The sequence below is a fragment of the Sphingomonas sp. SORGH_AS_0438 genome, assembly GCF_031453475.1.
Lineage (GTDB): Bacteria > Pseudomonadota > Alphaproteobacteria > Sphingomonadales > Sphingomonadaceae > Sphingomonas.
The window spans coordinates 395804-509524 of record NZ_JAVIZS010000001.1; the positions used below are offsets into that span (position 1 = coordinate 395804).

The 113721-nt window shown below is 69.0% G+C and carries 105 protein-coding genes, 2 tRNA genes, 3 pseudogenes and 1 riboswitch (1 of these 111 running past the window's edge); of the genes and pseudogenes, 64 read left to right on the forward strand and 46 right to left on the reverse strand.

Translation table 11 applies throughout. The features are described 5' to 3' along the window. Positions 1-779 precede the first annotated feature (779 nt). Entirely contained in the window at positions 780-1127 is a 348-nt protein-coding gene (locus QE452_RS01875) for a tetratricopeptide repeat protein (protein WP_309729531.1), read from the forward strand. A gap of 611 nt (positions 1128-1738) precedes the next feature. Here QE452_RS01875 and QE452_RS01880 read toward each other — a convergent pair. After that, on the reverse strand, positions 1739-4369 hold the full coding sequence (locus tag QE452_RS01880) for a hypothetical protein (RefSeq protein ID WP_309658436.1): 2631 nt from the start codon (positions 4367-4369) through the stop codon (positions 1739-1741). Between the two features lie 96 nt (positions 4370-4465). On the opposite strand from QE452_RS01880, the gene QE452_RS01885 reads away from it, so the two are divergent. The 5 genes from QE452_RS01885 to QE452_RS01905 all read left to right on the forward strand — a co-directional run bounded on the left by QE452_RS01885 (position 4466) and on the right by QE452_RS01905 (position 8827). After that, the gene (locus QE452_RS01885) at positions 4466-4759 is read left to right on the forward strand and encodes an Hpt domain-containing protein (protein ID WP_309658437.1); all 294 of its coding nucleotides are present in this window, start codon (positions 4466-4468) and stop codon (positions 4757-4759) included. Positions 4760-4811: 52 nt separating this feature from the next. After that, on the forward strand, positions 4812-5993 hold the full coding sequence (locus QE452_RS01890; protein ID WP_309658438.1) for a hypothetical protein: 1182 nt from the start codon (positions 4812-4814) through the stop codon (positions 5991-5993). 56 nt (positions 5994-6049) lie between these two features. Further along, positions 6050-7141 carry a hypothetical protein gene (locus QE452_RS01895; protein WP_309658439.1) on the forward strand — a complete coding sequence of 364 codons (1092 nt, stop codon included), beginning with the start codon at positions 6050-6052 and terminating at the stop codon, positions 7139-7141. A 5-nt stretch (positions 7142-7146) separates the two neighbouring features. Beyond that, complete coding sequence (locus tag QE452_RS01900; protein WP_309658621.1) at positions 7147-8472, forward strand: HAMP domain-containing sensor histidine kinase; 1326 nt, start codon at positions 7147-7149, stop codon at positions 8470-8472. Positions 8473-8656: 184 nt separating this feature from the next. Then, positions 8657-8827, forward strand: a complete 171-nt coding sequence (locus tag QE452_RS01905; RefSeq protein ID WP_309658440.1) for an excalibur calcium-binding domain-containing protein — start codon at positions 8657-8659, stop codon at positions 8825-8827. Between the two features lie 30 nt (positions 8828-8857). On the opposite strand, the gene QE452_RS01910 is transcribed toward QE452_RS01905, so the two are convergent. Genes QE452_RS01910 through gltX form a run of 3 tightly spaced genes read right to left on the reverse strand, consistent with a single transcriptional unit; the run spans position 8858 to position 11897 of the window. Next, positions 8858-9064 carry a hypothetical protein gene (locus tag QE452_RS01910; protein WP_309658441.1) on the reverse strand — a complete coding sequence of 69 codons (207 nt, stop codon included), beginning with the start codon at positions 9062-9064 and terminating at the stop codon, positions 8858-8860. Positions 9065-9085: 21 nt separating this feature from the next. Further along, positions 9086-10369 carry a citrate synthase gene (locus QE452_RS01915; protein ID WP_125994023.1) on the reverse strand — a complete coding sequence of 428 codons (1284 nt, stop codon included), beginning with the start codon at positions 10367-10369 and terminating at the stop codon, positions 9086-9088. A gap of 19 nt (positions 10370-10388) precedes the next feature. Further along, entirely contained in the window at positions 10389-11897 is a 1509-nt protein-coding gene (gltX, locus tag QE452_RS01920) for a glutamate--tRNA ligase (RefSeq protein ID WP_309658622.1), read from the reverse strand. Between gltX and QE452_RS01925 the strand changes: the two genes are divergently transcribed. Further along, positions 11866-14070, forward strand: a complete 2205-nt coding sequence (locus QE452_RS01925) for a ComEC/Rec2 family competence protein (protein WP_309658442.1) — start codon at positions 11866-11868, stop codon at positions 14068-14070. The two genes, gltX and QE452_RS01925, sit on opposite strands and share 32 nt — an antisense overlap. Here QE452_RS01925 and QE452_RS01930 read toward each other — a convergent pair. The 9 genes from QE452_RS01930 to QE452_RS01970 form a co-directional block, all read right to left on the reverse strand. After that, positions 14006-14671, reverse strand: coding sequence for a carbonic anhydrase (locus QE452_RS01930; protein ID WP_309658443.1), 666 nt, complete (start codon positions 14669-14671; stop codon positions 14006-14008). The genes QE452_RS01925 and QE452_RS01930 overlap by 65 nt on opposite strands. A gap of 202 nt (positions 14672-14873) precedes the next feature. Beyond that, positions 14874-15566 (reverse strand): phosphate regulon transcriptional regulator PhoB, encoded by a 693-nt coding sequence (gene phoB, locus QE452_RS01935; protein WP_125994025.1) that lies wholly within the window; start codon positions 15564-15566, stop codon positions 14874-14876. Then, positions 15554-16255, reverse strand: a complete 702-nt coding sequence (gene phoU, locus QE452_RS01940) for a phosphate signaling complex protein PhoU (protein WP_125994026.1) — start codon at positions 16253-16255, stop codon at positions 15554-15556. Before phoU ends, phoB begins: the two co-directional genes overlap by 13 nt. Before the next feature lie 13 nt (positions 16256-16268). Then, positions 16269-17015 carry a phosphate ABC transporter ATP-binding protein PstB gene (gene pstB / locus QE452_RS01945; protein WP_309658623.1) on the reverse strand — a complete coding sequence of 249 codons (747 nt, stop codon included), beginning with the start codon at positions 17013-17015 and terminating at the stop codon, positions 16269-16271. Between the two features lie 26 nt (positions 17016-17041). Beyond that, complete coding sequence (gene pstA, locus QE452_RS01950) at positions 17042-18331, reverse strand: phosphate ABC transporter permease PstA (protein WP_309658444.1); 1290 nt, start codon at positions 18329-18331, stop codon at positions 17042-17044. Continuing rightward, positions 18324-19697, reverse strand: coding sequence for a phosphate ABC transporter permease subunit PstC (gene pstC, locus QE452_RS01955; protein ID WP_309658445.1), 1374 nt, complete (start codon positions 19695-19697; stop codon positions 18324-18326). Before pstC ends, pstA begins: the two co-directional genes overlap by 8 nt. Next, positions 19694-20737, reverse strand: coding sequence for a substrate-binding domain-containing protein (locus tag QE452_RS01960; RefSeq protein WP_309658446.1), 1044 nt, complete (start codon positions 20735-20737; stop codon positions 19694-19696). The genes pstC and QE452_RS01960 overlap by 4 nt, the downstream gene beginning before the upstream one ends. Before the next feature lie 44 nt (positions 20738-20781). Further along, on the reverse strand, positions 20782-22026 hold the full coding sequence (locus QE452_RS01965; protein ID WP_309658447.1) for an ATP-binding protein: 1245 nt from the start codon (positions 22024-22026) through the stop codon (positions 20782-20784). Between the two features lie 64 nt (positions 22027-22090). Continuing rightward, the gene (locus QE452_RS01970) at positions 22091-22783 is read right to left on the reverse strand and encodes an HAD-IA family hydrolase (protein ID WP_309658448.1); all 693 of its coding nucleotides are present in this window, start codon (positions 22781-22783) and stop codon (positions 22091-22093) included. A gap of 60 nt (positions 22784-22843) precedes the next feature. Here QE452_RS01970 and glmU point away from each other — a divergent pair, with 60 nt between their 5' ends. The 6 genes from glmU (at position 22844) to QE452_RS02000 (ending at position 31541) form a co-directional block, all read left to right on the forward strand. Further along, on the forward strand, positions 22844-24223 hold the full coding sequence (gene glmU, locus QE452_RS01975; protein ID WP_309658449.1) for a bifunctional UDP-N-acetylglucosamine diphosphorylase/glucosamine-1-phosphate N-acetyltransferase GlmU: 1380 nt from the start codon (positions 22844-22846) through the stop codon (positions 24221-24223). Between the two features lie 164 nt (positions 24224-24387). Next, the gene (glmS, locus tag QE452_RS01980; RefSeq protein ID WP_309658450.1) at positions 24388-26211 is read left to right on the forward strand and encodes a glutamine--fructose-6-phosphate transaminase (isomerizing); all 1824 of its coding nucleotides are present in this window, start codon (positions 24388-24390) and stop codon (positions 26209-26211) included. 34 nt (positions 26212-26245) lie between these two features. Continuing rightward, entirely contained in the window at positions 26246-27172 is a 927-nt protein-coding gene (locus QE452_RS01985) for an ROK family protein (protein ID WP_309658451.1), read from the forward strand. Between the two features lie 48 nt (positions 27173-27220). Beyond that, a complete protein-coding gene (locus tag QE452_RS01990; RefSeq protein ID WP_309658452.1) occupies positions 27221-29125 on the forward strand; it encodes an EAL domain-containing protein in 1905 nt (634 codons plus the stop codon). After that, the gene (locus QE452_RS01995; RefSeq protein WP_309658453.1) at positions 29122-30831 is read left to right on the forward strand and encodes an ATP-binding protein; all 1710 of its coding nucleotides are present in this window, start codon (positions 29122-29124) and stop codon (positions 30829-30831) included. Before QE452_RS01990 ends, QE452_RS01995 begins: the two co-directional genes overlap by 4 nt. A gap of 116 nt (positions 30832-30947) precedes the next feature. Further along, positions 30948-31541 carry a PEPxxWA-CTERM sorting domain-containing protein gene (locus tag QE452_RS02000; RefSeq protein ID WP_309658454.1) on the forward strand — a complete coding sequence of 198 codons (594 nt, stop codon included), beginning with the start codon at positions 30948-30950 and terminating at the stop codon, positions 31539-31541. A gap of 10 nt (positions 31542-31551) precedes the next feature. Here the strand turns inward: QE452_RS02000 and dinB are convergent, their stop codons facing one another. Continuing rightward, entirely contained in the window at positions 31552-32634 is a 1083-nt protein-coding gene (gene dinB / locus QE452_RS02005) for a DNA polymerase IV (protein ID WP_309658455.1), read from the reverse strand. A 102-nt stretch (positions 32635-32736) separates the two neighbouring features. Between dinB and QE452_RS02010 the strand changes: the two genes are divergently transcribed. The 7 genes and pseudogenes from QE452_RS02010 to QE452_RS02040 all read left to right on the forward strand — a co-directional run bounded on the left by QE452_RS02010 (position 32737) and on the right by QE452_RS02040 (position 40431). Then, positions 32737-34164, forward strand: coding sequence for a phospholipase D-like domain-containing protein (locus QE452_RS02010; protein WP_309658456.1), 1428 nt, complete (start codon positions 32737-32739; stop codon positions 34162-34164). Positions 34165-34257: 93 nt separating this feature from the next. Beyond that, positions 34258-34908, forward strand: a pseudogene (locus QE452_RS02015) (DUF47 domain-containing protein); the annotation flags it as partial. Then, positions 34908-35915: an inorganic phosphate transporter gene (locus QE452_RS02020; protein ID WP_125994039.1), complete on the forward strand. Its 1008-nt coding sequence runs from the start codon at positions 34908-34910 to the stop codon at positions 35913-35915. The pseudogene QE452_RS02015 and the gene QE452_RS02020, both read left to right, overlap by 1 nt. A 117-nt stretch (positions 35916-36032) precedes the next feature. Next, positions 36033-36109, forward strand: a tRNA-Pro gene (locus QE452_RS02025). A 135-nt stretch (positions 36110-36244) separates the two neighbouring features. Further along, positions 36245-36451: a hypothetical protein gene (locus tag QE452_RS02030; protein ID WP_309658457.1), complete on the forward strand. Its 207-nt coding sequence runs from the start codon at positions 36245-36247 to the stop codon at positions 36449-36451. A 56-nt stretch (positions 36452-36507) separates the two neighbouring features. After that, a complete protein-coding gene (locus QE452_RS02035) occupies positions 36508-37254 on the forward strand; it encodes a hypothetical protein (RefSeq protein ID WP_309658458.1) in 747 nt (248 codons plus the stop codon). Positions 37255-37341: 87 nt separating this feature from the next. After that, entirely contained in the window at positions 37342-40431 is a 3090-nt protein-coding gene (locus tag QE452_RS02040) for a two-component regulator propeller domain-containing protein (RefSeq protein WP_309729535.1), read from the forward strand. A 183-nt stretch (positions 40432-40614) separates the two neighbouring features. Here the strand turns inward: QE452_RS02040 and QE452_RS02045 are convergent. From QE452_RS02045 to infA, 5 genes are all read right to left on the reverse strand, one after another. Then, a tRNA-Phe gene (locus tag QE452_RS02045) sits at positions 40615-40690 on the reverse strand. 21 nt (positions 40691-40711) lie between these two features. Then, the gene (locus QE452_RS02050; protein ID WP_125994042.1) at positions 40712-40885 is read right to left on the reverse strand and encodes a DNA gyrase inhibitor YacG; all 174 of its coding nucleotides are present in this window, start codon (positions 40883-40885) and stop codon (positions 40712-40714) included. Next, positions 40885-41844, reverse strand: coding sequence for a ribonuclease (locus QE452_RS02055; RefSeq protein ID WP_309658460.1), 960 nt, complete (start codon positions 41842-41844; stop codon positions 40885-40887). The genes QE452_RS02050 and QE452_RS02055 overlap by 1 nt, the downstream gene beginning before the upstream one ends. After that, positions 41837-42451: a Maf family protein gene (locus QE452_RS02060; protein ID WP_309658461.1), complete on the reverse strand. Its 615-nt coding sequence runs from the start codon at positions 42449-42451 to the stop codon at positions 41837-41839. Before QE452_RS02060 ends, QE452_RS02055 begins: the two co-directional genes overlap by 8 nt. A 38-nt stretch (positions 42452-42489) precedes the next feature. Beyond that, the gene (infA, locus tag QE452_RS02065) at positions 42490-42735 is read right to left on the reverse strand and encodes a translation initiation factor IF-1 (protein WP_055844981.1); all 246 of its coding nucleotides are present in this window, start codon (positions 42733-42735) and stop codon (positions 42490-42492) included. A gap of 201 nt (positions 42736-42936) precedes the next feature. Here infA and QE452_RS02070 point away from each other — a divergent pair, with 201 nt between their 5' ends. The 4 genes from QE452_RS02070 to treS all read left to right on the forward strand — a co-directional run bounded on the left by QE452_RS02070 (position 42937) and on the right by treS (position 49046). After that, the gene (locus QE452_RS02070) at positions 42937-43305 is read left to right on the forward strand and encodes a DUF4440 domain-containing protein (protein WP_309658462.1); all 369 of its coding nucleotides are present in this window, start codon (positions 42937-42939) and stop codon (positions 43303-43305) included. 161 nt (positions 43306-43466) lie between these two features. Continuing rightward, on the forward strand, positions 43467-43805 hold the full coding sequence (locus tag QE452_RS02075) for a DUF2934 domain-containing protein (protein ID WP_309658463.1): 339 nt from the start codon (positions 43467-43469) through the stop codon (positions 43803-43805). 46 nt (positions 43806-43851) lie between these two features. Next, positions 43852-45846, forward strand: a complete 1995-nt coding sequence (locus QE452_RS02080; protein WP_309658464.1) for an alpha-1,4-glucan--maltose-1-phosphate maltosyltransferase — start codon at positions 43852-43854, stop codon at positions 45844-45846. Next, the gene (gene treS / locus QE452_RS02085) at positions 45846-49046 is read left to right on the forward strand and encodes a maltose alpha-D-glucosyltransferase (RefSeq protein ID WP_309658465.1); all 3201 of its coding nucleotides are present in this window, start codon (positions 45846-45848) and stop codon (positions 49044-49046) included. Before QE452_RS02080 ends, treS begins: the two co-directional genes overlap by 1 nt. 64 nt (positions 49047-49110) lie before the next feature. Here the strand turns inward: treS and QE452_RS02090 are convergent, their stop codons facing one another. The 3 genes and pseudogenes from QE452_RS02090 to coxB all read right to left on the reverse strand — a co-directional run bounded on the left by QE452_RS02090 (position 49111) and on the right by coxB (position 52372). Beyond that, positions 49111-49332, reverse strand: a complete 222-nt coding sequence (locus QE452_RS02090) for a PEP-CTERM sorting domain-containing protein (RefSeq protein WP_309658466.1) — start codon at positions 49330-49332, stop codon at positions 49111-49113. A 209-nt stretch (positions 49333-49541) separates the two neighbouring features. Further along, positions 49542-51206, reverse strand: a complete 1665-nt coding sequence (gene ctaD, locus QE452_RS02095; protein ID WP_125994048.1) for a cytochrome c oxidase subunit I — start codon at positions 51204-51206, stop codon at positions 49542-49544. Between the two features lies 1 nt (position 51207). Further along, positions 51208-52372, reverse strand: a pseudogene (gene coxB, locus QE452_RS02100) (cytochrome c oxidase subunit II). 187 nt (positions 52373-52559) lie between these two features. Between coxB and pyrE the strand changes: the two are divergent. From pyrE to QE452_RS02125, 5 genes and pseudogenes are all read left to right on the forward strand, one after another. Beyond that, positions 52560-53144, forward strand: a complete 585-nt coding sequence (pyrE, locus tag QE452_RS02105; RefSeq protein ID WP_309658468.1) for an orotate phosphoribosyltransferase — start codon at positions 52560-52562, stop codon at positions 53142-53144. 3 nt (positions 53145-53147) lie between these two features. Continuing rightward, positions 53148-53886: pseudogene (locus tag QE452_RS02110) on the forward strand (pyridoxine 5'-phosphate synthase). A gap of 13 nt (positions 53887-53899) precedes the next feature. Continuing rightward, complete coding sequence (gene acpS, locus QE452_RS02115) at positions 53900-54310, forward strand: holo-ACP synthase (RefSeq protein ID WP_309658470.1); 411 nt, start codon at positions 53900-53902, stop codon at positions 54308-54310. Then, positions 54307-55263: a signal peptidase I gene (gene lepB / locus QE452_RS02120; protein ID WP_309658471.1), complete on the forward strand. Its 957-nt coding sequence runs from the start codon at positions 54307-54309 to the stop codon at positions 55261-55263. The genes acpS and lepB overlap by 4 nt, the downstream gene beginning before the upstream one ends. A gap of 1 nt (position 55264) precedes the next feature. Continuing rightward, complete coding sequence (locus QE452_RS02125; protein ID WP_309658472.1) at positions 55265-56347, forward strand: AI-2E family transporter; 1083 nt, start codon at positions 55265-55267, stop codon at positions 56345-56347. Positions 56348-56360: 13 nt separating this feature from the next. On the opposite strand, the gene ubiG is transcribed toward QE452_RS02125, so the two are convergent. After that, a complete protein-coding gene (gene ubiG / locus QE452_RS02130) occupies positions 56361-57110 on the reverse strand; it encodes a bifunctional 2-polyprenyl-6-hydroxyphenol methylase/3-demethylubiquinol 3-O-methyltransferase UbiG (RefSeq protein ID WP_309658473.1) in 750 nt (249 codons plus the stop codon). A gap of 58 nt (positions 57111-57168) precedes the next feature. Here ubiG and QE452_RS02135 point away from each other — a divergent pair, with 58 nt between their 5' ends. Continuing rightward, complete coding sequence (locus QE452_RS02135) at positions 57169-58428, forward strand: aspartate kinase (RefSeq protein WP_125994056.1); 1260 nt, start codon at positions 57169-57171, stop codon at positions 58426-58428. 29 nt (positions 58429-58457) lie between these two features. After that, positions 58458-59444: a nitronate monooxygenase gene (locus tag QE452_RS02140; protein ID WP_309658624.1), complete on the forward strand. Its 987-nt coding sequence runs from the start codon at positions 58458-58460 to the stop codon at positions 59442-59444. Positions 59445-59450: 6 nt separating this feature from the next. Here QE452_RS02140 and QE452_RS02145 read toward each other — a convergent pair whose 3' ends face one another. Next, on the reverse strand, positions 59451-59855 hold the full coding sequence (locus QE452_RS02145) for a VOC family protein (protein WP_309658474.1): 405 nt from the start codon (positions 59853-59855) through the stop codon (positions 59451-59453). A 114-nt stretch (positions 59856-59969) separates the two neighbouring features. Between QE452_RS02145 and ybgC the strand changes: the two genes are divergently transcribed. From ybgC to pal, 6 genes are read left to right on the forward strand one after another with little or no spacing between them, the layout of a single operon-like run. Further along, positions 59970-60428 carry a tol-pal system-associated acyl-CoA thioesterase gene (ybgC, locus tag QE452_RS02150; RefSeq protein WP_309658475.1) on the forward strand — a complete coding sequence of 153 codons (459 nt, stop codon included), beginning with the start codon at positions 59970-59972 and terminating at the stop codon, positions 60426-60428. After that, a complete protein-coding gene (gene tolQ / locus QE452_RS02155) occupies positions 60425-61117 on the forward strand; it encodes a protein TolQ (protein ID WP_309658476.1) in 693 nt (230 codons plus the stop codon). The genes ybgC and tolQ overlap by 4 nt, the downstream gene beginning before the upstream one ends. Before the next feature lie 4 nt (positions 61118-61121). Then, positions 61122-61547: a protein TolR gene (gene tolR / locus QE452_RS02160; RefSeq protein ID WP_309658477.1), complete on the forward strand. Its 426-nt coding sequence runs from the start codon at positions 61122-61124 to the stop codon at positions 61545-61547. Continuing rightward, on the forward strand, positions 61547-62587 hold the full coding sequence (locus QE452_RS02165; protein WP_309658478.1) for a cell envelope biogenesis protein TolA: 1041 nt from the start codon (positions 61547-61549) through the stop codon (positions 62585-62587). The genes tolR and QE452_RS02165 overlap by 1 nt, the downstream gene beginning before the upstream one ends. A gap of 8 nt (positions 62588-62595) precedes the next feature. After that, positions 62596-63999, forward strand: a complete 1404-nt coding sequence (gene tolB, locus QE452_RS02170) for a Tol-Pal system beta propeller repeat protein TolB (RefSeq protein WP_309658479.1) — start codon at positions 62596-62598, stop codon at positions 63997-63999. Between the two features lie 40 nt (positions 64000-64039). Then, on the forward strand, positions 64040-64561 hold the full coding sequence (gene pal / locus QE452_RS02175; protein ID WP_309658480.1) for a peptidoglycan-associated lipoprotein Pal: 522 nt from the start codon (positions 64040-64042) through the stop codon (positions 64559-64561). A gap of 115 nt (positions 64562-64676) precedes the next feature. On the opposite strand, the gene QE452_RS02180 is transcribed toward pal, so the two are convergent. The 3 genes from QE452_RS02180 to QE452_RS02190 are packed head-to-tail and all read right to left on the reverse strand — an operon-like array spanning position 64677 to position 67657. Next, on the reverse strand, positions 64677-65525 hold the full coding sequence (locus QE452_RS02180; RefSeq protein ID WP_309658481.1) for a S1/P1 nuclease: 849 nt from the start codon (positions 65523-65525) through the stop codon (positions 64677-64679). Continuing rightward, positions 65525-66463, reverse strand: a complete 939-nt coding sequence (locus QE452_RS02185) for an isoaspartyl peptidase/L-asparaginase (RefSeq protein WP_309658482.1) — start codon at positions 66461-66463, stop codon at positions 65525-65527. The genes QE452_RS02180 and QE452_RS02185 overlap by 1 nt, the downstream gene beginning before the upstream one ends. Before the next feature lie 12 nt (positions 66464-66475). After that, positions 66476-67657: an acyltransferase family protein gene (locus QE452_RS02190; RefSeq protein ID WP_309658483.1), complete on the reverse strand. Its 1182-nt coding sequence runs from the start codon at positions 67655-67657 to the stop codon at positions 66476-66478. Positions 67658-67714: 57 nt separating this feature from the next. Between QE452_RS02190 and ispG the strand changes: the two genes are divergently transcribed. Both ispG and QE452_RS02200 read left to right on the forward strand, forming a co-directional pair. Beyond that, positions 67715-68854, forward strand: coding sequence for a flavodoxin-dependent (E)-4-hydroxy-3-methylbut-2-enyl-diphosphate synthase (ispG, locus tag QE452_RS02195; protein ID WP_309658484.1), 1140 nt, complete (start codon positions 67715-67717; stop codon positions 68852-68854). 96 nt (positions 68855-68950) lie between these two features. Continuing rightward, entirely contained in the window at positions 68951-69439 is a 489-nt protein-coding gene (locus QE452_RS02200) for a GAF domain-containing protein (RefSeq protein WP_309658485.1), read from the forward strand. A gap of 230 nt (positions 69440-69669) precedes the next feature. Here QE452_RS02200 and gcvPB read toward each other — a convergent pair whose 3' ends face one another. The 5 genes from gcvPB to QE452_RS02225 all read right to left on the reverse strand — a co-directional run bounded on the left by gcvPB (position 69670) and on the right by QE452_RS02225 (position 75244). After that, on the reverse strand, positions 69670-71247 hold the full coding sequence (gcvPB, locus tag QE452_RS02205; RefSeq protein ID WP_309658486.1) for an aminomethyl-transferring glycine dehydrogenase subunit GcvPB: 1578 nt from the start codon (positions 71245-71247) through the stop codon (positions 69670-69672). Next, on the reverse strand, positions 71244-72602 hold the full coding sequence (gcvPA, locus tag QE452_RS02210) for an aminomethyl-transferring glycine dehydrogenase subunit GcvPA (protein WP_309658487.1): 1359 nt from the start codon (positions 72600-72602) through the stop codon (positions 71244-71246). Before gcvPA ends, gcvPB begins: the two co-directional genes overlap by 4 nt. A gap of 88 nt (positions 72603-72690) precedes the next feature. Beyond that, entirely contained in the window at positions 72691-73062 is a 372-nt protein-coding gene (gene gcvH / locus QE452_RS02215; RefSeq protein WP_309658625.1) for a glycine cleavage system protein GcvH, read from the reverse strand. Next, entirely contained in the window at positions 73059-74240 is a 1182-nt protein-coding gene (gene gcvT / locus QE452_RS02220) for a glycine cleavage system aminomethyltransferase GcvT (RefSeq protein ID WP_309658488.1), read from the reverse strand. The genes gcvH and gcvT overlap by 4 nt, the downstream gene beginning before the upstream one ends. A gap of 173 nt (positions 74241-74413) precedes the next feature. Beyond that, positions 74414-74502, reverse strand: a riboswitch (glycine riboswitch). A 106-nt stretch (positions 74503-74608) separates the two neighbouring features. Further along, complete coding sequence (locus QE452_RS02225; RefSeq protein WP_309658489.1) at positions 74609-75244, reverse strand: hypothetical protein; 636 nt, start codon at positions 75242-75244, stop codon at positions 74609-74611. A 107-nt stretch (positions 75245-75351) separates the two neighbouring features. On the opposite strand from QE452_RS02225, the gene ispH reads away from it, so the two are divergent. Genes ispH through rnhA form a run of 3 tightly spaced genes read left to right on the forward strand, consistent with a single transcriptional unit; the run spans position 75352 to position 77762 of the window. Continuing rightward, complete coding sequence (gene ispH, locus QE452_RS02230) at positions 75352-76359, forward strand: 4-hydroxy-3-methylbut-2-enyl diphosphate reductase (RefSeq protein WP_309658490.1); 1008 nt, start codon at positions 75352-75354, stop codon at positions 76357-76359. Positions 76360-76368: 9 nt separating this feature from the next. Further along, positions 76369-77322, forward strand: coding sequence for a homoserine kinase (gene thrB / locus QE452_RS02235; protein ID WP_309658491.1), 954 nt, complete (start codon positions 76369-76371; stop codon positions 77320-77322). After that, a complete protein-coding gene (gene rnhA, locus QE452_RS02240) occupies positions 77319-77762 on the forward strand; it encodes a ribonuclease HI (RefSeq protein ID WP_309658492.1) in 444 nt (147 codons plus the stop codon). Before thrB ends, rnhA begins: the two co-directional genes overlap by 4 nt. Positions 77763-77848: 86 nt before the next feature. Here the strand turns inward: rnhA and QE452_RS02245 are convergent, their stop codons facing one another. Beyond that, entirely contained in the window at positions 77849-78913 is a 1065-nt protein-coding gene (locus tag QE452_RS02245) for an FAD-dependent oxidoreductase (protein ID WP_309658493.1), read from the reverse strand. Next, on the reverse strand, positions 78910-79845 hold the full coding sequence (locus QE452_RS02250; protein ID WP_309658494.1) for an alpha/beta hydrolase: 936 nt from the start codon (positions 79843-79845) through the stop codon (positions 78910-78912). The genes QE452_RS02245 and QE452_RS02250 overlap by 4 nt, the downstream gene beginning before the upstream one ends. 64 nt (positions 79846-79909) lie before the next feature. On the opposite strand from QE452_RS02250, the gene QE452_RS02255 reads away from it, so the two are divergent. The 8 genes from QE452_RS02255 to QE452_RS02290 all read left to right on the forward strand — a co-directional run bounded on the left by QE452_RS02255 (position 79910) and on the right by QE452_RS02290 (position 87403). Further along, positions 79910-80389: a prepilin peptidase gene (locus QE452_RS02255; RefSeq protein WP_309658495.1), complete on the forward strand. Its 480-nt coding sequence runs from the start codon at positions 79910-79912 to the stop codon at positions 80387-80389. A gap of 54 nt (positions 80390-80443) precedes the next feature. Beyond that, a complete protein-coding gene (cpaB, locus tag QE452_RS02260; protein ID WP_309658496.1) occupies positions 80444-81496 on the forward strand; it encodes a Flp pilus assembly protein CpaB in 1053 nt (350 codons plus the stop codon). Between the two features lies 1 nt (position 81497). Then, complete coding sequence (locus QE452_RS02265) at positions 81498-83024, forward strand: type II and III secretion system protein family protein (protein ID WP_405052718.1); 1527 nt, start codon at positions 81498-81500, stop codon at positions 83022-83024. Positions 83025-83041: 17 nt separating this feature from the next. After that, positions 83042-83680, forward strand: a complete 639-nt coding sequence (locus tag QE452_RS02270) for a CpaD family pilus assembly protein (protein ID WP_309658497.1) — start codon at positions 83042-83044, stop codon at positions 83678-83680. Position 83681: 1 nt separating this feature from the next. Then, a complete protein-coding gene (locus QE452_RS02275; RefSeq protein ID WP_309658498.1) occupies positions 83682-84959 on the forward strand; it encodes a P-loop NTPase in 1278 nt (425 codons plus the stop codon). A 5-nt stretch (positions 84960-84964) separates the two neighbouring features. Then, positions 84965-85930: a type II secretion system F family protein gene (locus QE452_RS02280; protein ID WP_309658499.1), complete on the forward strand. Its 966-nt coding sequence runs from the start codon at positions 84965-84967 to the stop codon at positions 85928-85930. A gap of 7 nt (positions 85931-85937) precedes the next feature. After that, positions 85938-86936 carry a type II secretion system F family protein gene (locus QE452_RS02285; RefSeq protein WP_309658500.1) on the forward strand — a complete coding sequence of 333 codons (999 nt, stop codon included), beginning with the start codon at positions 85938-85940 and terminating at the stop codon, positions 86934-86936. A gap of 62 nt (positions 86937-86998) precedes the next feature. Beyond that, positions 86999-87403 (forward strand): hypothetical protein, encoded by a 405-nt coding sequence (locus tag QE452_RS02290; protein WP_309658501.1) that lies wholly within the window; start codon positions 86999-87001, stop codon positions 87401-87403. Positions 87404-87408: 5 nt separating this feature from the next. Here QE452_RS02290 and QE452_RS02295 read toward each other — a convergent pair whose 3' ends face one another. Then, positions 87409-87666 (reverse strand): SemiSWEET family transporter, encoded by a 258-nt coding sequence (locus QE452_RS02295; RefSeq protein ID WP_405052719.1) that lies wholly within the window; start codon positions 87664-87666, stop codon positions 87409-87411. A 210-nt stretch (positions 87667-87876) separates the two neighbouring features. On the opposite strand from QE452_RS02295, the gene QE452_RS02300 reads away from it, so the two are divergent. Continuing rightward, entirely contained in the window at positions 87877-88857 is a 981-nt protein-coding gene (locus tag QE452_RS02300; protein WP_309729540.1) for a GDSL-type esterase/lipase family protein, read from the forward strand. Positions 88858-88860: 3 nt separating this feature from the next. Beyond that, complete coding sequence (locus tag QE452_RS02305) at positions 88861-89367, forward strand: CcdC protein domain-containing protein (protein ID WP_125994086.1); 507 nt, start codon at positions 88861-88863, stop codon at positions 89365-89367. On the opposite strand, the gene QE452_RS02310 is transcribed toward QE452_RS02305, so the two are convergent. Continuing rightward, positions 89354-90268: a DMT family transporter gene (locus QE452_RS02310; protein ID WP_309729543.1), complete on the reverse strand. Its 915-nt coding sequence runs from the start codon at positions 90266-90268 to the stop codon at positions 89354-89356. The two genes, QE452_RS02305 and QE452_RS02310, sit on opposite strands and share 14 nt — an antisense overlap. 95 nt (positions 90269-90363) lie before the next feature. On the opposite strand from QE452_RS02310, the gene QE452_RS02315 reads away from it, so the two are divergent. The 4 genes from QE452_RS02315 (at position 90364) to QE452_RS02330 (ending at position 96920) form a co-directional block, all read left to right on the forward strand. Next, complete coding sequence (locus tag QE452_RS02315; protein WP_309658505.1) at positions 90364-91896, forward strand: aminoacyl--tRNA ligase-related protein; 1533 nt, start codon at positions 90364-90366, stop codon at positions 91894-91896. 111 nt (positions 91897-92007) lie between these two features. Next, positions 92008-93465, forward strand: a complete 1458-nt coding sequence (locus QE452_RS02320; protein WP_309658506.1) for a PAS domain-containing methyl-accepting chemotaxis protein — start codon at positions 92008-92010, stop codon at positions 93463-93465. 72 nt (positions 93466-93537) lie between these two features. Further along, complete coding sequence (locus QE452_RS02325; protein ID WP_309658507.1) at positions 93538-94629, forward strand: potassium channel family protein; 1092 nt, start codon at positions 93538-93540, stop codon at positions 94627-94629. A 44-nt stretch (positions 94630-94673) separates the two neighbouring features. Further along, on the forward strand, positions 94674-96920 hold the full coding sequence (locus tag QE452_RS02330; protein WP_309658508.1) for a VacB/RNase II family 3'-5' exoribonuclease: 2247 nt from the start codon (positions 94674-94676) through the stop codon (positions 96918-96920). A gap of 292 nt (positions 96921-97212) precedes the next feature. Here the strand turns inward: QE452_RS02330 and QE452_RS02335 are convergent, their stop codons facing one another. Further along, a complete protein-coding gene (locus tag QE452_RS02335; protein ID WP_309658509.1) occupies positions 97213-99030 on the reverse strand; it encodes an ABC transporter transmembrane domain-containing protein in 1818 nt (605 codons plus the stop codon). A 156-nt stretch (positions 99031-99186) separates the two neighbouring features. Between QE452_RS02335 and QE452_RS02340 the strand changes: the two genes are divergently transcribed. Then, positions 99187-100416, forward strand: coding sequence for a polyhydroxyalkanoate depolymerase (locus tag QE452_RS02340; RefSeq protein ID WP_309658510.1), 1230 nt, complete (start codon positions 99187-99189; stop codon positions 100414-100416). Between the two features lie 83 nt (positions 100417-100499). Here QE452_RS02340 and QE452_RS02345 read toward each other — a convergent pair whose 3' ends face one another. From QE452_RS02345 to QE452_RS02370, 6 genes are all read right to left on the reverse strand, one after another. Continuing rightward, positions 100500-100982, reverse strand: a complete 483-nt coding sequence (locus QE452_RS02345; RefSeq protein WP_125994094.1) for a pyridoxamine 5'-phosphate oxidase family protein — start codon at positions 100980-100982, stop codon at positions 100500-100502. A 144-nt stretch (positions 100983-101126) separates the two neighbouring features. Beyond that, the gene (locus tag QE452_RS02350) at positions 101127-102302 is read right to left on the reverse strand and encodes an acetyl-CoA C-acyltransferase (protein WP_309658511.1); all 1176 of its coding nucleotides are present in this window, start codon (positions 102300-102302) and stop codon (positions 101127-101129) included. Positions 102303-102343: 41 nt separating this feature from the next. Then, a complete protein-coding gene (locus QE452_RS02355; protein ID WP_309658512.1) occupies positions 102344-102799 on the reverse strand; it encodes a MaoC family dehydratase in 456 nt (151 codons plus the stop codon). 182 nt (positions 102800-102981) lie between these two features. Next, positions 102982-103770 (reverse strand): hypothetical protein, encoded by a 789-nt coding sequence (locus QE452_RS02360; RefSeq protein ID WP_309658513.1) that lies wholly within the window; start codon positions 103768-103770, stop codon positions 102982-102984. 79 nt (positions 103771-103849) lie between these two features. Then, on the reverse strand, positions 103850-105031 hold the full coding sequence (locus tag QE452_RS02365; RefSeq protein ID WP_309658514.1) for a mechanosensitive ion channel family protein: 1182 nt from the start codon (positions 105029-105031) through the stop codon (positions 103850-103852). A 24-nt stretch (positions 105032-105055) separates the two neighbouring features. After that, complete coding sequence (locus tag QE452_RS02370) at positions 105056-106054, reverse strand: DNA topoisomerase IB (protein ID WP_309658515.1); 999 nt, start codon at positions 106052-106054, stop codon at positions 105056-105058. A 110-nt stretch (positions 106055-106164) separates the two neighbouring features. On the opposite strand from QE452_RS02370, the gene QE452_RS02375 reads away from it, so the two are divergent. The 3 genes from QE452_RS02375 to QE452_RS02385 all read left to right on the forward strand — a co-directional run bounded on the left by QE452_RS02375 (position 106165) and on the right by QE452_RS02385 (position 109362). Continuing rightward, a complete protein-coding gene (locus QE452_RS02375) occupies positions 106165-106716 on the forward strand; it encodes a type 1 glutamine amidotransferase domain-containing protein (RefSeq protein WP_309658516.1) in 552 nt (183 codons plus the stop codon). Between the two features lie 139 nt (positions 106717-106855). Continuing rightward, positions 106856-107620 carry a hypothetical protein gene (locus QE452_RS02380; RefSeq protein WP_309658517.1) on the forward strand — a complete coding sequence of 255 codons (765 nt, stop codon included), beginning with the start codon at positions 106856-106858 and terminating at the stop codon, positions 107618-107620. A gap of 158 nt (positions 107621-107778) precedes the next feature. Then, complete coding sequence (locus QE452_RS02385) at positions 107779-109362, forward strand: MFS transporter (protein ID WP_309658518.1); 1584 nt, start codon at positions 107779-107781, stop codon at positions 109360-109362. 38 nt (positions 109363-109400) lie between these two features. Here QE452_RS02385 and QE452_RS02390 read toward each other — a convergent pair whose 3' ends face one another. Together QE452_RS02390 and thpR are read right to left on the reverse strand one after the other, a co-directional pair. Continuing rightward, a complete protein-coding gene (locus QE452_RS02390) occupies positions 109401-109934 on the reverse strand; it encodes a superoxide dismutase family protein (RefSeq protein ID WP_309658519.1) in 534 nt (177 codons plus the stop codon). Further along, on the reverse strand, positions 109934-110524 hold the full coding sequence (thpR, locus tag QE452_RS02395; protein WP_309658520.1) for an RNA 2',3'-cyclic phosphodiesterase: 591 nt from the start codon (positions 110522-110524) through the stop codon (positions 109934-109936). The genes QE452_RS02390 and thpR overlap by 1 nt, the downstream gene beginning before the upstream one ends. A 117-nt stretch (positions 110525-110641) precedes the next feature. On the opposite strand from thpR, the gene QE452_RS02400 reads away from it, so the two are divergent. The 4 genes from QE452_RS02400 (at position 110642) to QE452_RS02415 (ending at position 113406) form a co-directional block, all read left to right on the forward strand. Next, positions 110642-111391: a Bax inhibitor-1/YccA family protein gene (locus tag QE452_RS02400; protein ID WP_125994105.1), complete on the forward strand. Its 750-nt coding sequence runs from the start codon at positions 110642-110644 to the stop codon at positions 111389-111391. A gap of 83 nt (positions 111392-111474) precedes the next feature. Continuing rightward, on the forward strand, positions 111475-112260 hold the full coding sequence (locus tag QE452_RS02405; protein WP_309658521.1) for a transglutaminase family protein: 786 nt from the start codon (positions 111475-111477) through the stop codon (positions 112258-112260). Between the two features lie 91 nt (positions 112261-112351). Beyond that, on the forward strand, positions 112352-112645 hold the full coding sequence (locus QE452_RS02410; RefSeq protein WP_125994106.1) for a hypothetical protein: 294 nt from the start codon (positions 112352-112354) through the stop codon (positions 112643-112645). Positions 112646-112851: 206 nt separating this feature from the next. Continuing rightward, positions 112852-113406, forward strand: coding sequence for a hypothetical protein (locus QE452_RS02415; RefSeq protein ID WP_125994107.1), 555 nt, complete (start codon positions 112852-112854; stop codon positions 113404-113406). A gap of 23 nt (positions 113407-113429) precedes the next feature. On the opposite strand, the gene QE452_RS02420 is transcribed toward QE452_RS02415, so the two are convergent. Next, positions 113430-113721: the 3' portion of an extensin family protein gene (locus QE452_RS02420; RefSeq protein ID WP_309658522.1), read on the reverse strand. Its footprint extends 440 nt past the window's final position; only the last 292 of its 732 coding nucleotides appear in the window; its start codon lies off the right edge, out of view; its stop codon occupies positions 113430-113432.

Here is a 113721-nt window from a genome sequence, read left to right on the forward strand (position 1 = left end):
AAGGCGGCCCTGCGGGGCCGCCTTTTTTGTTGGGTGCTGCCGGCCGTCGTCCGGGCCTCGGTGCGGCCCTTATGTAGTGCCGGGAATCTCCCGGCATCACTATCGAAGCTAGGTCCATCCGCTGGGATGAAGGCGAGGTCAGGCTTTGCGAGTATTGGTCGCTGACCGTCCTACGCGACCTGCGACTTGCCCATGCTTGGCCTTCGCCGACTTCCTCGCGGCGTAGTGCGACTATCTCTCCCGCCTGATTCCCATCGAAGGGCAGATCATCGGACCGCCACGTTCGCCGACAAACACCACGCACCGTCCCACGGCTGGTGAAGGACCTGTCACGCGAGTGGAGGTCGTGGGATAGATCGCCTGGAGCGGGATGCACAGGTCCGCCGTCGCCCGCATGCCTTGACGCGCACTCCGCAGCAGACGCTCGGTCCTGAGCGGGGTGCCCTACAGCCCGATGACATGACTTCGACTTGGGACCGTCACTGCGAGCGTAGCGAAGCAATCCAGAGCGTCACGCGCACGGCTATGGGTTGTTTTGCTGCGCTCGCAATGACGGCTTGGGTCGACCCGATGGCATCCTGATCTCGCAGCCATGTTTCCCACATCCGGCGGACTCAGAGCGCGTGTTCGTGCGAACTGGGGCCTGTCTGTCCACCAATGACACAGGCGGTTTGTCTCGGCTCGGCCCTTTCCCCCTTGCACTGGATTCACGGAAATGACACATCAGAGTCACAAAAGTGAAACATCGTGGTGATGGTCACACGATTGGGAGATGGATGATGCGCACGGTGCTGATGTCCTCAATTGGGCTCGCCCTGGTGGCGGCCCCTGCCATGGCGGCCGAGCGGACCGGCTATATGGCCATTGCGGCCGGCAATCTGAAAAAGGCGGAAGCGACGCTTTCGACAGCCCGCCAGACCGGCAATGCGACGCCCGAGGTGTTGCTCAACCTGGCGGCGGTGTACCAGCAGACCGGTCGTACGGCCGAGGCGCGGTCCCTCTACGCAGCGGTGCTCGACTCGCCGGACGTCCAGATGGACCTTGCGTCCGGCGCGACGGCTGGTTCGCATCAGGTGGCGCAGCGCGGTCTGAACCGTTTGACGCCGCTCGCGATCGCGACCCGCTGAACCCCGACCGCGGGGGCGCGATGGGGCGGGGGGCGCGTCGCTCCGAGCGATAGCCTGCCATCGCATGCGATAGCCTGCCATCGCATAGAGCGTGACCAAAGCTATCCGGTCAAAAGGATGGCCTTGGTCATGGCTCGCAATCAATCCCGGCGGCGGGAGCGGATGTTCGGCTCTACGTATCGTACGGGACCAGACTGTCTTGCTGATGCCGAGCCGATCGGCTCTTCCACCTTGGCATCGGTGTGACGGAGGCGCCTGGGCAAAACCGGACATCGTCGGCCATGCGTCAGCCAGACCTCCAGGCCTCCGCTAGGCTACATGCCAGCCGTCATCGCGTGATTGCCACGATCAGGGTGGCGAGCGCCTAAATTCGGGAAGCCGCACGGCCCGTGCTAGCGTTTCCCTCGCGATCTGAGTGGAGACGGACCCTCCGTCAAAGGTACCGGCAAACCGAGCCAATCCCCGCGCGTCAAAGGCTCACATCCCATGCAGGTGGCGGCGTCCCGCGACTCTCGCGGACCGATCGGTCGAGCCAGAATGCGGCGCTACCGCCTCAGCGTTCCTCGATAACCAGATCGTCGCCCAGCCCGTGCTCCGTGCCCGACGCCGGATCAGCGAAGCCGTTCGATCGCCTGCGCCAGCGCCACATAGAGCTTGCCCATGTCCGACGACAACAGGGTCACGCCGAGCGGTGATCCCTCCGCCTGCGCCAGGATCATGCGCAGCATCGCCTCGAAATCGTGGATGTAGCGGTTGACCTGGTCGCGGAACCCGGCGTCGCCATCGTACAGCTCGACCACGGCCGCCGCCTGGCTGGCGTCGAGCAGCCGCACTGCCCGGCGGGTGAAGACACCGCGATCCCCCTTGAGATAGGCGGCCCAGGCGCTATCGGCGATGTCCGGCGCGAAGGCGCGGGTGATGTCGATCGAGGCGGAGTTGAGCCGCTCGATCAGAGTCGCGACACGCCGCGTCAGCATGTCCTTTTCCGCCGTCTCGCGCTCCTGCCGTGCCTCGCCGATGCGAGTCTCCACCAGGGCCGACTGGGTGGCGATCGTGTCGACCTGGGCCGCCAGCCGCTCCGTGGCCTGGGTCGCGGCCTCGACTGCCATCCGGGTGGCGTCGGCAATGGCATCGACCTGTCGTACCACCGTGTCGCCGGTCGCCCGCCGCATCGCCTCGGTCGCCGCATCGCCCATGGTCGCGGCCGCCTGCGGGATCACCGCGGTCAGCGCCTCGCGGGCGCGTTCCGCCGCCAGTTCGGCCGTGTCGCGCACCCGCTCCAGCGCGTCGAGCAATTGCGGCGCGGCCTCGCCGGCAAAACGCTGGGTACGGTCCAGCGTCGCCGAGACGCTCTCGTCGAGCGCCGCCAGCTGATCGCGTCCCTGGCCCAGCGTCGCCGACAGTCCGGTGCCGAGTTCGTCGAGCGTCCGGCGCTGGGTGGCGATGACATCGGCGATCGACTCGATCGCGTCATGCGTGCTTTCCGCCGCGGTGACGAGCGCGAGCAGTTCCGGCTTGGCCTGGGCGACGACCGAGCGGCTCGCGCCGATCCGGCCATCGAGCCGGTCGAGCGCATCGGGCAGGGTTTCGTCGATCTCGCGCGCCGCCGCGTCCAGCGCGACCAACAGCGTCTCGGTGGTGCCGATCGTGCGCGTCGCCATCGCCTCGCCGGCCTTCAGCGCCTCGGTCATCGCATCGGCGGACCCGCCCAGCGCGCTGATCGAGGCGGCGAGCCGCTGCGAGCGTTGCTCGCCCTGATCCTGGAGCGCGGCCATACGCTGCTCGACCGACTCAATCGCGGCGTGCAGGCCCGCGATCATCGTATCGCCGGCCCCCGCCTGGCCCTCGAACCGTCCGGCGATATGATCAACCGCGCGGTCGATCGCCTCCAGCCGTTCGGCCAGCGCCTGGGTGCCGGCCTCCCCGATCACCTCCAGCGTGGCCCGAGCCTGTTCCAACCGGCCTTCGATCGCGTCGATCTGGCCGGCGAGCAAGGCTGCGCCGTCGCGGGCGCTCGTGTCCAGTGCGGCCTGGTGCGTGCCGAGCGTCGCCAGCAGCGCCTCGCCCTGCGTACCGAGCGCGCCATGCGCCTCGCGCAGCCGGGTGTCGACCCGATCGGCCTGTTGCTCCAGGCGTTCCACGCCGGCGCGGGCGGTGGCGTCGAGCGCCTCCTGGTGCGCGCGCAAGGTCGCGATCATCGTCTCGCCTTGCGCCTCCAGCGTGGCGCGGGCCTGATCCGCGGCATCGGCCATGGCCTGGGCCTGGCGGGCAATCGCGGCGGCGGTCTCGCGAGCGCCGCTATCGAGCTGGGCCTGGTGCGTCGCCAGGGCGGCGACCAGGGCCTCGCCCTCCGCGCCCAGGCCGGTGCGGGCCTGTTCGACCGACTGCTCGGTGCGGGCGATAAGCGCCTCCACCGTCGTCGCCATCGTCGCGCCGGCACGATCCAGGCGCAAGCCGACGCCGTCGCTGGCCTCTGAGATGCGGGCGATATTGGCGGCCAATCGCTCGGCGGCGGTGGTCGCCACCACATCCGCCTCATGCGCGCGGTCGGCCAGGGTGGAGAGCTGGGCATCGAGCGCGGCGACCTGCGCGGCGGCGGACAGGCCGGCCTGATCGATGCGACGGCCGATCTCCTCGCTGTCGGCGCGCGCGGTGGGGATGGCGGCGAGCAGCGCGGCGACCGAGGCATGCGCCATCTCGGCGGCATCGGCCAGGCGATGGGCATGGGCGTCGGCGCGCTCGATCTCGCCGGCGAGCGCGCGGCCGATCGTCTCCAGCCGGGTCGCGGCGGCATCGCCGGTATGGGCGAGCGCGGCGAGCTGGTCGTTCAGATGTGCGCGTTGCACGTCGATATGCTGCGACAGGGTGGCGATCCGGTCCTCCAGGGCCGCCGCCTCGGCGCGCATCGCCCGGGAAGTCTGGCCGAAGCGATGCGCCTCCGCCCGGCTGGTGCGTTGCGCCAGCAGCCAGACGATCCCGACCAGCGCCGGCACCACGCACAAGGCGGTGGCGATCTGTACCGCCTGGATCGGAGAAAGCGTCGTCAGCTGGTTACGCACCAGCCACAGGATCGCGGCATCGAGCAGCACGGCCGCCGCCAGGGCCGCCGGGCCGGTCCAGCCGCGAGTCGCGGTCGCCTGTTCCGGCTGCTCGACGACGAGTTCGAGCACCTCGGGCTGGCCGCGCGGTTCGTCCGGCCGTCGCGGCCAGAGGTCATGGCCTGAATCCACCGGCGCGCCCATCAACGATCCCCCATCATCGCCGTCCTGTACCATCTTTACCGGCTCGCGACACCCCGTCGCAATATCTCGTTAAGTGTCTGCGTTTACGGACAGACCATGGCTTATGATCCCGGAGCGATCGATGCGGCGCTGGCGGCGGCGGTGGGCGACGAGCCCGCGCTGATCGCGGAACTGCGCGGTGCGTTCCTCGACGGCGTGACGCGCGTGTGCACGCAATTGGAAGTGGCGGAGACGGTGGAGCAATGGCGCATGGCGGCGGCGCGGCTGCGCGGCCTGTCCGCCAGTTTCGGCGCGGTACGGCTGATGGGGCTGGCGGCGCTGGCGGCCGAGGCGCGGCCGGGCGATCCCGACCTGCTGGTCAAGATTCGGCGCGCCGTCGATCGGCTCTGAGTCGACCGGCCGCCTCTTGCATCCCACCGCCGGAGCCTTAACAGCCGGGGTCATGCTTGCCGGTCTACTCTTCGCACAACAGGATGCCGACGACCGGCCGGGACAGCTGACCGCCACGCTGCCGTTCGGCGGCGTCACGATCATCGAATATCAGGCGCGGCTGCTGATCGCAGCGGGCGCGGCGCAGCTGGTGGTGGTGGTCGGACGACTGACGCCCGAACTGCTCGGTGCGCTGGGCCGGATCGGCAAGCGCGGCATCGCCGTCGATGCGGTGCGATCGGCGGCCGAGGCATCGGCGAAGCTTCATCCGCTCGCGCGGATCGTCATGCTGGCCGATGGCCTGATCACGACGCAGGACGTGATCGATGGCTTCGCCGAGGAAGGCAGCGACGCGCTGCTCGTCGTGCCCGATGCGACCGCGCCGATCCGGTACGAGCGGCTGGGCGGCGGCACCGCCTGGGCGGGGGTCGCACGGCTGGATGCGCGCCGGATCGCTGATGTCGCCGCACTGCCCCGGGATTATGATCTGCAATCCACCGCGCTGCGGCTGGCCGACCAGGCGCGCGCCGCGCATGTGCCCCTGGCGGAGGCAATGCTGCGCGACGGCCATGGCATCGAACATAGCAGCGCCGCGCTGGCGGTGCGGGGCAAGGCGGTGCTGGCCGCCACGGTCGCCGATCGGCGCAACTGGTTCAACGCGATCGTGCTGGCGCCATTGGCCCGCGCGCTGGTGCCGCGCCTGATCGAACGGCGGGCGGGAACGGCCGGCATCGCCCTGGGCGGTGCGGGGCTGGGGGCGGTGGGGACGGCGCTGACGCTCGCGGGATCGACCCGTTCCGGTTTGATCGTGGCACTGGTCGGATGCCTGTTGCTGGGGCTGGGACGGACGCTGGCGATCCTGCGCGACGAGGCGGCGCTGGTGCGGGCGCAAACCATCGGCATCGCCGTCGTGCCGGCGCTGGCGACGGTCGCGCTCGGCCTGACTCTGGGCATGGCGCAGGGGCAGGCGGTCGGCCTGGTCGGCGCCCTGATGCTCTTGTATCTGGGCGGTTTGGGCGAACGCGCGATCCAGCGTTCGCGCCGCCGGCCCTGGTGGGGCGGCCCGCCCGCCTATCTGCTCTTGCTGGCCGGATCGACCCTAATTGGGACACCTCTCTCAGGTGTGGCGTTGACAGTCGCCTATGCCGCATCAACGCTGGCGGCTGCAGTGGAGGCCCTGCGCCGCCCTGCTTAAAACGTCATTAACTTCATTCCGGTTACTTATCAGCGACAATGTCGTCAGGTCCAGACGTGAACGCCCGTGGGACATGGTCCCCGGATGCGCTTGCCGTTCGCGCGGCCGAAGCCGGGACGCGGGCCGACCGGATCCTGCGCGCATCGGTCGACGACCTGTTCCTTCCCGATGCCGCCCGACTGGGGGATCGTACCCGGCTGACCTTGCGCCAGATGCTGCGGGCGATGGTCGAGGCCATCGCGCATGACCTGCGGCATCAGGTCGCCGGACAGGTCGGGGAGCGGGGCGCGGCGATCCTCACGGAGCATGGCCGGACGTTCGATCGGGTGGTGCGGGCGGGAACGCTGCGCGATGACGCGCTGATCGCGGAGGTGATCGCCCGCGTTCGCCAGGACCTGATCGGGCAGGCGCTGCCGATCGCGGTCGGATCGCCGGACATCCCCAGCCTGTTGGTGCAGCTCGCCACCTCCGTCGATGCCGGGGTGGCGCAGGCGGCACAGACGCTGCTCGCCGCCGACAGCCGGCGTCGCGCCGCGCTGGAACAGGCGCAAATGACGGAGGCCGACCTGCCGCCCGCCTTGCGACCGGCCCTGGTCTGGTCGGTGGCGGCGGCGATCCGGGATGGCGACGATGCCGAGATCGACCAGGCGCTGGTCGCCGCCGCCGAACGACGGCTGGCGGCACCATTTGCGGGAGACGGGGCGGAGGACGCGGCGATGGCGCTCGCCCGCGCGGTCGATGCGCGGATCGCGGAGCGCGCCATCCTGCTGCTCGACGCGCTGGGCGATCGTCGGCTCGGGCTGTTCATCGCGGTGATCGCCCATGGCCTGCGCCTGTCGTTCGGGCAGATGCGGGCCATGACGCTGGAGCCGGACGGCGACCGCTTGTGGCTGGCGCTGCGCGCGCTGGAGCTGGACCGCCCGGTCATCGCCCAGATCGGTCTGGCGCTGGCCGATGCCGACCCGGCCCGGGATATCGAATCCCTTGCCGATCAGCTCGACGCCATCGCCGCGGTATCGCCGGCGGCGGCGCGCATGGCCCTGGCGCCGCTGGCGTTGCCGGACGACTTCCGCCGGGCCATAGCCGCACTGGCATCGGCCTCACCGACGCGGCCACGCGGCCGCGACGGCGAGGGGGCGTGGCGGTGATCGCGATGCGTATCGCCGTCAGTCCCGTCAGTCATGCGCGGGTCGATGCGGAAGGGCTGTTGCTCTCCGCCGACCCCGCGATCCTCGGGCTGAACGGCCGGGCGGGCGGGGCGCTGCGCCAGTCGCTCGCGGTGCCGTCCATCGCGATGCTCGCCCGGCTCGCGGTTCGGCTGCAGGTCGCGGTCCAGCGCCGCGTGTCGATCGCCGATGGCGAGCAGGACCTGGAACTCTGGGTACGGGCGCAGCCCGACGGGCATCTGGCGATCAGTGGCTGGTCGGAGACGCCGGCCTGGCGCGCCGCGCCGAACCCGGTGCCGCCGGTCGTGCCGGCCGGGGCCTGGGGCTGGGAGACGGACGCATCGCTGCGCCTGACCTATATCGCGCCCGGCGCCGGGATCGCGGGCGGGGGGGAGGCCTTCACCATGCTCGGCCGGCCGCTCACCAGCCTGTTCGGCTTCGACGAGGGGCCGGACGGCGTGATGCCGATCATGGATGCGCTGGCGCGGCGGCGACCCTTGCGCGCACAGCCCGCCAAGCTGCATCCCGGTGGCGCGGCGCTGATGCTGTCGGCGGAGGTGCGGGTCGACCAGATGGGCGGTTTCGCCGGCTTGTCGGGCATCGCCGAGCCGGTCGCCATGGCCGCTGCCGCGGTGGAGGGGCTGTCGGACGGCTTCACCACCGGGCTGGACCGGGCGCTGCGCCGGCCGCTCGCACGGATCGTCGCCAATGCCGATTCGATCCAGGCGGAGGCCGATGGGCCGATCGCGCGCGACTATGCCGATTATGCGGCCGACATCGCCACCGCCGGCCGGCACCTGCTGGACCTGGTCGACGATCTGGTCGACCTACAGGCGATCGAGCGGCCCGATTTCGCGCCGGAGATCGAGCCGATCGACCTGGCCGATGTCGCCCGCCGCGCCGCTGGCCTGCTTGCGGTACGCGCTGATCATGCCGGGGTGATCCTCGACCGCCCGGACCAGGACGAACATGCGGCCGGGCTGGGCGATTTCCGCCGCTGCCTCCAGATCGTCGTCAACCTGATTGGCAATGCGATTCGCTATTCGCCCCAGGGCGAGCGGGTGTTCGTGACCGCGATGATCATCAACGACCGCGCCTGCGTGACCGTCGCCGACCATGGCAAGGGCATCGCCGAAAAGGATCAGGCGCGCATCTTCGAGAAGTTCGAGCGGATCGACCCCAGTGAGCCGGGCGGCAACGGCCTGGGCCTTTTCATCGCCCGCCGCCTGGCGCGGGCGATGGGTGGCGACCTGACCGTGACGAGCGCACCGGGCGAGGGGGCGCTGTTCACGCTGGCCTTGCCGATCGGCTAGGGGCGAGACTTACGTCTTCTTTACATTTGCCGATCAGGCTGTTGGCATGAGTACGCCGCGACGCTCCAACGCTTTATCTGTCCTGCTCTGTGCCGCCGTAGTGGGCGGGGCGCTGGGTGCCGGTTCGCTGGCGATATCGGACGGGGGGCGAGCCGATCCGACGAGTCAGGCGCATATGACATTGGTGGCCACCGGTATCACGCGGGCGCGCCTGCCACAGGCGGGGGATCATTGGGGTGGCTGCAACGATGCCCGTGCGGCGGGTACGGCGCCGATCTACCGTGGCGAGCCGGGGTATCGGGAGACGATGGACGGGGATGGCGACGGCATTGCCTGCGAACCCATCCAGTCCTGAACCCTATGGGGCGGCGCGGCCGCCCGGCCCTCACCGCCGGGGCAGTCGCCGCGCGACGAGCAGCAGGATCAGCCCTGCCACCGCCAGCGCGGCACCGTAATCGGCCCATTGCGTCTGGTCGAGCATCGGGCTCGACCGGGGCCAATGGACATAGCCCAGCCCCTGGCCGATCCACAGCATCCCCATCAAGGCCAGCGCCAGGCCGAGGAGCAGCAGGATCGGACGCAGGGTCTGCATGGCCGGATCAGCGCCGAACGATCAGCGCTGGTCGAGGCCGACATAGGAACGCTGCGCCGGGCCGGTATAGAGCTGGCGCGGGCGGCCGATCTTCTGGTCGGGATCGGTGATCATCTCGTTCCACTGCGCGACCCAGCCGACGGTGCGGGCGAGCGCGAACAGCACGGTGAACATCTCGGTCGGGAAGCCGATCGCGGACAGGATGATGCCCGAATAGAAGTCGACGTTCGGGAACAGCTTCTTCTCGGCGAAATAGGGATCGCTGAGCGCGATCTCTTCCAGCCGCAGCGCCGTCTCGAACACCGGGTCGCTGACCTTGAGCGACTCGAACACCTCGCGCACGGTCTTCTGCATCACCGTCGCGCGCGGGTCGTAGTTCTTGTAGACGCGGTGGCCGAAGCCCATCAGGCGGAACGGATCGTTCTTGTCCTTGGCGCGGGCGATGAATTCCGGAATGCGATCCGGCGTGCCGATCTCGCGCAGCATGTTGAGCGCCGCCTCGTTCGCGCCGCCATGCGCCGGACCCCAGAGGCAGGCGATGCCGGCCGCGATGCAGGCGAAGGGGTTGGCGCCCGACGAACCGGCGAGACGCACGGTCGAGGTTGAGGCATTCTGCTCGTGATCGGCATGGAGGATGAAGATCCGGTCCATCGCCTTTTCGACGACCGGGTTCACCACATAGGGCTCGGCCGGCACGCCAAAGGTCATGCGCAGGAAATTGCCCGTGTAGGACAGCGAGTTGTCGGGATAGACGAAGGGCTGGCCGACGCTGTACTTATAGGCCATCGCGGCGATCGTCGGGATCTTGGCGATCAGGCGGTGCGAGGCGATGGTGCGCTGCACCGGATCGTGGATGTCGGTCGAATCATGGTAGAAGGCCGACAGCGCGCCGACCACGCCGCACATGATCGCCATCGGGTGCGCATCGCGACGGAAGCCGCGGAAGAACGCCGCCAGCTGCTCGTGCACCATGGTGTGGCGGGTGATGGTGGTGCTGAACGCCGCCAGTTCGTCCTTGGTCGGCAGGTCGCCGTTCAGGAGCAGATAGGCGACCTCCATGAAGCTGGACTGTTCGGCCAGCTCGCCGATCGCATAGCCGCGGTGGAGCAGCACGCCCTCGTCGCCATCGATATAGGTCAGCGTCGACTGGCAGGACGCGGTCGAGGTGAAGCCGGGGTCATAGGTGAAGGCGCCGGTCTGGCCGTACATCTTGCGGATGTCGACCACGTCCGGGCCGATCGTGCCCGTCAGCACCGGATATTCGAAATCCTTGCCGTCAAGGGATAGCTTCGCTGCGTCAGTCATGATCGTCCTCTCTGAAATCTCAATCCGCCATGCGGTCGGCGATCCGACCCAGGCTTTCCTGGCGCCCTAAAAGGGCGAGCACGTCGAAGATGCCGGGCGAAGTCTTTCGCCCGGTCAACGCGGCGCGCAGGGGTTGCGCGACCTGGCCGAGCTTGACGCCCTCGGCCTCGGCCACCTGCCGCACCACGGCTTCCAGTGCGTCCGTATCCCAGCCGTCGAGCGCGTCAAGCGCGCCATGCACGGCCGCCAGGATGCGGGGGGCGTCGCCGGCGAGCAACGGCTCGGCGGCGGCATCGATCGGCAGCGGGCGCGACGTGAACAGAAATTTCGCCCCTTCCGCCAATTCGTTGAGGTTCGCCGCCCGTGGCTTGAGCGCCGGCATCGCGGCGGTCAGCAGGGCAACGTCGGCTCCCCCCAGTCGTTCCGCGACCAGGGCCGCCAGCCGCGCATCCTCGGCCTCACGGATATAGTGGCCGTTCAGATGCTCCAGCTTCTTCAGGTCGAAGCGCGACGGACTCTTGCCCACCGCCGCCAGGTCGAACCAGCGCACCGCATCCTCGCGCGCGATGATCTCGGCATCGCCATGGCCCCAGCCCAGGCGGAGAAGGTAATTGTCCAGCGCTTCGGGCAGGATGCCCAGTTCGTCGCGATAGGCCTCGATCCCGACCGCGCCGTGCCGCTTCGACAGCTTCGCTCCGTCCGAGCCATGGATCAGCGGGATGTGCGCATAGATCGGCTCGGGCCAGCCCATCGCGCGATAGATGGGCAACTGACGGAACGCGTTGTTGAGATGGTCGTCGCCGCGGATGACATGGGTCACGCCCATGTCATGGTCGTCGACCACCACCGCCAGCATATAGGTCGGCGTGCCGTCGGAGCGGAGCAGGACCAGATCGTCCAGCTCGGCATTCTGCACGGTGACGCTGCCCTGCACCTGGTCGTCGATCGTCACCGCGCCGGTTTGCGGCGCGCGCAGGCGGACGACGAAGGGCTGGTCGGCGGGGCCGTCGGTCCGGTCGCGCCACGGGCTGCGGATGCGCAGGGGCTTCTTCGCCGCCTCCGCTTCCGCGCGCATCGCCGTGATCTCGTCCGCCGTCATATAGCATTTATAGGCGGAACCATTGGCGATCATCGCCTGGGCGACCTCCGCATGGCGATTTGCCCGCGCGAACTGGAACACGGCGTCGCCGTCCCAGTCCAGGCCGAGCCAGCGCATGCCCGCCAGGATCGCGTCGATCGCCGGCTGGGTGGAGCGGACACGGTCGGTATCCTCGATCCGCAACAGGAACTTGCCGCCGTGATGGCGGGCGAACAGCCAGTTGAACAGCGCGGTGCGCGCGCCGCCGAGATGGAGGAACCCGGTCGGCGACGGTGCGAAACGGGTGACGACGGCGCTGCCCGTGACGGGGGCGGCGGCGGTCGATGGTGTGGCGGACGGCGTGCCGCCCTGATCGGTGGTTGCGCCCAAGCGCACATGCTCCCAGACTGGATGATCGATGGCCAGGTCAGCCGCCGCCGCCCCTAGCATGGCCCCCACGCCGCGACAAATCCCGGCGGATCTGCGCGATGCCGCCCGCCGAATTGGCGCGGGGATCGAACGGCGGCTGGAGGCGGAGCGGGACCAGTTGCCGCTCTGGCTGCCGGTGATGCTGGGGCTGGGCGTGGCGTTGTGGTTCGTGCTGCCGGACCCCGCCGCGTGGCGCGCCGCCGCCTGGATCGGGCTGGCGGTGGGGCTGGGCGCACTGGCCCTGTGGCGGGGCGGGCGCGGATGGCTGGCGGTGGCGCTGGGCGGGATGATGGTGACGGCGGGGGTGACGCTGGCCTGGAGCCGGGCCGAGCGGGTGGCGGCCCCGGTGCTGCGTGCGCCGGTGATCCTGCGCTTCGATGCCGGGGTCGAGCGGATCGAGCCGCTGCCGGCGCGCGGACTGGTGCGGCTGACGCTGCGTCCGACGGGGCCGGGGCTGGCGGCCTCGGGCGGCCGGCGGCCGCTGCCGCCCCGGCTGCGGATCAATCTGGCGGAGGCGGACGTGCCGGCCGGGCTGGCGGTGGCGGCGCGCCTTCGCCTGCGCGCGCGGCTGCTGCCACCGCCCGAGGCCGCCGTGCCGGGGGCCTATGACTATGCGCGCGCCGCCTGGTTCACCGGGATCGGCGCGACCGGGCGGGGCTTCGCGCCGGTCGAGATAGTGGTGCCCGGCCGGACCGCGCCGCCGCTCCGGGCCGCGCTGACCGGTCATATCGTCCGGCAAATGCCGGGCAGCGAGGGCGGGATCGCGGCGGCCTTGGTCACCGGCGACATGGGAGCGATCGGACAGGAGGATTCGGACGCGATGCGCACCGCCGGATTGGCGCATCTGCTGTCGGTCAGCGGCCTCCACATCACCGCCGTGGTGGGCGCGACGATGCTGCTGGTCCTGCGGCTGCTGGCGCTGGTGCCATGGCTGGCGCTGCGGGTCCGCCTGCCCCTGGTCGCGGGGGGCGCGGGCGCGGCGGCGGCGATCTTCTATACCTGGCTGACCGGGGCGGAGGTGCCGACGATCCGAAGCTGCGTCGCGGCGCTGCTGGTGCTCGCCGCGCTGGCGCTCGGCCGGCGGGCGATGACGCTCCGGCTGGTGGCGGGGGGCGCGATGCTGGTGCTGCTGCTCTGGCCCGAGGCGCTGGTCGGCCCGAGCTTCCAGCTCTCCTTCGCGGCGATCGTCGCGATCGTGGCCTTGCACGATCATCCCGCGCTGCGCCGCTTCGCCGAGCCGCGCGAGGAAGCATGGGTCCGACGGCTGGGTCGCCATCTGGTCCTGCTGCTCGCCACCGGCATCGCGGTGGAGGCGGCGCTGATGGGGATCGCGGTCTATCACTTCCACAAGGCGGGGCTGTACGGCGCGCTGGCCAATATCGTCGCGATCCCGCTGACCACCTTCCTCATCATGCCGCTCGAACTGCTGGCGCTGCTGCTGGATGCGATCGGGCTAGGCGGGCCGGCCTGGTGGCTGACCGGCCAGGCGATCGGGCTGCTGCTCGGCGGCGCGCGGTTCGTCGCCAGCCTGCCCGGCGCGACCGCCGCCTGGCCGTCAATGCCGTCGGGCGCATTCGCGCTGATGATCGCTGGGGGGCTGTGGCTGGCCTTGTGGCGGACGCGGTGGCGACGATGGGGAGTCGCGCCGCTGCTGGCGGGCGCGCTCTGGGCGTGGTGGACGCCGCCGCCAGACCTGATCGTCAGCGGCGACGGACGTCATGCCGCCGTCCGGCTGGCCGATGGCCGCGTCGCGATGCTGCGCGACCGGACCGGGGACTATATGCGTGACCTGCTCGCCACCAATGCCGGCGTCGCCGAACCGGACCTGCTGTCCGACGAAGGCGGCGCGCGCTGCAACGCCGATCTGTGCATGGCCGATGCGGGGCAGGGCGCGGCGCGGCTGCGCGTGCTGATGGTGCGGAGCGCCTATCATCCACCGAAGGCGGCGCTGGTCGCGGCTTGCGCGCGGGTGGATGTGGTCGTCGCCGACCGGTGGCTGCCAAGCGCCTGTCGGCCGGCATGGCTCCGGCTCGATCCCTCCACCCTGTCCGCAAGCGGGGGCGTGGCGATCGGGGCCGGAGCGGGGCGGGTGGTGACGGTCCGCCGGATCGGCGACCGTCACCCCTGGATCAGGCCGATGCTTCCGCTTCGACGCGCGGCTTGGCGGGCTGGAACTCGCCGTCCGCATCCATGACGTGCAGCTGGCCGTCGCCGATCGCGAAGACCGCGCCGTGCAGCTTCAGCCGGCCGGCGGCCTCGGCCTCCTGCACGAAGGGGAAGGTGCGTAAATTGGCGAGCGAGGTGCGGACCGACTCGCGCTCCATCGCGCGGCGTGCATCCTCGGAGTCCGCATCGGGAAATTCCGAGCGGACCTTGTCGCGCGCATCGTCGAGCAGGTGCACCCAGTCGGAGATGAAGCCGCCCTTGCCCGGCTCGGCATCGTCGAACGTGCCGGCCAGCGCCGCCTTGCAACCGCCGCAGCGGCCATGGCCCAGCACCACGACTTCCGACACCTTGAGCTGCGTCACCGCGAATTCCAGCGCGGCCGACACGCCGTGATGGCCACCGCCGGTCTCGCAGGGCGGCACCAGATTGGCGACGTTGCGGACGACGAACATCTCGCCCGGCAGCGTGTCGAAGATCTGCGCGGGTTCGACGCGGCTGTCGGAGCAGGCGATGACCATCACCCGCGGCTCCTGACCGTCCTTCAGCTTGGCCCAACGCTCACGCTGGCGCCGCCAGTCGGCGGTCCGAAAGCGCTGATATCCATCCACCAGATCGGCGAAATCCGTCATGTTGATCTATCTCCCGTATTGCCCGCCGAAGCGGCTCTATCGAAACCACGCCAGATCGGACGGGTTCCCGACGGCTTCTGACGATCACGTGCCGCCACGGCAAGGCCGACGACCGGAACCGGCCGTCTCCCTGGCATTCTCAAGCCCTTACACGGCAGGCCGGTCGCCGGTTCCGGCGGGTTGGGCAGGACGATTCGCCTGCTCAGCCGTCCGCGTCGAGCGCATAGCCCGCAGACCGGACGGTGCGGATGATGTCCGGCCGGTCGCCGATGTTGATCGCCTTGCGCAGGCGGCGGATATGCACGTCGACCGTCCGGCTCTCGATATCGCTGTCATGGCCCCAGACCGCGTCGAGCAGCCGCTCGCGCGAGAAGACCCAGCCGGGATGCTCCAGGAAATGCTTGAGCAGCCGGAATTCGGTGGGGCCGAGCGGCACCGTTTCGCCGCCGCGCCGGACCTTGTGGCCGACCGTGTCCATCTCGATATCGGCATAGGTCAGCGCCTCGCCCGCCAGCGCCGGCCGCACGCGGCGCAGCACCGCGCCGACCCGCGCGACCAGTTCGCGCGGTGAGAAGGGCTTGGTGACGTAATCGTCTGCGCCCGTCTCCAGCCCGCGCACCCGGTCCTCCTCCTCGCCGCGCGCGGTGAGCATGATGATCGGCACGTTCTGCGTCTCGGGCGCGCGGCGCAGGCGGCGGCACACCTCGATCCCCGACAGCCCCTCGACCATCCAGTCGAGCAGCACGATGTCGGGCGCCTGTTCGCGCGCCAGCAGCAGCGCCTCTTCCCCGTCGGGGGTATGCGCCACCTCGAAATCCTCGCGGCCGAAATGATAGCGGAGCAGCTCGGCCAGCGCCGCATCATCCTCGACCAGCAGCATCTTCACGCGCGCCATGTCGCTTCTCCTTCTCTGTTGCCACGATCGCGCTCGGCCATGCGGGTGCCGGTCGCGGCGAAATAGACCATCTCCGCGACGTTGGTCGCATGGTCGCCGATCCGCTCCAGGTTCTTGGCGACGAACAGCAGGTGCGCGACCTGGGTGATCGTCTTCGGATTCTCGACCATGAAGGTGACCAGCGTCCGGAAGATGCTGTCGTAGAAATCATCGAGCGCCACGTCGCTCTCGCGCACCCGGACCGCCGCCTGGATGTCGCGCGCGGCGAAGGCGTCGAGCGCGCCGCGCACCATGTCGGCGGCCATCCGGCCCATGGCGGGCAGGATCGACACCGGCTCGATCCGGTGCTCCCCATCGATCAGCGGCACGCGCTTGGCGATGTTCTTGGCATAGTCGCCAATCCGCTCGACCACGCTGGCGATCTTCAGCGCCGCCACGACCTCGCGCAGGTCGACCGCCATCGGTGCGCGCAGCGCGATGATCTGGACGGCGAGCTGCTCGACCTCGGCGGCGATCGCGTCGATCGCCTTGTCGGCGGCGCGGATCTCCTCGGCACGGGCCAGGTCGCTGCGTTGCAGGGCCTTGAGCGATTCGGCGATCGCCTCCTCGGCCAGCCCGCCCATCTGGCTGATCAGCCCGCGCAGCTGGACGATATCGGCGTCGAAGGCCTTGACGGTATGTTCGTTCATCGCGGCTCCTCACTCAGCCGTAGCGGCCGGTGATGTAATCCTTGGTCCGCTCCTGGCGCGGATTGGTGAAGATGTCCGAGGTCGCGCCATATTCGACCAATGTCCCCAGGTGGAAGAAGGCGGTGCGCTGGCTGACCCGCGCCGCCTGCTGCATGTTGTGCGTGACGATCGCGATGGCGTAGCGGCCACGCAGCTCGTGGATCAGCTCCTCGATCTTGGCGGTGGCGATCGGGTCGAGCGCGCTGCACGGCTCGTCCATCAGGATCACCTCCGGATCGACGGCGATGGCGCGCGCGATGCACAGCCGCTGCTGCTGCCCGCCCGACAGCGCCGTGCCCGAATCCGACAGCCGGTCCTTTACCTCGTTCCACAGGCCGGCGCGGGTCAGCGAGCGTTCGACCGTCGCGTCCAGCTCCGCCTTGCCGCGCGCCAGCCCGTGGATGCGCGGGCCATAGGCGACATTCTCATAGATCGACTTGGGGAAGGGATTGGGCTTCTGGAACACCATGCCGACCCGCGCGCGCAGCTGCACCACGTCCATCTCGGGCGCGTAGATGTCCTGCCCGTCCAGCCGGATGTCGCCCGAGACGCGGGCGGACGGGATGGTGTCGTTCATCCGGTTGAGCGTGCGCAGGAAGGTCGACTTGCCGCAGCCGGACGGGCCGATGAAGGCGATCACCCGGTCCTGCTCGATATCGATCGAGACATGGTCGATCGCGGTCTTGTCGCCATAGGCCACGCACACGTCGCGCGCCGTCATCTTGGGCGGGGAGGAGGGGGAAGGGGTCACCAGCGGGTCTCGAAACGGTTGCGGAGGTAGATGGCCAGCCCGTTCATCGCGAGCAGGAAGGCCAGCAGCACGATGATCGCCGCCGACGTCTTCTCGACGAAGCCGCGATCGACCTGGTCGGACCAGAGGAAGATCTGCACCGGCAGCACGGTCGCCGGGCTGGTCAGGCCCGAGGGCGGCGCGGCGATGAAGGCGCGCATGCCGATCATCAACAGCGGCGCGGTCTCGCCCAGCGCCCGCGCCATGCCGATGATCGTGCCGGTCAGGATGCCGGGCAGCGCCAGCGGCAGGACATGGTGGAAGACGACTTGCACCGGCGACGCGCCGATCGCCAGCGCGCCGTCGCGGATCGAGGGCGGCACCGCCTTGATCGCGTTGCGCCCGGCGATGACGATGACCGGCATGGTCATCAGCGCCAGCGTCAGCCCGCCGACGATCGGGGCGGAGCGCGGCAGGCCGAAGGTGCCGAGGAACACCGCCAGCCCCAGCAGGCCGAAGATGATCGAGGGCACCGCCGCCAGATTGTTGATCGACACCTCGATCAGGTCGGTCCAGCGGTTCCGGGGCGCATATTCCTCCAGATAGAGGGCGGACAACACCCCGATCGGAAAGGCGAGCGCCAGGGTCACGACCAACGTCAGCAGCGAGCCGAGGAACGCGCCCCAGATGCCGATCCGGGTCGGATCGGTCGAATCGGCGTCGGTCAGGAAGGCGAGGTTGAGATGGCGGCCGAGCACCCCCTGCGCGCGCAGCCGGGCGACCAGGGCGGTCGCCTGGGGCGTGCCCTTGCCCTTGGCGGCAAGGTCGAGCGCGCTCGACACCGGCAGGTCGAAGGTCGCGGTGCGGTGGAGCAGGGCGGGATCGGCCTTGATCGCGTCGCGCACGCGCAGCCAGGCGCCGCCCGACAGCAGGGCGGGGGCGCCGTAGCGGCGGCTGGCGGCATTCTCGACCACCGCCTGCAATCCCGCGCCCGCCAGCGCCAGGTCGGCGCGACGTTCGGACAATTGCGCCGGGGTGACGGTCAGGCGCGCGGCGGCGAGATCGACCGGTACGCGCAGCCGCGTCTCGGTGAAGCCGCTCAACCCTTGCGCCAGCATGGTGGCGAGCAGGAACAACAGGAACCCCGCCGACAGCGCCACCGCCGCCAGTCCCAGCCGGCGGAAGCGGCGCTCGGCGGCATAGCGGCGGCGCAGGCGCGCCTGCATGGCCGGCGTCGCCCAGTCGGTGGGCGTGCGGGTTTCTTCCGAAAACGGAACGGGCCGCTCGGCGAGGCGCGGCCTATTCATAGGCCTCCCGATAGGTCTTCACGACGCTGAGCGCGACGATGTTGAGGAGCAGGGTGACAACGAACAGCGTCAGCCCCAGTGCGAAGGCGGCGAGCGTCTTGGCGCTGTCGAACGCCGCCTCGCCGGTCAGCAGGTCGACGATCTGCCGGGTGACGGTGGTGGCGGAGGCGAAGGGGTTGGCGGTCAGCGTCGCGACGCCCGACGCGGCCATGACGACGATCATCGTTTCGCCGATCGCGCGGCTGATCGCGAGCAGGATGCCGCCGACCACGCCGGGCAGCGCGGCGGGGAGCAGCACCTTACGGATCGTTTCCGACACGGTGGCGCCCATCGCCAGGCTGCCGTCGCGCATCGTGCCGGGCACGGCGGCCAGGCTGTCATCGGCCATGGAGGAGACGAAGGGGATGATCATCACCCCCATGACCAGCCCGGCCGCCAGCGCGCTTTCGGAGGATGCCCAGTGGATGCCGAGCGCCACGCCCAGCGATCGCACGGCCGGCGCGACGGTCAGCGCGGCGAAATAGCCGTAGACGACCGTCGGCACGCCGGCGAGCATCTCCAGCATAGGCTTCATCCAGCGGCGCGTCGCGGGCCGGGCATATTGGGTGAGATAGATGGCGCTCATCAGGCCGAAGGGGATGGCGACCGCCATCGCGATCACCGCGCCGATGAAGAAGGTGCCCCAGAACAGCGGCAACGCGCCCAGGCTCGCGCCCGGATCGTGCGGGTCGACGACCTGCGGGCTCCAATGGGTGCCGAACAGGAAATCGGTGATCGGCACGATCGCGAAGAAGCGGGCGGATTCGTAGAGGAGCGAGGCGACGATGCCGATCGTCGTCAGGATCGCGATCAGCGAGGCGGCGAGCAGCGCCGCCATCACGATCCGCTCGACCCGCGTCCGCGCCGCGAAGCCTGGCCGGATGCGGACGAAGGCGAAGGCCCCCCCGGCAAAGGCGAGCGCCAGCGCCAGCCCGGTCGCGATCCAGTCGAACCGGGTCTGCGCGGCGGCATAGGCGGGGGCGAGGGTCGCGGCGAGCGGGTGGAACGCGCCATAGGCGCGACCCGCGCCCAGCGCCCGGGCCTCGGACAGGATGGTCGCGCGGGCGAAGCCCTGCGGCGGCAGAGCGGCGGCGGCCGGAGTCGCCAGCACCGCGTCGGTGACCAGCGCCGGTGCGACGGTCGCCCAGAAGGCGAGGAAGAGCAGCGGCGGCACCAGCGTCCACAGCGCGACATACCAGCCATGATGGCCGGGCAGCGAGCTGGACCGCGTGGCCGCGCGCAGGAAGCGGCCGGCGCGCGCCCGTGCGGTCAGCCAGCCGATCAGCGCCAGGCCCGCGACGACGAAGAGCAGCGCCAGCGGCTTCACGACAGCGTCGCCGGATCGAGCGGGATCTGGTGCGCGATGATCGCGGCGGAGCGCGCGCGCACGGCCGGCGGCGCGGCGATCAGCCCGCGCGCGACCAGCGGTCCCTGCGGACCCCAATTGGCGACATAGAGGTCGAGGAACGCGCGCAGGCCGGGAATGGCGTCGATATGCGCCCGCTTCACATAGATGTAGAGCGGGCGGGCGCCCGGATAGCGGCCATCGGCGATCGCGTCATAGGTGGGGGCGACGCCGTTGATCGGGACGCCGTTCACCGTATCGCGATTCTCCTCTAGGTAACTGTAGCCGAAGATGCCGATCGCGTTCGGGTTGGATTGCAGCTTCTGGACGATCAGATTGTCGTTCTCGCCCGCATCGATATAGGCGCCGTCCTCGCGGATGCGGGAGCAGCGGGCACGATGCGCCTCCGGATCGCGGGGCGCCAGCCGGCGCGCCACGGGATCGACCGCATCGCAGCCCTTGGCCAGGATCAGGTCGGCGAGCGCATCGCGCGTGCCGCTGGTCGCAGGCGGGCCATAGACCTGGATCGGCACGGCGGGTAGGCGCGGGTTCACGTCCGCCCAGGTGCGTGCCGTGTTGGGGCGACCGCCCGGTGCGGCGGCCAGCGCCAGATACAGGTCGGTCGGGGTCAGCGCCAGTTTCGGCCCGTTCTTGGCCTCGGCGAAGGCGATGCCGTCGATGCCGATCTGCACCTCCAGGATCTTGCCGACACCGTGCGCTGCACAGTCGCGATATTCGCCAGCGTGCATCCGCCGCGACGCATCCTCGATATCGGGATAGGCCGCGCCGATGCCGGCGCAGAACAGCTTCATGCCAGCACCGGTGCCGGTCGCCTCGATCACCGGCGCGCGCGCGTCGGGATCGGTGGCGACCAGTTGCTCGGCGATCATCGTCGTGAACGGATAGACGGTCGACGACCCCACCACGCGAATCTGGTCGCGTGCCCCCGCGCCGCCGCCATTGGCCTGGTCATGGCACGCGGCCAGCGCCAGCAACGGCGCGAGTGGAAGAAGGCGAAACATCGGGTCCCCAGGGGAAGTCGCCCGAGTCTCTAGCGCGCTTCCCTCTAACCCTGTGTGACGTTTTCGTTACTCTTTGATGACACCGCACCCGGAGTCGACCCCGGGGCGGGCGCCGCGGTTGCGGGCAGGGTGACGGCGAAGGTGGTGCCGATGCCGACCCGGCTGGTGATGTCGAGCTGGCCGCGATGCCGCTCCACCACATGCTTGACGATCGCCAGGCCCAAGCCGGTGCCGCCCAGCGACCGGCTCCGCCCGGTGTCGACGCGATAGAATCGTTCGGTGAGGCGCGGCAAATGCTCGGGCGCGATGCCCTCGCCCTGGTCGGTCACGGTCAGGCGGACGCCGCCACTGGTGCCCGGCTCCAGCCGCACGTCGACCGGCGTGCCGGCGCGGCCATATTTCATCGCATTGCCGATCAGATTGTGCAGCATCTGCGACAGCTGCGCACGGTCGCCCAGCACCGGCGGCAGGCCGGACAGCGCCTGGCAGGTGACGTCGCCGACGCGCGCGGTGCCGGTGCGGCGCAGCTCCGTGCAGATCTCGTCCATCAACTGCGCGATGTCGATCGGCCGGTCGGGCAGCCGGTATTTGTCCGCCTCGATCCGCGACAGCGACAACAGGTCCTCGACCAGCCGCTGCATCCGCCGCGCTTCGGCCATCATGATCTGCAGGAAGCGGGACCGGAGCTCGGGATCGTCGCCGGCCTCCTCCAGCGTCTCCGCAAAACCCAGGATCGAGGCGAGCGGGGTGCGCAGTTCGTGGCTGGCATTGGCGACGAAATCGACCCGCATCCGCTCGGTCGCCGCGCCCTCGCTATGGTCGATCAGCTCGACCACGCGCCCGCCGCTGGCGGTGGGGGAGACGCGCATCTCCCAGCGTCGGTCGCGCGCGCCGATGCCGACCAGCTCGACCTGCCGCCCCTCGGGCGCGGCCAGCGCCTCGGCGGCGGCGGGGTGGCGCAGTGCGACTCGCGCGTCCTCGCCGACCACATGATCGCCCAGCAGCGTGCGGGCGGCGGCATTGGCCAGGATGATGCGGCCGCCGCGCACCAGCAGCACCGGCTCGGCCACCGCGTCCAGCACCTCGCCGATCCCCGGTTCGATGGTCGGCGCGATGGCCACGGCGGGGGCGCCGTCCTCATCGATCCGCGCGACCAGCACCGCGCCGATCGTGCCGACCAGGGTGACGATCAGCCCCTCCCAACGGCCATCGACCAGCGCCACCGCGATGGCCGTGGCCCCCGCCAGAACGATCGCCCAGCCCAGGCGGAAAGGTGATTCGCGTCGCATCGCCCCCGGATTAGCCGAACCGTGTGACAGAGGCGCGCTCTTTAGGGGGAGGGGGCGGGCCGGCTCAACGGTGCGCGAGCCCTTCCAGCACCGGCAGCAACTCCGCATAGCCGTCGATTACGGCATCGGCGCCGAGATCGGCGACCGGCCGGTCGAGGAAGCCGAAGCTGCACGCCACCACCGGCACGCCCGCCGCCTGCGCCGCCTTCACGTCGTAGATCGAATCGCCGACGAATGCCGCCGGGCCGCCTCCGCATCGCTCGATCATCGCGCGGATCGGCGCGGGCGACGGCTTGCCCATGCCCGGCCCCAGGCTGTCGCCGCCGATCAGGCAGGCGAAGCGATCGGTCAGGCCCAGTTCGCCGAGGATGCGGGTCGCATATCCTTCCAGCTTGTTGGTCACCACCGCCAGCGTCACGCCCTTCGCCGCCAGCGCATCGAGCGCCGCCAGCGCGCCGGGATAGGGCCGGGTGTGCACCACCATGTTCGCCTCATAATAGTCGAGCAGGCGACGGTGCAGCACGTCCAGCTCGGCATCGGTGCAGCCGCCGGTCGCGGCCATGCCCTGCGCCAGCATGTGCCGCGCGCCGCCGCCGATCATCGGCGTGATCCGGTCGACGGGAAGCGTCGGCCGTCCCGCGCTGTCCAGCGCATGGTTGACGGCGGCGGCGAGATCGCCCGACGTGTCGAGCAGGGTCCCGTCCATGTCGAAGCCGACGATGGACCAGGGAAAACGGCTGGATGAATTACTGTCCATGACCGCGCCGGTGCCAGCCGCGCTATGGTATTGGCAAGAACTTCATGGCACCGGACCCGCATGACTGACCAGACCGCCGCTCCCGCTCCGCTTGCCGCGATCATCCTGGCCGCCGGCAAGGGGACGCGGATGAAGTCCGACCTGCACAAGGTGCTGCACCCGCTGGCCGGCCGGCCGATGCTGATGCATCTGCTCGACAGCCTGTCGACGGCGGGCGTCGCGCGGCAGGTGGTGATCGTCGGCGCATCGGGCGAGCAGGTCGAGGCGGCGGTCCAGGATCGCGGCGTCGCCATCGCCTGGCAGCAGGAACAGCTCGGCACCGCCCATGCCGCGTTGCAGGCCCGGGACGCACTGGCGGATTTCGACGGCATCGCCATCGTCTGTTTCGGCGATACGCCGCTGCTCGCGGCGGCGACGGTGGCGCGGCTGGCGGCGCGGTTGCAGGCGGCGGATGCGCCGGCGGTGGCGGTGCTCGGCTTCCGGCCCGCCGATCCGGCCGCCTATGGCCGCGTGATCGCGGCCGCCGACGGCACGATGGAGCGGATCGTCGAATATAAGGACGCCTCGCCCGAGGAACGCGCGGTGACGCTCTGCAACAGCGGCGTCACCGCGGTGCGGACCGCCGATCTGTGGCGGCTGCTGGCGGCGGTCGGCAACGACAATGCGGCGGGCGAATATTATCTGCCCGACGTGGTCGGTCTGGCCATTGCCGAGGGGCGGCGCGCCGTGGTGATCGAGACCGGCGCGGACGAGGTGGCCGGGATCAACAGCCGCGCCGAATTGGCCGGCGTCGAGGCGGCGTGGCAGGCGGCGCGGCGCATCCGCGCCATGGCGGAGGGGGCGACGCTGATCGCGCCGGAGACGGTGTGGTTCGCGCACGATACGGTGATCGGCCGCGACGTGACGATCGAACCCCATGTCTTCTTCGGGCCCGGCGTGCGGGTGGCGGACGGCGCGACGATCCATGGCTTCAGCCATATCGAGGGCGCGGAGGTCGGCCCGGGTGCCGAGGTCGGCCCCTATGCGCGGCTGCGGCCCGGCGCGGTGCTGGGCGCCAAGTCCAAGGTCGGCAATTTCGTCGAGATCAAGAAGGCGACGCTGGGCGAGGGGGCCAAGGCCAACCACCTGACCTATCTGGGCGATGCGGAGATCGGCGCGGGCAGCAATATCGGCGCGGGCACCATCACCTGCAACTACGACGGCTTCTTCAAATATCGCACGGTGATCGGGGCGGGGGCGTTCATCGGCTCCAACTCCGCGCTGGTCGCGCCGGTGACGATCGGCGACGGCGCGATCGTCGGGGCGGGATCGGTGGTGACCAGCGATGTCGAGGCGGATGCGCTGGCGCTGGTCCGCGCCGAGCGCCAGACCAAGCCCGGCTGGGCTGCCCGGTTCCGCGAGCGGGCCAAGGCCTTAAAGGTGCGCAAGGCCGCCCGCTAGAGCATGATCATATCGTTCCTATTCGGCCCGTCATTGCGAGCGTAGCGAAGCAATCCAGCGCCGCGCGTGAGACCCTGGATTGCTTCGCTGCGCTCGCAATGACGATACTATCGTAAGGCCATGACATCAGGGCCTGATACCGGATTTCCAGGAGTTTCAATCGCATGTGTGGAATTGTGGGGATCGTCGGCGCGGACGCCGTGGCCGACCGGCTGCTCGACGGACTGAAGCGGCTGGAATATCGCGGCTATGACTCGGCGGGCATCGCCACCGACCATGACGGCGCGATCGAGCGGCGGCGCGCCTCGGGCAAGCTGGTCAATCTGGCGCGCGAGCTGGCCGCGCATCCGCTGCCCGGCACCACCGGCATCGCGCATACCCGCTGGGCGACGCATGGCGGGCCGACCACCAACAACGCGCATCCCCATGCCACCGATCATGTCGCGGTCGTCCACAACGGCATCATCGAGAATTTCAAGCCGCTGCGCGAGGAGCTGATCGCTCGCGGCCGCGTCTTCACCAGCGAGACCGATTCCGAGGTCGTCGCGCATCTGGTCAGCGAGCAGGTCGAGGCGGGACTGGACCCGGTGGCGGCGGTGCGCACCGTGCTGCCGCGCCTGCACGGGGCGTTCGCGCTCGCCTTCCTGTTCAAGGACCAGCCGGACCTGCTGATCGGCGCGCGGCTCGGCTCGCCCCTGGTGGTCGGTTACGGCGAGGGCGAGACCTATCTGGGCTCGGACGCGCTGGCGCTCGCCCCGCTGACCCAGCGCATCGCCTATCTGGACGAGGGCGACTGGGTGGTCTGCACGCGCGATGGCGCGCAGGTCTATGACCGCGACAACCATGCGGTCGATCGGCCGGTCACCATCTCCGGCGTCACCGGCGCGTTGATCGACAAGGGCAATCACCGCCACTTCATGCAGAAGGAGATTTACGAGCAGCCGATCGTGGTCGCGCAGACGCTCCGCTCCTACCTCCAGCGGATGGAGGGCAAGGTCGTGCTGCCCATCCCCGATTTCGACCTGTCCACGATCCGTCGCGTCACCATCGTCGCCTGCGGCACCAGCTATTATGCCGGCATGGTCGCCAAATACTGGTTCGAGCAGTTCGCGCGCGTGCCGGTCGACATCGATGTCGCCTCCGAATTCCGCTACCGCGCCCCGGTGATGGAGCCGGGCGGGCTGATGATCGTCATCAGCCAGTCGGGCGAGACCGCCGACACGCTGGCCGCCCTGCGCCATGCCAAGAGCGAGGGGCAGACGATCGCGGCGGTGGTCAACGTGCCGACCAGCTCGATGGCGCGCGAGGCGGACCTGCTGCTGCCGACCCATGCCGGGCCGGAGATCGGCGTCGCCTCCACCAAGGCCTTTTCCTGCCAGCTCGCGGTGCTGGCGGCGCTCGCCGCCAATCTCGCCAAGGCGAAGGGCAAGCTCAACGAGGCCGAGGAGCGCGAGATCGTCCGCCATCTCGCCGAGGCCCCGGCCGCGATCAACGGCGCGCTCGCCTATGACGAGTCGATCGAGGCGATGGCCGGCGCGGTCGCGGGCGCGCGCGACGTGCTCTATCTGGGCCGCGGCACCGACTATCCGCTGGCGCTGGAAGGCGCGCTGAAGCTGAAGGAGATCAGCTACATCCACGCCGAGGGCTATGCCGCCGGCGAGATGAAGCACGGGCCGATCGCCCTGATCGACGAACATGTGCCGGTGATCGTCATCGCCCCCTCCGGTCCTTTGTTCGAGAAGACCGTCAGCAACATGCAGGAGGTGCAGGCGCGCGGCGGCAAGGTCGTGCTGATCTCCGACTATGACGGCGTGGCGGCGGCGGGGCAGGGGTGCCTGGCGACGATCACCATGCCCAAGGTCCACCCGCTGATCGCGCCGATCGTCTATGCGGTGCCGGTGCAGCTGCTCGCCTATCACGTCGCCGTCGCCAAGGGCACGGACGTCGACCAGCCAAGAAACCTCGCCAAATCGGTCACGGTCGAGTAACCGCTCGCAAAGCATTGCATATGGGGAGAGCGGCGTGACGGAACGGCAGAACAAGCCCTTGGTGGCGGGCGTCGAATTGGGCGGCACCAAATGCATCTGCATTCTGGCGCGCGGTCCGGATGAGATCGAGGACCGGGTCCAGCTGCCGACCACCCGGCCGGAGGAGACGCTGAGCGCGATCGAGGCGGTGCTGGAGCGGTGGAGCGGGTTCAGCGCGCTGGGCATCGCCAGCTTCGGCCCCGTGTCGATCGACCCGCATGCCGGCGACTATGGCCATATCACCTCCACGCCCAAGCCCGGCTGGGCGAACCAGGACGTCGCGGCGCGGTTGCGGCGCAAGGCGGGGGTGCCGACCGGCTTCCATACCGATGTGGTCGGCGCGGCGTTGGCCGAGGCCCGCTGGGGCGCGGCCAAGGGGCTGCCCGACATCGCCTATGCCACGGTCGGCACCGGCATCGGCGTCGGCCTGATCGCCGGCGGCAAGCCGGTCGACGGGCTGACGCACAGCGAGTTCGGCCATATCCGCCCGGTGCGCGTGCCCGGCGACGACTGGATCGGCTGCTGCCCCTATCACGGCGCCTGCCTGGAGGGACTGGCGGCGGGACCGGCGATCCAGGCCCGCACCGGCATCCCCGGACCCGACCTGCCCGCCGATCATCCGGCCTGGGACCTGGTCGCCCATGCGCTGGGCCAGTTGCTCCACGCCCTGGTCCTGACCGGCGTGCCGCGCCGGATCGTGATGGGCGGCGGCGTGATGGTCGGCACCGACCATCTCTTCCCCCGCGTCCGCGCCGCGATGAGCAAATCGCTGTCCGGCTATGTCGCCTTGCCGGAAGTGGCGGATGCGGACACCTTCGTGGTGCCGCCGGCCCTGGGCGGCAATGCCGGGCCGCTCGGCGCGATCGTGCTGGGCGCGCAAGCTCTTGGCGAACAATTGCAAACATCGTTCATGGGGGCTTAACTGGCGCTGCTTACCCGGCCTTCAGGCCTTTTGGGAGAGCATGGCACCATGGCAGAGCCTGACCAGCGGGAGATCGTGCGGATCCTGGTCGTCGACGACGAGCCGGCGATGCACGACAGCTATCGGCGCAGCTTCGCGGCCGTGGCGGACAGCGGCGCCGCGGCGCTGGGGGCAATGGCGCAGGATCTGTTCGGCACGGACGACGCGCCGCCCGTGCCGCCGCCCCGTTTCGACCTGACCCATGTCGACCAGGGCGGCGACGCGGTGCTCGCCGTCGCGGCGGGACTGGCGGCGAACGCACCGTTCGCGGTCGTCTTCCTCGACATACGGATGCCGCCCGGCATCGACGGGCGGGAGACGGCGGCGCGCATCCGCTCGCTCGACCCCGATATCAACATCGTGATCGTCACCGGCTATTCCGACCATGCGCCGCTCGACATCGCGCGGCAGGCCGGGCCGGTCGACAAGCTGTTCTACATCGCCAAGCCGTTCGACGTGGCCGAGATCGTCCACACCGCCACGGCGCTGGGCGAACGCTGGCGGGTCGACCGGCTGCTCGCCGCGACGCGGGCGGACCTGGCCCGGCAGGTCGCGCTGCTGGAGGATCGCACCGCCGAACTCGCCGCGAACGAGAGCCGCGCGCTGCACATGGCGATGCATGATTCGCTGACCGACGCGCCCAACCGTCTCGCTTTCCTGCGCGCGCTGGGCGACCGGGCGCGCCAGCCAGGCCTGTTCGCGATCGCGATGTTCGATCTCGACCGGTTCAAGCTGGTCAACGACACGCTGGGCCATCTGGCGGGCGACCGGCTGATCCAGCTCGTCTATGCGACGCTGCACGAGACCGCGCCGGAAGGCGCCCTGGTCGCGCGGCTGGGCGGCGACGAATTCGGTATCCTGTTCGACACGCCCGGCGAGGCGGCGGCGGTGATGGCCTGCGAGCGGGTGATCGCGGCCTGCGGAATCAGCTTCGACGTGTTCGGCCATTCGGTGAAGGGCGGCAGCTCGGCCGGGCTGAAGCTGGCGGCGGAGGATGGCCCGCGCGACCCCGTCGACCTGCTGCGTCGCGCCGACCTGGCGCTGAACGACGCCAAGCGCGCCGGGCGCGGTCAGGTGCGCGTCTTCGACGAGGAGATGGACGAGAGCATCCGCTTCCGCCGCCGGGTCGAGGGCGGGCTGGACGAGGCGATCGCGCGCGGCGAACTGAGCCTGGTCTATCAACCGATCGTCGCGCGCGACACGATGGCGATCGCCGGGTTCGAGGCGCTGCTGCGCTGGGATACGGAGGATTACGGCCGACTGAGCCCGGGCATCTTCATTCCGATCGCCGAGGAATCGAACCTGATCCACGATCTGGGCGACTGGGTGCTGGAGAAGGCGCTGGCCGAGGCCAAGGCGTGGCCCGACCAATATGTCTCGATCAACTTCTCGCCGCGCCAGTTCCGCCGGCAGAATTTCGTCGGCCATGTCATGGAAAGCGTCGAGCGGGCCGGGGTGGCGCCATCGCGGGTGCAGATCGAGATCACCGAATCGGCGATCTTCCAGGATGCCGAGCGTTCGGCGGAGACGCTCTATCGCCTGCGCCAGATGGGGTTCCGCATCGCGCTGGACGATTTCGGCACCGGCTATTCCAGCCTGTACAATATCCGCACCTTCGCGCTCGACTGCCTGAAGATCGACCGCAGCTTCATCGACGGCATGGGGCGCGAGCGTGAATCGGCGGCGATCGTCCATTCGATCATCCATCTCGGCCGCGCGCTGGGGCTGGAGGTGATCGGCGAGGGCGTGGAGACGGATGCGCAGGCCCAGGCGCTGCGCATCGCCGGCGCGGCCTATCTCCAAGGCTATTATTTCTCGCTGCCGGTGCCGGCGACCCATGCGCGCGAGATGGCGCAGGCCGGGCTGATCGACCCGCAGGGTGCGGCGTGGGAGGCGACGGGGACCGTCGGTTGAGGCGGCGGGGCGGCGGACCCCGGTCGCTCGGCCGCCGGCTGGTCTGGCTGCTGAGCGTGTCCGGGCTGGTCGGGGCGCTGGCGATCACGCTGCTGCTGGCGGCGATCATCACCCCCAGTTTCGACACGCTGGAGGCGCGCGGCCTGACCCGCGACATCGCCCGGCTGCGCGCGGCGATCGAGGACAGTGCCGGCGATGTCGAACATGACGCGCATGACCTGGCCGTAAGCGGCGCGCGTCTCCGTCTGTCACCGGGCGAGGCGATGGCGCGGATCGCGGCCGATGGCCGGTTGTTGACGCAGCCGGGCGACGCCGCCGCCCGCGTCCGGCTGGCGGGCGTGCTGCGGGACCGTTCGATCCTGCGGGGACGCAGCGGCACAACGGTCACAGGTGGTTTCGCGGTGAGCGACGGCAGGCTGGTGGCGATCGGCATGGTGCGACCGCGAGGGCAGGAGGCGGCGCTCCTGCTGATGCGGCCGGTCGATCCCGAACGCTGGGCCGGCCCGATCCGCGCGACGGTGCGCCTGGTGCCGGCCGCAGCCGGGACCGGCGTGCGCGACTGGTCGTGGCGGACAGTGGGCGTGCAGCTTCCGCTGACCGGGCCGGACGGGCGAACGGTCGCTGTCGCTCGCTTCGACCTGCCGCGCGACATGGCGATGCTGGGGCGGCGCATGCTGTTGCTGTCGGCGGTCGGAGCGACGCTGCTGCTGCTCGGCCTGCTGCTGGTCCTGCGCCGCGCCATCGCGCGCCATGTCCTCGATCCGCTCGCGCGGGTGGAGCGGCACATGCAGCATGTCCGCCTGTCCTCGATGCTGACCCCGATCGACGACGATGGTCGGCGCGACGAGATCGGGGCGCTCACCACCAGCCTCAACGCGATGCTCGGCCAGTTGCGCGACCTGCACGAGCGGATCGAGGCGCAAGGCTTCGCGCTTGGCCGGTCGGAAAGCGCGGTGGCGGTGATGCACAATGTCCGGAACGCGCTCAATCCGGTCAGCACCATCCTCAGCCGCTCGACCGGCGCGCGGCCGGGTGCGGACCGGGCGACGCTCGACCGCGCCGTGGCGGAACTGGCGCTGCCCGACCTGCCACCCGAGCGACGGCAGCGACTGGCCGCCTTCCTGGCCGCCGCGCTGGAGGCGGACGCGCGCGACCGGGCGCGGATCGCGGCGGATGCGGCGGCCGGGCGCGACGCGCTGGCGCATGTGCTGGAGGTGATCGGCGCGCAACAGGCCCAGGCGCATGAACGCCCCCCGCTGGAGCCGTGCGACATCGTCGAGCTGGCCGCACGCCAGGCGTCGATCGTGCATTATGCCCCCTCCGCCTCGATCGTGCTGAGCCTGCCGGCCGGACCGGTGATGGTCCGTGGCAACCGGCTGCTGCTGTCGCAACTGCTGGCCAATCTGGTCGGCAATGCCGTCGACGCCATCGTTGCGGGCGGCACGGGGAGCGGGCGAATCTCGGTGACCGCCGGGGGCGACGAGGGGCGGGTGACGATCACGATCCGCGACGACGGCGTGGGCTTCGCGCCGGGCAGCGAGGTGGCCTTGTTTCGGCGGGGCTATTCGACCCGGGCCGATCGGCGTGGCGGCCTGGGTTTGCATTGGTGCGCCAATGCGATGGCGGCGATGGAGGGGACGCTGGACCTGCGCTCCGCCGGGCATGGCCTGGGGGCCGAAGCGGTGCTGACCCTGCCCCGGCCGTGATGATGCAATCCGGATCGGACCGATCGCCTCTGTTGTCGGACCAGCCGGCGGTATAGCCTGTATTTCACTTCCGCTTTACCATAGATGCTCGGAAAAATTCGTGTGGAGGCAGGGTGATGAAGGCGTTGGTGAAGGGGCTGGCGATCTCGGCGGCACTGCTGGTGGCCGGACAGGCGCAGGCGGCGACGGAGCTGACCTATGTCTTCCAGGCGCGGGGCGCGGGGACGATGATCACCGGTTACGGTAACCAGGGGCCGATCACCTCCGCTTTCTCGGGCGCGACGATCCGATTCGTCGTGTCGGTCGTGGACGGCGCGAATGTCGGCTTCGGTTATGCCAATTCACCGATCATCCTGTCGTCGGACGATCAGGGCGTCAGCTTCCGGTTCGAGCCGGTCCGCTACGGCGTGTCCGGCAACGGCCGGGCCTGCGTGGCCGGTGGCAGTGCCGACGGGTTCGTCGCCGTGGCGGGGCAGGTGACCGATCCCTCGTGCAGCCCGGTGACGATCAACACGGCCGATTATGGCGGACTGGGCAGCCGGTTCACCGGCGTCATCACCGGCTTCGACGTGCTCGACGGACGGGTGGGCGACGACTTCAGCTATACCCCGATGGTGCCCGAGCCGGCGACCTGGGCGCTGACGCTGCTCGGCTTCGGCCTGGCGGGCTATGCGTTGCGCCGGCGCGGCGCGGTCTTCGCCGCCGCCTGATTGCCGGCGGTCAGAACAGGCTGGGCTGGACCGGGTCCGGCTCCGCCAGTCCGGCCGGGGTCAGCGCCGACAGGGTCAGGCCGAGCAGCCGGATACCCCCCGGCACCGGGAGTTGCGCGTCAAGCAGGGTCCGGCCGATCGCCAGGAAACCCGCCTGATCGGTGACGGGCGTCCGGCTGGACCGGGCGCGGGTGATGGTGGAGAAATCCGCCCGGCGCAGCTTCAGCGTGACGGTGCGGCCATGCGCCTCGTGCCGCTCGACCCGCGTCCAGGCGGCCTCCGCCACGCGGACGAGCTGCGCATGAAGCTCCTCCCGCGTGCTCAGGTCGCGTTCGAAGGTCCGCTCCGCGCCGATCGACTTGGCCTCGCGATGCGCGCGCACCGGGCGATGATCCTCCCCCCGCGCGGCATGGTAGAGATAGCTCGCATAGCTGCCGAAATGCCGCTGGAGCATCTCGAGCGACCGGTCGCGCAGATCGGCCCCGGTCAGGATGCCCAGCGCCTCCATCCGCCGCGCGGTGACCGGCCCAACGCCGTGGAATCGCTTGACCGGCAGTCCCGCGACAAAGGCCGCGCCCTTGTGCGGCGGGATGACGCATAGGCCGTCCGGCTTGTTCTGGTCGGACGCCAGCTTGGCGATGAACTTGTTGTAGCTGACCCCGGCCGAGGCGGTGAGGCCGGTATCCGCCTTGATCCGGCGGCGGATATCCTCCGCGATCGCGCTGGCCGAACCCAGCCCGTGGCGATCCTCCGACACGTCGAGATAGGCCTCGTCGAGCGACAGTGGCTCGATCGCATCGGTATAGTCGCGGAAGATGGCGCGGATCTGTTGTGAGACCGCATGGTACACCTCGAAGCGCGGCCGCACGAAGATCAGGTCGGGACAGCGCCGCACCGCGGAGGACGAGGGCATGGCCGACCGCACGCCGAAGGCCCGCGCCTCATAGCTGGCCGCCGCGACCACGCCGCGCGCCCGCGAGCCGCCGACCGCCACCGGCCGCCCCCGCAGGGCGGGATCGTCGCGCTGCTCGACCGACGCATAAAAGGCGTCCATATCGACATGGATGATCTTGCGTGGCCGCTCCTCGCTCATGACTCCTGCTCCATAAGTGCAACCAACTGTCCGTGCGAACATTTGCGCGGGACGCCCCGATGCGGCAGGAGCGCGGGCGGGATCACGGTCGGAAAGGACGCCATGAAGCCGGGGCAGGATTGCTGGCGCATCGAACGCGCCGATCGGATGACGGTGATCGTCGACGCCGACGAATATTTCCGTGTGGCGCGCCAGGCGATGCTCCAGGCGAAGCGGCGCATCCTGCTGATCGGCTGGGATTTCGACGCGCGCATCGTCCTGGATCACCAAGCGACCGAGGGGCCGGCGCCGGTCGGGGCGTTCATCCACCATCTGGTCGAGCGCAATCCTGAGCTGGAGGTGCACCTGTTGCGCTGGGATGTCGGCGCGATCAAGTCGCTGGGGCGGGGCACCACCATCTTCACCGTGCTGCGCTGGATGAAGCATCCGCGCATCCATACCAAGCTGGACGGGCATCACCCGACCGCCGCCTCGCACCACCAGAAGATCGTCATCATCGACGACTGCCTGGCCTTTTGCGGCGGCATCGACATGACCGGCGACCGCTGGGACACGCGCGAGCATCTCGACCAGAGCCCCTATCGCCGGCGGCCGACCACGCGGCGGCACTACAAGCCATGGCATGACGCGATCAACGCGGTGCAGGGCCCGGTGGCGGGGGCGCTGGGCGAGCTGTTCCGCCAGCGTTGGAATGCGGCGGGCGGCCAGCCGATGGAGCCGATGAAGCCGTCCGGCCCCTGCTGGCCGGAGGGGCTGCGCGTCGATTTCGAGGGGATCGATGTCGGTATCGCGCGGACGGTGCCCGAGATGGACGACCAGGCGCCGGTGCATGAGAGCGAGGCGCTGTTCCTGGCGCAGATCGCGGGGGCGCGACGGCACCTGTATATCGAAAGCCAGTATTTCGCCTCGCGCCGGATCGCCGAGGCGATCGCGCGGCGGCTGGACGAGACGGACGGGCCGGAGATCGTCGTCATCAATCCGCTGACCGCGCAGGGCTGGCTGGAGCCGCTGGCGATGGACACGGCGCGCGGGCGGCTGATGGAGGCGCTGCGTCGCCGCGACAAACATCGCCGGCTGCGCATGTACCATCCCTATACCGATGGCGGCACGCCCATCTATGTCCATGCCAAGATCCTGATCGCGGACGACAACGTCTTTCGCCTGGGGTCGAGTAACGTCAACAACCGCTCGCTCCGGCTCGATACCGAATGCGACCTGGCGATCGAGGCGACGACCGAACGGGACCGGGCGCGGATCACCGAGATCCGCGACGACCTGCTGGCCGAGCATCTGGGCGTGGCACCCGAGGTGGTGACCGCCGCCATCGCGGAGAAAGGCTCGCTGATCGGGGCGATCGAGCATCTGCGGGGGGTCGGCAAGACGCTACGCCCCTATGCCGTCCCCAACCTGTCCGAGGTCGAGCAGTGGCTGGCGGACAATGAGGTGCTGGACCCGGAAGGCCCTGGCGAGATGTTCGAATCGCTGGCAAAACGGGGTCTGTTCCGGCGATTTGGCCTGCGTCCGCGCTGACCCTGACCGGTTTCCGGCTGGATTCGCGCGGCCGCATGGGCCAGTGGGCGCGATAACTCAGGACCCATGCCGCTGTGGCATGGGACGTGGAGGCGAATCCGAATGCTTGGCTGGTTTCAGTCGTTGATGCCCAAACAGGGCAAGTTCTTCGATCAGTTCGAGGCCCATGCCGCGACGCTGGTCGCCGGCGCGGGCGCGTTGCAGCGGCTGCTGAGCGGTGACGGACCGATCGAGGCGGAGGTCGCCGAGATCGTCGCGCGCGAGCATGAGGCGGACGACATCACCCGCGACGTGCTGCAGGATGTGCGCCGCGTGTTCGTGACGCCGTTCGACCGGTCGGCGATCACCGACCTGATCGGGGTGATGGACGATGCCATCGACCAGATGAACCAGACCGCGAACACCATCGCGCTCTATGGCGTGACCCGGTTCGAGCCGCAGATGGTGGCGATGGCCGGCATCGCGGTAGAGGCGGCGCGGCTGACCCAGGAGGCGATCCCGCTGCTCCGCTCGCTCAACCGCAACAGCGAGCGGCTGAACATGCTGACCGCGCGACTGATCGAGATCGAGGGGCAGGGCGATTCGATCCACGACCAGGGCTTGAAGGCGCTGTTCCAGGCCCGGCAGGACCAGCCCATGCAGTTCGTGATCGGCCGCGAGATCTACAGCCACCTGGAACGCATCATCGACCGGTTCGAGGATGTGGCGAACGAGATCCAGGGTCTCGTCATCGATCACGCCTGATGACCGTCTCGCTTCCGATCCTCGTCGCGCTGATCGGCGTGGCGCTGCTGTTCGATTTCCTGAACGGCCTGCACGATGCCGCGAACTCGATCGCGACGGTCGTGTCCACCCGCGTGCTCAAGCCGCAATATGCGGTGCTGTGGGCCGCCTTCTTCAACTTCATCGCCTTCGCCGTGTTCGGGCTGCATGTCGCTCAGACGGTCGGCAAGGGCATCGTCGATGCCAAGATCATCGATCCGGTGGTGATCTTCGGCGCGCTATCGGGCGCGATCGCCTGGAACGTCATCACCTGGGTGAAGGGCATTCCCTCCTCGTCCAGCCATGCGCTGATCGGCGGCCTGCTGGGCGCGGGCATGGCCAAGGCGGGATCGGCCGCCGTGGTGTGGGGCGGGGTGATCAAGACCGTCATCGCCATCTTCGCCTCGCCCGCCATCGGCCTGATCCTGGCGCTGATGCTGGTGCTGGCGGTGGCCTGGACCAGCATCCGGCTGACGCCGCTGGGCGTCGACAAGCGGTTCCGCAAGCTCCAGCTCGTCTCCGCCGCGCTCTATTCGCTGGGCCATGGCGGCAATGACGCGCAGAAGACGATGGGGATCATCGCCGTGCTGCTCTACAGCCAGGGCTATCTGGGCGGCGAATTCTCCGTGCCCTTCTGGGTGGTGCTGAGCTGCCAGGCGGCGATGGCGCTGGGCACGCTGTCGGGCGGCTGGCGGATCGTCCACACCATGGGGTCGAAGATCACTCGGCTGACCCCCGCGCAAGGGTTCTGCGCGGAGACGGGCGGCGCGATCACCCTGTTCATGGCGACGCTGGGCGGCATCCCCGTCTCCTCCACCCACACCATCACCGGCGCGATCGTCGGCGTCGGCGCGTCGCGGCGGCTGTCGGCGGTGCGGTGGAACGTGGCGTCGAACATCGTCATCGCTTGGTTCATCACCCTGCCGGCGGCGGGCGCGATCGGCGCGGCGGTCTTCTACGCGACGCGTTTTTTGACCGGGTTCGACTGATCGGCGAAGAAATCTGTTGCATGGGTCGGAGGCGCTGGATATAGGCGCGCCTCCAAGCCAATCCGGTCGGCTCCCGAAGCGCCTCACAAGGGCACTTAATGACGATCGGAACTCCGTCGGGGAGTAGCTCAGCCTGGTAGAGCACTGTCTTCGGGAGGCAGGGGCCGGAGGTTCGAATCCTCTCTTCCCGACCATTATTTTCCGCGAGGGCCGGCCATTGTGCCGGCCTTTGCTTTATCCGCCATCCGGCTCGCATCGTCGCAGCGACGCCCTCCTCATCGGCACCAGCCTCGCCATGGCGCGTTGACCGCCCGAGCAAGGAGAAGATGATGGCCGACGACCGCACCGAAAAGCCGATCCTCTACATGCCCGACAGCCCCAATGTCGGCGCGGCGGACCCGGACGGCGACCCGGACAATCCCAAGCGCGCCGCGCAGGACAAGGCGCGGGCCGACGACCTCGCCGCCAAGGTCGCGATCGGCGACGAACTGTCCGCCTATGAAACGGTGGCGGGACGCGGCGTCGCGGGCAAGTAAGACAGGGGCGGGGGTGCCGGCCCGACCGGCGTCCCCGATCATCGGGAGGTGGATGGATGAGCATAGGCGTACGGATCGCCCCGATGATGGTCGTGGCGGTGGCGCTGGTCGGTTGCGGCGCGCCCGAGCGGTCCGCCGAGACGCCGGCGGCGGCGGCCACATCCACCCCTTCGCCCGTGCCGACGCCGGGGCCGACAGCCCGCGCGACCCCGATCCGGCCGGCAGAGACCGGCCTGTTATCCTGCGCCGAGGAGATCGGTGCGACCGCCGCCGCGCAACGGGTCGCGATCTGCCGCGATGTCTCGCCCGCGACTCACCCGCCTTGCAACGCCGCCAATAGCTGTGCGCTGATCGAGGATGAGATCGCCCGGTCCTGCGCGCTGTTCGACGGGAAGGGGTCGCCGATGAAGGGCTGCGGCCCCGATCCGAAGGGCGGCGAAGCGGCGACGAATGTCGTCCGACGCTATTATTCGGCCCTGAACGCAAGGGACTATTCCACCGCATGGCAGAGCTGGGGCGATGATGGCCGGCCGGGGCAGCGCTATGCCGATTTCAGCAAGGGGTTCGCGCAGACGCGTTCGACCCGCGTGACGATCGGTGCCTTGCCGCCGAGCGAGGGTGCGGCCGGTTCGATCTACCAGACGGTGCCGGTGACCGTGGAGGCGGTGCTGAACGATGGCGCGCGACAGCGTTTCGTGGGCCAATATGTCGTGCGCCGGGTCAATGGCGTGGATGGCGCCAGCGCATCGCAGCTTCGATGGCATCTGGATTCCGCGACGTTGCGGCCCGCCGAAAAGAATTAGGGGCGATGGAACCGGTTCCAGCCATGGTCGTTTAAGGCCGTTTTGCATATATTAAGTGATGCACACATATCGTCTCGTACGAAACGGGTGGGGGACGACAAGGGCATCATGATGCTGGCGAAGGCTTTTGGTCGAGGATGGGGGCATATCGTCGCCATTGTCGGCGCATTGCTGTTCGCATCCTTGGCCGGTCCGCTTCCAGCGCTGGCCCAGCCATCCGCCCAGCCGCCCATGGTCAAGGATTTCGCCTATGACCGCTGGACCACCAACGAAGGGCTGCCGCACAACAGCGTGCAGAACATCGTCCAGACCCGCGAAGGCTATTTGTGGCTCGCCACTTGGGAGGGGCTTGCGCGGTATAACGGTACGCGCTTCACCACCTTCTCGCGCGACAGCAACCCACCGCTGCCCGATAATGGCGTGACCAGCATCCTGTCCGACCGGCAGGGCAATCTCTGGATGGGTGACACGCGTGGCAATCTGGGCCGCCGGGACTCGGCGGGTCGGTGGCGCTTCTGGGGCGTGCGTAATGGTCTGCCGCACGCGACCATCCTGGCGTTGGCGCAGGACAGCAAGGGGCGGCTCTGGATCGGCTTCATGCGCGGCGGACTGGGCATGTTGTCGCCGGACGGTCGGTTCCGGCGCCTCGAATCCCCCGCCGGTGGGCCGCCGCTTTCGATCCTGGGGCTGGCGATCGATGCGCAGGACCGGCTGTGGATCGGCGGGGTCGATGGTCTGGTCGAACGGACGCCCGACGGCCGGATGCGTCGCCTGTCCAAGTCGTTCGACTTGCCGGCCGGTGCGGTGCTGCCCTTTGTCGATCAGCGGAAGCAGCTTTTCCTGCTGGCCAGCGGGGAGTTGCGGCAGGTGCAGGGCGACACAGCCCGCCTGATCTATCGGTTGCCGGGCACCAATCGCTTCAGCGCGATGACGGCGGATCGTTGGGGCGGCCTGTGGTTGGGCACCGAGAATCTCGGGGTGCTGCACCTGGCCCGCGGGCAATCCGAATGGATCACCCCGACCCAGGGCCTGCCGGAGGGGCGGGTTGCCTCCGTGTTCCAGGATCGCGAGGGCAGCATCTGGGTCGGCCTGAACGGCGGGCTCTATCGCTTGCGCCAGGCGCTGTTCACCAATCTGCGCCAGGAGAACGGGCTGTCGGGCAACTATGTCCGCGCGCTGGTGGAATCGGGCGACCGCAGCTTGTGGGTGGGCAGCAGCCGCGGGCTGGATCACGTCGCGCCCGATGGCCGCATCACCCATATCCCCATCGTTCAGGCGGGGGTGCCGGGCGACAGTTCCCCATCGGTCCTGAGCCTGTTGGCGCAACCCGATGGCGATGTCTGGGTCGGGACCTTGGGCGATGGAATCTTCCGGGTGCACGATAACCGGATCGTCGCGCGATACGGCAAGGCCGAGGGGATCAGGGACATGCGCATCCGGACCCTGGCGGCCCGGCGTGGCGGTGGGTTATGGGCCGGCACGCGGCGCGGGGTCGTCGCGATCGACGGGCAGGGGCAGGTACAGCAGCCGATGCTGCCGGGACTGCCGAAGACGATGATCTATGCGATCGCCGATACCCGCCATGGCTTGTGGATCGGCACGATCAGCGACCTGACGCTGTGGCCGCCCAACGGCATCCCCCGCCGGATCGACATCGGGAAAATGGCCGACGCCAGCAGCGCCCTGGCGCTGTTCGAGGATCCCGACCAGAGCGTCATGTGGATCAGCACCGATCGCGGCCTGTTCCGCTATCGCTATGCCGATGGTCAGCTCGCCCATGTCGGACGCGATCAGGGCCTGCCGGTCGACACCGTCTTCCAGATGGTGCTGGACCGGCGCGGGGCGGCGTGGCTGGGCAGCAATAGCGGCGTGTTGCGCATCGACTATGCGGCGTTGATGGCCGTCGCGGACGGCAAGCGCCGGACGATCCGGGTGGATCGGTTCGACCGTCTGGACGGCATGGCCAGCGCGCAGGGCAATGGCGCGTCCGGGCCGACGACATTGCTGCGTCGGGACGGTTCGATCTGGTTCGCCACCGCCGAGGGCGCCGCTGCCGTCCGGCCGGAACGCGAGGCGCAATTGCGCGTCCGCACGCCGCCACCGCTCGTGATCGAGGGAGTATTGGTCGATGGCGAGCCGGCATCCTTCGCCGACAATGCGGGTTGGGTGTCGATCCCGGCCAAGACGCGGCGCGTGTCGATCGCCTATGGCGGCCTGAGCTTCCTGTCCCCGCAAAGCATCCGCTACCGCACCAGGCTGGTGGGCTATGAGAATGACTGGATCGATCGCGGGGGCGAGCGGATCGTCGACTATACCGCGCTGCCGCCCGGTCGCTATGCGCTGCATGTCAGCGCCTCCAATGGCGGCGGTCCGTGGAGCGCGCAGGACCAGGTCCTGCGCTTCGTGATCGAGCCGTCCTTCTGGCAACGCTCCGACTTCCGGTTGGCGCTGGTCGTGCTGTTGGTGGGGCTGGCCGGCCTGGCCTATCGCTGGCGGGTCGTGAACCTGCATCGTCGTGCCCGGCATCTGAGCCTGCTGATCGAGGAACGGACCGCCGATATCCGCCGCCAGGGCGAGATGCTGATGCTGGCGACCGAGGAAAAGGATGCGCTGCTCGCCCAGCTCGCCAATCAGGCGCGCACGCTGCGGCGCATGGCGCATGAGGACGCGCTGACCGAACTGCCCAATCGCCGCCGGTACGAGGACGAACTGGCGGAGCAACTGGCGAGCTATGCGGAACATGGCCGTCCCTGGTCGCTGGCGATCCTCGATATCGATCACTTCAAGCGGATCAACGACCGGCATTCCCATGCGGTCGGTGACGCCACGCTGCGCCGGGTGGCGGCGGTCATGCGCGATTCGGTCCGCGACGGCGATCTGGTCGCGCGGCTGGGGGGAGAGGAATTCGCGCTGCTGATGCCGGATGCCGACGCGGCCGAGGCGCGGATGGTCTGCGAGCGGGTGCGTGGCGCGATCGAGGCGGCGCGCTATGACGCCTGCGCGCCGGGCCTGCGGGTGACGATCAGCATCGGCGTGGCGACCTGGCCGGGCTATCGCTCGCCCTCGGCGATGCAGGCGGCGGCCGATGCCGCGCTCTACCGCGCCAAGGAGAATGGGCGGAACCGGGTGATGGCGTCGGATACGCCGCAATCGGCGCAACTCGACGTGGTGGGCTGACGGGGACGAATCACCCATCTGCTCCGGTGCCGGCCCAAGGTCAGGCGGCACGCGACCGGGACTTGATCAGGGTTCGTCCGGCCTGATCGGACCATGCCGCAGTATAGCCGGGCATTCGCCGACCCAGGTTCATAGATGTTTTATGGGTGTCCCCAGCAAAATCAGTCTGCAACCAGGGGAGAATGGTGCCCAAGGGCGGGATCGAACCACCGACACTGCGATTTTCAGTCGCATGCTCTACCAACTGAGCTACTTGGGCCCGCCTAGCGGAAGCGCGTCTCTAGTAGGAGCCGTCGTCGCTGTCCAGCCCTTGTTTCGAAGAATTTTGATCGGGCAGGCGATAGCTTTCGTTGAGCCATTGCAGCAGGTCGCGGTCGCGGTGCCGCGCCGAGCAGAAGGGGCGGTGATCGGGATGCGCGGGCTCGCCGCAGATCGGGCAGGTCGGTTCGGCCATTACAGGCTCTCCAGCAAAGGGGTCATGCCGGTGCGGCGGGCAAGCTCCGCCAGCCAGTGCGGACGGGCGTCGAGATAGGCAAGCACCGGCGCGGGCAGGCGGTGGCGGTTCGCGCTTCCCGGCGGCACGCGTTCCAGCGTCCGCAGCGCGGCGCGGGCGGCAGCCGCGACCGGATCGGCGCGCAGCCGCTCGGGCAGCGAGGCGCGGGGGCGGGGTCGGACGATCTGGACGAAGCCGAAGCCGTTCATCGCCGTCCGCTCGAACGGCGGCGGCAGGATGCGGTCGATCGCCGCCGTCACCGCCTGTCGGGCCGCCTTGCCCTCGATCGTGGGGAAGTCGATGCCGATCGACCCGCCGATACCGTGCCGGCGGATCGATTCGGCCACCGCCTCGGCCGCCGCGATGGCCAGGGGTTCGAGCGGGGGCGGACCGTCCACGTCGAACAGCGTCATGGCCGGGGTCGGCGTCATCACCAGCGCGCCGCCGGCTAGGGCCTCCGCAAAGCGGATATCGCCGGTCTGCGCTTCTTCGAGCAGCTCGGACCAGCCCGCCGCCTCCAGCGCATCTGGCTGGTGCGGGTGGAGCGTGCGGACGGGGTGGCCGGTCGCTGTGATGCGGGCGAGCAGGTCGGGACCGGCCTGTTCGGTCCGGTCGGTGACGATCGCGCGCGCCGGCTTGGGCCGGCCGATCTCCGGCAACGCCTCGCGCACGATCTCGACGGTCAGCACGCGTCCGGCGGACAGGCCGGCAGGGACGGCGGCGATCAACGCGGCCTGACCGTCCGCCAGCAGCAATCGACCCTGGCGAGCGGGCAGCAAATGGGTGAGCCGGGCCGGCATCACGCTGCCCAGGCGCGGGCCGCTATCCTCCGGCTCGATCAGCGCTTCCAAGATGCGGTCGTCCTCGACCAGCGCGGCGCGGGATTCACCGATCCCGGCCTCGTAGAGCCATTCAGGCAAGCGGCAGGCCGGCGGCGCGCAACAGCGCACGGGTTTCCATCAGCGGCAGGCCGACGACGCCGCTATGGCTGCCATGGAGAAAGCGGACAAAGGCCTCGGCGCGGCCCTGGATGGCATAGCCGCCCGCCTTGCCCATGCCCTCGCCGCTGTCGACATAGGCGTCGATCTCGGCCGGGGCGAGAGGGCGAAAGGCGACGATGGTGTCGGACAGGCGGACGCGCTCCCGCCCGTCGGGCCCGATCACGCACACCGCCGACAGGCAGTGATGCCGCCGCCCGGACAGCAGCCGCAACATGCGTCGCAGATCGGCTTCATCCTCCGGCTTGCCGAGGATGCGCGGGCCGACCGCGATCGTCGTGTCGCCGGCCAGCACGATCTCGCCCGCGCCCCGCGCGACCGCGCGCGCCTTGCCCAGCGCGAGGCGCTGCGCATAATCGCGGGCGGCCTCGCGCGGCAGCGGTGTCTCGTCGATGTCGGGCGCGGCGAGGCGATCGGGCAGGACACCCAGCCGGCCGAGCAGTTCGAGCCGGCGCGGCGAGGTGGAGGCGAGCACGAGCGTGGCGACGGGCGCGGGAGGCACGTTCGCCGGTTCGATCGGATCGGTCATGGTCGGCGTCAACGGCGCGACAGGCGCGCCATCGGCGATCAGGACGGCCCGGGGCCGCCGCGGCCGGGCATGAAGCGATAGGTGATGCGACCCTTGGTGAGGTCATAAGGGGTCAGTTCGACGAGCACCTCGTCGCCCACCAGCACGCGGATGCGGTTCTTGCGCATCTTGCCGGCGGTATGCCCCAGAATCTCATGGTCGTTCTCGAGCTGCACGCGGAACATCGCGTTGGGGAGGAGTTCCACCACGCGACCGCGCATCTCGAGCAGTTCTTCCTTGGCCAAATACAAACCCTTTGTCGTGAAGATGCGTCGCCTTACCCCAACGGGCGCCAAAAAGAAAGGCGCGAGGGGATGGCGGCTTGCGTCAGGCTCGGTCGACGCCTTTCCAAGATGGGATGTCGCCGTGGAAATGGCAAGCCGGCCGTCGGGGGGAACGATCGCGGCGGTCGCGCGCTCCTGCGGCCGGACCTTGGGAGACGGACGATGGACGACGCACGCATCTGGACCTTCGAGGAAAGCCTGTGGACGGCGACCCCCGAACATTATCGCGAGTCGATCGACGACGAATGCCTGATGGTCGTGCCGACGCCGCCCTTCGTGATGAGTGGCGAGGAAGCGGTCGCCGCCGTGTCGGCGACGCCGCGCTGGACCGATGTCTCGTTCAGCGAACGCCGCGTCGCCCGGCCTCAGGAAGGGCTGATCGTCATCGCCTATCAGGTGCGCGCGTCCAAGGATGGCGAGGATGCCTATGAGGCGCATTGCACCTCCACCTATCGCCGACGCGGCCATGAGGATTGGACGGTGATCCAGCATCAGCAGACCCCTCCGGTCACCGCCACCGCCAAGATCTAAGTCGTTGATCGTGCGCGGGGGTGCCGCCCGACGCGGATTTCGGACGCTTCCCGATGCAACCGGAAGCGCGTGCCGGCGGTTTTCCGTTGAGCCGGCGATGTCGCGTGGCATGAATAATGTCGGCGCGGACGTTCCGTTGCCGATGTTCAAGGAGGGATCGAATGACCGACGAGCGCCACGAGAAGATCAGCCGCCGCGCCTACGAATTGTGGGAGAAGGAAGGCGGCGCGCACGGCCGGCATGACGATCACTGGCACCAGGCGGCAAGCGAGCATGACTCGGAAGGTGGGTCGGCGACCACCGCATTGCCGGAGGAACCGGCCGACTCCCCGGCCACGCCGACGCCGATGACCGAAACGCCGGCCGCCCCGCTCGATCCGGAACCGGCCGACCACCCCGCGCAGACCACCGCCGCCGAACCGCTGGCTCCCGCCAATGCGCAGCCCGCCGCCAAGGCGACCAAGCCGCGCCGGAGCAAGGCTACGACCAAGCCTGCCTGATATCTCGGGCCTGCCTCACCTGTTTCTCGCATCGACCGGAGCTTCCATGGCCGACGCCGCTATGCCTATGTCCTCGACCGACCCGGTCCATCTGCCGCCGCCCGCCACCGCCGAACAGGCCGCGGCGACACCCCGGCTGGTGGTCGAGTCGCTCAGCCCCAGCGTCGAGGGCGGCGACTATCCCGTCCGCCGCGTCGTCGGGGAGGAGATCACGGTCGAGGCGACGGTGTTCACCGATGGCCATGAACAGCTCGCGGTCGAGCTGCTCTGGCGGCCCTGCGATGAGACGGAATGGCGGCGCGTGCCGATGACCGCGCTGCCGACCGATGTCTGGACCGCCAGCTTCACGCCGGACCGGCTCGGCCGGCATGAATATACGGTCGAGGGCTGGCTGGATGTGTTCGGCGGTTTCCGGCGCGACTTCCGCAAGAAGCTGGACGCCGGGGTCGCCCAGGATGTCGATCGCCAGGAGGGGCGCAACCTGGTCGAAGCGGCCTCGGCGCGGCAGCCGGCGCTGCGCGACTGGGTGACGCGGATCGACGCGGCGGGCGAAGGCGCGTCCGACCTGTTGCTGTCGGACGATCTGGCAGCGGCGATGGCGACGGCGGACGCGCGACCCTTCGCGCTGCGTTCGGCCCGGCAGCTGGTCGATGCGGAGCGGATCGCGGCGCGCTTCTCCTCCTGGTACGAATTGTTCCCGCGTTCGATCACCACCGATCCGGCACGGCACGGGACGTTCGACGATGTGATCGGCCGCCTGCCGCAAATCCGCGACATGGGGTTCGACACGCTTTACTTCCCGCCGATCCACCCGATCGGGCGCACCAACCGCAAGGGGCCGAACAACAGCCTGACCGCCGGAGAGGGCGATCCCGGCAGCCCCTATGCGATCGGCGCGGCGGAGGGCGGGCATGATGCGATCCATCCCGAACTGGGCGGCTTCGAGGCCTTTGCCCGGCTGGTCGAGGCGGCGCAGGCGCATGGGCTGGAGATCGCGCTCGACTTCGCCATCCAGGCCTCGCCCGACCATCCCTGGCTGACCGAGCATCCCGGCTGGTTCGCCTGGCGGCCCGACGGGTCGATGAAATATGCGGAGAATCCGCCCAAGAAGTATCAGGACATCGTCAATGTCGACTTCTACGGGCCGGACGCGGTGCCCGGCCTGTGGGCGGCGCTGCGCGACGTGGTGCTGCTCTGGGTCGAACATGGGGTGAAGACCTTCCGGGTCGACAATCCGCACACCAAGCCCTTGCCCTTCTGGGAGTGGATGATCGCCGATGTGCGTGCGCGCCATCCGGACGTGATCTTCCTGGCGGAGGCGTTCACCCGGCCGACGATGATGTACCGGCTGGCCAAGGTCGGCTTCTCCCAAAGCTATACCTATTTCACCTGGCGCGACACCAAGGCGGAGCTGGAAAGCTACATCACCGAGCTGACGACGGAAGCGCCCAAAGAGTTCTATCGCCCGCATTTCTTCGTCAACACGCCGGATATCAATCCGGTCTATCTCCAGACCTCCGGTCGGCCGGGCTTCCGTATCCGCGCGGTGCTGGCAGCGACCCTGTCGGGACTGTTCGGCGTCTATTCGGGGTTCGAACTGTGCGAGGCCGATCCGATCCCCGGCAAAGAAGAATATAACGACAGCGAGAAGTATATCGTCAAGCCGCGCGACTGGAACGCGCCGGGTAATATCATCCTCGACATCGCAATGCTCAACCGCCTGCGCCGCCGCTATCCGGCGTTACAGACGCATCTCAACACCCGCTTCTTCGTGGCGGGCAACGACAATATCATCTGGTACGGCAAGCCGGACCCGGACGGGCAGGGGATCATCTGCGTGATGGTCAATCTCGACCCGCATCAGGGCCAGGAATGTACATTCCAGGTGCCGCTCTGGGAGCTGGGCCTGGACGATAACAGCAGCGTCGCGGTGGAGGATCTGGCGGAGGGCTATCGCTTCCGCTGGTATGGTCGCGACCAGTTCATCCGGATCGAACCCGACCAACCTTTCCGCATCTGGCGCCTGACGAGGGATCAATGATGAGTGACGCGCCCGACACGATGACCGATCCGCTCTGGTACAAGGACGCGGTGATCTACCAGGTCCATATCAAGTCCTTCTACGATTCGAACAATGACGGGATCGGCGACTTCAAGGGATTGATCCAGAAGCTGGACTATATCGCCGATCTCGGCGTGACCTGTATCTGGCTGCTGCCTTTCTTCCCCTCGCCGCGGCGCGACGACGGCTATGACATCGCCGAATATCGCGACGTGTCGCCGGATTACGGCACGATGGAGGACGCGCGCGCCTTCATCGCGGCGGCGCACGAACGCGGCATCCGCGTCGTGTTCGAGCTGGTCATCAACCACACCTCTGACCAGCATCCCTGGTTCCAGGCAGCGCGCCGTGCCCCGCCGGGCAGTCCGGAGCGGAATTTCTACGTCTGGTCGGACGACAACACGCTCTATTCCGGCACGCGGATCATCTTCCTCGACACCGAGAAGTCGAACTGGACCTGGGACGAGGAGGCGGGGGCCTATTTCTGGCACCGCTTCTACTCCCACCAGCCTGATCTCAACTTCGACAATCCGGCGGTGATCGAGGAAGTGCTGTCGGTCATGCGCTTCTGGCTCGACATGGGCGTGGACGGGCTGCGGCTCGACGCCATCCCCTATCTGATCGAGCGCGACGGCACCTCGAACGAGAATCTCCAGGAGACGCACGAGGTCCTGAAGGTCATCCGGCGGACGCTGGACGCCGAATATCCCGACCGGATGCTGCTGGCGGAGGCCAATATGTGGCCCGAGGACACCCAGCAATATTTCGGCGATGGCGAGCGCGGCGACGAATGCCACATGGCGTTCCACTTCCCACTGATGCCGCGCATGTACATGGCGGTGGCGCAGGAGGATCGCTTCCCGATCACCGACATCATGCGCCAGACGCCGGATATTCCGGCGGAGTGCCAATGGGCGATCTTCCTGCGCAACCATGACGAGCTGACGCTCGAAATGGTGACGGACGCCGAGCGCGACTATCTGTGGAACACCTATGCCGCCGATCGGCGCGCGCGGATCAACCTGGGTATCCGCCGTCGTCTGGCGCCCCTGATGGAGCGGGACCGGCGGCGCATCGAGCTGATGAACGCGCTGCTCCTCACCATGCCGGGCACGCCGGTGCTCTATTATGGCGACGAGATCGGGATGGGCGACAATATCCATCTCGGCGACCGCGACGGCGTCCGCACGCCGATGCAATGGTCGCCCGATCGCAATGGCGGGTTCAGCCGCTGCGACCCGCCCGACCTGACGCTGCCGGTGATCCAGGACCCGCTCTACGGCTATGAGGCGGTGAACGTCGAGGCGGCGGAACGCGACCGCCACTCCCTGCTCAACGCGGTCAAGCGGATGCTGGCGGTCCGGCGCGAGCATCAGGCGTTCGGGCGCGGGACGCAGCGCTTCCTGCGGCCGGCCAATCGCAAGATCCTGGCCTATGTCCGCGAATATGGCGAGGACGCGATCCTGTGCGTCTTCAACCTCAGCCGCACCGCCCAGGCGCTGGAGCTGGAGCTGGCCGATTTCGAGGGGCGCACGCCGATCGAGCTGACCGGCGGCACGCCCTTCCCGGCGATCGGCCAGACGCCCTATGTGCTGACGCTGCCGCCTTATGGCTTCCTGTGGTTCGCGCTGTCGTCGCAGGCGGACGCGCCGTCCTGGGCGACGCCGCCCGCGCCGATGGAGGCGGAGCGCTTCACCTTCGTGCTGCGTCCGGCCTTCGCGGACATCGTGGTCGGCTCGAACCGCGCGGTGCTGGAGCGCGACGTGCTGCCCGCCTATGTCGCGCAGCGCCGCTGGTTCGGTGCGAAGGACGAAACGGTGCAGGCGGTGCGGCTAACCCGGCTCGATCCGATGCCGGAGGTCGACGACCTGCTGCTCGCCGAGGTGGAGGTCGAGACCGACAAGAGCCTGTCCCGCTATGCCCTGCCGTTCGGCATCGCCTGGGAGGGTGAGGTGCAGAGCCGCTTCGCCGCCGGACTGGCGCTGGCCCGCGTGCGGCGCGGGCGACAGGTCGGGCTGCTGACCGATGGTTTCGCCATGTCGGACTTCGCCCGCTCGGTGATCGCGGCGATGCAGGGCAATGTCGTCGCGGGCGAGGGCGAGGGGGCTCTGGCCTTCTCCGCCGACGGGCTAGACTTGCCCGAGGATGCGGAACTGGAATGGCTGACCGCCGAACAGTCGAACAGCTCGATGGTGCTCGGCCAGTCGGTGGTGCTCAAGCTCCTGCGCCGGCTGGAGGCAGGCATCCATCCCGATGCGGAGATGGTGCGCCATCTGGTCGCGGGCGGCTTCGAAGCGGTGCCGCCGGTGCTGGGCGAGGTGCGACGCGTCGGCGACGACACGCTGCTGATGCTGGCGCAGCGCTTCGTACATAACCAGGGCGATGCGTGGAGTTGGACGCTCGGGATGCTTGAACGGCTGGCGACCGATGACAGCGCGACCTATGCCAATTACGCGAACTTCGCCGAGACGCTGGGACGGCGCCTGGCCGAGATGCACGCGGTGCTGGCACGGCCGAGCGACGATCCGGCCTTCGCCCCAGAGGTGATGGACGAAGCGGGCGCGACCCGGCTGGCGGCGGATGTACGCGCCGATGTCGAACGCGCGCTGGCGCAGATCGCAGCGGCGGGCGTGACCGGCGAGGCGGCCGAATGGCTCGCCACCCACGCGGCGGCGGTCGCCGAGCGGATCGAGGCGGCGGCGGCGGACGCGATCGGCGCGCAGCGCACCCGGATTCATGGCGACCTGCATCTGGGGCAGGTGCTGGTCACCGGCGGCGATGTGATGATTATCGACTTCGAGGGGCAACCCGCCAAGCCGCTGGCCGAACGCCGGGCCAAGGATCTGGCGCTACGGGATGTCGCCGGCATCCTGCGCTCGTTCGACTATGCGACGGCCGTCGCCGACCGGTCGCGCCCGCCGGGGCCGGATACCGAGGCGCTCCGGGCGGAGCGGCGCTATGTCCGCTTCTGCCACGATGCGCGCAGCGTCTTCCTGGAGGCCTATCGCCAGGCGCGGGACGTGGCGGTCGATCCGGCGCTGCTCGATCTCCTGCTGGTGGCGAAGGCCGCCTATGAGGTCGGCTATGAGGCGGCGAACCGGCCAGACTGGATCGAAGTGCCGGTCGACGGTCTCTACCGGGCGGCGCGCCGGCTGGTCGGAGCCGAAGACCAGGAGTGAGGGCGAGGGGCAGGCGGGTCGCCTCGGCGACCGGCCTGCTCCCGTCATTCCATCGACGCGAAGGTCAGGACTGGACGGACCGCACGCTGCGCCGGTTGCGGCGCGTGACGATGGTCAAGCCGATGCCGACCAGCATGATCAACGCGGTGGACCCCTCCGGGGCCAGCGTTGCCAGTTCCAGGCCAGCCTCATGGATGGGGCGTGCGGCATCCTGGGTCGGGCCGGCATGCGCTCCGGCGGCGATGGTCAGCAGGGCTGCGCCAAGTGTCAGGCGGAAAGGGATCATCGAGCAACTCCGTCGCTAGGCTTCGTTTCGCGCTCAAGTTCGTCCAAGTGCGTCCTTAACCTTGATACCCCCATTTTGTTGCAACGCAGCGCGGATCGCGACTGGTGATTTCGCAAGTGTGAATGCATTTAGGTTAATCGCCGCGCATGAAAAACGCCCCGGAGTCTCCTCCGGGGCGTCTGTATCCGCAGCGATGTCAGGTCGAAGGCTCAGTCGATCCGCGGCAGCGTCTCGAACTGGTGATAGGGCGGCGGGCTGGACAGTGTCCATTCCAGCGTCGTCGCGCCTTCGCCCCAGGGATTGTCGGCGGCCTTGGGACCGGCCAGCAGCGAATAGACCAGGTTGATGAAGAAGATCACCATGCCCGCCGCCATGATCATATAGCCGACCGACGCCACCGTGTTCCAATGCGCGAAGGCGTCCGGGTAATCCGGATAGCGGCGCGGCATCCCCTGCAGGCCTAGGAAATGCATCGGGAAGAACATCACGTTCACGCCGATGAAGAAGACGACGAAGTGCAGCTGGCCGAGGAACTCGTTGTACATGCGCCCCGACATCTTCGGGAACCAGTAATAGAAACCGGCGAACAGCGAGAAGACCGCACCCAGCGACAGCACATAGTGGAAGTGCGCGACGACGTAATAGGTGTCCTGCATATAATCGTCGATGCCGCCATTGGCGAGCACCACGCCGGTCACGCCGCCGACCGTGAACATGAAGATGAAACCGATCGCCCAGGTCATCGGCGTCGGGAAGCGCATCGAGCCGCCCCACATCGTCGCGATCCAGGAGAAGATCTTGATGCCGGTCGGCACCGCGATCACCATCGTCGCGGCGGTGAAGTACATCTTGGTGTTCACGCTGAGGCCGGTGGTGAACATGTGGTGCGCCCACACCACGAAGCCGACCACGCCGATCGCGACCATGGCATAGGCCATGCCGAGATAGCCGAACACCGGCTTGCGGCTGAACGTCGCGATGATTTGGCTGACGATGCCGAAGCCCGGCAGGATCATGATGTACACTTCGGGATGGCCGAAGAACCAGAAGAGATGCTGGTAGAGGATCGGGTCGCCGCCGCCGGCCGGGTCGAAGAAGGTGGTGCCGAAATTACGGTCGGTCAGCAACATGGTGATCGCGGCCGCCAGCACCGGCAGCGCCAGCAGCAGCAGGAAGGCGGTGACCAGCACCGACCAGACGAACAGCGGCATCTTGTGCAGCGTCATGCCCGGCGCGCGCATGTTGAAGATGGTGGTGATGAAGTTGATCGCACCCAGGATCGACGATGCGCCCGCCAGGTGCAGCGCCAGGATCGCCATGTCGGTCGACGGCCCCGGCTCGCCATAGGTGGAGAGCGGCGCATAGAGCGTCCAGCCATTGCCCGCGCCGCCGAAGAAGGGCGAGGCGAGGAGCAGCGTGAACGCCGGGACCAGCAGCCAGAAGCTGATGTTGTTCATGCGCGGAAAGGCCATGTCTGGCGCGCCGATCATGATCGGCACGAACCAGTTGCCGAACCCGCCGATCATCGCCGGCATCACCATGAAGAACACCATGATCAGACCGTGGGCGGTGATCATCACGTTCCACAGGTGCAGCGACTCGTCGAACGATGCCTCGCCGCCGTGCAGCAGCGAGGCCCAGCCCTGGAGATACTGGATGCCCGGATGCGCCAGTTCGGCGCGCATCAGGCCGGACACCGCGCCGCCGATGATCCCCGCGACGATCGCGAAGATCAGGTAGAGCGTGCCGATGTCCTTGTGGTTGGTGGACATGAACCAGCGGGCGAAGAAGCCCGGCTTGTGGTCGGCATCGTGATGATGGGCATGGTCGCCATGCGCCTGGAACGCCGAAGGATGGAGAGCGGTATCGGTCATCTTACTGTCCAGCGTTGCCGGCGGCGGAGGGATTGCCCGACGCGCCTTGGGTGGTGGCGGGAGCGGCGGTGGCGGCGTTCTCGACCGGGCCGGCGGCATTGGCCATCGCGGCACCCTCCTCGGCCTTGGCGGCGGAGCCGTCCGCGCCCGGCTGCGGGATCACCTTGTCGGATGCGGCGCCTGGCGTCGGCATGGTGCCGCCCTTGGCTCGGATCCAGGCCGCGAACTGCGCCGGCGTCACCGCCTCGACCGCGATCGGCATATAGGCATGGCGCGCGCCGCACAGTTCGGAGCATTGGCCGAAATACAGGCCGGGCTTCTCGATCGTGAAGCTGGTCTCGTTCAGACGGCCCGGGACCGCGTCCAGCTTGATCCAGAAGGCGGGGACCGCCCAGCTGTGGATCACGTCGTTGGCGGTGGTGATCAGGCGGATCGGCACGCCGACCGGCAGCACCACGCGATTGTCGGTGGCGAGCAGGCGGGGGGCCGTCGCGGTCGGTGCGCGCGCGCTCGCCCGCGCCGGCCTGGTTCTTTTCCTTCAGCATGTTGGCGGTGATCTCGATCCCGCCATGGTCCGGATATTGATAGCTCCAATACCATTGGTTGCCGATCGCCTTCAGCGTCACCGCGCCCGCCGGGGCCGGCTTGAACTGCGCCTGGAGCAGCCCGATCGACGGCAGCGCGATCAGCACCAGGATCGCCACCGGCAGCAGCGTCCAGATGACCTCGATCGTGGTGTTGTGGCTGGTCTTGGAGGGGATCGGGTTCGCCTGCGCGCGGTAGCGGATCACGACCCAGATCAGCAGCCCCAGCACGAACAGCGAGATGATGGTAATGACCGGGAACAGGATCGCATTGTGCATCCAGTGCGCGAACTCGCCGTTGCGGGTCACCTGGGGCTGGAGGCCGAACACGCCGTTCGATGGCTGGCCGATGCCGGGCTGGGCCACCGCGCCAGGGGCACCGTCGACCGCGAGCATCGGGCTGGACGGCGCGGCCGGTGGAGTCGCCGCCGCCGTGGTCGGTGCGGTGTTGCTGACCCCGGCCGGAGCCGCCGCCTGTTGCGGGGTGGGCGTGGGGGCGGCGATCGCCCCGGCTCCCAGTCCCATGGCCGCGAGCGACAGGCCCGCCGCGATCGCCGTTCGCTTCAACCCGGATGTGCCCATCTTATTGTTTTTCCCCGTTCATCACGGTTTTTGCCGTGTCGGCAAACCTCACCCATTGGGCATGGCTATACGACGGGGGTCGCCCAGCCTCAACCCGCGTGGCCGGCTAAATCGTTGCTGCACTGCGACGATGCGTTGCCACGCGCCCGTCGCGGTCTTATCTGCGCGCCATTCAGCAGGAGCGACCATGACCGAAGACGAAGTGCTTGCCGAATTCCGCGCGGCGGAAGCGTTGCTGGAGGGGCATTTCATCCTGTCTTCGGGATTGCGCAGTCCCCGTTATCTGCAATGCGCGCGGGTGCTGATGGACCCGCGTCGCGGTGCGCGCCTGACCGAGGCGCTGGCGGCGCGCATCCCGGCCGAGCTGCGGTCGCGGATCACGGCGGTCGTCTCGCCGGCCATGGGCGGGGTGATCGCCGGGCATGAGATGGCACGCGCGCTGGGCGTCGACGCGATGTTCGTCGAGCGGCCCGAGGGAACCTTCGAACTGCGCCGCGGCTTTCGCCTGAACCCGGGTCAGGCGGTGTTGATGATGGAGGATGTGGTGACCACCGGTCTCTCCTCGCGCGAGGCGATCGCGGCGATCGGCCGCGCGGGCGGCACCGTGATCGCGGCCGCATCGCTGGTCGACCGGTCGAACGGCAGCGTCGACCTGGGCGTTCCCTTCTTCCCGCTGATCCGGCTCGACGTGCCGAGCTATGCCGCCGACAGCCTGCCGCCCGAACTGGCGGCGATCCCCGCGATCAAGCCCGGCAGCCGGGCGGCGGCCTGATCGGTGGCCCACGACCTGCGCCTGGGCGTCAACATCGACCATGTCGCCACCGTCCGCAATGCGCGCGGGGCGGGCTATCCCGATCCGGTACGCGCCGCCGCGATGGCGGCCGAGGCGGGGGCGGACGGCATCACCGCACATCTGCGCGAGGATCGCCGGCACATCACCGACGACGACATCGCCCGACTGGCGGAGGCGCTGACCATCCCGCTCAACTTCGAGATGGCGGCGACCGACGAGATGCTGGCCATCGCGCTGCATCACCGGCCGCACGCCGCCTGCATCGTGCCGGAAAAGCGCGAGGAGCGGACGACCGAGGGCGGGATCGACGCCGCCGGGCAGATGGAGCGGCTGGCGCCGCTGGTCGGCCGGCTGCGCGAGGCGGGCATCCGCGTGTCGCTGTTCATCGAACCCGACCCGCGCCAGATCGCGGCGGCGATCCAGCTCGGCGCGCCGGTCGTCGAACTCCATACCGGCCGTTATGCCGAGCTGCATGGCGTCGAGCCGGGCAGCTGCGCCGAGGAACTGCGCCGCCTGGCCGATGCCGCCCGCGCTCGCCGCCAAGAATGGGATCGAGGTCCATGCCGGCCATGGCCTGACCTATGACAATGTCGGCCCGATCGCCGCGATCCCGCAGGTGCGCGAGCTCAATATCGGTCATTTCCTGATCGGTGAGGCGCTGTTCACCGGCCTGGGCGAGGCGGTGCGGCGGATGCGGCGCGAGATGGACGCGGCCCGGTGAGCGGGCCGGTCGCATGATCATCGGCCTTGGCTCCGACCTGTGCAATATCGAGCGGATCCAGGCATCGCTCGACCGGTTCGGCGAGCGGTTCGAACAGCGCGTCTTCACCACCGTCGAACTGGCCCGCGCCGCCCGGCGGCCGTTCACGCGCGCCGGCACGCTGGCGAAGCGGTTCGCCGCCAAGGAGGCCTTTTCCAAGGCGGTCGGCACCGGCTTTCGCGACGGCGTGTTCATGCGCGACATCGGCGTCGTCAACGCCCCCTCTGGCGCGCCGACGCTGGCACTGACCGGCGGCGCCAAGGCGAGGCTTGACGCCTTGACCCCGCCGGGCCACGGCGCACGCATCCACCTGACCATGACCGACGATCATCCCTGGGCACAGGCCCTGGTCGTGATCGAGGCTTTTCCGGACGCAATCGAATGAAGGACGCGGTGTTGGACGGCAGCAACCCCCAGGGCGGCGAGGTTCGCGATCCCGCCACCTCCGCCGCGCCCCCGGTCAAGCGCAAGGGCACCGACTGGTGGGCCGAAGTGAAGGGCATCTTCTGGCTGGTGCTGATCGTGCTGGGCTTCCACAGCTTCATCGCCAAGCCCTTCTACATCCCGTCGGAATCGATGCTGCCGGGCCTTCAGGTCGGCGACCGGCTGGTGGTGTCGAAATTCGCCTATGGCTGGTCCTATGTCTCGCCGACCATCCCCAATCCGGTCGCGATCTTCCGCAGCGTCGTGCTGCACGAGCCGGTCGACAGCTGGGGCGTGCCGATCCCGTTCATCCATGGCCGGGTGTTCGGATCGCTGCCCAATCGTGGCGACGTGGTGATCGTCACCCCGCCCGGCACGCACACCGATTATATCAAGCGCGTCGTCGGCCTGCCGGGCGACCGGTTGCAGGTGAGGGGCGGCGTCCTCTACCTGAACGGCAAGTCGGTGCAGCGCGGGCCGCTGCATTACGAGGATATCCCGGTCGACACGAACAGCCCCTGTTCGCCCGCCGAATATCCCGGCGCGCTGGTGACCCGGCCGGACGGCAGCGCGGTCTGCCACCTGCCGATCGTGACTGAGACGCTGCCCAATGGCCGCCGCTACGACACGGTCGAGCTGGGCTGGAGCCCGGGCGACGATTACGGCCCGATCACCATTCCCGCCAATCACGTCTTCCTGATGGGCGACAATCGCGACCGGTCGGCCGACAGCCGTTACCCGTCGAGCGAGCAGGGGCTGGGCGGTCCGGTGCCGTACGAGAATATCGGCGGCCGCGCCGAGTTCATCACCTTCAGCCTGGACGGCGACTCGACGCTCAACCCGCTGACCTGGTGGGGGGCGCTGCGCGGCGGTCGCGCCGGCACCTCGCTGCATCCGACGCAAACGGGGAAATAACATGGCCGACGCGCAGCCCGCCGATTCCTCGCCAAGCGGCGGGTCCAGCCCGGTCGAGCTGCGCGATCCCGGCACCCGGCGCGAGATCCGCCGGGCCGCGATCTGGCTGGGCATGGCGGTGGGCATCGCGCTCGTCGTCCTGCTGATCCAGCAGATCCTGGTGATCTTCGCCGGCATCGTCTTCGCGACCCTGCTGGATGGCGGCGTCCGGCTGCTCGGCCGGGTGCTGCCGATCGGGCGCGGCTGGCGCTTGCTGATCGTGGTTCTGCTGGTGCTCGCCTTCCTGCTCGGCACCTTCTACCTGACCGGGATGCAGGTGACGCAGCAGGTGCTGCAACTCCGCTCGACGCTGGAGGCGCAGGCGCTGAAGGTCACCGGCTGGCTGTCGTCGCAGGGGCTGATGCCCGGCGCGTCGGACGTCAGCGGGCTGCTCCGCCAGGCGGCGGGGTCGATCGGGCGGCTGACCAGCTGGCTGGGCACGGCGGTGGGGGCGATCACCAGCCTGTTCATGATGATGATCATCGGCCTGTTCCTGGCGATCGATCCGCAGGGCTATGGCCGCGGCGTGCAATGGCTGGTGCCGAGCGACATGCGCGTCGAATTTGGCCGCACGCTGGAGCATATGGGCCGGACGCTCCGCAAGCTGCTGGCCGGCCGCCTGCTCGGCATGGCGTTCGAGGGGGTGATGACCGGCATCGCGCTGGGCGTCGGCGGCGTGCCGATGGCGATGCTGCTCGGCATCATCGCCGGCATCCTGGCCTTCATCCCCAATATCGGTGCGATCATCACCGGCGTGCTGATGGTCGCGGTGGGATTCAGCGCGGGGACGCATACCGGCTTCTGGGCGATCGGCACCTATCTGATCGTGCAGACCCTGGACGGCTATGTCGTCGTGCCGATGGTCGCCAAGCGCACCGTCGACCTGCCGCCGGCGCTGACGCTCGGTACGCAGATCATGGCGAGCGCGCTGTTCGGCATCCTGGGGCTGGCGCTGGCCGATCCCTTCACCGCCGTGGTGAAGGCGGGCTTGGAACGCGCCGCCGAGCGCAACGACGAGGATGCCGGCGCGCCGACCGAGGCCTGACGCACCCGCCCGGTCAGGCGTGGGTGACGGTGACCAGATAGTCGAGCGACGTGGACGACCCCAGCGCGAACCCATGCATGGGGGAGAAGGTCAGCCCGGTGACATCGCGCACCGCAAGCCCCTCGCTCGCCAGCAAGGTGGTCAGCTCGTCCGGCGTCAGGAACTTGTCCCAATCATGCGTGCCGCGCGGGATCGCGCCGACCGCCTCCGCCGCATCGACCAGGGCGAAGCGGGACAGGGCGGTGCGGTTGGGGGTGGAGAGGATCATCAGCCCGCCCGGCGCGAGCGCGCCGGCCAGCCCGGCGACGAACGCGGCGGGGCGGGCGACATGCTCGATCACCTCCAGGCAGGTGACCAGGTCGAAGCGCTCACCGGTCAGATGCTCGACGCTGCCCGCGCGATAGTCGATCGACAGGCCCCCGGCGACGGCATGGGCGGCGGCGGCGGCGATATTCTCCGGCGCGGCGTCCAGCCCGGTGACGGCGCCGCCCATCCGCGCCAGCGGCTCGCACAACAGGCCCGCGCCGCACCCGACATCGAGCACGTGCTTGCCCGCGAGCGGCGTGAAGCTGGTGGAATCGCCGTCCCAGTGCGAATCGATGGCGGCGCGGATATAGCCGAGCCGCACCGGATTGAGCCGATGCAGCATCGCCGACGAGCCCTTCGGGTTCCACCATTCGGCCGCCAGCCTGCCGAAATGGGCCGCTTCGGCGGGAAGGATCGAGCTGCTCTGGGGTGCCGGGACGGCGGCGTCACTTGTCATGGGCATTTTCGCTACCTATCAGGGCCGCCGCTTCCACCCAAGGAGAATGGCACCGAGCATGGCGCGTATCGTGATGAAGTTCGGCGGCACGTCGATGGCCGGGATCGAGCGCATCCGGAGCGTCGCCGCGCGCGTCAAACGCGAGGTCGACGCCGGCAACCAGGTCGCCGTCGTCGTGTCGGCGATGGCGGGCGAGACGGATCGGCTGGTCGGTTTCTGCCGCGAGGCCTCGGCGCTCTACGATCCGCGTGAATATGACGCGGTGGTCTCGTCGGGCGAGCAGGTGACGAGCGGACTGCTCGCCATCGCGCTCCAGGCGATCGGCGTGCCGGCGCGCTCCTGGCTCGGCTGGCAATTGCCGATCCATACCGACGATGCCCATGCCAAGGCGCGGATCGGCACGATCGACACCGCCGCCCTCGACGCCAGCCTGGCGCAGGGCGAGGTGGCGGTGATCCCCGGTTTCCAGGGCGTATCGGCCGACAACCGCATCACCACGCTGGGGCGGGGCGGGTCGGATACCTCGGCGGTCGCGGTGGCGGCGGCGATGAAGGCCGACCGGTGCGATATCTATACCGATGTCGACGGCGTCTACACGACCGACCCGCGCATCGTCCCCCGCGCGCGCAAGCTGCACCGGGTGACGTACGAGGAAATGCTCGAACTCGCCTCGGTCGGCGCTAAGGTGCTCCAGACCCGCTCGGTGGGTCTGGCGATGAAGGAACAGGTTCGCGTCCAGGTCTTGTCGTCCTTCACCGGCGACGATGCCCCGATGGCGGACACGCTGCCCGGTACGATGATCGTGGGCGAAGAGGAGATTGACGACGTGGAACGCCAGCTGATCACCGGCATCGCGCACGACAAGAACGAGGCGAAGATCACGCTGGTCGCGGTGCCGGACAAGCCCGGCGCGGTGGCGGCGATCTTCGAACCGCTGGCGGCGGCCAACATCAATGTCGACATGATCATCCAGAATATCGCGCATGATCACGGCTCGACCGACGTGACCTTCACGGTCCCCTCGTCCGACCTGGCCCGGTCGATGGAGGCGCTGAACCAGGCGCGCGGCGCGATCGGCTTCACCGAACTCAGCCATGACACGCGCGTCGCCAAGATCTCGGTGGTGGGCGTGGGGATGCGCAGCCATGCGGGCGTCGCCTCGACGATGTTCACGACCTTGGGCGCGCGTGGCATCAACATCCAGGCCATCTCCACCTCGGAGATCAAGGTCAGCGTGCTGATCCATGAGGACGAGACCGAACTGGCGGTCCGCGTCCTCCACACCGCCTATGGCCTCGACGCCGAGGTGGAAGCTTGACGATCGGGCAGGAGCGGCTGCAGCGCCGCATGGCGCGCGGCGCGGCGTTCCTCGGCAGCGAGGTCGCGATCATGGCCGGGGCCATGTCGTGGGTCAGCGAGCGCAACCTGGTCGCGGCAATGTCCAATGCCGGCGGCTTCGGCGTGATCGCGTGCGGGGCGATGACCCCGGCGCTGCTCGACGCCGAGATCGCGGGGACGAAGGCGCTGACGGACAAGCCGTTCGGCGTCAACCTGATCACCATGCACCCCGACCTGTTCGAGCTGATCGCGGTCTGCGGCCGGCACGGGGTCGGCCATGTCGTGCTGGCCGGCGGCCTGCCGCCCAAGGGCGCGCTGGAGGCGATCAAGGAGACGGGCGCGAAGGTGATCTGCTTCGCCCCGGCCCTGTCGCTCGCCAAGAAGCTGATCCGATCGGGCGTCGATGCGCTGGTGATCGAGGGGATGGAGGCCGGCGGCCATATCGGCCCGGTCTCGACCAGCGTGCTGGCGCAGGAGATGCTGCCGGTGATCGCGGACCAGGTGCCGGTGTTCGTCGCGGGCGGGATCGGCCGGGGCGAGGCGATCGCCGGCTATCTCGACATGGGCGCGGCGGGCGTCCAGCTCGGCACGCGCTTCGTCTGCGCGACCGAGTCGGTGGCGCATCCCAATTTCAAGCGCGCCTTCATCCGCGCCTCGGCCCGGGATGCCGTCGCGTCGGTGCAGATCGACCCGCGCCTGCCGGTCATCCCGGTGCGCGCGCTGAAGAATGCCGGCGGCGAGCTGTTCACCGCCAAGCAGCGCGAGGTCGCCCAGTCGCTCGACGAGGGCGCGGTGGCGATGGCCGAGGCGCAGCTCCAGATCGAGCATTATTGGGCGGGCGCGCTGCGCCGTGCGGTGATCGACGGCGATGTCGAGCATGGCAGCGTCATGGCCGGCCAATCGGTCGGCATGGTCACGCGCGAGGAGCCGCTGGCCGATATCGTCGCCGAACTGATGACCGAGGCGGCCGGCGCGCTGGAGAAGCGCGCCGCCTGACCGGCGTTAGCGCCGGATGGGCGATCCGATCGACCAGCGATGGCCGAACGGATCGCTCACCTGTCCGTACCGGTCGCCCCAGAACTGGTCGCCGACCTTCATGGTGAGCATGGCCCCCGCCGTGACGGCGCGTTCGGCCCAGCGATCGGCATCGTCGACCTGCAGGTGCAGCGTCACGCCCTGCGGCGGGGGTTCGGCATGGCCGCGCCATTCGGGAAATTCGTCGGACAGCATGATCCAGCCGCCATTGATGCGCAACGACGCCTGCATCAGCCGCTGGCCGTCCTCGGCGACGTTGCGCTCCATGATCTGGGCGGCGAAGGCGCGCGCGTAAAAGGCCAGTGCTTCCGCGCCGCGTCGCTCGCGGATGGTGAGGAAGGGCGTGACCCCGCTGACGGGACGTTCGGCCATGGCGACTCTCCTGTTCGACCGTGCTGATCGGCATCCAGGGTAATTTGATCGCCGGCCCGCGCCAACCATGGTCCGGGGTTCCACCCGTGGGAAGGTTGCGTTAACGGCAGGGGCATGACCGGGCCGGATCAACCACAGGCGGGGCATTTCGCGGGAGGCGAGCATCGCCTGCCGCTGCGCGTCTATTATGAGGATACCGACCTGTCGGGCGTGGTCTATCACGCCAATTACCTGCGCTACATGGAGCGCGCCCGGTCCGACATGCTGCGCGAGGCCGGGATCGACCAGCGCGCCGCCCATGAGGCGGGGGAGGGGGCCTATGCGGTCGCCGACCTGCACATCCGCTATCTGGCGCCCGCGCGGCTCGACGATGCGCTGGTCGTGGTGTCGCGCCTGGCCGAAGTGACGCCCGCGCGCGTCGTCATTCATCAGACAGTCAGGCGCGACGCGGTTCTACTCGCCGAGGCGAAGGTAGTCGTGGCGTTCGTCGCGCCCACCGGCCGTCCGCGCCGCCAACCGCGTGGCTGGATCGACATCTATACCCAGTTGCTGGCTCAAGGGGGCCCGAAATGAATCCGGTGTTCAACATGGATGCGGCGACATTGTCGCCGGTCGCGCTGTTCCTTCAGGCCGATGTGGTCGTGAAGCTGGTGATGCTGGGGCTGCTGGCCGCCAGCGTCTGGACCTGGGCGATCATCATCGCCTTTGTCGGCCGGCTGCGTCGTACCCGGCGCGAGATGGCGCGGTTCGAGCGCGATTTCTGGAAGGCCGACGATATCGATGCCTTCCACAAAGCAGAGGCCAGTCACGACATCCCCAGCGCCCGCGTCTTCGCCGCCGGGGTGCAGGAATGGCGGCGTTCGACCGCGCATGAGCCGATCGACCGCGACGGCACGCGCGAGCGACTGGCGACCGCGATGGGCGCGGCCTCCGCGCTGGAGATCGACAAGCTGTCGGACCGGCTGAACGTGCTGGCGACGGTCGGCTCGGTCGCGCCGTTCGTCGGGCTGTTCGGCACCGTCTGGGGCATCATGCGCGCCTTTACCGGCATCGCCTCGGCGCAGAATTCGTCGCTGGCGGTGGTCGCCCCCGGCATCGCCGAGGCGCTGTTCGCGACGGCGATCGGACTGTTCGCCGCGATCCCGGCGGTGATCGCCTATAACCGGTTCAGCCACGGGGTGAACAAGGTCGAGGCCTCGCTCCACCGCTTCGCCGACGGTTTCCACACCACCCTGTCGCGCCAGCTGGACGGGGCGCGCTGATCCGATGGCGATGAACCTGCCCTCCAATCGCAAGGGCCGCCGCGCGCCGATGGCGGAGATCAACGTCACGCCGCTGGTCGACGTGATGCTGGTGCTGCTGATCATCTTCATGGTCACCGCGCCGCTGCTGACCACGGGCGTGCCGGTGAACCTGCCCGATACGCGCGCCAAGGCGCTGGACCAGGATCAGGAGCCGGTCGCGGTGTCGCTCGACGCCGAGGGGCGGCTCTATATCGGCGACGATGAGATCGCGGAGGCGGCGCTGCCCGCCCGGCTCGATGCGATCCGCGCCGCCGCCAAGGGGGGCGAGCCGCCCCAGGTCTATCTGCGCGCGGACAAAGCGCTGGGCTATGGCAAGGTGATGCGGGTGATGGGCGAACTCAATCGCGCCGGCCTGAACCGCGTCGCGCTGGTGACGGTGGAAGGCTGATGGACCGCCGCGAGAAGATCGCGCTCGGAGTCGCGGTCGCGGGGCATGGCGTGCTCTTCGGCCTGCTCTCGGTCGGCTTTCTCGCCACGCCCAATCCGCTGAAGCTCAGTCACCCGCCGATCGACATCTCGCTGGTGCCCGACGTCGCGCTCGAACAGACCTCGCCGACGCCCAACCAGCCGCCGGCCCCCTCGGTGGCGCCCGATCAGGGCGCGCCGGAAGACGCCGCCGCGCCGGAAACCGAGCCCGTCGCCGAGCCCGAACCCGCCCCGCCCGAACCGGCGCCGAAGCCGGCACCCGCGCCGAAGCCCGCGCCGCCCAAGCCCGAACCCGTGCGCGCACCGGCCCCGAAGCCTGCGCCGGCTCCCAAGCCGGTGCCGAAGCCCCGGCCGCAGCCGAAGCGCCCCGTCCCGGCGGCCGAGCCGGCGAAACCGCAGCCCAAGCCCAAGGCGGAGGCCAAGCCGGCCCCCGCCAAGGCCGTCGCCAAGCCATCGCGGGCCAAGCCCGCCGCCGCACCCGCCAGGGCGAAGCCGGAGGCCAAGCCCGCGGCCGCCGCCGCCGCCAAGCCTGCCGCGACCAAGGGCGAGGGCAAGTCGGCCACCGCCACCGCGACCAAGTCGCGCGGATCGCGCCTGGGCGACGATTTCCTGAAGGGCCTGAGCGACAAGCCGTCGCCTGCCAAGTCCACCGCCGCACCGGCCGCGAAGATGGGTGCGCAGGCGGCGGCGAATATCGGCTCGGCGATCAAGCGGCAGGTCCAGCCCTGCGCCAACCGCCAGGTCTCGCCCGGCCCCGGCGCGGAGCGGATCCGCGTCGCGATCAACCTGCGCCTGAACCGCGACGGCAGCCTGGCGTCGCGCCCGCGCGTCGTCGGACATACCGGCGTCGACGACGAGAACCGGCGCTATGTCGAGCGGGTGGACGATCTGGCGATCGCCACCTTCGTCGGCTGTTCGCCTTTGCGCGACCTGCCCCCTGAGCTTTATGACGTGCCCAATGGCTGGAGCAACTTCACGCTCCGCTACAATCTGCTGGGTTGAGGATGACCATGTTCCGCAAGACACTGACGCTCGCCCTGCTGCTCGGCACCGCCGCCGCCATGGCGCAGGAACCGGCCGCGCCAACGCCGCCACCGGCCCCGCAAACGGCCGCGCCGGGCCAGGCGTCGCTTCCCGCGGATGACCAGGCGGGCGGCCTGATCGTCGATGTCGAGGGCGGCACGTCGCAGCCGACGCCGATCGCCATCCCGGTCATGCCGACCCCCGCCGTGGTGCAGACGCCGGCCGGCGCGACCGATACGCTCGGTCGGCAATTGTCGGAGATCGTCGCCAACGACCTGCGCAACTCGGGACTGTTCACGCCGCTGTCCCCCGGGCAGCTCCGCGCGGTGAGCTTCCCGGAAGTGACCGCTCCCGCCTTCGACTATTGGCGGGGCACGTCCGCACAGGCGCTGGTCCAGGGCTATATCCGCGCCAATGCCGACGGCACGCTGACGGTCGGCTGCTATCTCTACGACGTGTCGGCGCAGCGCGAGCTGGTGCGCCAGGGCTTCGTGGTGCCGCCGGCCGACTGGCGGCGCGCCGGGCATAAGTGCGCCGATACCGTCTATTCGCGCCTGACCGGCGAGAAGCCCTATTTCGACAGCCGCGTCGTTTATGTCTCGGAGACGGGACCCAAGGGCAAGCGGGTCAAGCGGCTGGCGATCATGGACCAGGACGGCGCCAATCACCGCTTCCTGACCAACGGCCAGTCGATCGTGCTGACGCCGCGCTTCGCGCCCAACCAGCAGTCGATCGTGTATATGAGCTACGAGAATGATCGGCCGTCCATCTATGTCTACGACCTGGGGTCGGGCCGGCCGCGCCGCGTGGTGCAGAATGCCAACCTGACTTTCGCGCCGCGCTTCTCGCCCGATGGCCGCTGGATTCTCTTCTCGATGGCGGTGGGCGGCAATACCGATATCTACCGGGTGTCGTCGCAGGGCGGCACGCCGCAGCGGCTGACCAACTCGCCCGGCATCGACACCGGCGGCAGCTATTCGCCGGACGGATCGCGCATCGTGTTCGAGAGCGACCGGTCGGGCGGGCAGCAAATCTATACGATGAACGCCGATGGCTCGAACCAGCAGCGGATCAGCTTCGGCGGCGGCCGCTATGCGACGCCGGTATGGAGCCCGCGCGGCGACCTGATCGCCTTCACCAAGCTGGCCGGCAATTTCCGCATCGGCGTGATGAGCCCGTCGGGCGGCGGCGAAAAGCTGCTGACCAACAGCTGGTCGGACGAGGGGCCAAGCTGGTCGCCCAATGGCCGGGTCATCACCTTCTATCGCTCGGAACGCGGTGCGGGCGGCGCGGCGCAACTCTGGATGGTCGACCTGACCGGCGTCAACGAGCGGCGCATCCCGACGCCGCTGGGCGGATCGGACCCGGCCTGGGGTCCGCTGCGTCCCTGACCGCGACCACCGATTTCAGACACTCGAAAGGAGTAATGCCATGACCCGATTGAAGACCGCGATCCTGATCGGCACCGCCGCGCTGACGCTGACCGCCTGCGCCAAGAAGCGCCCCGCGGTGTTGCCGCCCGCGCCGACCGAGACGCCGGCCACGACGGGCCAGACCGGCCCCGGCGGTCCGATCGGCAATGGCGTGGTGCCGGGCAGCGATGCGGACTTCCAGCGGTCGGTGACCTCGAACACGATCCATTTCGGCCTCGACCAATATGACATCGATCCGCAGGCACGCGCGATCCTCGACAGCCAGGCCGAATGGTTGCAGCGCAACCCCAATGTCCGCATCACCATCGAGGGTCATTGCGACGAGCGCGGCACGCGCGAGTATAATCTGGCGCTGGGCGACCGCCGCGCCAATGCGACGAAGAACTATCTGGCCGCCAAGGGCGTCGCCCCCAGCCGGATGACGACGATTAGCTATGGCAGCGAGCGCCCGATCGCGCTGGGCTCGGACGAGGCCGCCTATGCGCAGAACCGTCGCGCGGTGACGATCGTCCTGAACTGATCGGCGGGGGAGGCGTACCTTGGTCCAGACCGGACCGAGGTACGCCTCCCTGTCTCATGCGGTAACCGGGCGGAGACCCTCCCGAAGCCGCCCGGACGGTGGATGCCGTCAGCGATCAGCCGAGCGACTGATCGAGCAGCCGCGCCAGCCGCAGGCCGCCCTTGACCACTTCCTCGCGGGCGATGGGGACCAGGCTCTCGATATCCGCCTCGCTCATGGTCATGCGCGCCGGCGTCGGGCGGCAGGGATCGCCGTGCATCGCCACTTCATAGGCGTGCCGCGCGACGCTCCAGCTCTCGCGGCTCCAATCGGTGACGGTGCCCTGCGACAGGCGTGCGCGAACCGCGGCCGGATAGCGCTTCACGATCGGTGGCGGGGTGGAGATGGCGCGCTCCGCCAGCAGCCCGTCCCAGACGGAATGCAGGTTCAGCCGCGCCGGATCATAGTCGCCATAGGTCGTCTTGGCGTCGTTGCCGCCCTTGTCGCCCTTGTCGCCGGCATGGAGCGGCTGGTGCAGGTCGCCGACGAAATGGACCAGGAAGGCGAGCGCCAGCACCCGGTCATGCGCGCTGGCCTTGCGGTCCGCCAGGATGCGGCGCTGGCGATCGATCTGGGTCGAGACGCAATTGCCGTCCTTGCACGCGGGTTGCAGGTCGAAATCGGCGCAGATGCTGACGTTCTGGTAATGCCAGCTATAGGCATAGCCGAAGCGCGACTTGCCGTCCGCATCCTTGAGCGGCTTGACGCAATCGGGCCAGACGCTCGCCTCCTCGATGGTCCGCGCCGGGCATTCGGGCGTGTCGAGCTTGGCCTGCGCCGCCAGGATGCGGGTGATCGCGGCGCGGGTGCGAGGCGTTACATTGTCCCAGGCGATCGCCGCCACCGTCTGGTGGCCATATTCCCAATAGGCGCTGGCCGGGCTGGCGAGCAGGGCGGCCGTCGCCAGGGCCGCGATACGCTTCATCACGCTTCGTCTCCGTAGATCGCGACCTGTCGCGCGCCGGAGGAGTCGGCGCGGCCGCGGAACATTCCGCTTGTATTGAAATGCCATAGTGTCTGTCCATCGGGCGTGGCGACGATCACGCCGCCGGTGCCCCCCAGATCGCGGACGCCGGCCAGCACCGTTTCGGTCGCCTCGCCCGCCGCCTCGCCGAGCAGGCGGATGCGCGCGCCGATCTCATGGCCGACGCTCTCGCGGATGAAGAACTCACCCGATCCGGTGGCGGAGACGGCGCAGGATCGATCGTCGGCATAGGTGCCCGCCCCGATCACCGGCGAGTCGCCGATCCGTCCCCAGCGCTTGCCGGTGACGCCGCCGGTCGAGGTGGCGGCGGCGACATGGCCCTGCGCATCGCAGGCGACCGCGCCGACCGTCCCATATTTCATGTCGACGTCGAACCAGCCGGCGCCGCTCGCCCTGGCCTTCATCGCGTCGAGCTGCGCGCGGCGTTCGGGCGTGGCGAACCAGTCGGCATCGGCCTGTTCGAGCCCCTGCTCGGCTGAGAAGATGTCGGCGCCGCGCGCGGCGAGGAAAACGTGCGGGCTGTTCTCCATCACCGCGCGGGCCAGGGCGACGGGGTGGCGGGTGGCGCTGACCGCTGCCACCGCGCCCGCGCGTCGGTCGCGGCCGTCCATGATCGCCGCGTCCAGCTCGATCGCCGCGTCATAGGTGAAGACCGCGCCGCGCCCGGCATTGAAGCTGGGATCGTCCTCCAGCACCTCGACCGCCGCAGACACCGCGTCCAGCGCCGCGCCGCCCGCCGCCAGGATCGCGGTCCCGGCGTCCAGCGCGCGCGACAGGGCGGCGCGGGCGGCGGCGTCATAGGCGTCGTCGATCACGTCGCGCGCCAGCTGCCCGGCGCCGCCATGGATCATCAGGCTCCAGCGGGGAGGGGTGGTCATGACGGATCGATCCTAAAGCAGGGCCGGGCGGACCGGCCGGGGGTGGAGACGAAGCCCGATCAACGGGCGCAGCCAGCGGATGCGCCGGCCGCCATAATAGAAGGCGGCGCAGCCGGCGACCGTGGCTGCGACCAGGATCGCGAATTCGGCGGCGAAGGGCAGGCCGGCGGGCATCAGCCAGAGCGCGACCAGCACGATGATCGTCTGGTGGACGAGGTAGAAGGGAAACACCGCCTCGGTCAGCGTCGCGCGGATCGGATGATCGCGGTTGAGGAAGCGGGTGGCGAGGCCGATCAACGCGACGATCGCGCCCCATTGCTCGGCGGCATGGGCGATGCCGTAGCGCGCGTAGAGGGACGGCCCGAACGGCCCGATCCAGCGCAGCTCGACCCCGGCGACGAAGCCATATCCGGCCAGCGCCATCGCGGCCCCAAGCGGCCACCAGCGCCGGATCGCCGCCATCGCCGTTGGCGATCCCGCCAGCGCGAAGCCGAACAGGAAGGCGGGCAGATAGCTGATATGGGCGATGCCGTCGCCGAACAGCGCATGGGTCTCCGCCGCCATCGCGAACCAGCGGGCGTGGATGAAGGCATACCAGGCGAAGGGCAGGGCGAGGACGCCGATCCCGCCCAGCCAGCGGCCGAACAGCGCATCGAACCAGCCTTGCAGCCGGTCCGGCACCCGAACACGCCGCAGACAGGCCATGACCAGCGCTAGCGCCAGCGTGTAGAGCCACAGATAGGCGATGAACCACAGATGGTTCCAGCTCGGCAGGTCGAGCCCGCCGATGGTCGAGAAGCGGAAATAGTCGCGCGTCCAAAAGGTCCAGTAGCTGGCCCGGTAGCCCGCCTTGCTGACCAGTTCGGCCCAGGGTTGGGGCGGCACGATCACCGCGATGCCGAAGGCCAGCGGCAGCGCCAGCCGCTTGCTCCGCCCCCAGGCGAAGTCGCCGGGCGAGCGGCTGCGCGCCAGCAGCGCGCGGCTGGCATAGCCGGACACGACGAACAACAGGCTCAATCGCCAGGCATTGACCAGCAGCATCGGCACCGCGATCCAGCCCTCGGCATGGGCGGACTTCACATGATAGTTCCAGTCCGCGAACACCATCGCGATATGGTAGAGGATCAGCAGCGCGAAGGCGCCGATCCGCAGCCAATCCATGCCATAATGTCGCGGGAATTTCGCTACGCTCACGCCAGCGCCCTACAGGCTTGTCTTTGAACCGCAACCCGCACGCTGTATATGGGGGCCATGTCCATTCGTCCCTGGCGCGATATCCACCGCCGTCAAAGCCGCCAGATCATGGTCGGCACCGTTCCCGTCGGCGGCGATGCGCCCGTCACCGTGCAGACGATGACCAACACGCCGACCAGCGATCCCGTCGCCACGATCGACCAGATCCGCCGCTGCGAAGAGGCGGGGGCGGACATCATCCGCGTGTCCTGTCCCGATGTCGAAAGCACCGCCGCGCTGCGCCAGATCACCCGCGCCGCGCGCGTGCCGATCGTCGCCGACATTCATTTCCACTATAAGCGCGCGCTGGAGGCGGCGGATGCGGGTGCGGCCTGCCTGCGCATCAACCCCGGCAATATCGGCTCGCCCGAGCGCGTCGCGGAGGTGGTGCGCGCCGCCAAGGCCAATGGCTGCGCGATCCGCATCGGCGTGAACGGCGGCAGCCTGGAAAAGCATCTGCTCGAAAAATATGGCGAGCCGTGCCCGGACGCGCTGGTCGAATCGGCGCTCGACCATATCAAGCTGCTCCAGGACCATGACTTCCACGAATATAAGGTGGCGGTGAAGGCGTCCGACCTGTTCCTGGCGGTCGCCGCCTATCAGCAGCTCGCCGAGCAGGTCGACTGCCCGCTCCATCTGGGCATCACCGAGGCGGGCGGTTTCGTCGGCGGCACGGTCAAGTCGGCGATCGGTATCGGCTCCCTGCTCTGGTACGGCATCGGCGACACGATCCGCGTCTCGCTCTCCGCCGAGCCGGAAGAGGAAGTGCGCGTCGGCTTCGAGATCCTGAAGGCGCTGGGCATCCGCAATCGCGGGGTCCGCGTCGTGTCCTGCCCCAGCTGCGCGCGCCAGGGCTTCGACGTGATCCGCACGGTCAGCGTGCTGGAGGAACGGCTCCAGCATATCCGCACGCCCATGTCGCTGTCGGTGCTGGGCTGCGTCGTCAACGGGCCGGGCGAGGCGCGGGAGACGGATATCGGCATCACCGGCGGCGGCAATGGCCGCCACATGGTCTATCTGTCGGGCGTCACCGACCATCATGTCCAGGACGAGGGCATGGTCGACCATATCGTCGCGCTGGTTGAGGCGAAGGCGGCCGAGATCGAGGCGGCGGCGATGCAGGCCGAGACCGACCGGGCGGCGATCGCGGCGGAGTGATCGACGGCCCGTTAAGGGTCTCCCCATATAGATGACGGAATAACGGTGCGCACCGGCAAGAGCCGGGCGCTGAAGCCGTTGATGAGAGGCAACGGAATGACTAGCGAACGACGCCGCCTCGCGGCGCTGCGCGGCTATGCGATCCTGGACAGCGCGGCCGAGCCGGACTTCGACGAGCTGATCGAGCGGGTCGCCACGACCTTCGACATGCCCTGTGCGATGCTGTCCTTCATCGATGCGAATCGCCAGTGGCACAAGGCGCGGGTCGGGGTCCTGGAAGCCCAGATTCCGCGGGCGGTGTCGCTGTGCACGCACAGTATCTTGAACGACGGCGTGACCGTGCTGCCCGATGCGCGGGCGGATGCGCGATTCGCCGATCATGCGCTGGTCACCGCGATGCCGGGCATCCGCTTCTATGCGGCGGCGCCGCTGCGGACGGCGGAGGGGGCCGCGATCGGCACTGTCTGCGTCTTCGATCACCAACCCCATCCGCCGCTGTCGGGGCAGGGGCAATTGCAACTCGCCAGCTTCGCGGCGGAGGCGATGGATCTGCTGGAGCGCCGGCTGGTGCGGCTGGCGGCTTAGCGCTGTACATCCTTCCCTTAAGGCCCGACGACGTGATCTGGACGTGGGATCGTCATTGCGAGCGCAGCGAAGCAATCCAGAGCGTCACGCGTGCGGCTGTGGATTGCTTCGCTGCGCTCGCAATGACGGCTGGGGTCAACCCGATATCACCCTGCTCAAGGGGGCGACGCGAAGTGGTGGCGGAGGGGTGTCGCCGATCGCTCGGGCCGGCGACACCCCTCCGTCAGCTCTTACTCCGCTGCTGCGGCGACCGGTACGGGTTCCTTCCACACCAGGATCGGCTTGCGCGCGGCGCGCGTCTCGTCGAGCCGGGCGCGGGGGGCGAAATGCGGCGCGGTCTTCAGCGCCTGGTCACCCGCCTTGGCCCGCTCCGCCACCGAGCGCAGCGCGCCGATGAACTGGTCCAGTGCCGCCTTCGACTCGGTCTCGGTCGGCTCGACCAGCATCGCGCCATGGACGACCAGCGGGAAATACATGGTCATCGGATGGAAACCCTCGTCGATCAGCGCCTTGGCGATGTCGATCGTCGAGAAGCCCTCGGCCAGGCCAGCGTCGGAGAAGATCGCCTCATGCATGCACGGCCCGCTCGTGGCGAAGGGCGCGTCCAGCGTGTCCTCCAGCGAGCGCAGCACGTAATTGGCGTTGAGCACCGCATCCTCGGCGACCTGGCGCAGGCCGTCCGCCCCGTGGCTGAGGATATAGGTCAGCGCGCGGGTGAACATGCCCATCTGGCCGTGGAAGGCGACCATCCGGCCGAAGCTGTCGGCATGATGATCCTCGGCATTCTCCTCCTCGACCAGGTGGAAGCCGGCCTCGGTCTTCTCGACGAAGGGCAGGGGCGCGAAGGGGGTCAGCGCCTCGGAGAACACCACCGGCCCCGAACCAGGTCCGCCGCCGCCATGCGGGGTCGAGAAGGTCTTGTGCAGGTTGATGTGCATCGCATCGACGCCGAGATCGCCCGGCCGCACCCGGCCGACGATCGCGTTGAAGTTCGCGCCGTCGCAATAGACATAGCCGCCGGCCGCATGGACCGCGTCGGAGATGGTCTTCAGGTCGCGCTCGAACAGGCCGCAGGTATTGGGGTTGGTGATCATCACGCCCGCCACGTCCGGCCCCAGCCGGGCGATGAGCGCGGCGGTGTCGACCCGGCCGTCGACGGTGGCGGGAATATCCTCCACCGAGAAGCCGGCAAAGGCGGCGGTGGCGGGGTTGGTGCCATGCGCCGATTCGGGCACCAGGATCACCGTGCGATGGCCCTCGCCGCGCTTCGCCAGCGCCGCCTTGATCGCCAGGATGCCGCATAGCTCGCCATGCGCGCCCGCCTTGGGGCTCATCGCCACCGAGGTCATGCCGGTCAGCGTCACCAGCCAGTGCGCGAGCTGGTGGATCACCTCCAGCGCGCCCTGCACCGTGTCGACGGGCGCGAGCGGGTGGACGTCGCTGAAGCCGGGCAGCCGCGCCATCTTCTCGTTGAGGCGCGGATTATGCTTCATCGTGCACGAGCCGAGCGGGAAAAGCCCCAGGTCGATCGCGTAATTCTGGCGGCTGAGGCGCGTATAGTGGCGCACCGCCTCCGGCTCGGCGAGGCCGGGCAGGCCGATCGGCGCGGAACGGGCGAGGCCGCCCAGCCGGTCGGTCGCGGACGCGGCGGCGCCGCCGGTGAAGTCGACGCCGGTCGTCTCGGTATCGCCGATCTCGAAGATCAGCGCTTCCTCCAGCATCAGCGCCTTGTTGCCGGTGAAGGTCGGGGCGTCGGTGCCGCCGGCCTGGGGCGCGGTCGGGCGCCAGCCGCTCTGGTTGATGCTCATGCCAGTACCTCCTGGAGCGCGGCGGCCAGGGTTTCTACATCCTCCGCCGTGGTAGTTTCGGTGACGGCGACGACCAGGCCGTTCGCCAGGTCACCCTCGCCCGGATAGAGGCGGCCGAGCGACACGCCCGCCAGGATGCCGCGATCGGCCAGGGTGCGGACGACGGGGCGGGCCTCCTTCGACAGCTTCAGCGTGAATTCGTTGAAGAATCGGTCGGTGACCAGCTCGACGCCCGGCACCTGCGCCAGCCGGTCGGCCGCGGCGACCGCGCCCGCATGGTTGATCGCCGCGAGCCGGCGCAGGCCCGCTTCGCCGAGCAGCGTCATGTGGATCGAGAAGGCGAGCGCGCACAGTCCCGAATTGGTGCAGATGTTCGACGTCGCCTTTTCGCGGCGGATATGCTGCTCCCGCGTCGACAGCGTCAGCACGAAGCCGCGACGGCCATCGGCATCCACCGTCTCGCCGCACAACCGGCCCGGCATCTGGCGGACATATTTGTCCTTGCAGCCGAACAGCCCGACATAGGGGCCGCCGAATTGCAGGCCGACGCCCAGCGACTGGCCCTCGCCGACGACGATGTCGGCGTCCATCTCGCCGGGGCTGCGGATCGCGCCCAGCGCCACCGGCTCGGTGACGACGGCGATCAGCAGCGCCTTCTTCGCATGGCAGGCCTGGGCCAGCGGCGTCAGGTCGGCGATGCGACCGAGGATGTCGGGATATTGGACGACGACGCAGGAGGTGTCGTCGTCGATCTTCGCGATCAGCGCGTCGAGATCGCCCTCGGCCGACAGCACCGGCAGCGCGGTGTCGAGCTGGTCGCCGGTGTATTTGGCCATCGTCCTGGCGACCGAGACGTAATGCGGGTGCAGCCCGCCCGACAGTATCGCCTTGCCGCGCCGGGTGATGCGCCGCGCCATGCCGATCGCCTCCCAGCAGGCGGTCGAGCCGTCATACATGGAGGCATTGGCGACGTCGGTCCCCAGCAGGCGCGCGACCTGCGTCTGGAACTCGAACAGCATCTGCAGCGTGCCCTGCGCAATTTCCGGCTGATAGGGCGTGTAGGCGGTCAGGAACTCGCCACGCTGGATCAGGTGATCGACGCTGGCGGGGACATGGTGGCGATAGGCGCCCGCGCCCAGGAAGAAGGGGACTTCGCCCGCCACCGTGTTGCGGCGCGCGAGCGCGGTCATGTGCCGCTCCACCGCCAGTTCGGAGGCATGGCCGGGCAGGTCGGCGATCGGGCCGGACAGGCGCGCCTCGGCGGGAACGTCGACGAACAGGTCGTCGATAGCATTCGCGCCGATGACGGCGAGCATCGCCTCGCGGTCGGTGGGGGTAAGCGGCAGGTAGCGCATTCGGTGCAACTCCCCCCCTCCCGGACCGGGAGGGGGAAGGGGGTGGGGCGGGTCCGGGCGATGCTGTCCGCCCGGACCGGAAACGGGATCAGAGCTTGGCGACGAACGCTTCGTAGGCGGCCTCGTCCATCAGCTCTTCCAGCTCGCTCTCGTCGGACAGCGTGATGCGGAAGAACCAGCCTTCGCCATCGGCGTCCGAATTGACCAGGTCGGGCTGGTCGGCAAGCGCGGCATTGCCCTCCAGCACGGTGCCGGAGACGGGCGTGTAGACGTCGGAGGCGGCCTTGACCGACTCGACCACCGCCGCCTCGTCGCCCTTGCTGAGCTGGCGGCCCTCGGCGGGCACGTCGACGAACACGATGTCGCCGAGCTGGCCCTGGGCATAGTCGGTGATGCCGACGGTGCCGATCGCGCCGTCGACGTCGATCCACTCATGATCTTCGGTGAAGTAACGCATTATTTTGCTCCCTGACGAACATAGCGATGGGGGACGAAGGGCATGGCGGCGACCACCGCCTCATGGACCTTGCCGCGCTGGACCAGGCGGACGCCGGTGCCGGGCGCGGCGAGATCAGTCGGGACATAGGCCATGGCGATCGCGCCGCCGAGCGTGGGGGCGAAGCCGCCGCTGGTGACGCGGCCGATCACCGCGCCATCGGCATCGACCACCGACGCGCCCTCGCGCACCGGCTGGCGGCCGGTGACGAGCAGGCCGACGCGCTGTACCGCCGGGCCGCTCTCGCGCTCCGCCAGGATGCGCGCGGCCCCGGCGAAATCGGCCGCCTCGCGACGCTTCCTGGCGAGCGCGAAGCCGAGATCGGCCATGACCGGCGTCGTCTCCGGGTCGAGGTCGTGGCCGTATAGCGGCAGACCCGCCTCCAGCCGCAGCGAGTCGCGCGCGCCGAGACCGATCGGCCGGATTTCTGGCTGATCGAGCAGCGCATCGGCGAAGGCGGCGACCGCCTCGGCCGGGACCGAGATTTCCAGCCCGTCCTCGCCGGTATAGCCCGACCGGCTGATCCAGAGCGGCGTGCCGTTCCAGTCGAACGCGCCCGCGGTCATGAACACCAGCGAATCGACGCCCGGCACCAGCCGCGCGACGGTGGCGACCGCCTTGGGCCCCTGCACCGCGAGCAGCGCCTGTTCGTCCTGCAGGTTGATGGTGACGTCGTCGGACAGCGTTTCGAGCAGATAGCCGATATCGTCATACTTGGTCGCGCCGTTGACGACCATGTAGAGTTCGGTGCCGGGTTGGCCGTCCTCGTCGGTGCTGGCACGCCGCGTGATCATCAGATCGTCGAGCACGCCGCCCTCGTCGTTGAGCAGCAGCGAATAGCGCATCCGGTTCACGCCCAGGCCCTGGATGTCGCCGGGCAGCACCGCCTCCAGCGCGCGGTCGACGCCTTCGCCGGTCAGGACCAGCTGGCCCATATGGCTGACGTCGAACAGGCCGGCCGATTCGCGCACCCAAAGATGCTCGGCCATGATGCCCTCATATTGGACGGGCATGATATAGCCGGCGAAGGGCACCATCCGCCCGCCATGGGCGCGGTGCCAGGCGTCGAGCGGCAGTAGCTGCGGCTCTTCCTGATCCTCGGGGGCGTCTTCGACGTTCAGCAGCGTTTCCGCATCGGACATTCGGCCGTACTCCAAAAAGGGCGAGTCGGCGGCACGCATGGCCGCACGAAATTCGAACCCCCTCTGTCACGGGACCTGAGAGCTTTCACCGCCGGCGCATCGATCGAGCGTCCGTTGTCGGCTTACCCCTTCGGTGGTCGCCCTGAAAGGACAACGCTTTCCAGAGTGTCGTGCGACCCCATGCGGTCCTTGGTGCCTGAGAGATTCCGGGGCGGTTGCTCCTTCGGCGGCCCTGAAAGGGGCGCTCTCCCGCACGGGGCATCGACGTTGGTGTCGCTCTGGCCAGCCGCATCGCCCCTGTCAACGGGAGATGCGGCGGTCCGGCGGGAACAATTATACGGGCCGTGCGTGCACGGCCCGGAAGCGGCTCAGCGCGACGCGTTGTAGCGGAGCTGCGCGTCGGTCATCTGGAAGCCGACCAGCGCCTCGAAGCTGGCGGACAGCACCGCCTTGCGGACCTCGGGCTTGGACAGCGGATCGGTGGCGGCATCCTCGTCGCCGGCCTTGCGGCGGCGGGTCAGCTGGTCGCGCACCTCTTGCGGCAGGGTGGCGGCGCTGCGGGCGATGCTGGTGGTGGCGGAGCCGCTGACCTCCGCGCGCGCCTGGCCGGCGGCGAACTGCACGGTGACGCTGCCGATCCGCTTGGCGACCACCATGTTGCCGCCGCGCACGATGGCGACGAAATAGGGCAGGGTGACGGTCCGCGCCGAATCGGTGCGGATGCGGCGCGCCTGCACGTCGAAGGTGACGGTGGTGACGACGTCGTTGCCCTGGTCGTTGCAGCTGCCGCGCACATGGGTCATCACCGCGACCAGGTCGATCGCATTCTCGTCCTGGCTGGTCGGCGGGTCGAACAGCGTGATGTCGCCGGTCGCGGCGGGCACGCCGACCACCGGACAGGCGGTGCGCACGGCGGTGATGCCGCCGGTGGCGTCGATTTCGCCCGTGGTCTTACAGCCGGCGAGCAACGTCGCCGCGGCGAGGGTGGGGAGCAGGATCTTCACGGACAACGCGGCACCTCAGGGGTCGGGGCCGCGCAAATGGCGGCCGGCAATTCCGCCCAATAGGAAGCGGCTTGGACCCGCGCAAGCAATCGCGTAGAGCGCGAGCCATGCAGGCCCCTCTTTCGGAACCCGTCGCCGCTCCCGCGCCCCCGCCCGTGGCGGCCGCGAGCGACAAGCCCGCGCTCGAATTGCTGATCGCCGCGCCGCGCGGTTTCTGCGCCGGCGTCGACCGCGCGATCCGCATCGTCGAGCTGGCGATCGAGAAGCACGGCGCGCCCGTCTATGTCCGGCACGAGATCGTCCACAATAAATTCGTGGTCGATCGGCTGCGCGCGATGGGCGCGGTGTTCGTCGAGGAACTGGACGAGGTGCCGGACGACGCGCCCGTCGTCTTCTCCGCCCACGGCGTGCCCAAGTCGGTGCCGGCCGAGGCGCAGGATCGCGGCCTCGACTATCTCGACGCGACCTGCCCGCTCGTCTCCAAGGTGCATCGCCAGGCCGAGCGGCTGGTGAAGGATGGCCGCCACATCATCTTCATCGGTCATGCCGGCCATCCGGAGGTGATCGGCACCTTCGGCCAGGTGCCGGCGGGTACGATGAGCCTGATCGAGACGGTCGCGGATGCCGAGGCGTTCACGCCCCTCGACCCGACCAATCTCGCCTTCCTGACCCAGACGACGCTGTCGGTCGACGATACGGCGGCAGTGGTCGCGACCCTGCAGGACCGGTTCCCGCTGATCGCCGCGCCGCGCGGCGAGGATATATGCTACGCCACCTCCAATCGCCAGGCGGCGGTAAAGGCGATCGCCTCCGCCTGCGACGCGATGCTGGTGATCGGCGCGCCCAATTCGTCCAACTCGGTCCGGCTGGTCGAGGTGGCGGAGCGCGAGGGGACGCCGGCGCTGCTGATCCAGCGTGCCAACGAACTCGACTGGACCTTCCTGCACGGCGTCGGCACGCTAGGGATCACCGCCGGGGCCTCCGCGCCCGAGTTGCTGGTCCGCGAACTGGTCGACCGGCTGTCGCTGCGCTACGCCGTGACCGAGCGGGAGGTCGAGACCAACCGGGAGACCATCGCGTTCAAGCTGCCTCGCGGCCTCGACCCCGACGCCTGAGTTCCTGCCATGGCCGTCTATACCCATGTCTCCGCCGAGTCGCTCGGCGCGTTCCTCCGCCGCTATGACCATGGCGCGCTCGTGTCCGCCAAGGGCATCGCCGAGGGGGTGGAGAACAGCAACTATCTGGTCGACACGACAGAGGGGCGCTTCATCCTGACCCTCTACGAGAAGCGCGTGTCGGCCGGCGACCTGCCCTTCTTCCTGGCGATGCTCGACCATCTCGCCGATCGCGGCCATCCGGTGCCGCGCGCGCTGCCCGACCGGGCGGGGGTGGCGATCCAGATGCTGGAGGGGCGGCCGGCCTGCCTGATCGAGTTCCTGCCCGGCGTCTCGCTCAGCCAGCCCACCGAGGGGCAGGCACTGGCGGCGGCGCGGGCGCTGGGGCGGATGCACCGCGACCTGGCCGATTTCACCGGCATGCGCGCCAATGCGCTGGGCATGACGGCGTGGCGGCCGCTGCTCGATCAGTGCGGCCGTTCGCTCGATACGATCGCGGCCGGACTGTACGACCGGGTCGACCGCGCGCTCGCGGCGGTGGAGGCGGCATGGCCGCAAGGACTGGCGACGGGCGCGATCCATGCGGACCTGTTCCCGGACAATGTGCTGATGCTGGGCGAGGAGGTCACCGGGTTGATCGACTTCTATTTCGCCTGCACCGATATCCGCGCCTACGACCTGGCGGTGACGCACAGCAGCTGGGCGTTCGACGGGCAGGGGATGCCACTGTCGCCCGCCGTGGGCCGGGCGATCGTGACCGGCTATGACGCCGAGCATCCGTTGACCGATGCCGAGCGCGCCGCGCTGCCGGTGCTGGCGCAGGGGGCGTGCATCCGCTTCCTGCTGACCCGCGCCTGGGACTGGCTCAACACGCCGGCTGATGCGCTGGTCACGCGCAAGGACCCGCTCGCCTATCTGCGCCGACTCGACTGGTATGAAGCCAATATGGGAGCCTTCGCATGACGCCGGTCGAGATCGCCACGGACGGCGCGTGCAAGGGCAATCCCGGTCCCGGCGGCTGGGGCGCGATCATCCGCTCGGGCACGCATGAGAAGGAATTGTCGGGCGGCGAGCCGCTGACCACCAACAACCGCATGGAGTTGATGGCGGCGATCGAGGCGCTGAACGCGCTGACCCGGCCGTGCAAGGTCACGCTGTCGACCGACAGCCGCTATGTGATGGACGGCCTGACCAAGTGGATCAAGGGCTGGCTGCGCAACGGCTGGAAGACCGCCGACAAGAAGCCGGTGAAGAATGCGGAGCTGTGGCAGGCGCTGCTCAAGGCCGCCGAGCCGCATCAGATCGAGTGGAAATGGGTGAAGGGCCATGCCGGCCACCCCGACAACGAACGCGCCGATACGCTGGCCAGTGATGCCGCGCTGGTGGCGGGGCGGCGGGGGTAGGGGGCCGTACCTCTCCGTCCGTTCCCCGGCCTTCGCCGGGGCACGGATTCAGGCGAAACGATACCCTCTCCCTTGCATAGGGCCGCTCAGCCGAATCGCCCCGGCGCATAGCGGCCCGGATCGACCCCGGGCAGCGCCGGCACCTCGCCCAGCACCAGCGCCGCTGCCAGCGTGGCGGCGGCAGGCGCGGTCTGGATGCCGAAACCGCCTTGCCCCGCGCACCAGAAGAACCCGGCCTCCGCCATGCCATAGACGGGCAGGCGATCGGGCGCGAAGCTGCGCAGGCCCGCCCAGCGACGCTCGACGCCGTCGACGCGCCAGTCGACCGCGCCCTCGAACCGGTCGATCGCCACCGCCACGTCCATCTCCTCCGGCGCGGCGTCGCAGGGGTCGCTCGGCACCTCGTCATGCGGCGACAGCCAGACACGACCGCCCGGCTCCGGCTTGAAGTAGAAGCGGCCGGCGATGTCGGCGATCATCGGGATGCCGGCCGGGGCGGGGGGATCGGTGCGGAGCTGCACCATGGTCCGGCGATAGGGGGCGATGCCGATCGGTCGCACGCCGCAGCGCACCGCCACCACGTCCGCCCAGGCGCCGGCCGCATTGACCAGCACATCCGCCGCGAACCGGCCAGCCTCGGTATCGATCGTCCAGCGGCCGTCGCGCCGGGTCGCCGTTCGCAGCCCCGCATCGGTGACGATCGTCGCGCCGGCCTTGCGCGCCTGCGCCAGGCTGTGGGCATGGAAACCGGCGACATCGATATAGGCGCAGCTCGGCTCCAGCACGCCCAGCGTCCAGTCGGGACGCAGGCCCGCCAGATGCGCGGCCGGATCGACCGGCGTCAGGGTCACCGCGCTGCCCGCGAAATCGGCCAGGAAGCGGTCGATCGCGGGGGCATCCTCGGCGCGGCCGATATGGAGCGAGCCGAGCGGTTGCAGCCAGGGCGACAGCGCATCGTGCGAGGCGCTGGTCAGCGGCTGGATCAACGGGCCGCCATAGGTTTCCGACCAGAAGGCGGCGGAGCGCCCCGTCGCGTGGCGACCGGGCATGTCCTCCGCCTCCAGCAGCAGGACGCGGGCCCGGTCACCCAGCGCCGCGGCCAGGCTGGCCCCGGCGATGCCGGCCCCGACGATCGCGATATCGTAGGTCATGGTGCGTGCGAATCGAGGAAGGCGTCGATCGCCGCAAGGGCCTTGTCGCGCACCGGCGGCAATTCGCGCAGGATCTCATGCGCCGATTCCGGGCCGAAGCGCAGCAGCTCGGCAGCCGGCATCCGGTGCGCGACTCGAACCGCCGCGCGCGAGTCGACCAGTCGATCGGCATCGGCGAGCACGAACTGCACGGGCGTGCGCAGCTGATCCAGCCGGGGATCGGCACGGAGCGCGGCGGTCTGGGCGAAGGCCTGCGCCACCCATTGCCAGCTCGGCGAGCCGAGACAGAGGTCGGGATGCGCGGCACGCCACGCCTGTTGCGCCTCGAACCGGGTCAGGTCGTGGGTCAGCCGCATCTGCCGGGCGCGGGCGGCGCGCTCGCCCTCCAGCCGCCGCCACGCCGCGCGCGCCGGATCGCCGCGCCCGACCTGCCAGCGGGCCAGGAAACCGCCCAATCGGTCCCCGACCGGCGATCGCAGCGCCAGCATCGGCGCGACGAGCACCAGCGCGGCCGGGTCGATCTGCCCCTCGACCAGCGCGCGCAGCGACAGGAAGCCGCCCATCGAATGCGCGACCAGCACATGCGGACCGTCGCCCTGCCGCCAGTCGTGCCAGAAGGCGGCGAGGTCGTCGACCAGCAGGCCGAAATCCTCGACATGGCCGACATCGCCCGCCGCCAGCCGGCCCGATCCGCCCTGTCCGCGCCAGTCGAAGGCGGTCACGTCCCAGCCCTGGGCGTGGAAATGGTCGAGCGTGTGGCGATACTTCTCGATCATGTCGGCACGACCGGTCTGGAACAGCAGCCGGCCACGCCCCGTGCCCCGGCGGTCGTAGCGGCGGTGCGGCCAGCCATCCGGCGCGGTCCAGACGGAGAGGCGGCCGGGATCGGCGGCGGCGGTGGCCGGGGGCGGTGAGTCGGGCGGGCTGGTCACCCGTGCAGTTACGAAATCCTAAACCCTTCCGTCTACAGCCCGTCAACCATGGAGCGGGGCGGGGATGATGGGAATGGGCGAGCGGATCGGCTTGGTGATCCTGCTGGGGGCGCTGCTGCTGGCGGCGGGCATCCAGGATGCGCGGACGCGGGAGATCGCCAATCGGATCTGCATCGCCATCGCCCTGCTCGCGCCGCTCTGGTGGTGGGCGAACGGGATCGCGCCATGGCCGGGCATGGCGATCCAGGTCGCGCTGGCGGTCGGGGCGTTCCTGCTCTTCGCCCAGGCCTTTCGCTTCGGGATGATGGGCGGCGGCGACGTCAAGCTGATCGCGGCGCTGGCGCTGTGGCTGCCGCTCGACCGGTTCCTGTCGATGCTGGTCGTGATGTCGCTGGCGGGCGGGGCGGTGACGCTGGCGATGCTGATCGAACATCGGATCAAGGGGGGTGGCGACCGGCGCGGGATCGAGGTGCCCTATGGCGTGGCGATCGCGATCGCGGGCCTGATCGCCATTCGCGAACCGATCCTTAACCAATTGAGCTGATGCTTAACCGTCGAACAACCGGACGTTTTTCGGGAAGGCGCGAGACGCAGGACCATGGATAGTCGCAAGCTGATATTGTTGGTGGGGGCGCTGGTCGTCGCCGGCATCACCGCCTTCCTGGCGCGGTCGCTGATCGCGGGCAGCGCTGCGCCGCAGGCGGCGGCGATGGGCCAGGTCGCGGCCGCGCCGGTGATCGACGGGCCGGAGGTGCTGGTCGCCACGCGCGCGCTGCCGGTCGGCACGATCCTGGACGCCAGCGCGCTGAAGTTCCAGCCCTGGCCCAAGGAACTGGTCGACGGCGCCTATTACCTGCGGACCAAGACCGACCTGAAGGCCTTGCAGGGCACGGTGGTGCGCAACGCCATCACCGCCGGCCAGCCGGTGACCCAGGGCGCGCTGGTCAAGCCGGGGGATCGCGGCTTCCTGGCGGCGGCGCTGGGGCCGGGGATGCGGGCGGTGACGGTGCCGGTGTCGGCCCAGTCGGCGGTGGCGGGGTTCATCTTCCCCGGCGATCGAATCGACCTGATGCTGACCCAGTCGGTGCCGGGTGGTGGCGACGGCCCGCCACTCAAGGTGTCGGAGACGATCGTGCGCAACCTGCGCGTGCTCGCCACCGACCAGCGCACCGACAATACGGTGGGCGAGGACGGCAAGACCGAGGTCCGCACTTTCTCGACCGTGACGGTCGAGGCGACGCCGAAGATCGCCGAGGGCATCGCGGTGGCGCAGATGGTGGGCGCATTGTCGCTGTCGCTGCGGCCGCTGGCGGATACGCCGGGCGAGCTGGAAGAGGCGATCGCCTCCGGCTCGGCCAAGACGTCGGACGATCCGCATCTGGAAAAGGCGATGCTAATGCGCCTCGCCAGCCAGCCGCAGGTCGGCGACTCGACCTTCAGCAGCGGCGCGGACATCTCGCGCTTCCAGCGGCGCAGCGTGCCCGGCAAGGCGGCCGGTGGCGACGCCATGGGCGGCATGGGGCCGGGCGGGTCGTCGGCGCCGGCCGCGCCGCAGGGCAGCAATTATCCGGGGGCCGCGTCGACGGCCGGACCGGTGGTGCGGATCGCGCGCGGCAATGCCGTGACCGCCGTTCCGGTCGGGGGGAAGTAGGATGACGCGTTCGATGCTGTGGAAGGCCGGGGCCGCCGGCCTGGCGCTGACGCTCGGCCTGGATGGCATGCCGCTACTGGCGCAGAATGGCGCGGCGGTGTCCGCTCCGGGCGGGGTGGTGCAGGTCAATACCGGGCGCGGCCGGCTGGTCACGCTGTCGCGGCCAATGAGCGACCTGTTCGTCGCCGACGACTCGGTCGCCGACGTTCAGGTCCGCTCGCCGACCCAGCTCTATATCTTCGGCAAGAAGCCCGGCGAGACGACCATCTCCGCCACCGCGCGCGGCGGCGGCGTGGTCTATGCCTCCACGGTCCGGGTCGGCAACAATTTCGACTCGATCGGCGCGATGCTGGCGCTGGCCATGCCCGAGGCGAAGATCGTCGCGACGCCGATGAACGGGCTGGTGCTGCTGACCGGCACCGTGCCCGCGCCCGCCGATGCGGCGGAGGCGGAGCGGCTGGTCCAGGCCTATGTCGGCGATGCCACCAAGGTGCTGTCGCGGCTGCGCAGCGCCACGCCGCTCCAGGTCAACCTGCAGGTGCGGATCGCCGAGGTGAACCGCAACTTCATCAAGAGTATCGGCAACAACATCACCAGCCGGGCTAACAACAACAACGGCTTCAAATTCTCGATCGGCAGCGGTCGGCAGGGAACGATCACGACGCTTCCCGGCACCCCGACGAACACCGGGCCAGTCGATGCCAATGGCGCACGTCCCGGCTCCACGCTGTTCGGCCTCCCGGCCACGGCCCCCTCGGGCAGCACGCTCAACATGTTCGGGCATTTGCTGGGCCTGGACGTGATCAGCGCGCTCGACCTGGGTGAGACGGTCGGGCAGGTGACGACGCTCGCCAATCCGAACCTGACCGCCATTTCCGGCGAGACGGGCACTTTCCTCGCCGGCGGCGAGGTGCCGATCCCGATCGCACAGGGATTCGGCACGGTGTCGGTCGAGTTCAAGCAATACGGCGTCAGCCTGTCCTATACGCCGATCGTGCTGGCGGACGGTCGCATCTCGCTGCGCGTCCGGCCGGAGGTGTCGCAGCTCGATTACTCGAATGCCGTCACGCTCAACGGCACGCGGGTGCCGGGCATCACCACCCGGCGGACCGAGACCACGGTCGAGCTGGGGTCCGGGCAGAGCATGATGATCAGCGGCCTGCTGTCGAACATCCACAACAACAGCTACGACAAGACGCCGGGCCTGGGCGACGTGCCGATCCTGGGGGCGCTGCTGCGGTCCAACCAGTTCCAGCGCAACGAGAGCGAGTTGGTGATCGTCATCACCCCCTATTTGGTGAAGCCGGTCGACAATCTGAACCAGATCACGCTGCCGACCGACGGCTATCGCGCGCCGACCGACGTGCAGCGCGTGCTGCTCGGCGACCTGGCGGCTGCGTCGAAGGAGCCGCAGCGCCGCCCGGTGCCGACCAATGGCCCGGCCGCCATCATACCCGCAACGCCGCCGACGCTGTCGCCCGCCCGCCCCCAGGCGAACGCCGTGCCGACCGCCGGCTCCCCCCGTTGATGCCCGGAGATGCGTCGATGACTTCGCGTTTGTCCCTTGCCGCCCTTTTCCTCCCGCTGGCCGCGCTTGCTGGATGCGGCGGGACGCAGAACAGGGGCGTGGAATCGGTCCACCAGCCGGTGGTGTCGCACACCGACCTGCCGATCGAACTGGCGACCCGCTATGGCGACCTGCCGCCCGTCGAACGCGGTCGGCTGGCCGGTTGGCTGACGGCGCTGAAGCTGGGCTATGGCGACCGCGTGTGGGTCGAGGGGGCGGAGGGTGAGGCCCCTGCGATCCGCGAGGCGGTCGGCGAGGTCGTCGGCGGATTCGGCCTGTTGCTCGCCGAGCGGCCGGTGATGGGCACCCCCGTGCCGGCTGGCATGGTGCGCGTCGTGGTCAGCCGTGCGCAGGCCAGCGTGCCGGGCTGTCCCGACTGGTCGCGCAACGGCAGCATCAATTTCGACCAGCATACGTCGTCGGATTACGGCTGCTCGGTGAACAGCAATCTCGCCGCGATGATCGCCGATCCGCGCGACCTGGTCCAGGGCAAGACCGGTGACGGCCTGACCGATCCGGTGCGCGCCGCCAAGCCGGTCACCGAGTACCGCAAGGCCGGGCTGACCGGCGGCGGCGGCGCGACGGTCAAGACGGAAAGCGCCAAGGGAGGCAATTGAGATGAACGCGCCCTGGAAGCCCGGGACGATCGGCGCCCGCGATCCCTTCTCCTGCTTCGTCGGCGACGAGGCGACCGCCGATGTCGTGCGCATCGTCGCGGGCGAGATGGGCTGGTCGCCCGACAAGGTGTTCGGCGGCGGCCTGCGCGCGGCGATCCAGTCGCTGGCGGTCAGCGCCAGTCCACAGGTCCTGCTGGTCGACCTGACCGGATCGGGCGATCCGCTGAACGACATCAACGGTCTGGCCGAAGTGTGCGAGCCCGGCACGGTGGTGATCGCGCTGGGGCAGGTGAACGATGTGCGGCTGTATCGCGGCCTGCTGGCCAGCGGCATCCACGATTATTTGCTCAAGCCGCTGCATCCGGAGATGCTGCGCGACGCGCTTGCCCAGACACTGGCGATGCTGAACGCGCCGAAGGCGAGCGACGGTGCGGTCGAGCGGCCGCATTGCGCGGTGGCGGTGATCGGCGCGCGGGGCGGGGTCGGCGCATCGACCGTCGCGGCCTCGCTGGCATGGCTGATGGCGGAACAGGCGGGGCGCAGCACGGCGCTGCTCGACCTGGACGTGCATTTCGGCACGGGCGCGCTAGCGCTCGACCTGGAGCCGGGGCGCGGGCTGACCGATGCGATGGAGAATCCCAGCCGCATCGACGGGCTGTTCATCGAGCGAGCGATGGTGCGTGCCTCGGAAAAGCTGGCGGTGCTGTCCGCCGAAGCGCCGATCAACGCGCCCCCCGCCACGGACGGCACCGTCTTCCGCCAATTGCAGGAGGAGATGCGCGCCGCGTTCGAGACGACGGTGGTCGATCTGCCGCGCGCGATGCTGGTGCAGTATCCGACCCTGATGGCCGATGTGCCGATCGCGGTGATCGTCACCGAACTGACGCTGGCGGCGGCGCGCGATACGATCCGGCTGCTGTCCTGGTTGAAGACCCATGCGCCGCAGACCCAGGTCCATCTGCTCTGCAACCGCATGATCGCGAACGGCCAGACCGAGATCGCCCGCAAGGATTTCGAGGGCTCGATCGAACGCAAGCTCGACCATGTCCTGCCCTATGATCAGAAGCTGGTCGCGCAGGCGGCGAAGCTCGGCAAGCCGATCGCCGAGGTCGGCAAGGGCGGCAAGACGGTGGCACCGCTCGGCGACCTGATGACCGCGATCCTGACCACGGTCGATGGCGAGGCGGCGGGGGTCGGGCTGAAGCGGGCAGGCGGATCGGGGTCGCTGATCGGCAAGCTCGGCGCGCTGGTCGCCAAGCGGCCGGCGAAGAAGGCCTGAACCCGATGCTGCCGCTGATCCTGATCGCCGGTGGCGCGGGGCTGGTGCTAGCGATGCTGGTGCTCGCCTTTTCCGGACCGTCGGCCTCCCGCGCGCAGACGCGGCGGATCGCGGCGCTGCGCGAGCGGCATGGGCGGGGGGACGTCGTCGTCGATGCGCAGACTCGCGGCATCGCCGCCGCGCGCGACACGCGGATGGACGTGGCGGTCGGGCGGTTGCTGCCCAATCGGGCGCTGCTCGCCAAGCGGCTGGCGATGACGGGCAAGGACTGGACGGTCGGGCAATATGGCCTGGCGACGGCCGGCCTGGGCGTGCTGACGCTGCTCCTGCTCCTGATGAAGGGCGCGCCGTTGCTGCTGACGCTGTTCGCGACGATGGTGGTGGGCGGCGGCGTGCCGCATTTCGTCGTCGGGCGCGTGATTTCGCGGCGCGTCGCGAAGTTCACGCTGCGCTTTCCCGATGCGATCGACCTGCTGGTGCGCGGCCTGCGCTCGGGCCTGCCGATCAGCGAGACGATGGGCGTGGTCGGGGCCGAGGTCGATGGGCCGGTGGGCGAGGAGTTCCGCGCCGTGTCCGACAAGATGAAGATCGGCCGGTCGATGGACGCGGCGTTGCAGGAGACGGCGGACCGGCTCGGCACGCCCGAATTCCAGTTCTTCGTCATCACCATCGCCATCCAGCGCGAGACGGGCGGCAACCTGGCCGAGACGCTCGCCAATCTCGCCGACGTGCTGCGCAAGCGCGGGCAGATGAAGCTGAAGATCCGCGCCATGTCGTCGGAATCCAAGGCGTCGGCCTATATCGTCGGCGCGCTGCCCTTCATCGTGTTCACGCTCATCTCGATCATCAACCACGAATATATGGCGAACTTCTTCACCGACGAACGGCTGATGGTCGTCGGCATGGGCGGCCTGCTGTGGATGGGCATCGGCGGCTTCATCATGGCCAAGATGGTCAGTTTCGAGATTTGAGGGGCGGATGATGGGCCAGACGGGCGGACCGACGATCCTGGGGGTCGACGTGCTGTGGGTGGCGACGATCCTGTCCGGGATCGCCGCCTTCGCGGTGATGGTCGCGCTTTATGCCGCGACCACCGCGCGTGATCCGATGACCAAGCGGGTCAAGGCGCTGAACGACCGGCGCGAACAGCTGAAGGCGGGCATCACCGCCTCCACCAAGCGCCGCGCTCAGCTGGTCCAGCGCAACGACGCCGCCGACCGGATGCGCACCATCCTGTCGTCGATGAAGGTGTTGCAGGACAGCCAGCTCAAGGCCGCGCAGATCAAGCTGCTCCAGGCCGGTATCCGCAAGAAGGAATGGGCGGTCGCGGTGATCTTTGGCCGGCTGGTGCTGCCGATCCTGATCGGTGGGTTCATGACCATCTGGGTCTATGGCACCGACGGCTTCGCCGAATGGTCGCCGCTCAAGAAATATGCGCTGGTCGCCGTCTCGCTGATCGCCAGCTACAAGGCGCCCGACATCTTCCTGAAGAACAAGATCACCAAGCGATCGCATGCGATCCGCAAGGGCCTGCCCGATGCGCTCGACCTGCTGGTGATCTGCGCGGAGGCGGGGCTGACGGTCGATGCCGCCTTCCACCGCGTGGCGCGCGAACTGGGCCGCGCCTATCCGGAGCTAGGCGAGGAGTTCACCCTGACCGGGATCGAGCTGGGCTTCCTCAGCGACCGGCGTCAGGCGTTCGAGAATCTGGCGATGCGCGTCGATCTGGACGCGGTGAAGGGCGTCACCACGACGATGATCCAGACCGAGAAATACGGCACACCGCTCGCCTCGGCGCTGCGCGTGCTGTCGGCGGAGTTCCGCAACGAGCGGATGATGCGGGCGGAGGAGAAGGCCGCGCGGCTGCCGGCGATCATGACCGTGCCGCTGATCTGCTTCATCCTGCCGGTGCTGTTCGTCGTCATCCTGGGTCCGGCGGCCTGTTCGATCAAGGACTCGATGCTCGCGGGCAAGTGAACGGCACGCCTCGCAACCCGGTGGCGCGCCGCTCGTTGTCGGCGCACCACAGGAGGGATGCGATGCTGTTCACCACACCCACGCAATTTGCGGTACTCGGCCTGGTACTGGTCGCGGGCTGGCTGCTCGGCCTCGCCAGTCATCCGGGCGGCGGCAAATGGAAGCAGCGCTACGCCGCCGAGCGCGACGCTCATGCCGCGCACCGCAAGGATGTCGAGGCACGCCTCGCCGCCGCCGAGACGCGCAATGCCGAGCTGGAACGCGAACAGGAGCGGCTGCGCACCGCGACGCCGGTCGTGGCGGAGCGCACACGCGTGGTCGACGATGCGGTCGTCACCGATCCCCGCCATCGCGAGCGCGTCGCGCCGATGACCAGCCGCGCCGCCAGCGCCGCGCGGCCCGCCTATCCGGTCGGCGAGCGGCGTGGCTGGTTCGACTTCGGTCCCCGGCCCACCCACCGCATCTGAGGTTCCTAGAGCGCGGTCGCCAATGTGATCGCGCCGAGCAGGACGCCGGGGGCATTGGCGAAGACGATCGGCCAGTCCCGCTTCTCGCGCAGCAGGCCGTAAGCAACCCAGAGCGAACAGTTCACGACGGCGGCGAGGGGTTGCAGGACCGACCCCTTGTCGCCCGCGAGGTTGAGGCGGATCTGGTCGATATAGGACAGGTACATGGCCACGGCGGTCGCGGTCGCGACCCAGCCGAGAATGAGCAAATGGCGATCTTTCATCGCGGTAGAAAGCGTAACCGAGGCTATTGATCCGATCCCGTCATGCCCCCAACGTGCCGGACCATGAGTGGAACGGATGGGCGGACGATGGCACGACATGGTAATCGCGTGGCGCTGGCCGCACTGGCGGTGTTGACGATGGGAGCGACCGCGCCGGCCCCGGTCCGGATCGAGCCAATCTCCACGGGAGCGCCACCGCAGGGACCATCCGTGCCCCTGCACATCGGTGGGCGGGGCATGATCGAGGGCGATGCCCTTCGCCGGCAATGGCCGGGCAGCTATGTCGAGGCCGGCTTTGCCGACGACAGCGCCGATCTCCGCATCGGCCCGGGCGATGTCCGCCTCCACATCCTGGTCGATGGCCGGCCGGCGGCGACGCTCGTCAAGCCGAAGCCGGGGCTCTACCGCCTGACCGGCCTGGGAAGGGGGGCGCACCGCCTGCGCGTCGAGGTGGCGAGCGAGAGCCAGGCGGGGGCGACCGTGCTGGGCGGCGTCTATGCGCGCCACCCGCTGCCGGTCCGGCCGCGCGCACGCAGGATCGAGTTCATCGGGGATTCGCATACGGTCGGCTACGGCAACACCGCCGACGGCCAGACCTGCACGCCGGATCAGGTCTGGGACACGACCGACACGTCGCAGGGGATCGCGGGGCAGCTCGGCCGCCGCTACGATGCCGATTACCGGGTGAACGCGATCTCCGGGCGCGGGGTGGTGCGCAACTATAATGGATTCGCCGCCGATCCGCTGCCGGTCGCCTATCGCTACACGCTGTTCGACCATGACCACGTCGCCGACGATCGCGGTTGGCGACCGCAGCTGTATGTCGTGGCGCTCGGCACCAACGACTTTTCGACGCCGCTGCATCAGGGCGAGGTTTGGGCCGACCGTGCGGCGCTGCACCGTGACTATGAGACGCGCTATGCGGCCTTTCTGCGCGATCTGCACGCGGCCAATCCGCGCGCGCATATCTTCGTCTGGGCGACCGACAAGGCGGACGGCGAGATCGCGGCGGAGGCGGGCAAGGTGGTCGAGCAGCTTCGTGCCGAGGGGGTCGCCGATATCGGCTTCGCGACGCTCAAGGGGCTGAGCTTCGGCGGATGCAACAGCCATCCCACGGTCGCCGACGACCGGCGGATCGCCGATGCGGTGGCCGGCTATGTCGATGCGCATCCGACGCTCTGGAACCGCTGACCCATGAACCAGCCGCCCGCCACGCTGATCACCTATGCGATCACCGGGATCATCATCGCGATCGTCTTCGCCGTGCGCTGGCGACGGATGCGGCGCGAGACGCTGTTGCGGCTGGAGCGGCTGTGGATGCTGCCGGCCTTCTATGCCGCGCTGGTCGCGTTCGTGCTGGCGGAGCGGCCGCCATCGGGGGCCGGCTGGTTCTATTGCGCGGTCGCGCTGGCGATCGGCGCGGCGCTGGGCTGGCAGCGCGGGCGGATGATGACGATCCGCGTCGATCCGGACAGCCATGCGCTCCGCCAGACCTCGTCGCCCGCCGCGATGCTCTTCATCCTCGCCATCGTCCTGCTGCGCCAGGGCGCGCGCGGCGGGGCGGGGTGGCTGCACCTCGATGTCTGGGCGGTCACCGACATGCTGATGGCGCTCGCCCTGGGGCTGATCGCGGCGCAGCGGCTGGAAATGTATCTGCGCGGCAAGCGGTTGCTGATGGCGGCCCGGCTCAGTCGGGCGTGATCGCGGCGGCGGTCTGCTCGAGGCGGCGGACATGCTCGCGCCAGACGATGTAGAGGCCGCTGAGGATGATGATCGGCGCGCCGATCCAGGTCGTCTCCCGCGGGATGGTGCCGAACAGCCACCAGCCGAGCAGGCTGGCCCAGAGCAGCGACGTATAGTCGAACGGCACCACCAGCGACACCGCCCCCCGCCGCAGCGAGCTGGTCATGGCCAGCTGCGCGCCCCCGCCGAACAGCCCGACCATCGCCAGCGTCGCCCAGGTGCGGGCGGGCAGGGCATGGACCTCGACCGCGAAGACGATCCCCAGCGGCAGCAGCGACAGCACGGAAAACCACCAGACCGTGGTCTGCGCCTTCTCCGTCCGGCCGATCTGGCGCAGCAGGATGAAGACGATCGCGGTCAGGAAGGCGGCGATCAGGCCGTACAGCCCGCCGACCAGCGGAATGGCATGGCCGCCCGGCTGCACCACGATCAGCACGCCCGCAAAGCCCGCCGTCACCGCCGCCCAGCGTTTCCAGCCCGTCGGCTCGCCCAGCACCAGCGCGCCCATCACCGTGGCGAAGATCGGTGCGGTGAAGGCGATCGTCGTCGCCTCCGCCAGGGGCAGCGCGATCAGGGCGGCGAAGGTGAAGGCCATGCTGATCACGCCGACGGTCGCGCGGGTGACGTGTGCGCCCAGCCGCCGGGTGCGGATCGACGCCAGTCCCGGCCCGGCCGCGATCACCGTCGTCACCAGCAGCGCCGCGCCGAACTGGCGGAAGAACAGGATCTCGCCCAGCGCCGCGCCGCCCTGTTGCGCCAGCTTGATGCTGGCATTCATGCCCGCGAACAGCAGCACCGACAGCAGGCGCAGGCCGATCGCGGGCAACAGGGCGTCGTGATGGGAGGAGGAGGGCGTCACGCCAGGGGCGGTAGCGGCGGCGCGACCGCTTGGCGACCCCGGCCGGTCCACAGAAGGGGTGACGGGCGGCATCCGCCGCGCTACCAGCCGCGACCATGAAGCATGCGCTCCCCGTCACCCGCGAGGCGGATTTCGCCGCCTGGTATCAATCCGTCATCGCCGAGGCCGACCTGGCCGAGGAATCCGGTGTGCGCGGCTGCATGGTCATCCGCCCCTGGGGCTATGGCATATGGGAGCGCATTCAGCGCCTGCTCGACGACCGGATCAAGGCGACCGGGCACGAGAATTGCTATTTCCCGCTGTTCATCCCGCTCTCCTATTTCGAGAAGGAGGCCGAGCATGTCGACGGCTTCGCCAAGGAGATGGCGGTCGTCACGCATCATCGCCTGGTGCCGGACGGCAAGGGCGGGCTGATGCCCGATCCGACCGCGAAGCTGGAGGAGCCGCTGGTCGTGCGGCCGACGTCGGAGACGGTGATCGGCACCGCCTTCTCGCGCTGGGTCCAGTCGTGGCGCGACCTGCCCGTGCTGATCAACCAATGGGCGAATGTCGTCCGCTGGGAGATGCGGACGCGCATGTTCCTGCGCACCGCCGAATTCCTCTGGCAGGAGGGCCATACCGCCCATGCCAGCGCCGAGGAGGCGCGCGAGGAAACGCTGAAGATGCTGGAGGTGTATCGCGAATTCGCCGAGACCTGTCTGGCGATGCACGTCGTCACCGGCGAGAAGCCGGAGAATGAGCGTTTCCCTGGCGCCGTCGCGACCTATTCGATCGAGGCGATGATGCAGGACGGCAAGGCGCTGCAGGCCGGCACCAGCCATTTCCTCGGCACCAATTTCGCCCAGGCCCAGAATATCCGGTTCCAGAATGCCAGCGGCGAGCTGGAACTGGCGAACACGACCAGCTGGGGCGTGTCGACGCGGATGATCGGCGGCGTCATCATGGTGCATGGCGATGACGACGGCCTGTGCGTGCCGCCGCGCATCGCGCCGTGGCAGGTGGTGATCGTGCCGATGCTGCGCGATCAGCCCGAGGATCAGGCGATCGTCAACTATTGCCGCGACCTGCAGAAGCAACTGGGCGCGCTGTCGACGCTGGGCGAGCCGGTCCGTGCGCTGCTCGACCTGAAGCCCGCCAAGGCCGCGACCAAGCGTTGGGGCTGGGTGAAGAAGGGCGCGCCGATCGTGATCGAGGTCGGCGGCCGCGACGTGGCCGGCGGCAATGTCTCGGTCATCCGCCGCGACCGGCTGTACCGCGAGGACGGCAAGCTCGATAGCCGGGTGATGCCGTGCGGCGAGTTGGTCGACACGGCGGCGGCGCTGCTGGCGGAGATCCAGGCGGGGCTGCTCGCCCGCTCGACCGAGGCCCTGCGCGCACAGATCGTGCCGCTGGACGACTGGGCGGCGGTCGAGGCGCATTTCGCCGAGGGCGTGAAGAACCCGGGCTGGGTCGATGTCCGCTGGTCGCGCCCGACCGGCGCGGGCCTGGACGCGGTGGTCGAGCGGATCAAGGCGCTGAAGCTGACGATCCGCAACGCACCGCTCGGCCAGACCGGTTGCGACGAGGGACCGTGCGTCTTCACCGGCGAACCGGCGGTGGAGCGGGTGCTGATCGGTCGCGCCTATTGACCGGACGGCGCGGCGGCGGCGGCCGTCGCGCCGGTCTGTTTTACCGGCGGCATCGCCCCGTATAACCCTTATTCTCCTATAATGGAGCAGTTTGGTCAAACGAGGTGAACTATGATCCAGCTTATTGGCAAGGATCGGCAGCGTGCGCTGGAATGGCACGACACGCTGCTGACGACCTGCGGCGTTGGCCTGTGGGACGCGGTCTTCCCGAACGGCCAGGCGATGCACCCGGACACGATCTGGACCTGGTCCGCCGAATTCCGGAAGATGCTCGGCTTCAACGACGAACGCGATTTCCCGAACGTCGTCGAAGCCTGGTCCGATCGCCTTCATCCCGAGGATGCCGAGCGGGTGGCCCGGGTCTTCGCAACCTCGGTCGACACCGGCGTCCCCTATGACGTCACGTACAAGATCAAGATGCGGGACGGCCGCTATCGCTGGGTCCGGGCGATGGGCGGGGTCATCAACGACCAGAACGGGCGGGCACGCCGGTTCTGCGGGTCGCTGATCGACGTCCATGTCGCGAAGACGCTGGAAGAGCAGCAGAAACAGGCCGTCAACCACATCAGGCGGATCGCCGATGCGCTGGCCGCCGGCGACCTGACCCAGATGCTGAACGAGGATTTCCCCGATGGTCTGTCCGAACTGAAGGACAGCCTGAACGCGGCGATCGCCAATATGCGGTCGATGATCGGCGCGGTATCGGAAAGCGCCCGCCTGATCAGCAGCGGCTCGACCGAGATCGCGCAGGCGTCGGAGGATCTGGCCCGGCGGACCGAGGCCAATGCCGCCTCGCTGGAGCAGACCGCCGCCTCCGCGCGGACCATGGACGAGCGGCTGCACGCTTCCGTCCATTCGGCGAACCGGACGGTGGAGCGCGCCGACGAGACGATCGCGACGGTGAAGGGCGGTCGCGCCGTGGCGGACGAGGCGGTGCAAGCGATGGGCCGCGTGTCCGACAGCGCCAAGGGCATCGATTCGGTGATCGAAGGGCTCGACAAGATCGCCTTCCAGACCCGCGTCCTCGCGATGAACGCGGCGGTCGAGGCGGGCCGGGCGGGCGATGCCGGGCGTGGCTTCGCGGTGGTGGCGGACCTGGTGTCCGCGCTGGCGATGCGCGCCGAGGAAGAGGCGAAGCGCGCGCGCGACCAGCTGACCCTGACCCAGACCGACATCGCCACGGCGGTGGGCGCGGTGACCAAGGTGGACGGCGCGCTGGTCGACATCACCGACGATGTGCAGCAGGTGCACCAGCTGCTGGCGACGATGGCGACCGACAACCAGGCGCAATCGGCCGCGATCACCCAGGTCTCCGCCGCGATCGCCGCGATGGACCGCTCCACCCAGCAGAATGCGGCGATGGTCGAGCAGACCTCCGCCGCCGCGCGCAGCCTGGCCTCTGAAGTCGGTAACCTGTCCGAACAGGCCAGCCGCTTCCGCACCAGCGGCCAGTCGGCGGGGATGGACGGGTTGATGAGCCGCGTCCTGCCTTCGTCCGGCATCAAGCCGCTGCCGGCGGCGGCGCTGCCAGCGATGGTCCGGCCGGCGGAGGAATGGAGCGAGTTCTGACCGGGCGGCGGCCACTGGCCTCGATTGCGCCGCCGGCCTAGGCTGGCGGTCCGAACCCGAGCCGGAGCCGTCATGTCCCTTGCGCCCAGGCGCCCGCCGCATCGTCACCACCGTCCCGCGCCCTTGCCGGGGCGGCTGGCGGCGCGGGCGGCGGCGCAGGTCGCGCGGCCGCGCTTCTACCGCCCCGGCAAGCTGGGACCGGCGGCGACATTGGCCATCCGGGCGGCGGCGGTGCTGGTGCTGATCGGCATCGCGCTGGGCGGTCACTGGCTGGACCGGGACGGCCTGCGCGACAATAGCGGCGGCCCGATCGGCTTTCTCGACATCGTCTATTTCACGGTCATCACCGTCACCACGGTCGGCTATGGCGATATCGTGCCGGTATCGGCATCGGCGCGGATGTTCGATACTTTCGTCGTCACGCCGATCCGTATCTTCGTGTTCCTCATTTTCCTCGGCAGCGCGTACAGCTTCATGCTGCGGCAGGGCTGGGAAAGGTGGCGCATGGGTCTGATCGGACGCGAGTTGAAGGGGCATGTGCTGGTCTGCGGCTATGGCCGGTCGGGCAGCGCGGCGGTGGCGGAACTGCTGGAGCGGGGCCATGCACCGGATGGCATCGTCGTGATCGACGAGCGCGCCGATCGCCTGCGCCAGGCCGAGGAACTCGGCATCGCCACGGTGGAGGGGGACGCCACGCACAACCATGTCCTGTCGATCGCGCGGGTGGAGACGGCGCAGTCGGTGATCGTGACGCCGGGCCGCGACGATACGGCGGTGCTGATCGTGCTCAGCGTCCGCCGCCTGTCGCCCCATGCCGGCGTGGCGGTGGCGATCGGCGAGATCGAGAATGAGGATCTGGCGCGCGACGCCGGCGCGTCCATCATCGTCAATCCGGTCAGCTTCGGCGGGCAGTTGCTGGCGCAATGCACCAACGGCCCGCACGTCGCCGACTATGTCGCCGACCTGGTGACGCGCGGCGGATCGGTCGAGCTGCGCGAGCGGCCGGTGCGTCCCGACGAGCTGGGCCGCGGCGTGCGCGATCTGGTCGGCACGCAGGTGGTGCGCCTCTATCGCGGCGACCGCGCCTTCGGCATCTGGGACCGGGAGGCGGAGGCGATCCAGCCCGGCGACATGGTGATCGAGCTGATCCAGCGCGCAACCTGACCTTCGCGGATGACGCGGCGGCTCCGCATCCCTATCTGATGGGGATGCGAAAGCCTTCCCCCGGCCTGCCCGATGCGCAGCAGGTACTCGATTTCATCCAGTCCGCCGACATGCCCGTGGGCAAGCGCGAGATCGCCCGCGCCTTCGGCCTGACCGCCCAGCAGAAGATCGGGCTGAAGGCCCTGCTCAAGGACATGGCCGATGAGGGGCTGATCGACGGGGCGGGCGGCCGTGCCTTCCACCGCATGGGCGGGGTGCCCAAGGTGACGGTGCTGCGCATCGCCGATGTCGATGACGGCGGCAATGTCTGGGCGGTGCCGGACCAGTGGGAGGCGGAGACGCCGGCCCCCCGCCTGCGGGTGCGTGAGCGCAAGCGCGGGGCGCTGGGCATCGGCCAGCGTATCCTGGCCCGCACCGAGGAGGCGGGGTCCGGCTGGATCGCGCATCCGATGAAGGTGCTGGCGCGATCGTCCGAACAGGTGCTGGGCGTGCTGCGCGGCGAGGGCGACCGGCTGTGGCTGACCGGCGTGGAGAAGAAGGACCGGCGTGAATATCCCGTGTCCGACGCGGGCGGCGCACAGGCGGGCGACCTGGTGATGTGCGAACTCGCCGGCCGGCCGCCGCGCATCACCGTGCGCGTGGTCGAGCGATTGGGCGATCCCTTCGCGCCGCGCAGCTTCTCGCTGATCGCGATCCACAAGCTCGGCATCCCCGACGTCTTTTCCGATGCGGTGCTGGACGATGCGACCCGGTCGGCGGCGCGGCCGCTGGGCGAGGGGCGCGAGGATCTGCGCCACCTGCCGATCGTCGCGATCGATCCCGCCGATGCGCGCGACCATGACGACGCGGTCTGGGCCGCGCCCGACGACGATCCGGCCAATGCGGGCGGATGGAAGGCGATCGTCGCGATCGCCGATGTCAGTTATTATGTCCGCCCGGCCAGTCCGCTCGACGTGGAGGCGCGCAAGCGGGGCAATTCGGTCTATTTCCCCGACCGGGTCGTGCCGATGCTGCCCGAAATCCTGTCGGCGGACGTGTGTTCGCTGAAGGAGGGCGAGGATCGCGCGGCGCTCGCCTGTCACTTGCAGGTGACCAAGAGCGGGGCGCTGAAAGGCTGGCGCTTCACGCGCGCGCTGGTCCGGATCGCGGCGAACATGGCCTATGAGGAGGCGCAGGCCGCGATCGACGGCACCGGCACCGCCGATTGGGACATGGGGCTGGTCGATAGCGCACTGCGGCCGCTCTGGGACTGCTGGCGGGCGCTGGCCAAGGCGCGGGATGCGCGCGAGCCGCTCGACCTCGACCTGCCCGAACGACGGGTGGTGCTGGACGAGAAGGGGCGCATCCTCTCGGTGGCGCCGCGTGCGCGGCTGGATGCGCACCGGCTGATCGAGGATTACATGATCGCCGCCAACGTCGCCGCTGCCAAGGCGCTGGAGGCGAAGAAGGCCCCGGTCATGTACCGCGTCCACGAAGCGCCCGCGCGCGAGAAGCTGTCCGCGCTGAAGGACTATCTGGAGACCTATGGCGTCGCCTTCGCGCTGGGCCAGGTGATCCGGCCGGCGACGTTCAACCATGTCCTCGATCGGATCGGCGAGGCGGATTTCCGCCCGCAGGTGATGGAGCAGGTGTTGCGCACCCAGACCCAGGCCTATTATGCGCCCGCCAATCAGGGGCATTTCGGCCTGTCGCTGGGCAGCTACGCGCATTTCACCTCGCCGATCCGCCGCTATGCCGATCTGGTGGTCCACCGGGCGTTGGTCGGCGCCTATGGGCTGGGCGAGGGCGGATTGTTGCCCGAAGCGGCGGACATGGAACGGATCGGCGAGGGGATCAGCCAGCTCGAACGCCGGGCGATGGAGGCGGAGCGCGACACGATCGACCGCTATGTCGCCGCCTACCTCTCCGAGCATGTCGGCGAGGAGGTCGATGCGCGGATCACCGGCGTGCAGGCCTTCGGCTTCTTCGCGACGGTGGAGGGCGTCGGCGGCGACGGGTTGATGCCGGTGCGCGAATTGGGCGGCGAATATTTCCATTATGACGAAGCCGGCCGGCGGCTGATCGGCGAGAGCAGCGGCGATGTCTATGCCTTGGGGCAAAGGCTGCGGCTCAAGCTGGCGGATGCCAATTCGGTGTCGGGCGCCTTGCGCTTCGACCTGCCGGGCGGGGGTGGGGGTGGTTATGCGCCGTCGCTCGGTCGGAACGACCGGGGCGGCAAGGCCAAGGCGCCGCGCGTACTCAAGCGGCGGGGGCGGCCGGGGAATATCCGGCACCAGGGACGCAAGCGCTAGTGGCGCGCTGAGCCTGATGTAGCACGCGGCCGGAGCATCATCCGGCTGCGGCAGATAGGCCGGCGTGCCGCGCGACCTTTGCAAATGTCGGGCGAACAGGCCGGACAGGCTTGGGCTCCTCCGCATACAGGAGCCTGGAGCCAGGCAAGGCAACGCCCTTTGGGTGTCCGTAACCCTGGGCTCCTGCGTTCGCAGGAGCACGGTGGCGATTTTTCCCAACGGTCTCGCATACCGTTGGGGAGGGTACTTTCAGCGGCTCCGCGTCTTCGTCCGAGCCATGGTCTTCACGCCGTCAGGCGTCGTGGAATTGCAGGCTGGCGAGACGGGCGTAGAGCCCGCTTTGCGCGATCAGCTCGCCATGCGTGCCCTGTTCGACGATGCGGCCTTCCTCCATCACGATGATCCGCCCCGCCGCGCGGACCGTCGCCAGCCGGTGCGCGATGACCAGGGTGGTGCGCTCCGTCATCAGACGCTCCAGCGCCTGCTGCACCAGCCGCTCGCTCTCCGCGTCGAGCGCGCTGGTGGCCTCGTCGAGCAGCAGGATCGGGGAGTCGCGGAGCAGGGCGCGGGCGATGGTGATCCGCTGGCGCTGCCCGCCCGACAGGCGCGCGCCGCCCTCGCCCAGATAGGTGTCGAGACCGTCCGGCAGGCGGCGCAGGAACTCGGCGGCATTGGCGGCCTCGGCCGCGGCCCAGAGCGCGTCGTCGTCCGCGTCCCAGCGGCCATAGCGGAGATTGTCGCGGGCCGAGGCGGCGAAGATCACCGTCTCCTGCGGCACCATCGCGATGCGCGCGCGCAGTTCCGCCGGATCGGCCTCGGTCAGCGGCACGTCGTCGACCAGCACCCGGCCGGCCTGCGGATCGTAGAAGCGCTCGGCGAGCTGGAACAGCGTCGACTTGCCCGCGCCGGAGGGGCCAACCACGGCCACCGTTTCGCCTGGCCGCACGTCGAGCGTGAAGTCGTGCAGCGCCGCCATGTCGGGTCGGGTGGGGTAGCGGAACTCGACGCCCTCGAACCGCAGGCCCCCGCGTGCCGGCACCGGAAGTGCCACCGGCCGGGCGGGCGCGGCGATCGCCGGCACCTCGCGCAGCAGTTCGGACAGGCGGCTGGCCGCGCCCGCGCCGCGCAGCAGGTCGCCATACACCTCGGTCAGCGCGCCGAAGGCCCCGGCGACGATGCCGCCGGTCAGCACGAAGGCGGCGATCGATCCGCCCGACAGGCGTCCGGCGGCGACGTCGATGGCCCCCTCCCACAGCACCAGCGTGATCGATCCGAAGACCAGCGCGATGACGATCGCGGTCATGCCGGCGCGCAGCGCGTTGCGCCGGCGCGCGGCGTCGAACGTCGCCTCCACCGCCGTGCCGAAGCGGCCGGCCTCGCGCCCCTCCTGCCCGAAGGCCTGGACGATTCGCATCGCGCCCAGCACCTCGGTGGTGAGCGTGCCGACCTCCGCCACCCGGTCCTGCGAGGTGCGCGAATGATTGCGGACGCGGCGGCCGAGCAAAGTCATCGGCAGCACGATCAGCGGGATGCCGATCAGCAGCAGCCCGGCCAGCTTGGGCGAGATGATGAACAGGTAGATCATCCCGCCGACGCCGGTGAAGGCGTTGCGCAGCGCGATCGACACGGTGCCGCCGACGATCATCTCGATCAGCGCGGTGTCCGAGGTGAGGCGCGAGGCGATCTCGGACGGCCGGTTCTCCTCGAAGAAGCGTGGCGACAGGCGCAGCAGGTTGCGCTGCACCTCCAGCCGGATATCGGCCACCACCCGCTCGCCCATCCACGACACGAAATAGAAGCGGATCGCGGTGGCGACGGCCAGCACCGCGACGATCATCAGCAGATAATGGAAGGAGGAGGCGAGGGAGGCCGTCTCGCTGGTCGTGTTGCCGAAGCCGCGATCGATCACCCGCTTGAAGCCATAGGGTATTCCGACCGTCGCCGCCGAGGTGGTGACCAGCGCCGCGCCGGCGATGGCGATGCGGCCGGGATAGCGGCGGGCATGTTGCCAGACCATCGACAGGTCACCCAGCCGGCGACGCTCGGGGCCTTTCGCCGCACCCTCCCGCTGGTCGGGGGAGCCGATGGGCGGGCGGGGAGTTCTAGCCATGATCCCCGCCTAGCAGTGGCCATCCGGCCGCTCAACGGGCAGGAACCGTCTATACGACCTATGCGGCACCGCATGATCACCGCGCCGCCGGCCGCATTGCCAATCGGTCAGATTGCGTTACGGCTTTGGCAACCCAAATGGGGGTAAGGATACCCGATGCTCTACGACGCTTATGAAATGCAGCGCTCCATGCTCGCGGGTGCCAGCGCGATGGCCAATTTCGGTGCGGGCCTGCTCCAGAACCCGGCGAACCCATTCGCCTATCTGGGCGGCGGCGCGATCGTGGGATCGGCGCTGGAGGTCTTCGCCCATGCCGCCGCACCGCGCGGCAAGCCTGCCTTCGGCCTCGACCATACCATGATCGACGGCCGCGACGTGGCGGTCGTCGAAGAGATCGTGCTGCGCAAGCCGTTCGGCCAGCTCAAGCGTTTCCGCCGCGAAGGCGTGGAGGGCGGTCCCAAGCTGCTGATCGTCGCCCCCATGTCGGGCCATTATGCCACGCTGCTGCGCGGCACGGTGGAGCGGATGCTGCCCTTCGCCGATGTACACATCACCGACTGGCGCGATGCGAAGCTGGTGCCGCTGAGCGATGGTCGCTTCGACCTGGACGATTATATCGACTATCTGGTCGAGTTCCTGGCGGCGATGGGCACGGACGACGCGCCGCGCTCGCATATGCTGGCGGTATGCCAGCCCTCGGTCCCCGCCTATGCCGCCGCCGCGGTGATGAGCGCGGACCGGCATCCCAATCGCCCGCTGACGCTGACGATGATGGGTGGCCCCGTCGACACGCGCGAGGCGCCGACCGCCGTCAACACGCTGGCGACCGAGCGGCCCCATGCCTGGTTCCGCCAGAATGTGATCGTCACCGTGCCGATGACCTATCCGGGCGCGGGGCGGCAGGTCTATCCGGGCTTCCTCCAGCTTGCCGGCTTCATGTCGATGAACCTGGGCAACCACCTGATCAGCCATTGGGAGCTGTTCAAGCATCTGGTTCAGGGCGATGGCGACAGTGCCGAGGCAACCAAGCGCTTCTACGAGGAATACCGCTCGGTCTGCGACATGACCTCGGAATTCTATCTCCAGACGATCGAGACGGTGTTCCAGCGTCATGCCCTGCCCAAGGGCGAGTATCTGCACCGCGGCAAGCGCGTCGATCCGGGCGCGATCACCGATATCGGCCTGCTCGCGATCGAGGGCGAGCGCGACGATATCTCCGGCCTGGGCCAGACGCGCGCGGCGCTGACGCTGGCGACCAATCTGCCCGCCGAGAAGAAGCGGTATCTGATGGCCGAGGGGGTCGGCCATTACGGCATCTTCAACGGGTCGAAGTGGCGCAACCGCATCGCGCCGGTATGCGAGGACTTCATGACCGCCAATGGCTGATCCGTCCGGCGGCCGCTGAGCAACAAAAAGGGGGCGGTGGTCGATGCCACCGCCCCCTTTTTGTTTTGGCACCAGCCGTTTGATCAGGCGATCGAGCCGACCACCGCATGGCTGGACGACTCGTCACCCCGGATCGTGCCGCCGAACAGCATCTTCACGCGGCCGGACAATGAGATGTCGGTCTCCCACAATTCCGCCGAGTCGATGTCGAAGCGGAGCAGCGCCAGGTTCGGGTCTTCCTTGCCGCCGGGAAACCAGGCCTCGACCTGATTATTCCACAGCTTGTCGATCTGCGCGCGGTCGTTCTGCTGGCTGAGCGTGCCCGCCATGCAGGCGAAGAAATCATGGCCCTTGCCGACGAACTGCGCCATCGCGTCGCCGCCCTTGGCCGCGCGATTGTCCTTGCCGGCGAAGAAGAACAGCGTGTTGGGCTGGTCGTCATCGAGCTGCGCGGTCATCGGCTCGCTATGCTGGCCGTCCATCAGGCCGAGCATGACGAAGGGGCTGGCCTTCAGCTTGTCGATGAAGGTCGCGGCGATTTCCTGCGGGCTGTCGGTGTCGGCCATGGTCCGTCTCTCCTTTGATACGTTCGCAAGGGGAAACGTGGCGGCGGGGGGTTGGTTGCGGTAGAGCAAGGCGTCTCCGTGCCCCGCATGAAAAGAGCCCCGGCCGCCGGTGCGGGCGGGGCTCCCAATCTTAAATGACCGACATCACAGCACTTCGAACAACCCGGCCGCGCCCATGCCGCCGCCGACGCACATCGTCACCACGACATATTTCGCGCCGCGCCGCTTGCCCTCGATCAGCGCGTGGCCGGTCATGCGCGCCCCCGACATGCCATAGGGATGGCCGATCGAAATCGCGCCGCCATTGACGTTGAGCAGCTCGTTCGGAATGCCCAGCCTGTCGCGGCAATAGAGGACCTGCACCGCGAAGGCCTCATTCAGCTCCCACAGGCCGATATCGTCCATCGTAAGCCCGTTGCGGGCCAGCAGCTTGGGGATGGCGAAGACCGGGCCGATGCCCATCTCGTCCGGTTCGGTGCCCGCCACCGCCATGCCGACATAGCGACCGAGCGGGGCGAGGCTGCGCCGCACGGCTTCCTCCTCCGACATCAGCACCGAGGCGGAGGCGCCGTCCGATAATTGCGAAGCGTTGCCGGCGGTGATCGTGCCGCCCTCGATCACCGTCTTCAGGCCCGACAGCCCCTCCAGCGTCGTATCGGCGCGATTGCCCTCGTCCTTGGCGAGGGTGACCTCGTGATGCGATACCTCCTTGGTCGCCTTGTCCACCACCGCCATGGTCGCGGTGACGGGCACGATCTCGTCGTCGAACTTGCCGGCCGCCTGCGCCGCCGCGGTGCGCTGCTGCGACTGGAGGCCATATTCGTCCATCTGCTCGCGCGTGATGCCATAGCGTTTCGCGACCACCTCGGCGGTCTGGAGCATGGGCATATAGATGTTCTGGTGCATCGCCAGCAGCTCGGGATCGGGCGCGACGTTCATCTTGGGGGTCTGGACCATGCTGATCGACTCGACGCCGCCGCCGATCGCGACATCCATGCCATCGACCATGATCTGCTTGGCGGCGGTGGCGATCGCCATTAGCCCGCTGGCGCATTGCCGGTCCACCGACATGCCTGCGACCGTGGTGGGCAGTCCGGCGCGCAACAACGACGTGCGGGCGATATTGGGCGACTGGTAACCTTGCTGGAGCGCGGCCCCCCAGACGACATCGTCCACGTCCTCACCAGAGAGGCCGGCGCGCTCGACGGCTGCGCGGATCGCATGGGCGGCGAGCGTCGGCGAGGGCAGGGCGTTGAACGCGCCGCGATAGGCGCGGCCGATCGGCGTGCGAGCGGTGGAGACGATGACGGCGGAGCGCATGGACGGCAATCCTCAAGGCTATGGGGGAAGGAAAGGCGAAATCAGGTGAAGGTCTGGCCGATCCACTCGGCGATCAGCGCGGGCTTGTCCTGCCCCTCGATCTCGACGGTGAAGGCGTGGGTGAGCTGATATTGGCCGGGCCGCTTCTCGATGAAGTCGACCAGGCGGAACCGTCCGCGCACCCGCACACCGGACCGGACGGGCGACAGGAAGCGGACGCTGTTGCCGCCATAGTTCACGCCCATCCGCGCCCCCTCCAGTCGGGGCAGGTCGGTGCGGGCGGACAGCATCGGCATCAGCGACAGCGTCAGGAAGCCATGGGCGATGGTGCCGCCGAACGGCGTCTCGGCCGCGCGGACCGGATCGACATGGATGAATTGGTCGTCGCCGGTCGCCTCGGCGAACCGGTCGATCATCGCCTGGGTGACCTCCACCCAGTCGGAGACATGCTCCGTGCCGATGCTCTCCTTCATCTGCGCGGGGGTGACCGTCGCCATGGCTCGTCCTGTCGTTGGGCGCTGGACTGCGCGCGCTCCTTCTAGGCCGAGCTTTGCCGGGACTGCAAGCCTCGGCGCACCGTTCATTCAATTCCATCGAGTGTCGTAGCGGAAAGCATCATGTTTGCCGCGCTTACCGACGAACCCGATATTCTAAAACCGGAAGTGCGACGTCTGATCCACTATTTCAGCACCGCATTGCCCTGCGTATATTCGATCCGGATACGCACCCAGGCGCCGATCAGCGGCTTGCCGCCCAGGCGCGGCGGGCGCACACGGAATTGCCACGCGGCGAGGCGCAACGAGCGGGCGAAGCCGGAGCCGAGCGGGGACTCACCCAGCGATCGGCAGTTATCGACATGGTAATCCTCGATCGTCCGGCAGGCGACCATGCCCCAGCCGGTCGGCGGCGCGTCGGCGGGCAGATAGCCGTTCAGCTCGCTGTTGCTCGGCTCGCGATACCATTCGGCATTGTAGAGCCGCTGTCCGCCCGATCCCTCGCCGGGGCCGTAGACGGAGCGGCTGTCCTTGCCGTCGCCGGCCTCGCCGTCATTGTCGCCGGTACGGCCGCCGCCGGACCCCTGGACCTTGGCGAGGTCGAACGAGTCGAACAGCGCCTTGCTGTTCGGGATCACGCCCGGTGCGAAGGGGGGCGGCACGGGTGTTTCGACGGGCTTGGCCTGCGCCACGGGGCGGGGCGTGTCGACCTTGGCGGAGTCGCCGCTCTTTTGAGGCTGGACCTTGGCGGTCTTGCCCTGCGCGGCGGGCTTGGGGGCCTCGCCGCGATCGGGGAGCAGCGAGAAGCTGGTCGGCGGCTCTTCCGGCTTGCGCTCGGTCAGCGGCGGGGCGAGCCGGAGCAACAGCAGCAGGAGCAGCAGATGCGCCACCACTGTCAGGATGAACGCACCCGCGCGGCGGCGCGGCGATGCATCCTGACGATTGGGGTCGGGCTGGAGATACGCCGAGCGCATGAGCGTGCCGGTTAGGGCGCGATCATGGCTGCGGCAAGGCGGTCAGGTACCGGATGGCCTATTTGTCATCCAAGGCAGCTCAACGACTTGGGGCGTTCTCGACATGCACGGGCTGGACTTCCGGATAGGGCATGATGATCCGGCCGTCGGGTGCGGCGGTATAGGTGGTCTGGGTCGGATAGGGGATGCTGATCCCCTCCTGCGCGAAGCGGCGCATGATCGACACCACGATCCGGTCGCGCATCGGATGCGCCTTGTTCCAGTCGTCGCCGGGCACGTCGAACAACAGCGACAGGTCGATCGAACTCGCCCCGAACGTCTCGAACCCGGCGCGCGCGACCGTGCCGCCCTCCGTCTCGACGATCTCGCGCAGGATCGCGGGTACGCGTTCCAGCAGGTCGGGCGGCGTCTCATAGGCGACGCCGATGGTGAAGCCGATGCGGATATGGTCGCGCACCGTGATGTTCTGGATCTCCTTGTCGAGCAGCTGCCGGTTGGAAATGATGCGGAGTTCGCCGGTATAGGCGCGGATGCGCGTGGACTTCAGGCCGATCCCCTCGATCACGCCGCTGGTCTGGTCGTAATTGACCTTGTCGCCCCGCCGGAAGGGCCGGTCGAAGATGATCGCCAGCGCCGCGAACAGGTCGGCGAAGATGCCCTGCGCCGCCAGGCCGATGGCGATGCCGCCGACGCCCAGGCCGGCGACCAGGCCGGTGACGTTGACGCCGAGATTGTCGAGCACCACGACCAAGGCGATCGCGAACAGCGCGAAGGTGACGAGCAGCCGGATCAGCCCCATCGCCGACAACAGGGCCTCGCCCTGGTAATTGGCGGCGGAGGTGCGGTGCTCGATCGATCCCAGGATCAGTTCGCGCGCCCAGAGCGCCGCCTGGAAGACGGCGGCGATGGTGAACAGGAAGTTGATCGTGCTTTCGACCTGGGCCGGCGCCCCGGCATAGCCAACGACCAGCTTGGCGGCGAGCATGACGATGAAGATATTGCCGGTGCGCGACACGGTCCGGCCCAGCACGACGCCCCAGCCGGCGGCCCAATGCGGCCGATCGCAGAGTTTCGCGCCGATCCGGCGCACGGCGTGCAGCACCAGCACGATCACGGTGCCGACGGCGAAGGCGATCAGGATCTGCAGCCAATGCTCGCGCAGCCATTCGGTGGAGGCCGCGATCAGGCCGTGCGTCTGCGCCGACAGCGCCGCCGCGTCGAAGATCGGCTCCTGCGCATTGGCAGGCGGGGATTTGGACATGGAAACCTCGTCAGCGATACGGTGTCAGGCGGCGGCCGGTGGCGTGCCCGTCTCCAGGAAAGCGATCAGCCCGCGTTCGGTGCGGCTGAGATAGGCCCGTGAGCGGGGCAGGCGCAACGCCCGGCGGAACGCGGCCTGGCCGGTCTTGGTCAGCGCGATCAGCGCCGGATGGACATAGCTCTTGCGGGCGATGGCCGGCGTATTGCCCAGCCGTTCGACCACCGGCTCCAGCATCGCCTTGAGGCTCAGATCCTCCTCGGCCTCTGCGAGCGCCTCGAACGCCGCGACGCTCGCGCCCCAGGTGCGGAAATGCTTGGCGGTGAAGTCGCAGGCCGTCGCTTCCTTGATATAGGCGTTGACGTCGGAGGAGGTGACCGGATGCGCCTCCCCCTCGGCATCGATCCAGGCGAACAGATGCTGGTCGTCCAGATCCTCCATCCGTCGCACCGTGGCGGCGAGTGCGCGATCGGTGATCGCGACATCGCGCATCTTGCCCGACTTGCCCTTGTAGCGCAGCTTCAGCGTCGATCCCTTCACCGTGCCATGGCGTTTGCGCAGGGTGGTCGCGCCGAACGACTGGTTCGCCTCGGCATAGGCCTCGTTGCCGACGCGCAGATGACCGATGTCGAGCAGGCGGACGACGGCGGCGACCGCACGCTCCTTGCGCAGGCCACGCCGCTTCAGATCGGCCTCCACCTGCTTGCGCAGGCGGGGCAGGGCGGTGCCGAACTCGCAGCACCGATCATATTTGGCGGCCTCCTGCGCGGCGCGGAAGTCGACATGATAGCGATATTGCTTGCGGCCCTTCTCGTCCCAGCCGATCGCCTGGATATGGCCATTGGCCTTGGGGCAGAACCAGGCGCGCTCATAGGCGGGGGGCAGGCCGATCGCGTTCAGCCGGGCGATCTCGTCCGCATCCGTGATCCGCTCGCCGGCCGCATCGCGATATTCCCACTGGTCCCTAACCTTGCGGCGGGTGATCCCGGATTTGGAATCATCACAGTAGACGATGCGCGCAGCCACCCGGATCTCCTTCGTTCCCTTTGGCAAATGCGCGTCAGCCCGCCTTCGTTCCGGAACGGGCGCGGTCCGGGAGGGTTCTCGGCGACAGGTTCCCCCACAGGAGTAATGAAATGGCCGACCTTTCCAACGCGCGCGTCCTGATGATCGCGGCCGATGGCTTCGAGACGGTGGAGTTGTTCGAACCGAAAAAGGCGCTGGAAGCGGCGGGCGCCACCGTCACGCTCGCCTCGATCAAGCGCGATCCGATCCAGGGCATGGAGCAGGACATCAACAAGGCGGAGATGGCGACGCCCGACCTGACCCTGGCCGAGGTGGACACCGACGATTACGACGCGCTGGTCATTCCCGGCGGCACCTGCAACCCCGACAAGCTGCGCCTGGAAGAGCGGGCGATGGAGATCGTCGCGGAGTTCATGGAGGACGACAAGATCGTCGCCGCCATCTGCCACGGCCCCTGGCTGCTGGCCGAGGCGGACGTGATCGATGGCCGGCGACTCACCAGCTATCCCTCGATTCGCACCGACCTGGAAAATGCCGGTGGCGAGGTCGTTGATGAAGAAGTGGTGATCGACGGCAATTTGATCACCAGCCGCAATCCGAACGATATTCCGGCCTTCAACCAGGCGATCCTCTCGGCGCTCGAAGAGGAAGTCTCGGAATAAACTAGATAATATATCCAAATTGCAGGATGGATCGACGCCGCCGGCCTCGGCCGGCGGCGTTGACCGCAGGTGATTGCCACCATTGCCGTTTCACTTTTATTTACCATTTTCCGCAAGACATGGCATCGAAAGGTTTGCCATGCATCGTTTCCACCGCACGCCCTTGATCCGCACCCTGCCGTTCATCGCGGCCGGCCTGGCGTCGCTGATCGGTGCGGCGGTGGCGGCGGAGGTGCCGCCGGTGTGGATGGCGGCGGTGGTGCAGCCGACCGGCGCATCGAATTTGGTGCCGGTGCTGGGTACGGTGCGGGGGCTGACGGGCCTGGCGATGATCGTCACCGCGCTGCTGGTGGCCGGCTTCGTCTGGTCCAGCCTCTACCTGCTGTTCGGTCATGGTGGCGCCCTGGTGCGCAAGGGCAAGCGGGCGCGTGCCGCCGTCTGGGGTGCGGGTCTGGAGCCGTTTCCAGAAGAGGAGCGGCGGCTACCACGCGATCTCGATCAGCCGCTATCGGCCTTCGACCCGGATGCCTTGCCCGTCGTGCCGTTGCAACCGGTGCCGACGCCGTCGCCGCCGCAACTCTGCGCCGCCAAGGGCGGTCGGGAGACGGACGCGGACGAGGGGGCAGACGTGGTGGTGGCAGAAGATGCGCCGGCCACGGCCGTCGATCCGGCGGAAGCCCCCATCGATCTCCTGCCGATCGCCAGTCTGCGCACCAGCGAGCCGCCGCGATTGGGCGAGGACGCGATCACCTATTTGCGGTCGGTGGACATGAACAACAACCTGTCTTCTTTCGGCAAGCGCCATGTCCCGACGCCGGTTCCCAAGGAGCCCGGCGCGGAGCCAAGCATCGCCGCCCTGCTGGCGCGACTGGAGCGGGGCGCCGCCGGGATGAAGCAGGGCTGATCGCCGACCATCGGGGATGCCGAAACTACGAACGGCATGATCAGTTGACGCGGTAAGCCGGGAAATGCCCATCCGTCGCCCATACCCGATACACGAAAATCATTGATCGGCCGCCATCCTCTGATAGCCTGACCGCACGAACCAGAGCGGGAGAGAGCATGGCCTACGCACCAGAAGCCGCCGATCCGGGCGGCGTTCCGCCAGCCTCCGCCTCCGCGCCGCGCTACGCCTGGTATGTGCTGTTCATCCTGTTCCTGGTCTATGTGCTCAATTTCGTCGACCGGCAGATCATCTCGATCCTGGCGGAGGACATCAAGCGCGACCTGGGGCTGCGCGACGAGGATCTGGGTTTTCTCTACGGCACGGCCTTTGGGGTCTTCTATTCGCTGTTCGGCATTCCGCTCGGCCGGCTGGCGGACAATTGGCATCGGGGCCGGCTGATGGTGATCGGCCTGGCGCTATGGTCGACGATGACCGCACTATCCGGCCTGTCGCGGAGCGGCGGCCATCTGGCGGCGGCGCGGATCGGCGTCGGCATCGGCGAGGCGACAGCCAGCCCCTCCGCCTATTCGCTGATCTCCGACTGGTTCCCGAAGCGGCTGCGCGCCACGGCGCTGTCTATCTATTCTGCGGGCCTCTATGTCGGTGGTGGCTGTTCGCTCTTCATCGGCGGGCTGATCGTGCAGGGCTGGAACCGCGCCTATCCGGGCGGCGGCCCCTGGGGACTGGTCGGCTGGCAGGCGGCGTTCCTGGCGGTGGGCGTGCCGGGATTGCTGGTCGCGGCCTGGATCGCGACCTTGCGCGAGCCGGTGCGCGGCGCGGTCGAGGGGCTGCCGCCGCCCGCGCCGCACCCCGCACCCTTCCGCGCCTTCCTGTCCGAACTGGTGACGATCATCCCGCCGCTGACGCTGATCGGCGCCTTGGCGGGGGGGATGCGCGCACTGATGGTCAACCTGCTCGCCGCCGGGCTGACCGTTGCGGCCGTTGCGGGGCTGATCGCGATCGGCGAGCCCTGGCCGCAATGGACGGCCGTCGGGATCGGCGTCTATGCGGTCTTTTCCTGGGCCTGTGCGCTGCGCCGGCGCGATCCGCCGACCTTCGCGCTGATCGTCGGCACGCCCGCCTTCATACTGACGGTGGTCGCCTACGGCCTCAATGCCTTTCTCGCCTATGCCGCCAGCTTCTGGGCGGCCCCTTATGCCTTGCGGGTACTGGGTGCGTCTCCGGCCACGGCGGGCTTCTTCCTGGGGGCGAGCGGGGCGCTGGGCGGCTTCCTGGGCGTGACGCTGGGCGGCATCGCGGCGGATCGCCTGCGTCGTCGCCATCCGGCGGGGCGGCTGATGGTGGTGATCTTCGGTGCGGTCGTGCCGCTGCCGTTCCTGGCGCTGGCCTTCACCGCCGACTCGACCGCGCTGCTCTATCCGATGCTGTTCGCCGCGCAGGTCACCGCCAGCGTGGCGCTGGGTGCGGCGGCGGCGACGACGCAGGATCTGGTGCTGCCCCGGATGCGCGGCACCGCGACCGCGACCTTCTTCATCGGCACGACGCTGCTGGGGCTGGCTTTGGGCCCCTATCTGGCGGGGCGGGTGTCGACCCTGTCGGGGAGCCTGTCGGTCGGGATGCTGTCGCTGCTCGCCTCCGCGCCGATCACGCTGGCCGCCGCGATCGCCGCCTTCCGCCTCGTGCCCGCCGCCGAGCGCACGCGCGAGGATCGGGCGCGGGCGGCGGGCGAACTGTTGTAGCCCAAGCGGGAGAGGCATTGCGCCTCTCCCGAACGGGTTCAGGCCGGCATGAACACGCCGCAGGCGACGCGGCCGCCGCTATTGCCGGAGGGGTCGGTCTTCAAGTCGTCGGGCGCGGCATGAACGATGATCGCGCTGCCGTCCGCGTCGAGCAGGCCGTCCAGCGTCGCGCCCGGCACGGTCACGCCCAGCGTGCCGCGACCATCCGTGCCGATGATGAGGTTGGGCAGGTCGCCCTCATGCGGCCCTTGCGGGTTCTGGCTGCCATGCTTCATCGCGGTCGGGTTCCAATGGCCGCCCGCCGTAGTGAAGTCGGGCGCGTCGCAACGTCCGGTGGTGTGGACATGCGCGCCGTGCGTGCCGGGCGGCAGGCCCTGGGCGTCGAGCGTCACGCGCAGGCCGCCCGCCACCTCCGTCGCGGTCGCCCGGCCCGCATCGCCGCCGGCCGCCGTGCGCAGGTTCGCGGTCGCCGTGCGGCCGCCGGGCACCGCCTCGCCCACCGCCGTCCGATCCTGCGAACAGGCGGTTAATGACGCCGCAACGAGTCCGATCAGTGCGATCCCCTTGTACATCAATGCTCTCCCTGTGATTCCATGGTCAATCGTTCCGGGTCCGGTCCCGGTTCCAGCAGCCAGCGGGCCACCGGTTCGTACATCGCGCCCTCATGCCCCAAATGGCTCTGACAGAGGATCAGGTGCGGCAGCGTGAACGGCGCGCTCGCCAGTCCGGCATGATCGCGGCACCAGCGCTCCACCTCGGGCGCGCCGCCCAGCGAGCGGGGCAGGCGGGCGACCGTGACGTGCGGCCGATAGGCGCGGGTCTCCGGCGGCAGTCCGGCGCGGCGGCAGGCCTGCTCGACCTTGGCGGCGAGATGCGCGAGCGGCGCGGCGGGGGCCAGCCCGGCCCAGAGCGTATCCGCCCGCCCGCCGCGCCCGAACTGGCCGACGCCGGACAGGGCGACCTGCGGCGTCGGCGCATGGAGGCTGGCAAGCGCGGCGGCGAGGTCCTCGCCCTGGTGCCGGTCGACCTCGCCGACGAAGCGGAGCGTGACGTGCAACTGCTCATCGGACTGCCAGCGGGCGCCGGGCACATGGTCCATCAGATCGGCCAGCGAGTCCCGGATCGCGAGCGGCGGGCGGAGGGCGACGAACAGCCGGATCATGGCGCCACCTTAACCCGTGGGACGGGTCGCTGTCATCGTCCCGCGCTTGAAACATGCACCGTTCGGGCCGATATACGGCCTATCCGGCATCATGCCGGGGAGGGAGTTTTATTCACCATGGCGAATTGGTCCGATCCACGCCCCAATGCCGCGCCGTTCGGCAGGACGTTCGCGTCCGCGGGTGACGCGGCCCGTGACGCGGGCCTGCGCAGCTATATGTTGCGCGTCTATAACTACATGGCCTCGGCCGTGCTGCTGAGCGGCATCGTCGCGATGCTGTTCGCCGCGGGCGGCCGGGACTCGCTGGCCGCGCAGGTCTTCGTGAACGGCGGCATCCTTCGCTACGTCGTGATGTTCGCGCCGCTGGCGATCGTCTTCGCGATGAGCTTCGGGCAGAACCGCATGTCCACGGGCACGATGCAGGGCCTGTTCTGGGGCTTTGCGGTGTTGATGGGCGTATCGCTGTCGACCATCTTCCTGGTCTATTCGGGCACCTCGATCGCGCAGGCCTTCTTCGCGACGGCGGCGGGCTTCGCGGCGCTCAGCCTCTATGGCTATACCACGAAGCGTGATCTGTCGGCGTTCGGCACCTTCCTGATCATCGGCGTGGTCGGCCTGCTGGTGGCGAGCGTCATCAACATGTTCCTGCAGTCGGGTCCGATGGGCCTGGTGATCAGCTTCGTCGGCGTGCTGCTGTTCGCGGGTCTGACCGCCTATGACACGCAGCGCACCAAGAGCCTCTACTACCAGGTCGCCGGCACCGAATATGAGGGCAAGGTGGTCGTGATGTCGGCGCTGAGCCTCTATCTCGACTTCATCAACATGTTCATGTTCATCCTGCGTCTGTTCGGCAGCTCGCGCGACTGATCGCGCGGACAGGACCGAACCATCCGGGCCCGGCGGACCATATCCGCCGGGCTTTTTTCATGCCCTCCGCCCGAAAGCCCATCATGCCCGTCCGCCTGTCGATCACCGTCGATCTCGATTATGGCCTGCCCGAGCCGGCCGATGTGCTGCTCCAGATCGCGGCGGCGGCCTTGCCCGACCAGTGGATCGAGACCGAACGGCTGGACGTCTGGTCCGACCTGCCGCTGGCCGCCGTGCCGGGCGAGGAGGGGATCGGACAACGCTGCTGGTCGCATGCGGTCGGCCGCTTCACCGCGCGCTATGCGGCGACCGTGGTAGTGGATCGCCTGGTCCGCCCCCTCCACCATCTGCCGCCGACGGCCGTGCGGCACCTGCCGGGCACGGTGGTCGGCTATCTGATGCCGAGCCGCTATTGCCCGTCCGACAAGCTGGAGGGTTTCGTGCGGTCCGAGTTCGCGGGCTTGAGCGGTGGTCCGCTGGCCGCCGCACTGGCCGAGTGGACGGCGCGCTCGTTGCGCTACAGTTCGAACGGCAGCACCGGTACGACGACGGCGCTCGATACCTTCGCCAGCCGGGAAGGCGTGTGTCGCGATTACGCCCATCTGCTCGTCACGCTGGCCCGGGCCGCGGAGATCCCGGCGCGCTGCGTCGCCGCCTATGCGCCCGACGTGACACCGCCGGACTTCCACGCGGTGGCGGAGCTGTGGCTGGATGGCGGCTGGCATCTGGTCGACGCGACCGGCATGGCCGACCCCTCGGAGACCGCACGCATCTGTATCGGCCGCGATGCCACCGACATCGCCTTCATGACCGTGTTCGGCGCCGCGCAACTGATCGAGCAACGCGTCCGGGTCGACCGGCTCGGCTGAGGCGCATTCGCCTTCATCTGGATCATGGCGACAGGAACGCGCCGCGACACCGCTCGTTCTGTTGGTGGAACGGACATGTGGGAGAGCCGATATGAATGCCATCGACGATCGCGCGCTCGACAGCCTGTCGGTCGCGCCGGATGCCCCCGATGCGGGCAACCAGGGCCGCGATCCGCGTCAGGATGCGGGGCAGGACAAGTCGATCACCAAGCGCTTGCAGAAGAACCCGGACAGCGTCGACGCGCGTCTCGACAACGGCCTGGACGAGACGATGGACGGCAGCGACCCCGTCGCCATCTCCGAGCCCCATGGCGGCGAGCCGGTGCCCTCCTCCGGCTATGACGAGGACGGCGAGCGTGCGCGCAAAGATCAGGACAACGCCTGATACCACCGGCTGTTAGCCGGATTGTTGCCCTTTGGTGACAGCGTCGGATGCGATGGTTGCGCGAATGTGCAACTCGTCGCATCCGATGTTGCGTTGCGGCAATGTTTTGCGCAGTTTTCATGGTGTCGGTCGGATGCCGTTAAGCGGGCTGTTAACCAACTTGCGCTATTCCGGATTGGCGACAGTAGCTGGGCGGGGTAGATATCATGGCATCTCGGAGCAGACCGGCAGAAGGCGCGATGGCGCTGGCCGAAATGAAGGAGTTCGCGAGCTTCCCGGCCGCGACGCAGCGTTACATCCGGCGCTCGCTCGATATCGGGCTGGACCGCGACGATGCGATGAGCCGCTGGTCGCGCGACGTCGTTGAGGCCGCCTCGATCCGGGCGCAGGCCCGGCTCTATCGCGCGCTCCCCGAACTGCGCGAGCGAGTGCCCGACGATAGCGGCCTGGAAGCGGTCGAGCCGTTCCTCGCGCCGCTGGTCACGGTCGTCGCGTTCGATCTGGGGCAGGGGCGGCTCACGACCTTTTCGGCGGTGCGGTTCCTCTATGAGCGGTTGATCGGGGCCGAGTCGCGTCCCTGGCTGCCGGCGGCGTTCTGCGCGGCGGCGGCGCTGCCGCATCTTCACCCCGACAATCGCCGGTCGCTGCTCCAGTCGATCAGCGAGGCGGCGGCGACCGCATCAGGCTGGTCGAACCGCCAGCCGAGCTTCTTCCCGCATTGGGTGGAGAAGGTCGAGGGCGGCCAGTCGCTCGCCAACTGATCATTCGCTCGAATGGCGCGTCGTCAGCGACAGGCGCGCCAACCCCGCGCGCCGCGCGCCGCTTGGTCGAGATGCAGATGGTCGCGGTGCGCGGCATTATAGTCCGGTGACAGGGTAGTCGCGAACAGGTCGCATGCTCCGTCGCGCACCGCGTGGAGGAAGCGGGCGGCGGGCGCATCGCGGTTCCAGTCTTTCACCACGCTGATCGAGCGGCCATCCGCCAGTTGGAAGCCGGCGATGTCGACCGCATTGGCGCGGGCATGTTCGCTCCAATTTCCCTGGTCGCGGCCATAGAGCCGTCGGCAACTATAGCTG

Excerpts from the sequence above, each read along its gene's own strand:
- QE452_RS01875 (WP_309729531.1), top strand. The coding sequence starts at position 780 with ATGCGCACGGTGCTGATGTCCTCAATTGGGCTCGCCCTGGTGGCGGCC.
- QE452_RS01880 (WP_309658436.1), bottom strand. The coding sequence starts at position 4,369 with ATGGGCGCGCCGGTGGATTCAGGCCATGACCTCTGGCCGCGACGGCCG.
- QE452_RS01885 (WP_309658437.1), top strand. The coding sequence starts at position 4,466 with ATGGCTTATGATCCCGGAGCGATCGATGCGGCGCTGGCGGCGGCGGTG.
- QE452_RS01890 (WP_309658438.1), top strand. The coding sequence starts at position 4,812 with ATGCTTGCCGGTCTACTCTTCGCACAACAGGATGCCGACGACCGGCCG.
- QE452_RS01900 (WP_309658621.1), top strand. The coding sequence starts at position 7,147 with ATGCGTATCGCCGTCAGTCCCGTCAGTCATGCGCGGGTCGATGCGGAA.
- QE452_RS01910 (WP_309658441.1), bottom strand. The coding sequence starts at position 9,064 with ATGCAGACCCTGCGTCCGATCCTGCTGCTCCTCGGCCTGGCGCTGGCC.
- QE452_RS01915 (WP_125994023.1), bottom strand. The coding sequence starts at position 10,369 with ATGACTGACGCAGCGAAGCTATCCCTTGACGGCAAGGATTTCGAATAT.
- QE452_RS01925 (WP_309658442.1), top strand. The coding sequence starts at position 11,866 with ATGGCCAGGTCAGCCGCCGCCGCCCCTAGCATGGCCCCCACGCCGCGA.
- gltX (WP_309658622.1), bottom strand. The coding sequence starts at position 11,897 with ATGCTAGGGGCGGCGGCGGCTGACCTGGCCATCGATCATCCAGTCTGG.
- QE452_RS01930 (WP_309658443.1), bottom strand. The coding sequence starts at position 14,671 with ATGACGGATTTCGCCGATCTGGTGGATGGATATCAGCGCTTTCGGACC.
- phoB (WP_125994025.1), bottom strand. The coding sequence starts at position 15,566 with ATGGCGCGCGTGAAGATGCTGCTGGTCGAGGATGATGCGGCGCTGGCC.
- phoU (WP_125994026.1), bottom strand. The coding sequence starts at position 16,255 with ATGAACGAACATACCGTCAAGGCCTTCGACGCCGATATCGTCCAGCTG.
- pstB (WP_309658623.1), bottom strand. The coding sequence starts at position 17,015 with ATGACGGCGCGCGACGTGTGCGTGGCCTATGGCGACAAGACCGCGATC.
- pstA (WP_309658444.1), bottom strand. The coding sequence starts at position 18,331 with ATGAATAGGCCGCGCCTCGCCGAGCGGCCCGTTCCGTTTTCGGAAGAA.
- QE452_RS01960 (WP_309658446.1), bottom strand. The coding sequence starts at position 20,737 with ATGTTTCGCCTTCTTCCACTCGCGCCGTTGCTGGCGCTGGCCGCGTGC.
- QE452_RS01965 (WP_309658447.1), bottom strand. The coding sequence starts at position 22,026 with ATGCGACGCGAATCACCTTTCCGCCTGGGCTGGGCGATCGTTCTGGCG.
- QE452_RS01970 (WP_309658448.1), bottom strand. The coding sequence starts at position 22,783 with ATGGACAGTAATTCATCCAGCCGTTTTCCCTGGTCCATCGTCGGCTTC.
- glmU (WP_309658449.1), top strand. The coding sequence starts at position 22,844 with ATGACTGACCAGACCGCCGCTCCCGCTCCGCTTGCCGCGATCATCCTG.
- glmS (WP_309658450.1), top strand. The coding sequence starts at position 24,388 with ATGTGTGGAATTGTGGGGATCGTCGGCGCGGACGCCGTGGCCGACCGG.
- QE452_RS01990 (WP_309658452.1), top strand. The coding sequence starts at position 27,221 with ATGGCAGAGCCTGACCAGCGGGAGATCGTGCGGATCCTGGTCGTCGAC.
- QE452_RS02000 (WP_309658454.1), top strand. The coding sequence starts at position 30,948 with ATGAAGGCGTTGGTGAAGGGGCTGGCGATCTCGGCGGCACTGCTGGTG.
- dinB (WP_309658455.1), bottom strand. The coding sequence starts at position 32,634 with ATGAGCGAGGAGCGGCCACGCAAGATCATCCATGTCGATATGGACGCC.
- QE452_RS02010 (WP_309658456.1), top strand. The coding sequence starts at position 32,737 with ATGAAGCCGGGGCAGGATTGCTGGCGCATCGAACGCGCCGATCGGATG.
- QE452_RS02020 (WP_125994039.1), top strand. The coding sequence starts at position 34,908 with ATGACCGTCTCGCTTCCGATCCTCGTCGCGCTGATCGGCGTGGCGCTG.
- QE452_RS02030 (WP_309658457.1), top strand. The coding sequence starts at position 36,245 with ATGGCCGACGACCGCACCGAAAAGCCGATCCTCTACATGCCCGACAGC.
- QE452_RS02035 (WP_309658458.1), top strand. The coding sequence starts at position 36,508 with ATGAGCATAGGCGTACGGATCGCCCCGATGATGGTCGTGGCGGTGGCG.
- QE452_RS02050 (WP_125994042.1), bottom strand. The coding sequence starts at position 40,885 with ATGGCCGAACCGACCTGCCCGATCTGCGGCGAGCCCGCGCATCCCGAT.
- QE452_RS02060 (WP_309658461.1), bottom strand. The coding sequence starts at position 42,451 with ATGACCGATCCGATCGAACCGGCGAACGTGCCTCCCGCGCCCGTCGCC.
- QE452_RS02070 (WP_309658462.1), top strand. The coding sequence starts at position 42,937 with ATGGACGACGCACGCATCTGGACCTTCGAGGAAAGCCTGTGGACGGCG.
- QE452_RS02075 (WP_309658463.1), top strand. The coding sequence starts at position 43,467 with ATGACCGACGAGCGCCACGAGAAGATCAGCCGCCGCGCCTACGAATTG.
- QE452_RS02080 (WP_309658464.1), top strand. The coding sequence starts at position 43,852 with ATGGCCGACGCCGCTATGCCTATGTCCTCGACCGACCCGGTCCATCTG.
- treS (WP_309658465.1), top strand. The coding sequence starts at position 45,846 with ATGAGTGACGCGCCCGACACGATGACCGATCCGCTCTGGTACAAGGAC.
- QE452_RS02090 (WP_309658466.1), bottom strand. The coding sequence starts at position 49,332 with ATGATCCCTTTCCGCCTGACACTTGGCGCAGCCCTGCTGACCATCGCC.
- ctaD (WP_125994048.1), bottom strand. The coding sequence starts at position 51,206 with ATGACCGATACCGCTCTCCATCCTTCGGCGTTCCAGGCGCATGGCGAC.
- pyrE (WP_309658468.1), top strand. The coding sequence starts at position 52,560 with ATGACCGAAGACGAAGTGCTTGCCGAATTCCGCGCGGCGGAAGCGTTG.
- acpS (WP_309658470.1), top strand. The coding sequence starts at position 53,900 with ATGATCATCGGCCTTGGCTCCGACCTGTGCAATATCGAGCGGATCCAG.
- lepB (WP_309658471.1), top strand. The coding sequence starts at position 54,307 with ATGAAGGACGCGGTGTTGGACGGCAGCAACCCCCAGGGCGGCGAGGTT.
- QE452_RS02125 (WP_309658472.1), top strand. The coding sequence starts at position 55,265 with ATGGCCGACGCGCAGCCCGCCGATTCCTCGCCAAGCGGCGGGTCCAGC.
- ubiG (WP_309658473.1), bottom strand. The coding sequence starts at position 57,110 with ATGACAAGTGACGCCGCCGTCCCGGCACCCCAGAGCAGCTCGATCCTT.
- QE452_RS02135 (WP_125994056.1), top strand. The coding sequence starts at position 57,169 with ATGGCGCGTATCGTGATGAAGTTCGGCGGCACGTCGATGGCCGGGATC.
- QE452_RS02140 (WP_309658624.1), top strand. The coding sequence starts at position 58,458 with ATGGCGCGCGGCGCGGCGTTCCTCGGCAGCGAGGTCGCGATCATGGCC.
- QE452_RS02145 (WP_309658474.1), bottom strand. The coding sequence starts at position 59,855 with ATGGCCGAACGTCCCGTCAGCGGGGTCACGCCCTTCCTCACCATCCGC.
- ybgC (WP_309658475.1), top strand. The coding sequence starts at position 59,970 with ATGACCGGGCCGGATCAACCACAGGCGGGGCATTTCGCGGGAGGCGAG.
- tolQ (WP_309658476.1), top strand. The coding sequence starts at position 60,425 with ATGAATCCGGTGTTCAACATGGATGCGGCGACATTGTCGCCGGTCGCG.
- tolR (WP_309658477.1), top strand. The coding sequence starts at position 61,122 with ATGGCGATGAACCTGCCCTCCAATCGCAAGGGCCGCCGCGCGCCGATG.
- QE452_RS02165 (WP_309658478.1), top strand. The coding sequence starts at position 61,547 with ATGGACCGCCGCGAGAAGATCGCGCTCGGAGTCGCGGTCGCGGGGCAT.
- tolB (WP_309658479.1), top strand. The coding sequence starts at position 62,596 with ATGTTCCGCAAGACACTGACGCTCGCCCTGCTGCTCGGCACCGCCGCC.
- pal (WP_309658480.1), top strand. The coding sequence starts at position 64,040 with ATGACCCGATTGAAGACCGCGATCCTGATCGGCACCGCCGCGCTGACG.
- QE452_RS02180 (WP_309658481.1), bottom strand. The coding sequence starts at position 65,525 with ATGAAGCGTATCGCGGCCCTGGCGACGGCCGCCCTGCTCGCCAGCCCG.
- QE452_RS02185 (WP_309658482.1), bottom strand. The coding sequence starts at position 66,463 with ATGACCACCCCTCCCCGCTGGAGCCTGATGATCCATGGCGGCGCCGGG.
- ispG (WP_309658484.1), top strand. The coding sequence starts at position 67,715 with ATGTCCATTCGTCCCTGGCGCGATATCCACCGCCGTCAAAGCCGCCAG.
- QE452_RS02200 (WP_309658485.1), top strand. The coding sequence starts at position 68,951 with ATGACTAGCGAACGACGCCGCCTCGCGGCGCTGCGCGGCTATGCGATC.
- gcvPB (WP_309658486.1), bottom strand. The coding sequence starts at position 71,247 with ATGAGCATCAACCAGAGCGGCTGGCGCCCGACCGCGCCCCAGGCCGGC.
- gcvPA (WP_309658487.1), bottom strand. The coding sequence starts at position 72,602 with ATGCGCTACCTGCCGCTTACCCCCACCGACCGCGAGGCGATGCTCGCC.
- gcvT (WP_309658488.1), bottom strand. The coding sequence starts at position 74,240 with ATGTCCGATGCGGAAACGCTGCTGAACGTCGAAGACGCCCCCGAGGAT.
- ispH (WP_309658490.1), top strand. The coding sequence starts at position 75,352 with ATGCAGGCCCCTCTTTCGGAACCCGTCGCCGCTCCCGCGCCCCCGCCC.
- thrB (WP_309658491.1), top strand. The coding sequence starts at position 76,369 with ATGGCCGTCTATACCCATGTCTCCGCCGAGTCGCTCGGCGCGTTCCTC.
- rnhA (WP_309658492.1), top strand. The coding sequence starts at position 77,319 with ATGACGCCGGTCGAGATCGCCACGGACGGCGCGTGCAAGGGCAATCCC.
- QE452_RS02245 (WP_309658493.1), bottom strand. The coding sequence starts at position 78,913 with ATGACCTACGATATCGCGATCGTCGGGGCCGGCATCGCCGGGGCCAGC.
- QE452_RS02255 (WP_309658495.1), top strand. The coding sequence starts at position 79,910 with ATGATGGGAATGGGCGAGCGGATCGGCTTGGTGATCCTGCTGGGGGCG.
- cpaB (WP_309658496.1), top strand. The coding sequence starts at position 80,444 with ATGGATAGTCGCAAGCTGATATTGTTGGTGGGGGCGCTGGTCGTCGCC.
- QE452_RS02265 (WP_405052718.1), top strand. The coding sequence starts at position 81,498 with ATGACGCGTTCGATGCTGTGGAAGGCCGGGGCCGCCGGCCTGGCGCTG.
- QE452_RS02270 (WP_309658497.1), top strand. The coding sequence starts at position 83,042 with ATGACTTCGCGTTTGTCCCTTGCCGCCCTTTTCCTCCCGCTGGCCGCG.
- QE452_RS02275 (WP_309658498.1), top strand. The coding sequence starts at position 83,682 with ATGAACGCGCCCTGGAAGCCCGGGACGATCGGCGCCCGCGATCCCTTC.
- QE452_RS02280 (WP_309658499.1), top strand. The coding sequence starts at position 84,965 with ATGCTGCCGCTGATCCTGATCGCCGGTGGCGCGGGGCTGGTGCTAGCG.
- QE452_RS02285 (WP_309658500.1), top strand. The coding sequence starts at position 85,938 with ATGATGGGCCAGACGGGCGGACCGACGATCCTGGGGGTCGACGTGCTG.
- QE452_RS02290 (WP_309658501.1), top strand. The coding sequence starts at position 86,999 with ATGCTGTTCACCACACCCACGCAATTTGCGGTACTCGGCCTGGTACTG.
- QE452_RS02295 (WP_405052719.1), bottom strand. The coding sequence starts at position 87,666 with ATGAAAGATCGCCATTTGCTCATTCTCGGCTGGGTCGCGACCGCGACC.
- QE452_RS02305 (WP_125994086.1), top strand. The coding sequence starts at position 88,861 with ATGAACCAGCCGCCCGCCACGCTGATCACCTATGCGATCACCGGGATC.
- QE452_RS02315 (WP_309658505.1), top strand. The coding sequence starts at position 90,364 with ATGAAGCATGCGCTCCCCGTCACCCGCGAGGCGGATTTCGCCGCCTGG.
- QE452_RS02320 (WP_309658506.1), top strand. The coding sequence starts at position 92,008 with ATGATCCAGCTTATTGGCAAGGATCGGCAGCGTGCGCTGGAATGGCAC.
- QE452_RS02325 (WP_309658507.1), top strand. The coding sequence starts at position 93,538 with ATGTCCCTTGCGCCCAGGCGCCCGCCGCATCGTCACCACCGTCCCGCG.
- QE452_RS02330 (WP_309658508.1), top strand. The coding sequence starts at position 94,674 with ATGCGAAAGCCTTCCCCCGGCCTGCCCGATGCGCAGCAGGTACTCGAT.
- QE452_RS02335 (WP_309658509.1), bottom strand. The coding sequence starts at position 99,030 with ATGGCTAGAACTCCCCGCCCGCCCATCGGCTCCCCCGACCAGCGGGAG.
- QE452_RS02340 (WP_309658510.1), top strand. The coding sequence starts at position 99,187 with ATGCTCTACGACGCTTATGAAATGCAGCGCTCCATGCTCGCGGGTGCC.
- QE452_RS02345 (WP_125994094.1), bottom strand. The coding sequence starts at position 100,982 with ATGGCCGACACCGACAGCCCGCAGGAAATCGCCGCGACCTTCATCGAC.
- QE452_RS02350 (WP_309658511.1), bottom strand. The coding sequence starts at position 102,302 with ATGCGCTCCGCCGTCATCGTCTCCACCGCTCGCACGCCGATCGGCCGC.
- QE452_RS02355 (WP_309658512.1), bottom strand. The coding sequence starts at position 102,799 with ATGGCGACGGTCACCCCCGCGCAGATGAAGGAGAGCATCGGCACGGAG.
- QE452_RS02360 (WP_309658513.1), bottom strand. The coding sequence starts at position 103,770 with ATGCGCTCGGCGTATCTCCAGCCCGACCCCAATCGTCAGGATGCATCG.
- QE452_RS02365 (WP_309658514.1), bottom strand. The coding sequence starts at position 105,031 with ATGTCCAAATCCCCGCCTGCCAATGCGCAGGAGCCGATCTTCGACGCG.
- QE452_RS02375 (WP_309658516.1), top strand. The coding sequence starts at position 106,165 with ATGGCCGACCTTTCCAACGCGCGCGTCCTGATGATCGCGGCCGATGGC.
- QE452_RS02380 (WP_309658517.1), top strand. The coding sequence starts at position 106,856 with ATGCATCGTTTCCACCGCACGCCCTTGATCCGCACCCTGCCGTTCATC.
- QE452_RS02385 (WP_309658518.1), top strand. The coding sequence starts at position 107,779 with ATGGCCTACGCACCAGAAGCCGCCGATCCGGGCGGCGTTCCGCCAGCC.
- QE452_RS02390 (WP_309658519.1), bottom strand. The coding sequence starts at position 109,934 with ATGTACAAGGGGATCGCACTGATCGGACTCGTTGCGGCGTCATTAACC.
- thpR (WP_309658520.1), bottom strand. The coding sequence starts at position 110,524 with ATGATCCGGCTGTTCGTCGCCCTCCGCCCGCCGCTCGCGATCCGGGAC.
- QE452_RS02400 (WP_125994105.1), top strand. The coding sequence starts at position 110,642 with ATGGCGAATTGGTCCGATCCACGCCCCAATGCCGCGCCGTTCGGCAGG.
- QE452_RS02405 (WP_309658521.1), top strand. The coding sequence starts at position 111,475 with ATGCCCGTCCGCCTGTCGATCACCGTCGATCTCGATTATGGCCTGCCC.
- QE452_RS02410 (WP_125994106.1), top strand. The coding sequence starts at position 112,352 with ATGAATGCCATCGACGATCGCGCGCTCGACAGCCTGTCGGTCGCGCCG.
- QE452_RS02415 (WP_125994107.1), top strand. The coding sequence starts at position 112,852 with ATGGCATCTCGGAGCAGACCGGCAGAAGGCGCGATGGCGCTGGCCGAA.